General features: G+C 68.7%; 91 protein-coding genes and 3 pseudogenes (1 of these 94 running past the window's edge). 63 read left to right on the forward strand and 31 right to left on the reverse strand.

Annotation, left to right across the window (positions count from 1 at the left end; genetic code table 11):
* Positions 1-29: 29 nt before the first annotated feature.
* Complete coding sequence (gene coaE / locus J7E96_RS08940; protein ID WP_215129516.1) at positions 30-638, forward strand: dephospho-CoA kinase; 609 nt, start codon at positions 30-32, stop codon at positions 636-638.
* A gap of 100 nt (positions 639-738) precedes the next feature.
* Positions 739-1,107: a tetratricopeptide repeat protein gene (locus J7E96_RS08945; RefSeq protein ID WP_215129283.1), complete on the forward strand. Its 369-nt coding sequence runs from the start codon at positions 739-741 to the stop codon at positions 1,105-1,107.
* A gap of 34 nt (positions 1,108-1,141) precedes the next feature.
* Here J7E96_RS08945 and J7E96_RS08950 read toward each other — a convergent pair whose 3' ends face one another.
* Positions 1,142-1,423 carry a DUF6343 family protein gene (locus tag J7E96_RS08950; protein WP_215129518.1) on the reverse strand — a complete coding sequence of 94 codons (282 nt, stop codon included), beginning with the start codon at positions 1,421-1,423 and terminating at the stop codon, positions 1,142-1,144.
* 321 nt (positions 1,424-1,744) lie between these two features.
* Here J7E96_RS08950 and J7E96_RS08955 point away from each other — a divergent pair, with 321 nt between their 5' ends.
* From J7E96_RS08955 to J7E96_RS08970, 4 genes are all read left to right on the forward strand, one after another.
* On the forward strand, positions 1,745-2,209 hold the full coding sequence (locus J7E96_RS08955; protein ID WP_215129285.1) for a DoxX family protein: 465 nt from the start codon (positions 1,745-1,747) through the stop codon (positions 2,207-2,209).
* A 132-nt stretch (positions 2,210-2,341) separates the two neighbouring features.
* A complete protein-coding gene (locus J7E96_RS08960; RefSeq protein ID WP_215129287.1) occupies positions 2,342-5,257 on the forward strand; it encodes an SNF2-related protein in 2,916 nt (971 codons plus the stop codon).
* Entirely contained in the window at positions 5,254-6,465 is a 1,212-nt protein-coding gene (locus J7E96_RS08965) for an SWIM zinc finger family protein (protein ID WP_215129289.1), read from the forward strand. Before J7E96_RS08960 ends, J7E96_RS08965 begins: the two co-directional genes overlap by 4 nt.
* Before the next feature lie 181 nt (positions 6,466-6,646).
* The gene (locus tag J7E96_RS08970; protein WP_215129291.1) at positions 6,647-7,024 is read left to right on the forward strand and encodes a hypothetical protein; all 378 of its coding nucleotides are present in this window, start codon (positions 6,647-6,649) and stop codon (positions 7,022-7,024) included.
* A 26-nt stretch (positions 7,025-7,050) separates the two neighbouring features.
* Here J7E96_RS08970 and J7E96_RS08975 read toward each other — a convergent pair whose 3' ends face one another.
* The 3 genes from J7E96_RS08975 to J7E96_RS08985 form a co-directional block, all read right to left on the reverse strand.
* Entirely contained in the window at positions 7,051-9,117 is a 2,067-nt protein-coding gene (locus J7E96_RS08975) for a TerD family protein (protein ID WP_215129520.1), read from the reverse strand.
* A 200-nt stretch (positions 9,118-9,317) separates the two neighbouring features.
* Positions 9,318-11,201, reverse strand: a complete 1,884-nt coding sequence (locus tag J7E96_RS08980; RefSeq protein ID WP_215129293.1) for a DUF2075 domain-containing protein — start codon at positions 11,199-11,201, stop codon at positions 9,318-9,320.
* 149 nt (positions 11,202-11,350) lie between these two features.
* A complete protein-coding gene (locus tag J7E96_RS08985; protein WP_215129295.1) occupies positions 11,351-13,321 on the reverse strand; it encodes a DUF2075 domain-containing protein in 1,971 nt (656 codons plus the stop codon).
* Between the two features lie 229 nt (positions 13,322-13,550).
* Between J7E96_RS08985 and pglW the strand changes: the two genes are divergently transcribed.
* Complete coding sequence (gene pglW / locus J7E96_RS08990) at positions 13,551-17,963, forward strand: BREX system serine/threonine kinase PglW (protein WP_215129297.1); 4,413 nt, start codon at positions 13,551-13,553, stop codon at positions 17,961-17,963.
* A 95-nt stretch (positions 17,964-18,058) separates the two neighbouring features.
* Here pglW and J7E96_RS08995 read toward each other — a convergent pair whose 3' ends face one another.
* Entirely contained in the window at positions 18,059-18,571 is a 513-nt protein-coding gene (locus J7E96_RS08995) for a PH domain-containing protein (RefSeq protein ID WP_215129299.1), read from the reverse strand.
* Between the two features lie 246 nt (positions 18,572-18,817).
* On the opposite strand from J7E96_RS08995, the gene pglX reads away from it, so the two are divergent.
* Positions 18,818-22,561 (forward strand): BREX-2 system adenine-specific DNA-methyltransferase PglX, encoded by a 3,744-nt coding sequence (gene pglX, locus J7E96_RS09000; protein ID WP_215129301.1) that lies wholly within the window; start codon positions 18,818-18,820, stop codon positions 22,559-22,561.
* A 43-nt stretch (positions 22,562-22,604) separates the two neighbouring features.
* On the opposite strand, the gene J7E96_RS09005 is transcribed toward pglX, so the two are convergent.
* Both J7E96_RS09005 and J7E96_RS09010 read right to left on the reverse strand, forming a co-directional pair.
* Positions 22,605-22,814, reverse strand: a complete 210-nt coding sequence (locus J7E96_RS09005; RefSeq protein ID WP_215129303.1) for a DUF397 domain-containing protein — start codon at positions 22,812-22,814, stop codon at positions 22,605-22,607.
* Entirely contained in the window at positions 22,811-23,665 is an 855-nt protein-coding gene (locus tag J7E96_RS09010; protein ID WP_215129305.1) for a helix-turn-helix transcriptional regulator, read from the reverse strand. The genes J7E96_RS09005 and J7E96_RS09010 overlap by 4 nt, the downstream gene beginning before the upstream one ends.
* A gap of 160 nt (positions 23,666-23,825) precedes the next feature.
* Between J7E96_RS09010 and J7E96_RS09015 the strand changes: the two genes are divergently transcribed.
* Positions 23,826-24,284 carry an ATP-binding protein gene (locus J7E96_RS09015; protein WP_215129307.1) on the forward strand — a complete coding sequence of 153 codons (459 nt, stop codon included), beginning with the start codon at positions 23,826-23,828 and terminating at the stop codon, positions 24,282-24,284.
* 37 nt (positions 24,285-24,321) lie between these two features.
* On the opposite strand, the gene J7E96_RS09020 is transcribed toward J7E96_RS09015, so the two are convergent.
* Positions 24,322-25,977 carry a transposase gene (locus J7E96_RS09020; protein ID WP_215129309.1) on the reverse strand — a complete coding sequence of 552 codons (1,656 nt, stop codon included), beginning with the start codon at positions 25,975-25,977 and terminating at the stop codon, positions 24,322-24,324.
* A gap of 235 nt (positions 25,978-26,212) precedes the next feature.
* On the opposite strand from J7E96_RS09020, the gene J7E96_RS09025 reads away from it, so the two are divergent.
* From J7E96_RS09025 to J7E96_RS09045, 5 genes are all read left to right on the forward strand, one after another.
* Positions 26,213-26,560: a hypothetical protein gene (locus tag J7E96_RS09025; RefSeq protein WP_215129312.1), complete on the forward strand. Its 348-nt coding sequence runs from the start codon at positions 26,213-26,215 to the stop codon at positions 26,558-26,560.
* 713 nt (positions 26,561-27,273) lie between these two features.
* Positions 27,274-31,179, forward strand: coding sequence for a PglY protein (locus J7E96_RS09030; RefSeq protein ID WP_215129314.1), 3,906 nt, complete (start codon positions 27,274-27,276; stop codon positions 31,177-31,179).
* Positions 31,176-33,923 (forward strand): BREX-2 system phosphatase PglZ, encoded by a 2,748-nt coding sequence (pglZ, locus tag J7E96_RS09035; RefSeq protein WP_215129316.1) that lies wholly within the window; start codon positions 31,176-31,178, stop codon positions 33,921-33,923. Before J7E96_RS09030 ends, pglZ begins: the two co-directional genes overlap by 4 nt.
* Complete coding sequence (brxD, locus tag J7E96_RS09040) at positions 33,920-35,254, forward strand: BREX system ATP-binding protein BrxD (RefSeq protein WP_215129318.1); 1,335 nt, start codon at positions 33,920-33,922, stop codon at positions 35,252-35,254. Before pglZ ends, brxD begins: the two co-directional genes overlap by 4 nt.
* Positions 35,251-37,374 carry a DEAD/DEAH box helicase gene (locus tag J7E96_RS09045; protein WP_215129320.1) on the forward strand — a complete coding sequence of 708 codons (2,124 nt, stop codon included), beginning with the start codon at positions 35,251-35,253 and terminating at the stop codon, positions 37,372-37,374. Before brxD ends, J7E96_RS09045 begins: the two co-directional genes overlap by 4 nt.
* On the opposite strand, the gene J7E96_RS09050 is transcribed toward J7E96_RS09045, so the two are convergent.
* On the reverse strand, positions 37,367-38,323 hold the full coding sequence (locus tag J7E96_RS09050; RefSeq protein ID WP_215129322.1) for a DUF3800 domain-containing protein: 957 nt from the start codon (positions 38,321-38,323) through the stop codon (positions 37,367-37,369). The two genes, J7E96_RS09045 and J7E96_RS09050, sit on opposite strands and share 8 nt — an antisense overlap.
* A 534-nt stretch (positions 38,324-38,857) precedes the next feature.
* Here J7E96_RS09050 and J7E96_RS09055 point away from each other — a divergent pair.
* The 3 genes from J7E96_RS09055 to J7E96_RS09065 all read left to right on the forward strand — a co-directional run bounded on the left by J7E96_RS09055 (position 38,858) and on the right by J7E96_RS09065 (position 43,670).
* Positions 38,858-39,493 (forward strand): restriction endonuclease, encoded by a 636-nt coding sequence (locus J7E96_RS09055; RefSeq protein ID WP_215129324.1) that lies wholly within the window; start codon positions 38,858-38,860, stop codon positions 39,491-39,493.
* Positions 39,494-39,581: 88 nt separating this feature from the next.
* Entirely contained in the window at positions 39,582-39,965 is a 384-nt protein-coding gene (locus J7E96_RS09060; RefSeq protein WP_215129326.1) for a hypothetical protein, read from the forward strand.
* Positions 39,966-40,013: 48 nt separating this feature from the next.
* Positions 40,014-43,670, forward strand: coding sequence for an AAA domain-containing protein (locus J7E96_RS09065; protein WP_215129328.1), 3,657 nt, complete (start codon positions 40,014-40,016; stop codon positions 43,668-43,670).
* On the opposite strand, the gene J7E96_RS09070 is transcribed toward J7E96_RS09065, so the two are convergent.
* The 4 genes from J7E96_RS09070 to J7E96_RS09085 all read right to left on the reverse strand — a co-directional run bounded on the left by J7E96_RS09070 (position 43,655) and on the right by J7E96_RS09085 (position 48,319).
* Positions 43,655-45,850 (reverse strand): hypothetical protein, encoded by a 2,196-nt coding sequence (locus J7E96_RS09070; RefSeq protein WP_215129330.1) that lies wholly within the window; start codon positions 45,848-45,850, stop codon positions 43,655-43,657. The genes J7E96_RS09065 and J7E96_RS09070 overlap by 16 nt on opposite strands.
* 3 nt (positions 45,851-45,853) lie before the next feature.
* Positions 45,854-46,687, reverse strand: coding sequence for a hypothetical protein (locus J7E96_RS09075; RefSeq protein WP_215129332.1), 834 nt, complete (start codon positions 46,685-46,687; stop codon positions 45,854-45,856).
* Positions 46,684-47,520: a vWA domain-containing protein gene (locus J7E96_RS09080; RefSeq protein ID WP_215129334.1), complete on the reverse strand. Its 837-nt coding sequence runs from the start codon at positions 47,518-47,520 to the stop codon at positions 46,684-46,686. The genes J7E96_RS09075 and J7E96_RS09080 overlap by 4 nt, the downstream gene beginning before the upstream one ends.
* Positions 47,521-47,653: 133 nt before the next feature.
* The gene (locus J7E96_RS09085; RefSeq protein ID WP_215129336.1) at positions 47,654-48,319 is read right to left on the reverse strand and encodes a DUF2293 domain-containing protein; all 666 of its coding nucleotides are present in this window, start codon (positions 48,317-48,319) and stop codon (positions 47,654-47,656) included.
* A 471-nt stretch (positions 48,320-48,790) separates the two neighbouring features.
* On the opposite strand from J7E96_RS09085, the gene J7E96_RS09090 reads away from it, so the two are divergent.
* Positions 48,791-49,522 (forward strand): hypothetical protein, encoded by a 732-nt coding sequence (locus tag J7E96_RS09090; protein ID WP_215129338.1) that lies wholly within the window; start codon positions 48,791-48,793, stop codon positions 49,520-49,522.
* Between the two features lie 556 nt (positions 49,523-50,078).
* Here J7E96_RS09090 and J7E96_RS09095 read toward each other — a convergent pair.
* Positions 50,079-50,318 carry a hypothetical protein gene (locus tag J7E96_RS09095; protein WP_215129340.1) on the reverse strand — a complete coding sequence of 80 codons (240 nt, stop codon included), beginning with the start codon at positions 50,316-50,318 and terminating at the stop codon, positions 50,079-50,081.
* A 266-nt stretch (positions 50,319-50,584) separates the two neighbouring features.
* On the opposite strand from J7E96_RS09095, the gene J7E96_RS09100 reads away from it, so the two are divergent.
* The 3 genes from J7E96_RS09100 to J7E96_RS09110 all read left to right on the forward strand — a co-directional run bounded on the left by J7E96_RS09100 (position 50,585) and on the right by J7E96_RS09110 (position 52,464).
* Entirely contained in the window at positions 50,585-51,076 is a 492-nt protein-coding gene (locus J7E96_RS09100) for a cupin domain-containing protein (protein ID WP_251069620.1), read from the forward strand.
* 485 nt (positions 51,077-51,561) lie between these two features.
* Positions 51,562-51,774: a hypothetical protein gene (locus J7E96_RS09105; RefSeq protein WP_215129342.1), complete on the forward strand. Its 213-nt coding sequence runs from the start codon at positions 51,562-51,564 to the stop codon at positions 51,772-51,774.
* Between the two features lie 45 nt (positions 51,775-51,819).
* Positions 51,820-52,464 carry a uridine kinase gene (locus tag J7E96_RS09110; RefSeq protein WP_215129344.1) on the forward strand — a complete coding sequence of 215 codons (645 nt, stop codon included), beginning with the start codon at positions 51,820-51,822 and terminating at the stop codon, positions 52,462-52,464.
* A gap of 17 nt (positions 52,465-52,481) precedes the next feature.
* On the opposite strand, the gene J7E96_RS09115 is transcribed toward J7E96_RS09110, so the two are convergent.
* Positions 52,482-53,444, reverse strand: coding sequence for a carbohydrate kinase family protein (locus J7E96_RS09115; protein ID WP_215129346.1), 963 nt, complete (start codon positions 53,442-53,444; stop codon positions 52,482-52,484).
* On the reverse strand, positions 53,441-54,358 hold the full coding sequence (locus J7E96_RS09120; RefSeq protein WP_215129348.1) for a pseudouridine-5'-phosphate glycosidase: 918 nt from the start codon (positions 54,356-54,358) through the stop codon (positions 53,441-53,443). The genes J7E96_RS09115 and J7E96_RS09120 overlap by 4 nt, the downstream gene beginning before the upstream one ends.
* Positions 54,359-54,446: 88 nt before the next feature.
* Here J7E96_RS09120 and J7E96_RS09125 point away from each other — a divergent pair, with 88 nt between their 5' ends.
* Together J7E96_RS09125 and J7E96_RS09130 are read left to right on the forward strand one after the other, a co-directional pair.
* A complete protein-coding gene (locus tag J7E96_RS09125) occupies positions 54,447-54,884 on the forward strand; it encodes a VOC family protein (protein ID WP_215129350.1) in 438 nt (145 codons plus the stop codon).
* A 46-nt stretch (positions 54,885-54,930) separates the two neighbouring features.
* Positions 54,931-55,294: pseudogene (locus J7E96_RS09130) on the forward strand (cupin domain-containing protein).
* Here J7E96_RS09130 and J7E96_RS09135 read toward each other — a convergent pair.
* The 3 genes from J7E96_RS09135 to J7E96_RS09145 form a co-directional block, all read right to left on the reverse strand.
* A complete protein-coding gene (locus J7E96_RS09135; protein ID WP_374196650.1) occupies positions 55,291-56,559 on the reverse strand; it encodes an MFS transporter in 1,269 nt (422 codons plus the stop codon). The pseudogene J7E96_RS09130 and the gene J7E96_RS09135 sit on opposite strands and share 4 nt — an antisense overlap.
* 125 nt (positions 56,560-56,684) lie before the next feature.
* Entirely contained in the window at positions 56,685-57,254 is a 570-nt protein-coding gene (locus tag J7E96_RS09140; protein WP_215129352.1) for a methylated-DNA--[protein]-cysteine S-methyltransferase, read from the reverse strand.
* Positions 57,255-57,309: 55 nt separating this feature from the next.
* A complete protein-coding gene (locus tag J7E96_RS09145; RefSeq protein ID WP_215129354.1) occupies positions 57,310-58,191 on the reverse strand; it encodes a glycerophosphodiester phosphodiesterase family protein in 882 nt (293 codons plus the stop codon).
* A 252-nt stretch (positions 58,192-58,443) separates the two neighbouring features.
* Here J7E96_RS09145 and J7E96_RS09150 point away from each other — a divergent pair, with 252 nt between their 5' ends.
* The 5 genes from J7E96_RS09150 (at position 58,444) to J7E96_RS09170 (ending at position 65,473) form a co-directional block, all read left to right on the forward strand.
* A complete protein-coding gene (locus tag J7E96_RS09150) occupies positions 58,444-59,244 on the forward strand; it encodes an MHYT domain-containing protein (RefSeq protein ID WP_215129355.1) in 801 nt (266 codons plus the stop codon).
* Between the two features lie 50 nt (positions 59,245-59,294).
* Complete coding sequence (gene uvrB, locus J7E96_RS09155; RefSeq protein WP_215129357.1) at positions 59,295-61,424, forward strand: excinuclease ABC subunit UvrB; 2,130 nt, start codon at positions 59,295-59,297, stop codon at positions 61,422-61,424.
* Positions 61,425-61,621: 197 nt separating this feature from the next.
* Positions 61,622-62,188 carry a TerD family protein gene (locus tag J7E96_RS09160; protein WP_215129526.1) on the forward strand — a complete coding sequence of 189 codons (567 nt, stop codon included), beginning with the start codon at positions 61,622-61,624 and terminating at the stop codon, positions 62,186-62,188.
* Positions 62,189-62,280: 92 nt separating this feature from the next.
* Positions 62,281-64,239: a TerD family protein gene (locus J7E96_RS09165; protein ID WP_215129359.1), complete on the forward strand. Its 1,959-nt coding sequence runs from the start codon at positions 62,281-62,283 to the stop codon at positions 64,237-64,239.
* 226 nt (positions 64,240-64,465) lie between these two features.
* On the forward strand, positions 64,466-65,473 hold the full coding sequence (locus J7E96_RS09170; protein WP_215129361.1) for a TerC family protein: 1,008 nt from the start codon (positions 64,466-64,468) through the stop codon (positions 65,471-65,473).
* Between the two features lie 80 nt (positions 65,474-65,553).
* Here J7E96_RS09170 and J7E96_RS09175 read toward each other — a convergent pair whose 3' ends face one another.
* The 3 genes from J7E96_RS09175 to J7E96_RS09185 all read right to left on the reverse strand — a co-directional run bounded on the left by J7E96_RS09175 (position 65,554) and on the right by J7E96_RS09185 (position 68,295).
* Positions 65,554-66,831, reverse strand: a complete 1,278-nt coding sequence (locus J7E96_RS09175) for an MFS transporter (protein ID WP_215129363.1) — start codon at positions 66,829-66,831, stop codon at positions 65,554-65,556.
* A 111-nt stretch (positions 66,832-66,942) separates the two neighbouring features.
* Positions 66,943-67,599, reverse strand: a complete 657-nt coding sequence (locus tag J7E96_RS09180; RefSeq protein ID WP_215129365.1) for an MBL fold metallo-hydrolase — start codon at positions 67,597-67,599, stop codon at positions 66,943-66,945.
* Between the two features lie 9 nt (positions 67,600-67,608).
* Entirely contained in the window at positions 67,609-68,295 is a 687-nt protein-coding gene (locus tag J7E96_RS09185) for a maleylpyruvate isomerase family mycothiol-dependent enzyme (protein WP_215129367.1), read from the reverse strand.
* 187 nt (positions 68,296-68,482) lie between these two features.
* Between J7E96_RS09185 and uvrA the strand changes: the two genes are divergently transcribed.
* The 16 genes and pseudogenes from uvrA (at position 68,483) to J7E96_RS09265 (ending at position 89,678) form a co-directional block, all read left to right on the forward strand.
* A complete protein-coding gene (uvrA, locus tag J7E96_RS09190) occupies positions 68,483-71,497 on the forward strand; it encodes an excinuclease ABC subunit UvrA (protein ID WP_215129369.1) in 3,015 nt (1,004 codons plus the stop codon).
* Between the two features lie 198 nt (positions 71,498-71,695).
* Positions 71,696-72,118, forward strand: a pseudogene (locus J7E96_RS09195) (Rieske (2Fe-2S) protein); the annotation flags it as partial.
* A gap of 119 nt (positions 72,119-72,237) precedes the next feature.
* Positions 72,238-74,298, forward strand: coding sequence for an excinuclease ABC subunit UvrC (uvrC, locus tag J7E96_RS09200; RefSeq protein ID WP_215129372.1), 2,061 nt, complete (start codon positions 72,238-72,240; stop codon positions 74,296-74,298).
* Positions 74,295-75,266, forward strand: a complete 972-nt coding sequence (rapZ, locus tag J7E96_RS09205; RefSeq protein ID WP_215129374.1) for an RNase adapter RapZ — start codon at positions 74,295-74,297, stop codon at positions 75,264-75,266. The genes uvrC and rapZ overlap by 4 nt, the downstream gene beginning before the upstream one ends.
* Positions 75,263-76,297: a uridine diphosphate-N-acetylglucosamine-binding protein YvcK gene (gene yvcK / locus J7E96_RS09210; RefSeq protein WP_215129376.1), complete on the forward strand. Its 1,035-nt coding sequence runs from the start codon at positions 75,263-75,265 to the stop codon at positions 76,295-76,297. The genes rapZ and yvcK overlap by 4 nt, the downstream gene beginning before the upstream one ends.
* Positions 76,288-77,277, forward strand: coding sequence for a DNA-binding protein WhiA (gene whiA, locus J7E96_RS09215; RefSeq protein ID WP_028813910.1), 990 nt, complete (start codon positions 76,288-76,290; stop codon positions 77,275-77,277). Before yvcK ends, whiA begins: the two co-directional genes overlap by 10 nt.
* Before the next feature lie 154 nt (positions 77,278-77,431).
* On the forward strand, positions 77,432-80,395 hold the full coding sequence (locus tag J7E96_RS09220) for a M14 family metallopeptidase (RefSeq protein WP_215129378.1): 2,964 nt from the start codon (positions 77,432-77,434) through the stop codon (positions 80,393-80,395).
* Positions 80,396-80,566: 171 nt separating this feature from the next.
* Positions 80,567-81,571, forward strand: coding sequence for a type I glyceraldehyde-3-phosphate dehydrogenase (gene gap / locus J7E96_RS09225; RefSeq protein ID WP_215129380.1), 1,005 nt, complete (start codon positions 80,567-80,569; stop codon positions 81,569-81,571).
* A gap of 104 nt (positions 81,572-81,675) precedes the next feature.
* Positions 81,676-82,887 (forward strand): phosphoglycerate kinase, encoded by a 1,212-nt coding sequence (gene pgk, locus J7E96_RS09230; protein ID WP_215129382.1) that lies wholly within the window; start codon positions 81,676-81,678, stop codon positions 82,885-82,887.
* Positions 82,888-82,893: 6 nt separating this feature from the next.
* A complete protein-coding gene (gene tpiA / locus J7E96_RS09235; protein ID WP_215129383.1) occupies positions 82,894-83,682 on the forward strand; it encodes a triose-phosphate isomerase in 789 nt (262 codons plus the stop codon).
* Between the two features lie 122 nt (positions 83,683-83,804).
* Positions 83,805-84,035: a preprotein translocase subunit SecG gene (secG, locus tag J7E96_RS09240; RefSeq protein WP_214974604.1), complete on the forward strand. Its 231-nt coding sequence runs from the start codon at positions 83,805-83,807 to the stop codon at positions 84,033-84,035.
* A 203-nt stretch (positions 84,036-84,238) separates the two neighbouring features.
* The gene (locus J7E96_RS09245) at positions 84,239-84,574 is read left to right on the forward strand and encodes an RNA polymerase-binding protein RbpA (RefSeq protein WP_073790820.1); all 336 of its coding nucleotides are present in this window, start codon (positions 84,239-84,241) and stop codon (positions 84,572-84,574) included.
* A gap of 130 nt (positions 84,575-84,704) precedes the next feature.
* Positions 84,705-85,937: an MFS transporter gene (locus J7E96_RS09250; protein ID WP_215129385.1), complete on the forward strand. Its 1,233-nt coding sequence runs from the start codon at positions 84,705-84,707 to the stop codon at positions 85,935-85,937.
* A gap of 57 nt (positions 85,938-85,994) precedes the next feature.
* A complete protein-coding gene (gene pgi / locus J7E96_RS09255; protein WP_215129387.1) occupies positions 85,995-87,647 on the forward strand; it encodes a glucose-6-phosphate isomerase in 1,653 nt (550 codons plus the stop codon).
* Positions 87,648-87,651: 4 nt separating this feature from the next.
* Positions 87,652-88,146, forward strand: a complete 495-nt coding sequence (locus J7E96_RS09260) for a PH domain-containing protein (protein ID WP_215129388.1) — start codon at positions 87,652-87,654, stop codon at positions 88,144-88,146.
* Entirely contained in the window at positions 88,143-89,678 is a 1,536-nt protein-coding gene (locus J7E96_RS09265; protein WP_308295890.1) for a PH domain-containing protein, read from the forward strand. Before J7E96_RS09260 ends, J7E96_RS09265 begins: the two co-directional genes overlap by 4 nt.
* Positions 89,679-89,814: 136 nt before the next feature.
* Here the strand turns inward: J7E96_RS09265 and pgl are convergent, their stop codons facing one another.
* Genes pgl through tkt form a run of 5 tightly spaced genes read right to left on the reverse strand, consistent with a single transcriptional unit; the run spans position 89,815 to position 96,370 of the window.
* A complete protein-coding gene (gene pgl, locus J7E96_RS09270) occupies positions 89,815-90,597 on the reverse strand; it encodes a 6-phosphogluconolactonase (RefSeq protein WP_215129390.1) in 783 nt (260 codons plus the stop codon).
* A complete protein-coding gene (opcA, locus tag J7E96_RS09275) occupies positions 90,594-91,622 on the reverse strand; it encodes a glucose-6-phosphate dehydrogenase assembly protein OpcA (RefSeq protein WP_215129393.1) in 1,029 nt (342 codons plus the stop codon). Before opcA ends, pgl begins: the two co-directional genes overlap by 4 nt.
* Positions 91,619-93,142 carry a glucose-6-phosphate dehydrogenase gene (gene zwf, locus J7E96_RS09280; RefSeq protein WP_215129395.1) on the reverse strand — a complete coding sequence of 508 codons (1,524 nt, stop codon included), beginning with the start codon at positions 93,140-93,142 and terminating at the stop codon, positions 91,619-91,621. The genes opcA and zwf overlap by 4 nt, the downstream gene beginning before the upstream one ends.
* Positions 93,143-93,145: 3 nt before the next feature.
* On the reverse strand, positions 93,146-94,264 hold the full coding sequence (tal, locus tag J7E96_RS09285) for a transaldolase (RefSeq protein ID WP_215129397.1): 1,119 nt from the start codon (positions 94,262-94,264) through the stop codon (positions 93,146-93,148).
* 36 nt (positions 94,265-94,300) lie between these two features.
* Entirely contained in the window at positions 94,301-96,370 is a 2,070-nt protein-coding gene (gene tkt, locus J7E96_RS09290; RefSeq protein ID WP_215129399.1) for a transketolase, read from the reverse strand.
* Positions 96,371-96,699: 329 nt separating this feature from the next.
* Between tkt and J7E96_RS09295 the strand changes: the two genes are divergently transcribed.
* From J7E96_RS09295 to J7E96_RS09305, 3 genes are all read left to right on the forward strand, one after another.
* On the forward strand, positions 96,700-97,653 hold the full coding sequence (locus tag J7E96_RS09295) for a heme o synthase (RefSeq protein WP_215129401.1): 954 nt from the start codon (positions 96,700-96,702) through the stop codon (positions 97,651-97,653).
* Between the two features lie 57 nt (positions 97,654-97,710).
* Positions 97,711-98,031 (forward strand): hypothetical protein, encoded by a 321-nt coding sequence (locus tag J7E96_RS09300; protein ID WP_215129403.1) that lies wholly within the window; start codon positions 97,711-97,713, stop codon positions 98,029-98,031.
* A gap of 75 nt (positions 98,032-98,106) precedes the next feature.
* A complete protein-coding gene (locus J7E96_RS09305) occupies positions 98,107-99,216 on the forward strand; it encodes an amidohydrolase family protein (protein ID WP_215129405.1) in 1,110 nt (369 codons plus the stop codon).
* 15 nt (positions 99,217-99,231) lie between these two features.
* Here J7E96_RS09305 and J7E96_RS09310 read toward each other — a convergent pair whose 3' ends face one another.
* From J7E96_RS09310 to J7E96_RS09320, 3 genes are all read right to left on the reverse strand, one after another.
* A complete protein-coding gene (locus J7E96_RS09310; protein ID WP_215129407.1) occupies positions 99,232-100,209 on the reverse strand; it encodes a heme A synthase in 978 nt (325 codons plus the stop codon).
* A gap of 96 nt (positions 100,210-100,305) precedes the next feature.
* On the reverse strand, positions 100,306-101,073 hold the full coding sequence (locus tag J7E96_RS09315; protein ID WP_215129409.1) for an ABC transporter permease: 768 nt from the start codon (positions 101,071-101,073) through the stop codon (positions 100,306-100,308).
* Positions 101,070-102,005 carry an ABC transporter ATP-binding protein gene (locus J7E96_RS09320; RefSeq protein ID WP_215129411.1) on the reverse strand — a complete coding sequence of 312 codons (936 nt, stop codon included), beginning with the start codon at positions 102,003-102,005 and terminating at the stop codon, positions 101,070-101,072. Before J7E96_RS09320 ends, J7E96_RS09315 begins: the two co-directional genes overlap by 4 nt.
* Before the next feature lie 233 nt (positions 102,006-102,238).
* Here J7E96_RS09320 and J7E96_RS09325 point away from each other — a divergent pair, with 233 nt between their 5' ends.
* The 9 genes and pseudogenes from J7E96_RS09325 to J7E96_RS09365 all read left to right on the forward strand — a co-directional run bounded on the left by J7E96_RS09325 (position 102,239) and on the right by J7E96_RS09365 (position 110,196).
* Complete coding sequence (locus J7E96_RS09325; RefSeq protein ID WP_251069624.1) at positions 102,239-103,039, forward strand: ArsR family transcriptional regulator; 801 nt, start codon at positions 102,239-102,241, stop codon at positions 103,037-103,039.
* The gene (gene sufB / locus J7E96_RS09330; RefSeq protein WP_215129415.1) at positions 103,036-104,457 is read left to right on the forward strand and encodes a Fe-S cluster assembly protein SufB; all 1,422 of its coding nucleotides are present in this window, start codon (positions 103,036-103,038) and stop codon (positions 104,455-104,457) included. Before J7E96_RS09325 ends, sufB begins: the two co-directional genes overlap by 4 nt.
* Positions 104,458-104,514: 57 nt before the next feature.
* Complete coding sequence (gene sufD, locus J7E96_RS09335) at positions 104,515-105,693, forward strand: Fe-S cluster assembly protein SufD (RefSeq protein ID WP_215129417.1); 1,179 nt, start codon at positions 104,515-104,517, stop codon at positions 105,691-105,693.
* Positions 105,693-106,010 carry a bifunctional 3-phenylpropionate/cinnamic acid dioxygenase ferredoxin subunit gene (locus tag J7E96_RS09340; protein ID WP_215129419.1) on the forward strand — a complete coding sequence of 106 codons (318 nt, stop codon included), beginning with the start codon at positions 105,693-105,695 and terminating at the stop codon, positions 106,008-106,010. Before sufD ends, J7E96_RS09340 begins: the two co-directional genes overlap by 1 nt.
* A 7-nt stretch (positions 106,011-106,017) precedes the next feature.
* Positions 106,018-106,782 (forward strand): Fe-S cluster assembly ATPase SufC, encoded by a 765-nt coding sequence (gene sufC / locus J7E96_RS09345; RefSeq protein ID WP_215129421.1) that lies wholly within the window; start codon positions 106,018-106,020, stop codon positions 106,780-106,782.
* Positions 106,779-108,035: a cysteine desulfurase gene (locus tag J7E96_RS09350; RefSeq protein ID WP_215129423.1), complete on the forward strand. Its 1,257-nt coding sequence runs from the start codon at positions 106,779-106,781 to the stop codon at positions 108,033-108,035. The genes sufC and J7E96_RS09350 overlap by 4 nt, the downstream gene beginning before the upstream one ends.
* Positions 108,036-108,047: 12 nt before the next feature.
* Entirely contained in the window at positions 108,048-108,512 is a 465-nt protein-coding gene (sufU, locus tag J7E96_RS09355; protein WP_215129425.1) for a Fe-S cluster assembly sulfur transfer protein SufU, read from the forward strand.
* Positions 108,509-108,886, forward strand: coding sequence for a metal-sulfur cluster assembly factor (locus tag J7E96_RS09360; protein WP_214974645.1), 378 nt, complete (start codon positions 108,509-108,511; stop codon positions 108,884-108,886). The genes sufU and J7E96_RS09360 overlap by 4 nt, the downstream gene beginning before the upstream one ends.
* An 82-nt stretch (positions 108,887-108,968) precedes the next feature.
* Positions 108,969-110,196 (forward strand): annotated as a pseudogene (locus J7E96_RS09365) (IS30 family transposase).
* A gap of 75 nt (positions 110,197-110,271) precedes the next feature.
* Here the strand turns inward: J7E96_RS09365 and J7E96_RS09370 are convergent.
* Complete coding sequence (locus tag J7E96_RS09370; protein WP_215129427.1) at positions 110,272-111,285, reverse strand: hypothetical protein; 1,014 nt, start codon at positions 111,283-111,285, stop codon at positions 110,272-110,274.
* A gap of 225 nt (positions 111,286-111,510) precedes the next feature.
* On the opposite strand from J7E96_RS09370, the gene J7E96_RS09375 reads away from it, so the two are divergent.
* From J7E96_RS09375 to J7E96_RS09400, 7 genes are all read left to right on the forward strand, one after another.
* Positions 111,511-111,837, forward strand: a complete 327-nt coding sequence (locus tag J7E96_RS09375) for a multidrug efflux SMR transporter (RefSeq protein ID WP_374196648.1) — start codon at positions 111,511-111,513, stop codon at positions 111,835-111,837.
* A gap of 13 nt (positions 111,838-111,850) precedes the next feature.
* Positions 111,851-112,387: a TetR/AcrR family transcriptional regulator gene (locus J7E96_RS09380; protein ID WP_215129429.1), complete on the forward strand. Its 537-nt coding sequence runs from the start codon at positions 111,851-111,853 to the stop codon at positions 112,385-112,387.
* A gap of 4 nt (positions 112,388-112,391) precedes the next feature.
* Positions 112,392-112,520 (forward strand): hypothetical protein, encoded by a 129-nt coding sequence (locus J7E96_RS38130; RefSeq protein ID WP_285439432.1) that lies wholly within the window; start codon positions 112,392-112,394, stop codon positions 112,518-112,520.
* Between the two features lie 127 nt (positions 112,521-112,647).
* Positions 112,648-113,643 carry a 2,3,4,5-tetrahydropyridine-2,6-dicarboxylate N-succinyltransferase gene (gene dapD / locus J7E96_RS09385; RefSeq protein ID WP_215129431.1) on the forward strand — a complete coding sequence of 332 codons (996 nt, stop codon included), beginning with the start codon at positions 112,648-112,650 and terminating at the stop codon, positions 113,641-113,643.
* Between the two features lie 358 nt (positions 113,644-114,001).
* Complete coding sequence (locus J7E96_RS09390) at positions 114,002-114,598, forward strand: YdcF family protein (protein ID WP_215129532.1); 597 nt, start codon at positions 114,002-114,004, stop codon at positions 114,596-114,598.
* Positions 114,599-114,615: 17 nt separating this feature from the next.
* Positions 114,616-115,158: a hypothetical protein gene (locus tag J7E96_RS09395; protein WP_308295891.1), complete on the forward strand. Its 543-nt coding sequence runs from the start codon at positions 114,616-114,618 to the stop codon at positions 115,156-115,158.
* Between the two features lie 141 nt (positions 115,159-115,299).
* Positions 115,300-115,343, forward strand: the start of a protein-coding gene (locus J7E96_RS09400) for a hypothetical protein (RefSeq protein WP_215129543.1). 181 nt of this gene lie beyond the right edge of the window; only the first 44 of its 225 coding nucleotides appear in the window; its start codon is at positions 115,300-115,302; its stop codon lies off the right edge, out of view.

Genomic DNA, 115,343 nt, shown 5'->3' on the forward strand with positions numbered 1-115,343 from the left:
CCGCGAAGTACGGGTCTAGGCTTCCGCGCATGCTGAAAGTGGGCCTGACCGGCGGAATCGGCGCCGGCAAGAGCGAAGTGTCGCGGCTGCTCGAGTCGTACGGCGCCGTGCTGATCGACGCCGACAAGATCGCGAGGGAGGTCGTCGAGCCCGGAACGCCGGGGCTCGCGGCCGTCGTCGAGGCCTTCGGGGAGGACGTACTCGCCGCCGACGGCACCCTGGACCGTCCGAAACTCGGCGCGATCGTCTTCGCGGACGCCGCCCGTCTGGCGACGCTGAACGCGATCGTCCACCCGCTGGTGGGTGCCCGGTCGGCCGAGCTGGAGCGCGCGGCGGGAGCGGACGCCGTGGTCATCCACGACGTGCCGCTGCTGACCGAGAACGGTCTCGCGCCCCTGTACGACCTCGTGGTCGTCGTGGACGCGTCCCCGCAGACCCAGCTGGACCGGCTCGTGCGGCTGCGCGGCATGACCGAGGACGAGGCGCGCGCCAGGATGGCCGCCCAGGCGAGCCGGGAGCAGCGGCTGGCCATCGCGGATGTGGTGATCGACAACGACGGACCGCTGGCAGCGCTTGAGCCGCAGGTGCGCAAAGTCTGGGCGGAACTGAACGAGAGGGCTGCGGCGTCGTCGTCCTGAAAGCGCCTCCTGAAGGCCGCTCGGGCGGCCGGCATCTTGGTGGAATACGGCATGCTGCCGGGGCCGTTGGAAAGAATGAGGCGAGCGGAAGGATGCCAGCGTGCCCGAAAGCAGCCCGGAGACCCACATCATCGACTACCGCGCGGCGGAGCACCTGCTGGCCGCGCGCGATCCGCGCGGAGCCGTGAAGCTCCTGGACTCGGTCATCGCGGCCCATCCGGAGAACACGGCGGCCCGGCTGCTGCGGGCCCGCGCCTTCTTCGCGTCCGCCCAATTGCGCTCGGCAGAGCTCGAATTCCAGCTCGTGCTGGAACGCGAGCCCGACAACGCCTTCGCCCATTTCGCCCTTGCGCGTACGTACGAGCGTGCCCTGCGCGCAGACCAGGCGAAACGGCACTTCCGGCTGGCCGCGGCGCTCGATCCGAAGCCGGAGTACCTGGCGGCGGCGAAGTTCGACGCGGACGACTGACCGCGAGCGTGCCTGCGAGCGTGGCTGAGCGCCTTCAGGGGCGCGGCCGACCGTACGGCGGCTCGTGGGGTGGATCGTACGGTGGGACGTCGCGGCCGGGCTGGTAGTGCGGGCCCTGACGGATGTGGCGTACGACCATCACCAGGTCGGCGGTGACGACGACCGCGAGGCAGCCGCAAGCGACGGCCCAGCCGGTGCGGCCGGCGGCGGCGAACGCGATCGCCCCGCCGACGGCCCAGAGCAGGCCCCACAGGCTCAGCCAGAGCCGGAGCCGGAGGGCACTGCGTGCGGTTTTCGGTTCACTCCCAGTACGCATGATCATGACGAATCGCCTCTCCCAGGGGACATGTACCCGGCTCGGGCACTCGTAGCCTGCCCAGCGCGTTGGGGCATGGCTGACGTATGGCCGTGCACCGGCGGCGGGGCCCCGTCCTGAGCCTTCACATACCCGACTACCGGGGAACGACGACGCCGAGTGCCTGCGATGCGGGGACCATCTGCGGGCGGGCGGCCGCTCGTACGGCGGAAATGGCTGGCTAACCCTGCGAGTTGGAGGTGATGTGGCGATGAGTTCTGCGGCGAGGCGCGGTCTGCCTCTGTGAAAGCACAAGGCGCACCGCTTCCCAGGGAGACCACGATGTCCGACGCAACGACCACCACCGTCGTCACCGCTACCGCCACCATCACACCCGTCACTGAGACCTCTCGGGCGGTACGGATCACGGTGCGCGTCCTGCGGATCCTGCTGGCCGTGTTCTTCGCCGTACCCAGTGCGTCGCCCAAGCTGATCGGCCACTCATCGGCGGCGGAAGGCTTCGACAAGATCGGCTTCGGCGACTGGTTCATGTACCTCGTCGGCGGTCTGGAGCTGGCGGGCGCGATCGCGCTGCTGATCCCGGTTCTGTCCGGGGTGGCGGCGCTCGCTCTCGGTGCGCTGATGGTCGGAGCGTTCGTCACCCAGCTCATGGTCTTCGACGGTCAGAACGCCGCGACGCCGCTGATCCTGCTGGTGCCGCTCATGGTGATCGCCTGGAACCGCCGCCACCACATCACGTCCGCCCTACGCCTGAAGGCACGTCCGCAGGACCGTCCGGCGTCCTAGCCCTCGCCGTCTGCTCAGGACCAGTGTCAGACCCCGCCCGTAGACTCGCACGTGGACAGGGACACAAGCGCCACGAGCGCACGAGCGCACGTGCGTGACCAGCACGCGACCAGCGGGAACGGGGGTGAAGCCATGACGACTACGGGACGTCGTGCCGCGGTCTTCCTTCCCGCAGAGCTGCCACGCGAAGGCAGGATCGCCCTCTGGGACCCAGAGGGCGGCGCACTCCCAGACGGCTCCGGCACCTCCGGCACCTCCGGCACCTCCGGCACCTCCGCGGAGATCACGGTCGTACGCCGTCACGGCGCCAGTGGCACCTCCGTACGCCGCCACACCGTGCCCGCCGTCCTCCTCCCCCTCTCGGAGGCCCTGCCCCTGCTGGCCCGGGCACGCCACGATCCCGCCGCCCACCCCGCCACCCACTGCTGGGGCGCGGCGGCGCTGCATGCCTTGCACCTGGCCGCGCGGGGCAGGCTGCTGCCCGGGCTGACCGCCGGGGACCACGACGCCTGGCGGGCCGGGCCGCTCGACGCCGACGACATCGCGCAGGTACGGGCCATCGCCGCGGCCATGCCCCCCGAGGCGCACGCCGTGCCGCTTCCTGGACGTACGCCTCTCGAGGTGCCCGCCCCGGAGGCGCTGGTGAAGGCGTTCCTGGACGCGGTCGTGGACAACCTGCCCCGGACGCCCTCAGCGGCGTACGCGGTGGGCGCGCCCTTCGCGGCACGCGCCGCGCAGCACCTTCCGGGCCTGCGGGAGTGGGCTGCGGAGATCGCGGCCGGGATGGACGCGGGGGTGCGCGTGTCGCTGCGCCTCGATCTGTCCCAGTTCGAACTCTTCGACAGCGCGGCGAACGAGCCGCGGGACGAGGAGACACCCGAGAGCGGGGACGGCCGAGCAGAGGACCGACCGGAGGACCGAGCGGAGCGGCGGGCCGGCACAGCCCTGGTCCAGGTACACAGCCTGGCCGACCCCACGCACGTCATCGACGCGGGCGCCCTGTGGTCCGGCGGCGGCAGCGAAGGCTTCGGCCCGCGCGCCCGCATCGACGCGGTGCTGGCGCTGCGCCGCGCGGCGCGCGTCTGGCCGCCGCTCGGCCGTCTCCTCGAGCGCCCGGTTCCCGACGTACTGCCGCTGTCGGAGGACGAGTTGTACGAGCTGCTCGGCCCGGCGGCGGCCAGGCTCGGCGCGGCGGGCGTCATGGTCCACTGGCCCAGGGAGCTGGCCCGTACGCTCACGGCGACCGCGGTCGTCCGCTCCGCGCCCGGGTCGGCGACCGACGGCACGCCCTTCTTCGACGCCCAGGAGCTCTTCGCCTTCAGCTGGCAGCTCGCGGTCGGCGGTGAGCCGCTCAGCGAGGCGGACATGGACGCACTCGCCGAGGCGCACCGCCCGATCGTCCGGCTCCGGGACCAGTGGGTGGTGGTGGACCCGGAGCTCGTACGCAAGGCACGCAAGCGTGAACTGGGCCTGCTGCAGCCGGTGGACGCGCTGGCGGCGGCGCTCACGGGCAGCGCGGAGGTCGACGGCGAGCAGGTCGAAGCAGTGCCGGTGGGTGCCTTGGCCGCACTCCGGGACCGCCTCACGGCCGGCACCGGCACGGGCACGGGCACGGGCGCGCTCATCGCCCAGCCGCCCGGCCTCGATGCCACCCTGCGCGACTACCAACTGCGCGGACTCGCCTGGCTGGACCAGATGACCTCCCTCGGCCTCGGCGGCTGCCTCGCCGACGACATGGGGCTCGGCAAGACGATCACGGTCATCGCCCTCCACCTGCGCCGGGGGCGCAGCGCCCCCACGCTCGTCGTCTGCCCGGCGTCCCTCCTCGGCAACTGGCAGCGGGAGATCACCCGCTTCGCACCCGGCGTCCCCGTCCGCCGCTTCCACGGCGCGGCCCGCACTCTGGACGACGCCGGCGAACCCGACGGCGGGTTCGTCCTCACGACGTACGGCACCATGCGCACCAGCGCCCCCGAACTGGCCGCCCACACCTGGGGGATGGTCGTCGCCGACGAGGCGCAGCACGTCAAGAACCCGTACTCCTCCACGGCGAAGGCGCTGCGCACCATCCCGGCCCCCGCGCGCATCGCCCTGACCGGCACGCCCGTGGAGAACAACCTCTCCGAGCTGTGGGCCCTCCTCGACTGGACGACACCGGGCCTGCTCGGCCCGCTCAAGTCCTTCCGCGCCCGCCACGCACGCCTGGTCGAGAGCGGCGAGGACGAAGAGGCGTCCGAGCGCCTGGCCCGCCTGGTCCGCCCCTTCCTCCTGCGCCGTAAGAAGTCGGACCCGGGCATCGTGCCGGAGCTGCCACCCAAGACGGAGACCGACCACCCCGTCTCGCTCACCCGCGAACAGGCCTCCCTCTACGAAGCGTCCGTACGGGAATCGATGGCGGCCATCGAGACGTCGGAGGGCATCGCGCGCCGGGGCCTCGTCATGAAGCTCCTCTCCTCCCTCAAGCAGATCTGCAACCACCCGGCGCAGTATCTGAAGGAGGACACGCGGCGCCTCACCGGCCGTTCCGGCAAGCTCGAACTCCTCGACGAGCTGCTCGACACGATCCTGTCGGAGGGCGGTTCGGTCCTGATCTTCACCCAGTACGTGACGATGGCCCGGCTGCTCGCCGACCACCTGAAGGCCCGCGCGGTCCCGTCGCAGCTCCTGCACGGCGGAACGCCCATCGCCCGGCGTGAGGAGATGGTGGACCGTTTCCAGTCCGCCGAGGTCCCCGTCTTCCTGCTTTCCCTCAAGGCGGCCGGCACCGGCCTGAACCTGACCCGGGCCGCCCACGTCATCCACTACGACCGCTGGTGGAATCCGGCGGTCGAGGACCAGGCGACCGATCGCGCGTACCGCATCGGACAGACCCAGCCCGTGCAGGTGCACCGTCTGATGGCGGAGGGCACGGTGGAGGACCGTATCGCCGAACTGATCGCGTCCAAGCGGGCGTTGGCGGACGCGATTCTCGGCGGCGGAGAGGCAGCCCTGACCGAGCTCACCGACCGCGAACTCGCCGACCTGGTCTCCCTGCGGAGGCCGGCATGAGCGCGAACAGCAGCGGTGGGAGCCGTGGCAGCAGCTGGTGGGGCAACGCGTGGGTCGAGGCCCTGGAAGCACTCTCACTCGACCCGGCCCGCCTGGCCCGTGGCCATACGTACGCCGGCGAGGGCAACGTCGGCGCGATCAGTGTGACGCCGGGCCGGATCATCACGTACGTACGAGGCAGCCGCCCCCGCCCGTACCGTACGGAGATCCGCCTGCGCACGCTCTCCGACGACGACTGGGACCGTTTCCTGGCCGTGGCGGCGGCCGACCCGTCCCACATGGCGGCCCTGCTCGACAAGGACATGCCGCACTCCCTGGTGGACTCGGCGGCCGAGGTGGGCGTGGACCTGCTGCCGGCGCCCGGCGACCTGGTCCCGTCCTGCTCGTGCCCGGACCGAGGCCATCCCTGCAAGCATGCGGCGGCCCTCTGCTACGAAACGGCCCGCCTGCTCGACGCGGACCCCTTTGTCCTGCTCCTGATGCGCGGCAGGGCCGAGCGCGACCTCCTCGACGACCTCGCCCGCCGCAACGCCGCCCACTCCGCCCGCGAGAAGCCCGCGCCGCCGCCCTTCCCCGGCGTACCGGCCACCACAGCCCTGACCCCGCGTACGCTCCCACCGCTCCCGGGCCCGCTGCCCGTACCCCCGCACCCCGGCCACGCCTCGGGCGCGTACCCGGGCACACGCGGCGCGCCCGACCCCCTGTCCCTGGACCTCCTCGTCACGGACGCGGCGGCCCGAGCCCACACGCTCCTCACCACCGGCACGGACCCCATCGCGACGCTCACCCCCTGGCAGGACGCGGTACGCCTGGCCGCCGCCCAGCCGGGCTCCGGCCTGACCGCCGCGACCCGCAAGCTGTACGCCACCCTGGCCTCGGCGCACGACCGAAGCCCCACCGACCTCGCCCGCGCGGTGGCCGCCTGGCAACAGGGCGGCCTGACCGGCCTCTCCGTGCTCGAAACCCCCTGGGACCCCCCGGCAGGCCCCTTCGACCGGGCCCGCCCCGCCCTGGCCGCCGCCGACCTCCCCCGCCTGCGCCCCCACCGCAACCGCCTCACCGACGCGGAACGAGGCATCCAGCTCCGCCTGGGCCACGACGACCGCTGGTACCCCTACGAATCAGACCCGGGCACAGACGACTGGTGGCCAACGGGCCCCCCGGACGAAGACCCGGTCGGCGCACTGACGTCACTCCTGGACGCCTGACGGCGGACGGCAGCCACTTGGCATCACGAGCCGCAGCCGCGAGCGGAGAAAGCGCTCGACAACAACAGGTGGCGCGGGCCAGGCTGCGCACATGCGAACCAAGCGATACGGCCGTTTCACCGCTGCCGACTTCTAGCACGGCCACGCCGGAACGCCCGGCGGCCCGTCGCCAGAGGCCCCCATGTCCCGTACTGCCCACCACACTCCACTGAAGCACCGAGACACGAGCTGGTGGTCCACCGGATCCGCCCCCTCCACCTCGTGGACGGCCCACGCGCTCACGGACCTCCGCTACTCCAACGCGGAACTCCGCGCCGCCCACCGGGCAGGCCGCCGCCCCACCCCGGACCGCCTGATCCACACCCTTGCGTCCTACACCTTCCCCCGCGCCTCGGGCACCCCGATCAGCGGCCGCTCCGAACAAGAGGCCCAAGCCCGCGCCGCCCTCCAGCAGTTCGCTACCCGAGCCCGCAAACAACTCCGGCTCGCCCCCACCACCGCGGAGGACCTCGACCACCCGCCGACCCGCCACCGTCATGCCTGCATCTGGCACGGGTGATCGAGCCATCCCCGCTGCCCGTCGGCTCAGGCCAGGGCGACCTGCGGCGACCGGCGATCGCCCCGCGGTTCCAAGTGCAGGATCACACTTGTGTAGAAGCGGTCCACCGCGTCGTCGACGCTGCGGATGAACCCGGACTCGGCGTTGCCACGGGTGTTGCCCACACTCTTGGAGAGAGACAACCGGAAACCGGAAATCTGTCCGGCATTCCGGGGGACGAGATCTCCGGGTTCGGGCCGGAGCTTCTCCAGTGTGCCGCGCGGGCCTGCTCCCTCACCGTCAAGAAGGGTCTGGACGTGCAGGTCGGCAGGCGCTTCCCCGAGCTGTTTCAGCAGCCGTTTGACCCGGCTGAGCGGATACACCTGATCGGGAGCCACGACGTCGATGGAAGTACGCAGCTTGCCCAGCCGGAGGTCGGCGGTGACAGCCAGAACTCCGGCCGCCCCGTCGATCCGGATTTCGGCGTGCAGCCGCCCGTCCTCACAGAAACGTTCCGCGAGGGCGGTGCGCCGGGACTGCGGGTCGGTGCCGCGCTTGGCGCGCTGGACCGGCATGACCTTCTCGCCGAGTTCACCGCCGAGCCTCAGGCACACCTGCCGGATGAGCCGTTCCCAGCTCTCGACGACGAGCACGGCGCGCTGGTCGCCCGGGCAAAGGGTTTCCTGGTCGATGCCGTTGCGTACCGGCACCCAGGCAGGTCCCATGTTCTGGAAGCCGTGGCAACCGGAGTTCTCGTGCTGGAGGTACTGGAGGAGTTCCTGAAGCATCCAGGCGCGGATCTCGTTCCGTACCCCTTCGTGGCGGATCAACATCTGGGCCTGGTGGGTGACTTCGGCCCAGGAGAGATGCCACAGGGCGACTTTGTGTTTCCGGCGGCCGTCGATTTTGACATCGACGAGGGGACTGCCTTCGAGCGCCACATCGTTGGAAAGCGTGATCACGGCTTCGTACCCGCGTCGGGCAGCGATGTCCATGTAGTCCTGGACCTGCTGGGCTTTGAGCGGATTGCCGTTGGTTTTGGTCTCCACCAGTGCTGTCCAGAGCTTGCCCGCGCGCTCGATACGGATGACGCCGTCCGGACGTCTCGGGCTGTCCCCGTTCGGCAGCGTGACTTCCGTGAACGTCTCGATGTGGCCGGACGGCGCGCCGAAGCCGGCAGTGAGCCTGCGGCCGAACTCCGGTACGTGGGCCATCACGGACAGCAGGATCGAGGTCGCCCGGACCTCGCGTTCCCTGTCGCTCTTGAGAGACGAAGCGGGGAACAGCCGGGCAGCTCGCCAGGAGTCGTTCTCCGCCAGCGACTTCCTGGGGACCTTGGGGAGCGTGACCTTCTTCCTGGCGGTACGCAGCCGGCGCGCGGGAGGAGCGGGAGCAGGAGCCACCTGAGCCGGGACGACCACCGGAACCTCGACCACCGGAACGTCCACGACGGGCACGGCCGGCCTCGGCGCCGGAACAACCGCCGAGGCCGGTACCGAGCCGGAGACATCCTCCGCCTCCTCTTGCGCGGCCCCAGCGGCCTCTGCGTCCTGCTCATCGCCATCGTCATTGCCATCGTCATCGTCGATCTCGATGCCGTAGTCAGTCGCCAGCCCGGCCAGCCCGGTCTCGTAACCTTGCCCGACCGCCCGGAACTTCCACTCGTCGTTGCGCCGGTACATCTCGCCGAACACGAAGGCGCTCTCCACACTCGCCCCGGAGATCGAGAAGCCGAGGAGCCGCTCACCGCCCGCGTCGGTCAGCGTGATCCGGAGGTTCTCCAACTGCCCGAATGCGGCACGTTGATGACGGCTGGCTGCGACCACGGCCCGCTCGACGTCGGAGGGTAAGGCGGTGAGGTCCAGCTGGATGCGGTCCTCATTGCCGTTGCTGGTCGGCGTCTGGCCGAGGAGCTGCACGCTGCCGTTGGCCGCGGCCGGGTTGTTGTAGAAGAAGAAGTCGGCGTTACTGCGCACCTTCCCGTCCGAACCCAGCAGCAGTACGGAAACGTCGGCGTCCCCGTCGCCGTCGGGGCTGCTCCATCCCAGGCTGACGGTGACGGATCCGGTGTTCTCGCTGAGCGCTGCCAGACCGACATTGGCGCCCTTGATCATCTCGTGCACGTGAAGCCCCCCAGGCGGTGCAAGGGCTGCACGGCGGAGCCTGGACAGCCCTCACTGAACGCTTCCGGGGATGCCCACGGAAGCGGAATGAGAGCGTATCGGCCAACCGTGTTCCTATGGCATATGTCTGCACGAACTGTCTCGACCCGGTATGAGGGGTGAACACACTCCGGAGCGTCAGCCTTCCTGGTCTAGACGGGAAGCGCCGCTGAGTCCCGGGGCTGTACGAGCGCCCGCAGCTTGGCCCGGGTCTCGGCGTCGGTGGAGTAGATCACGGTTCCCACCATCCCGCGGGTCAGCAACACCTTGTACGTGTTGCGGATCAGCCGGTCGACGTCCGCGTCCGGCGTGGACTTCTTGAAGACCGGGTCCTTCGACTTCGTACGATCCGTCACCCACCGGTCGCCGCGCCAGACCAGATCCGGGCCGAGGATCACACCGCTCCAGTCGTACTCGAATCCCTGCGCGGTGTAGACGCAGCCGACCTGGCCGAAGCCCGCCGGGTCGGTGGCCCAGAGGGCAGCCGGCGGAGCACCCATCACCGCTCGCGTGCCGTAGACGTTCCAGGGCCGGGACCAGTCGCCGATCACCACGTCCGTGGGGAGCGGCTGTCCCGGAGCCACCTTTGTCGTCCACTTCCAGCAGTAACCGGCAGACATACGCGCTCCGTACCCCTCCGCCCGGCGCGACTCCAGGAACGCCTCCAGCTCCTGCGGAGAGTCGACCACTGTGAGCTGCATCTTGTCGTCCGGCTCCCACTCCACCGGGCCGCCGCCCTCCAGCCCGAGCAGTCGGACGACCCACCGCAGATACGCATCGCTGCCGCCGCACCGGAACTGGCTGTCGAGCGGCACCACCCGAGTCTGCAGTCCCTTGGCAGCCGCAGCGTCCCTGATTTCCGCCACAGTGCCCATCTCGCCGGGACGTACTACTTGATGCTCGTCCAGCAGGAAAACCGGCACCTTCGCGGCATCGATCAATTCCTCGACCTGCGGTTTGCCGGTCCGGTGATCTGCGCGCGTATAGCGGTTGGCGGAGGTCTCACGCATGCGGTGTGCCTCGTCGCAGATGATCACGTCGAGACTGTTCTTCTCGGCGGTCATGAAGCTGTTGAAGTACTTGAACAGCTGCTGCACTTCGGGCTTCCGGGCACCCGCGACCTTCCGCATGGTCGTCGTGAAGGAGCTCGACCCGGTCGCATGCAGCGCGGTGTGCCCGCTACGGTACAACTCGCCCAGCAGTGAGAGCGCGATGACGCTCTTGCCCGTACCTGGGCCGCCAGTCACCACGACCACTTCCTTGTGGTCGGACTGGCGTGCACGCCGTACGGCCCGCAAGACCAGCTCGTACGCCACACGCTGCTCGTCCAGCAGCACGAACTGCTCCCGGTCGCGGACCTCCTCGGCGGCAACCGCCATCAGCTGCTTCGACGGCCCGATCTTCGCGCCCTGCAGTTCATCGGCGGCTGCGGCACCGGAGGCGGGGGAGAGCCGCGACTTCAGGAACTCCAGGAACTGCCCCCGCCGTTCCCCCGTGAACAGCCGACCGTACTCGTCCTGCTCAGCCTCATACAGCCCGCTCACTCCGAACTCGGTGGCGTTGTGCAGAAGGGCAGCACCCGCGATCCGCTCGGGATGGGCAGCCACAACCCCGTTGAACGACGCAAGGTAGCGGCAGTACCCCCGCACCTGCTCGATGGGATTGAGTACCGGCTGCGCGTACGCGTCCACCCTGCACAGCAGCGGCTCCCCGTCTTCCGGCGTTGCGCTGCTCCACTGCTTCAGCTCGATGACGACGTACGACGGCGCACCCGTCTTCGGATGAACCCCCGCCAGAACCACGTCGGCGCGCTTGCTGTTCAACGGCAGGCTGTACTCGATCAGCACCTCCACCTGCCCCAACCCAGCGTCCAGTAGTGCGTTCATGACCACAGGCAGGCTGCGCTCCCAGGAACGCACCTCGGAGGCGCCTGGCTTGTATCCGTGCACGTGGACGAACTGCTCAGTCAGTCGGAGGAACAGGGCGCTCGAGTGGATCTCGGCAGCGACCGCGGCGGCGGAGTCGCGGAACAGCAAGGAATGCCCCCAGGCAGCACGAAGTGACTCGTGCGGGTGGGGGCATGTCCTTTGAGACTCCACCGGAGTAGAGCGGAAGCCCGGCGGGCCGCATTTTCGATTGGTCTGATGTTACCGAAGCGCCCACGGAGCCCACCGGCGGGAAAGTGTCAGGTTTTGATGATCTTGCGCATGGGCTTGGGGAGTGGGTGATTTACCGTCTTGATCACATGCCCGCGGAGAGCGTCACGGGTGTCTTCGTCCGTCGCGTAGACCACGACACCGACCATGCCTCGGGTGAGCAGCACGTGGTACGCATTGCGCACGCACCGGTCGATGTCGGTGTCATCCACGGCCCGGGGGCGGAGCTCCGGGTCATAGGTTGCCGTTCTGTCCACCGAGAAGCGGTCGCCCTTCCACGTCAAGTCGGGACCAATGATGACGCCCACCCACTCGAACTCGAACGTCTGCGCCGTGTAGGCGCAGCCGATCTGTGCCGCTCCTCTGGGGTCCGTTGCCCAGAAGTCGGCGTCCGGTGCGCCGTCGACGGCATAGCCGGCCTTGACGTTCCAAGGGCGCTGCCAGGTGCCGATCGTGACGTCATCGACCAGCTCACCGTTGTCGTCAGGCGCACTCCAGGGCCAGCAGAAGCCGGCCACGATGCGGGTGCTGAATCCTTCCAGCTTGCGTTCCGCGAGGAAGTTCTCCATCTCCTCCGGTGAGTCCGCAAGTTGCACCTGCATGCGCCCATCAGGAACCCAGGGCTGCGGTGTATGTGCGCCCACCCCCAGGAGTCTGAGCACCCAGTCGCGGTAATACGCGCTCCCCTGCGCGCGGAACATTCCGCCGAGGTCGATCAGTGTGTGCTTGTGCCCGAGTTCTTCGGCGCGCTCCACCAGGTATTCGGCTGTGCCTACTTCCCCAGGCCGAAGCGACTGCCAGTCATCAAGCAGAAAGACGGGGACCCGGGCGGCAGCGATGATCTCGTCTGCCTGGGGAAGCGGGTTCTCCCGTTCTTCCTTCGGGGTGTAGCGGTCGATGGAGTGGCGGCGGATGCGGTGTGCCTCGTCGCAGATCACGACGTCGCAACTGTCCGGTCCCATCTTCTTCAGCTGATTGAAATACGTGAACAGCCGGGTGGCTTCCTTCTTGAGTTTGCCCTTCGTGCCACGCGGTGCGTCGCGAGTGTAGGACTCACGCAATGTCAAGGTCAGTGCCTTGGCGCCGGAAGCGTGGACCACGTCCCAGCCGGCCAGGGCGAGGGTGTGGCGCAGTTCCAACGCGATGGCACTCTTGCCGCTGCCGGGGCCGCCACGGACGATGATCACTTCCTTGGTGCCGCCCGCGCGCACACGTTGCACAGCCTCATGTACGTCCTGGTGTGCCATCTCCTGGTCGTCGAGCAGTTGGAACTGCTCCGGCTTCCCCATGCGTGCTGCGAGGTTCACATCAGTGATCTTGGGCGGCTCGTACTCCGCAGAGTCGATCAGCGCTTGCGCTGCCTCACCACCGGGCCTCGCGGCCAAGCGAGCCCCGAGCATCTTCCTGAACGGCTCGAGGCGGTCCATCGTGTAGAGCCGCCCGTGGTCGCTCGCCGGAAGCTTGAACAGCTCTGCCACCTCGGCATCATGGGCGTTGTGCATCAGCACCGCTCCGGCAACACGCTCCGGCTTCGCCCGCAGCACGGCTTTGTACTGCATCAGGTACTGGCAGTACTGCTGCACCTGCCGGACAGGATGAAGCTTCCACTCGTCGTAGCCCAGATCCACAGCCACCGACCGTTGCGGGTGTACGGAGGCTGTGCGCTGCTGCTTCAGTTCGACAAGCACGTAGGAGAGGTCCCCGCTGCCGGGGTGTACTCCTGCCAGGAGAACGTCCACATCAGCGTTCGTATGCGGCAGTCCGAACTCGATGAGTACCTCGACCTGGCCGAGTCCTCGCCCGTCAAGTGCGTTGATGACGACGGGCAGACTGTTCTCCCAGGCGTCGACCCAGGAGCCGGCAGGGTCCTTCCCCTGCCTGTGATCGCGCTTGTACGCCTCGATCAGGCGCTCGGTCAGATGGCGGCGAGCCATTCCCGGTTGCCGTTTGATCTCTTCGACAAGCGCGGAGGCAGGCTCCCGGAGCAGGTACGACGACAAGAAATTCCCCCACGGCACGCGAAATCTCGTGCGGGTGGAGGCATGTCCGTAAAGGGGAAGCCTGTCGGGCCGCGATGACGCCTCGAACGCTAGCGTGATCTCGCACCACAGCAACCGGATTGAGCCAAGGCGACTACAGGCTTTCCAAGACGCGGTGCGATGCCTGCAAGGTAAGGTCACCAGGGATTTTGTACGTGCAGAGCGGCGATGGACACTGCGGAGGCGCACCGTGACGGCAGCAGGACGGCCCTCGGCGCCCAAGCCCGGTCCGCCGCCCCGGCCCGAGCATCAGTGGAATCAGGAGCGCCCCTCCCCGTACGCATGGGAGCAGGACGCACTCGACCACGTACGCCGTCTGATGCCGACAGCCGAGCCGTACCGTGCCTGGGCGACCTTCTCCTTCACCGCACAGTCCGGCCGTATCAACGAGTGCGACCTCCTGATCGCCGTTCCCGCCGGGCTCTATCTCGTCGAGATCAAGAGCCACCCGGGCCGACTGGAGAATTCCGGGTCGACCTGGAACTTCCACGGACCCGACCGCACCCGGACCATCCGAAACCCTCTCCACTTCAACGACGCCAAGTCGAAGGACCTCAAAAGCCAACTGCAGTGGGCGGCCCGCAAGCTGGGGATCAACGACCGCACACTTCCCCGCATTGAACCGGCGGTCTTCCTCTCGGGCACCGACCTGGAGAGTCAGCTCGACGAGCACCAGCGCATCCGGGTCTTCGGCCGGGACGACGGCGCCAGTGGCCTGTCACGCATCTGGCAGGACTTCCTGGGCCTGCCCCCGGACCGGCCCGAGCGTCGCATCACCCCCGAGTTCTCACGCCACCAGCTGCCGAAGCTGCTCAAGGCCATCGGCATCCGGCAGTCGACCGCTCACCTCAAGTTCGGTGACGCCTGGCGAATGCAGCCGCACCCGCTGGACGCAGGAACGTCGTGGGAGGACCGGCTGGCCAAGCGCGTCGACGGGCTGGTGCACGAGGAGGGCCGGGTACGCATCTATCTGGTCGGCCAGCAGGCCACCGACGCAGCGAAGAAGGCAACCGGACGCGCCGCGCAGCGCGAGTACCAGGTACTGCAGGGCATCACCCACCGCGGCATCGCCGCCGCCGTCGAGATCCGCGAACACGAAGCCGGTCCGGCGATCCTCTTCCGCCACCGTGAAACCGATCTGCGGCTCGACCAGTACCTCGCCACCCATGGCGGACGCCTCACCCCGGAGATGCGCCTCGACCTGGTGCGTCAACTGGCGGAGGCGGTCCGATACGCACACAACCGCTCGCTCTTCCACCGCGCCCTCGCCGCCCGCTCCGTCTACGTCTCCGCCCGCCCGGACGGCTCCCGCCCCGAGTTGCGCATCACCGACTGGCAGACCGCGGCCCGCGACTTCGATACGAACGCGACCTTGCTGCGCTCCCTCGGCAACGCCACGCTCGACACCGGCCTCATCGAGGACGCCGCCCAGGTCTACCTGGCCCCCGAGACCGAGCAGCCATACGCAGACCCCGTCGACCTCGATGTCTTCGGCCTCGGGGCGGTCTCGTATCTCATCCTCACGGGCCAGCCGCCGGCCACCCAGCGCAGCGCGCTGCGCGAGCGCCTGCGTACCGACTCGGGCCTGCGCCTCTTCGCGGTCGTGGACGGGGCTTCGGAGGAACTCGACCAGCTGATCTACCAGGCCACCCGTCCGGAGCCCGACGACCGCCTCGGTACAGTCGACCGGTTCATCGACCTCCTGGACGAGGCCGAGGAGGAGAACGCGGCGCCCGAGCCGGCGCCCGTCACCGAGCTCGACCCGTTGTCCGCCCTCCCCGGTCAGTCCCTGGACGGCGAATGGTCCGTACGACGGGTCCTCGGCACCGGGGCCACCGCCCGTGCCCTGCTGGTCGAGCGCATCGTCGAGGACGAGGACGGTGAGTCGCACACCGAGGAGCGGGTCTTCAAGGTCGCACTCGACCAGGAGAAGGCGGAGCGGCTGCGCGCCGAGGCCCGCGCCCTGAAACAGGTGGGCGGCGGCACCGTCGTCCAGCTGAGGGGCGGCCCGCGCGAGGTGGCCGGACGTACCTTGCTGGAGCTGGAGTACGCGGGCGAGCGTACCCTCGGCGCCCGACTGCGCGGCGAGGGCAAGCTCTCGTACCACGAGCTGGAGCGGTACGGCAGCGACCTGTTCAACGCGCTCGACCAGCTCGCGGCCAAGGGCGTGCGCCACCGCGACCTCAAGCCGGACAACCTCGGCCTGTACAAGCGCAGCGACCGCATCTGGCAGTTGATGCTCTTCGACTTCTCGCTCGCCGACGCGTCCGACCGTGACATCAAGGCGGGCACCCGCGGGTACCTGGACCCCTTCCTGGGCTCGGTTCGCCGCGCGCACTACGACGACCACGCCGAGCGCTATGCCGCCGCCGTCACCCTGCATGAGATGGCCAGCGGTGAGCGCCCCCTGTGGGGAGGCGGGCAGTCCGACCCGGTTGCCAGCGACAACGCCGAACTGTCCATCGCTACCGAGCTGTTCGAGCCCGCACTGAGCGAGGGCCTGGAAGCCTTCTTCAAGCGTGCCCTGCACAGTGACACGGAGCGCCGGTTCGACACCCTGCGCCAGATGCGTGACGCCTGGTACGAGATCTTCCGGGCAGCCGACGCCGGTAAGCCCGCGACCACACCCGCCACGGTCGACACCATCTCCGATTCGGTGGACGACACTCGCGACGCGGCCGCCGAAGTCGCCGATCTCGAGACCTCCTTGGACGCGGCCGGTCTCTCCCCGCGTGCCGTCTCGGTCGCCAATGGTCTCGGCGCGACCACAGTCGGCGGACTGCTCGACATCCAGCCGTACATCATCTCCAAGGCGCGAGGCGCGGGCGCGCTCGTACGCAAGGAACTCAACCGGCGCCGCAAGCAGTGGGCAGCGGAGCTGAAGCGGCCCGCCGCACCGGCCGTCCAGCCCGCGCGGCCCGAGTCCGAGGCGCCCGCAGGGGACTCGGACGCGATCCTCTCGATCGACGACATGGCCGCCCTGCTGACTCCCGCCCCCGGGCGCAAGGGCTCGCACCGCGCCGAGGTCGTCCGTCTGACTCTCGGTGTGCCGCCGGAGGGCGCCGGACTCTCCCCGCTCGGCCCGTGGCCCGTACAGAAGCGCGTCGCCGACCGGATCGGCATCCAGCAGCCGCCCGTCTCCCGTCACCACCGCGCGGCCATCAAGGAGTGGCACGAGACGGACTGGCTCACGGACGTACGGAGCACGCTCGTCGACATCGTCGACGCTGCGGGCCGCGTCATGACCGCCCAGGAACTCGCGGTCGAGCTGCGGATACGGCACGGCGCGGGCAACGACGCCGAGGAGCGCGTCCTCGCCAAGGCGCTCGCCGTCGTACGGGCCGCGGTCGAGGCGGAGACCTGGGAAAGCGAAGCCGAGGGGGAGGAACAGCACGAACCGCGCCTCGCCTGGCACCGCCGGGAGCATGCCATTCTGATCGCCTCGGAGTCGCTGCCCGGCACCAACGACCCCAGCCCGAGTGAACTGGCGGACTACGCCGCGGAGTTGGGGAAGAAGGCGGAGCGGCTGGCCCAGGAAGAGCCTCTGCCGGGGAGGGCCGCCGTGGTACGCGAGCTGCGCACCGTCCCGGCCCCGGAGGGTCTCGCGCCGCCGGCCGACACGCGTCTGGTCGCGCTGGCAGCGGTGGTTGCGCCGACGGCCGAGGCAAGTCCGCGACTGGAGCTGTATCCGCGTGACCTGCCCCTGGACCGGGCACTGCGTATCTCGCAGGCCGGGGCCGGAGTCCGCCGCGAGCACGGCATCACACCACAGGAACTCAACAACCGCCTCCGCGCACGTTTCCCCGACCTCGCTCTGCTGACGGGAGGTTCGGAGCCCACGCATGTGGAGCAGGAAGAGGCCCTGCGAGAAGCCCGCTTCACCCTCGAATTCGACGAGAAGCAGGGCAAGTTCTTCCCGCCGGCGATAGAAGCAGCGGCCTCCTGGACCTCGACCGGCGCAACCAGCATGATGGCCCCGCCCGTGGGCACACGCACGACCGCCCAGGACCCGCACTCCACGATCAAGGCGAAGCTCGACGCCTCCGTCCGGCGCGGGGGCTTTCTCGCCCTCACCGTCAGGGGCACGCGCCTGCCGGGCGTGGCGGAGACGGTTGCGGCGGCGTACCCCGTCGCCCGCGTGGACCTGAACAGTGAATTCCTCACTGAGTTCCGGGCGTTGGCCGAAGAGAAGAACCAAGCGTGGGACAAGGTGCTCGGCGTCGACGCACGCTTCTCTGCCGGCGGTCACATCTCCAAGGGCCTGGCCGCGTACGTACGAACGGTCTGGTCCCGCGTCGAATCCCGCCTCCTCGCCCATGCCGCGGCCCCGCGCTCCGTCCTGTTCCTCCACGACGCGGGCCTGCTCGCCCGCTACTGGGACGAGGGCGGCCGCGACCTGCTCATCAGGCTCCAGGCCGCCGCCCGTCGCCCGGCGGAGGCTCCGTACGGCCTGTGGATGCTGAGCCCGGTCGAGACCCGCAGTCAACTCCCGCACCTGGACGGTCGGACGATCGAGTGCATCGGTGGCGACGGCGAGCGCACCCACTTGGACACCGCCTTCCTGGACGCGCTGCGTGGCGGCCCGGCTGGACCAACGCAGTAGCCAAGAGGGTGCACTGGGCAAGCTGTACGCGGGAAAGCGCGGAGGAGCTGCACTGCGTCGAGGGCTGACGCACGGATGAAGGTACGAGGACGCAGTCAGAGGCGATTGATGAGCTCGGCCTTCTTGGCGTCGAACTCTTGCGAGGTCAGCACGCCCGCGTCGCGCAGTTCACCGAGCTTGCGCAGCTGCTCGTACATATCGTGCTGGGTGGCAGCCACGGGCTGCGGGGCCGGGGGTGGGGGCGCGCTCCTGGCGTGGGTCATGCTGTCGCGCACCGTTTCCACGAACTGGGCGAAGGCCGACAGGTCGGCGATCCACTTGAGCTGTACGTCGTTGCCGGAGGCAGCGAAGCGGATGAAGCGGCCCATCATGTTCTTGCCGGACTCGAAGGAGGAGATGTTGGCGTAGGGAAACGATTCGAAGTCATACCCGGCGAGACGCTTGGCGTAGAACGCCAGGCGCTGATTGGTGGCGAGGAGGATACCGGCCCGGGTGATCTTCTCGCCCATGAGGCGGCCTTCGTACGTACCCTGAACTGCGGCGATGACCTGCTCGCCCGGGGCCATGTGCTCCTGTGCCTGCGTGAGGAGCTTGTCGATCTTCGCCATGACGGGCCTCCAGGTGATCTTGCGCGATACCTGACTACTGGCGTGGTGCGGCGGATGCGGGGTGCCGGACTGTGCGAGGGCGCGACCACAAGCCTATGCCCGGCGTGAACAACAAGGTAAGGGCCCGTTTGCCACCTTCGGGGTAGGACGCCGGTTGCTCAGTGGCTCTGTGGTGCGTTCCGTGCGGGCGGCGGAGTGCGGAGAGTGGGGTCGGGTCCACCGCTGGGCTGGCAGGATTGGACGTCGATGCCGCCGGGGTTTGCGGTGGATGGCGTTGCGGTCGAGGGGATACGAAGAGTGACGACAGTCGCGGGTGCGGGCGTGGACCGGGTTGGACTGCTCAAAGACCTGAAGAAGCAGGTCACAGCCCTGGAGGACGACCTGCGGGAGCGTAGTGCTTCCGTCGAGGAGTTCCGTACGCGGCTGGAGGCGGAGTACGCACGGGCTCGCGAAAGCAAGCGGACGGCGGCGACGTACGGGGCGTGGCGTGACGAGCGGGTGACGCAGGCTGCGGCGGCGTGGGTGCTGGGGTGTGTGTTCGTACGGTTCTCTGAGGACAACGGGCTCATCGAGTGGCCGTTCCTCGCGGGCCCGGGGGAGAGGCTGAGGGATGCGGAGGAACGGCACGAGGCCTTCTTCCGCGAGAAGCCACACCTTAATAACCGGGACTGGCTCGTCGAGGCGTTCCAGCACCTGGCCGACGCGAACGAGACAGCGGCGGGACTCTTCGACCGCCGGCACAACCCGCTGTGGGAGCTGACGCCGAGCTATGAGGCGGCGAGTGAGCTGCTGGCGTTCTGGCGGCGGCGGGGCGCGGACGGCGAGATCCTGTACGACTTCACGGACGGGGAGTGGGACACCCGGTTCCTGGGCGACCTGTACCAGGACCTGAGCGAGCACGCGCGCAAGACGTACGCGCTGCTGCAGACGCCGGAGTTCGTGGAGGAGTTCATCCTCGACCTGACGCTGGAGCCGGCGATCGAGGAGTTCGGACTGAACCCGGAGGGCGGCCTGCGGACGATCGACCCGGCGTGCGGGTCGGGCCACTTCCTGCTGGGGATCTTCGCGCGGCTGGTGGAGAAGTGGCGGGCGGCGGAGCCGGGCACCGATGAGTGGGTGATCGTCCGGCGGGCGTTGGAGTCGGTGCACGGGTGCGACAAGAACCCGTTCGCTGCGAGCATCGCGCGGTTCCGGCTGCTGGTTGCGGCGATGCGGGCTGCGGGGGCGGGGAGTTTGGCGGGGGCGCCGACTTTCCCGATCAATGTGGCGGTGGGGGACTCGTTGCTGCATGGGCGGGGGGCGGCGGGGATTCAGACGGATCTGGCCACGCTGTTCGCGGAGGAGGGGGACGGGGCGGCGTTCCAGTACGCGACGGAGGATGTGGGGGAGTTCGCGGCGCGGGTTGATTTGCTGGGGCGGGGGTCGTACCACGTGGTGGCGGGAAATCCGCCGTATATCACGGTTAAGGACAAGCAGGAGAACGAGAACTACCGCGCGGCGTACGATGCTTGCGCTGGGAAGTACGCGCTGTCCGTGCCTTTTGCGCAGAGGTTGTTTGAATTGGCGCTGCGGGGGGCTGGCGGGGTCGAGAGTGGGGGTGGGTTCGTCGGGCAGATCACGGCGAATTCATTCATGAAAAGGGAATTCGGTAAGAAGCTGATCGAGGAATTCTTCGCGCAGAAGGTTGACCTATCGCATGTGATCGACACTTCAGGGGCGTACATTCCGGGGCATGGGACGCCGACGGTGATTCTGGTGGGGCGGAATCGAACATTCAGGCAAGCGGATCCGATTCGGGCGGTGCTCGGTGTGCGCGGTGAGCCTTCGCAGCCAGAAGATGCCGCGCGGGGCTATGTATGGCAAGCTATCGTTGGCCAGGTGGTGGCTCCCGGTAGTGAATCCGAGTGGGTTTCGGTCGGCGATGTGCCGCGAAAGTATTTTGCTGGACACCCCTGGTCATTGAGTGGTGGAGGAGCGGATGGTCTCTTCGGTCTCATTGAGTCAGGCGGGAACCGAAAGCTAGATTTGGTAGCGGATTCGGTAGGCATCATGTCAGTTACCGGTGCTGACGAGGTTTTCTTGCTTCCTGCCAATGGGGCGGCGCGACGCCTAGCGGTTGAGAAAACGCAGGTAATGGTAACTGGCGATGCGGTTCGAGACTTCGCTATCCGGCCTGATCTGGAGGCAGTTTGGGTATATGACGAAGTGAATGAACCGGTTGATCTAGATGGCACTGGTGCGAAGGGGTTGCTTTGGAGATATCGAACCGCAATTTCTCAACGTAGACGCTTCGGGGTGCCGATGGTCGAGCGAGGAATGGCGTGGCATGAATGGCAAGAGCTCTATGTTAGTAAGATGCGAACACCCCTAACGGTTACTTTTGCTTCCGTATCTACGCACGCTCACTTTGCATTCGATCGTGGCGAGAGAGTATTTAATCGACACGCGCCCGTGATCAAGCTGCCGGAGGCGGCGGGAGAGAGTGAGCATCTGGAGCTGCTTGGGGTGCTCAACTCGTCGACGGCCTGCTTCTGGTTGAAGCAGGTGAGCCACAACAAGGGCAATGAGGGTTACCAGTCAGGCATCAAGACCGAGATGTGGGAGCGCTTCTACGAGTTTACGGGGACCAAGCTGCAGGAGTTTCCGCTTCCCGAGCACTTGCCGCTGGCCCTCGGGTGCGCGCTCGACGCCTTGGCTCAGCAGCTCGGCGACCATCAGCCGTCAGCCGTTGCGGAGGGCGGTGCACCCAGCCGTGCCGCCCTCGACGCCGCTCGCGCCGAGCATACCCGCACGCGCCAGCGCCTGATCGCCCTCCAGGAGGAGCTGGACTGGCAGATCTATGGCTCGTACGGACTCCTGGCCGAGACCTCACGTGTCACCGATCCGTCGCTAGCGCCGACGACCATCCCTGAGGTGGCGCTCGGGGAGCGGGCGTTCGAAATTGTGCTCGCGCGGAAGATGGCGAGAGGCGAGGCGGAGACCGCGTGGTTTGAACGGCACGGGTCGACGCCGATCACCGTGGTCCCGGCACGCTGGCCCGACTGGTACCGGGAGATCGTGCAGACTCGGATCGACATCATTGAGAGTCGCAAGGACATCGCGCTCATCGAGCGGCCAGACTGTAAGCGTCGTTGGGCCTCCGAGCCGTGGGAGAAGAAGGAGAAGGCGGCGCTCCGTAACTGGCTGCTGGATCGAACCGAGGGCGCCGAGCTCTGGTATGGCCTCCGCGATGGGATGAAGCAGCCGCGGGCGCTGACCATCAGCCAGCTGGCCGATGTGCTACGGGATGACGCCGACTTCAACTCCGTCGCGCTGCTCTACGCCGCCGATCACATGGGGAAGCCGGATCTGCCGCTCGCCGACGTGTTGGCTGAGATCGCCGACGACGAGCACGTCCCGTACCTAGCAGCCATGCGATACAAGGACTCCGGCCTGCGCAATCGCGAACAGTGGGAGCAGGTATGGGAGTTGCAGCGTGAGGAGGATCGTACCGGGGAGCGGCTCGACATCCCCCTACCGCCGAAGTACAAGGGGGCGGACTTTCAGAAGCATTCGTACTGGTCGCATCGCGGGAAGCTTGATGTGCCCAAGGAGCGGTTCATCTCCTATCCGGAGGCGAGTCCCGACGCGGACTCGACGGTCCTCCTCGGCTGGGCCGGATGGGATCACAAGGACCAGGCGCAGGCGCTGTTCAACCTGGTTGACGACCGTACGAACCAAGCTGGCTGGGGAACGGATCGGATCACGCCGTTGCTTGCTGGCCTGTTGGAAGTCATGCCGTGGGTGCGGCAGTGGCACGGTGAGTACGACGAGGAGTGGGAAGGCGTGCCGGCCGACGAGTACCAGGCGTACTTTGAGGAGCTGTGTGCCAAGCACCAGGTGAGCGAGGCTGACTTGCGGGCTTGGCGGCCGGAGAAGAAGGTGCGGGGTGGCCGGAAGAAGGCCGCTTCGAAGAAGGCGGTCGAGCAGACGTTGCTAGACGCAGAGTGACAGCAGTGGTGGCGGCCTCGAATGGCGGGGCCGCCACTCTCGCTCAGGCGCGGTCGGCTGCGTACGAGATGAACGACGACCAATCGGCCGGACTGAAAGCCAGCTGTGGGCCCTCGACGTTCTTTGAGTCGCGTACGTGGACTGCGCCTATGGAAGCTGCGACTTCGACGCACTCAGGGCCTTCGTTGCTGCTGTAGCTGCTCTTGAACCACGCCAGTCCGGTGGCGCTGTCGGCGGAGGGCTTGATGGTCATGTCTCTCCCAGGACTTTTTCGATGAACGCCAGTGACTCCCGTGGTGTGAGAGCCTGCGCCCGGATGATCCCATACCGAGCTTCGAGCGTCCGGACCGCTGTCCGGTCGGTGGTCACGCGACTGAATTGCTGGACTTCGGTGTGGGCCACCTTCGGGCCGTTCTTCGGCTCCAGCAGCAGGAGTTGGCCACCCATCCCCGCGTGGTCCTCGCGATCCGTCGGCATCACCTGGATCTCCACGTTGCGCAACCCGCCGACCTCCAGAATTCGTTCCAGCTGGCCGCGTAGCACCATCCTGCCACCGATCGGGCGGCGCAGCGTAACCTCTTCTTGGACAAAGCTCAGGATGGGAGCAGGCCAACGACTGAAGATCTCTTGCCGGTCCATCCGTGCGCTGACCTGCCGCTCGATCGTCTCCTCGTCCAGCAGCGGCCTACGCATGCCGAACAGTGCACGGGCGTAGCCCTCGGTCTGTAGCAGGCCCTGGATGTTGTGGTTGCTGTACGCGCCCAACTCGACCGCGTCCGCCTCCAGCTTCGCAAGATCCCGCACCTTCTTCGGGTACCGCGCCCGCTCCACGTCCTCGTTGAACGCGGCCAGGATCCCGCCCGCCCCCAGGACCTCATCCGCCGCGTCCAGGAACTCCGGTTTCGGAGCCCGCCGACCCCGCTCGACCGAGGACACCTGCTCCTCCCCGTACCCGATCGCCTGGCCCAACTCCACCTGTTTCAGACCGGCGCGCTCCCGCCACAGCTTGACCTGTTTGCCGACCGTCTTGAGGAAATCTGTAGCGCCCTCGTCCCAGTCCTGCTCTTCCGTCCCGCTTCCCGACTGCCCTGCCCCGGTCGTCATGCCCAGCCACCTCCGACGCGTTTGCCCGTACGAAACGACGTCTGTGCACTCCGCGTCACGCCCGGCCGCCCGGACAAGCAGTCACCATGCCCGGACAAGTCACGCTCCGTACCGACGTCGCCCCTGGTCAGAGTAGAGTCACTCGACCACGCTCTGTTACATGAACGCCGAAACCGCCGCTCTCGTACGTGAGTTCGTCCAGCGCCTCTCCGCCACCCGCCGTGGCGCGCGGCTCGCCCGTTACCTCGCTGTCCATCAACTCGATGCCTGGGGAATCCCGTACGGCAGCGATCTCTCCGACTCCGTCGCCACAGTCGTTGGCGAACTCGCCGCCAACGCCGTCACCCACGGCCGCGTGCCCGGCCGGGACTTCGAGCTGCGGATCGCGCTCGGCGCGCAGGCGATCCGGATCGAAGTATCCGACACCCGGACCGAAAGCCGCCCGCCCGCTCCGGGGCATGCCACACCCCCGCCCGCCGACGCTGAAGCGGGTCGCGGACTGCTGCTCGTGCAGGCGCTGTCGCTCGCCTGGGGCGTGGAGCAACGGCAGGTAGGCAAGACCGTGTGGGCGGCCGTTCCCCATACAACAACCTTGCCGAAGCCCCTCCTTGAGGGCTGAGGTCTGGAGCGATCGACGGGGCATTGTCAGACCGTTCCTAAAGACTGAGCGGGAGTGAGTCCTGTTGCCAGGACGCATGCTCAGCCGTGTGCCCCGAACGGTGTTGGGCACGCTGGTCTCCCACGTTCGCTCCGCGTCCGGGCGGCACGGATCGTGTCCGTGGTCCGGGAATGCGGGGGCGGGTTTCCTCACACCCAAGAGCATCCGATGGGGCCTGGACGGTCCGATGCCCCTGCACATCGCTCTGGTGTGCAGGGGGCGGTGCCGTCCGTCGCCGGATCGGGTGCCCTTGGGCGCGCCTTCCGATCGCCACGGCGGCAGCGTCGTGGCGAGTGGTCTGACGAGTCTTGCTGGTGAGGGGTTTCTGCCAGTGCTGCGCGCCCCACTTCGAGGTGTAGGCCGGATCCACGGCGATGATGGCGATTGCGGTGGCGTCGGCCATGGAGGTGAGGCGGGCGCGGAGTTTGCCGGTCGGCATTCCGGAGATCAGCTGCCGGAAGTGTTTCCTGCGGCCGTGCTTCTCCCGGGTCTTCTCCGCCGTGAAGTCCAGGTCCTCGACCGCGATCGCGGCCACTTGGCAGGATTTCGCCCAGTTCAGCAGTCGGGACAGGGCGTGGCGGACCTGCGCGTCACGGTGCTGGGCGGTGCCGGACAGGTCGTAGAAGAAGCGGCGCGGGTTGCCGATGGGGTTGCCGTGGACGTCGAGGCGCCAGGCGGAGAGGTGGTCGGCGTTGGTATCGACACCGATCACCCCGTGCGTGAGCGCCGCCTCCAGCGGGACTGTCCTGGTCGGCGGGATCTGCCAGGACGCTGTCAGATACCAGCGTCCGCGCTGGGTGTCGTAGTGGATGCGGTAGGCGACCGCCCGGTTCGCCTCGACACGATCGGCCCACTCGGTGCCCCGGTGGGCGAACCGCACCCGTGCGGCGAGCACGTACTGGCCGTGCGGGGCGTTCGCCAGCCCGGCCAGCGGCACGGGCAGCTTGATCGACAGCCGGCCGTCGGGGCTGACACGGATGGTCTCGTTGCCGTACCGCTTCCCGGATTCCCCGTCCGCTGACAGGAACCAGCGCTCCGCCTCCCAGCGCTCCCGCCACTGCGTCTCGGTGAGCTGGGCGTCGGCGAGGTGGTGGCGGGTGTTCAAAAGACGCTTGCCACCCCGGACCACCTGCACACGTCCAGCACGCCAGTCCAGCACAGCGGCAGTGTGCCGGGCCTCCAGCGCGGCCAGGCGCCGGGACTTGGCATGCCATTCCCGCCGCGACCGGTAACCACCCGGCGCCCTCTTCGAGCCGCGCTCACCGACCGGCAGCGACAGACGGTGCCGAAGCATCCTGATTCCCGCCTCAAGCCCCTGAATGTGCGCGGCCTGGCAGCGCCGGGCCAACGCCCACTGGTCATGTGACGCCTTCGTCACCGCACCCGCCCACCGCGACGACGACACGGACGTCAGCGCTCGCTTGCGCACCGCCCACGACTCGGCACAGTGATCCGATGCGTCCGCGCAGCGCACCGCGAGGTCCCGCGAAGCCAGCGTGCCCAGGTGCGCGCCCACCAGCCGCAGAACCTTCTCATCCTCGCCGGTGAGGTCCTTGAGCCGGTCGCGCACGGCGACACCGGTGGAGCCGGACGCGACGAACGGCCGGGCCGCAACCCGCAGACCCGAAGCCGACCGCTCCCCACTGCCACGCACCGCAACCACCCCCGCCCGAAATCCGCAGCCCCTCATTCCCCACTGGACAACGAACCACACCGGAAAAGGTCACCCGTTCCCACCCCGAACACCCAACCACCCCAGTCACCAAAACCGACCAGACCACACGCACCTACACACGCGAGTGCAGTAATCCGTAGAAAACATCCGGCTGTTGAATACCCCGGTGCCACGATTGGCGGAAGAGCAACCGAGATCACGACAAGGAGGAGACATGCTCACGCTCATCAAAGACCTCCGCGACCTCGGCCCCGTCGACAAGCTCTACCGGATTGTGGCGTCCCTCGCCGGTTGTGCGGCAATAGCAGGGCTGTTCTCGCTGCACAGTGGCGCGAACCTTCCGCTGGAGGTTGCTGACTTCGTCAGTAGGAGCCTGGGGTTCCGATCCAGCTGGGCTTCGGTTACGGCGCATTGGCTCGATGAGCGGCACCAGGTGTTCCAGCCGCTCGCTCTCGTCGCCGTCTGCCTCGGCACCGCCACGTGCGCCCGTAGTGACGACGGTGTCGAGGAGGGGCGTGGAGCGGCCACCGCTGTTTGGGTTTGGCACTGGCCATACAGGTAGGGGTTGGCGGCTGGGCGGTGGTCTACCTGGTCGGTACCGCTCTCGTTGGGCTGGCCGCCCATCGGGACGACTGGAGGTACAACCTCCAGGTTGGCTCCATGGCGTTCTTCCTCGCGGTTCTCTCCGTTCCGCTGGTGCTCCTCCTCTGGCCGACCGGCCGGCCTCCGCGTCAGCGGCCTGCCGAGGCGGCTGCGCCCGCCGGCCCGACCGGGCTCGTGAACAATCCGGTCGCGCCATGATTCACGCGACCGCCGTCTCGTCCGGCGGTGTCGAGTCCACCCACGCGCGAAGTTCTTCGCGGCCCCGCATGATGACGCGCAAGTACTCCTCCGGGCGGCGGTCCGGAGGCAGCGGCAGGTCGGGAGGCCGCCGAGACGATGTGTCGGCAGGGTCCTGCCACTCGGGCCCGTACGCCTTCTCCTTCTCCAGCAGGCCGCTGGGACCTGCCTATGCCGACGCCCCCGTCGATCCGGCAACTGTCTGTGTCATTGCAGCAGTGCGCGGCGGACGCAGACAGGGCGAGACTCAGCCACGCGTAACCGACGGTCACGGAACGTGATGAAAAGTGGTGGTAGTGGTGCGCACCGTGGTCACGCGGTTGCAGAGAATGGTCTCTTCGCAGGTCAGTACCTGCTCAGAGCTGGCAGGATTGGACATTGCGCACGCGGCCGCGCGCAGCCCATCTGCAGCCGAATGAGGGAACGAGAGCCCCGATGCCCACCAGCGAGCTCTTCCTGCGGGATGTCATCGACATCAAGGAAGACGTCCATGCCGGCGATTTCAAGGTGGAGCTCTCCGGGGGCTTCACCGAGACCGATGCCCGGGTGGGCGAGTATGTCGTCACGGACCAACTCCAGGAAGCCTTCAAACGGTCGCTGGGGCTCGTCGGGGCCGCCGTACGCACCGGCAGCTCGCACGCCGCGTATCTGCATGGCTCCTTCGGCGCCGGTAAGAGCCACTTCCTGACCGTTCTGCACGCCATCCTCAACAATCACCCCGCTGCTCGCCGCAAGCCGCGTCTGCAGGAAGTCATCGCCCAGCACGACGACTGGCTGCGGCAGAAGAAGTTCCTGATGGTGCCGTACCACCTCGTCGGTGCGGCAGACCTGGACTCGGCGCTGCTCGGCGGGTACGTCGCCACCGTTCACAAGCTGCATCCGGACCAGCCGACTCCCGCCGTGTACCGGTCGGACGCCGCTCTCACGGATGCGCGCAAGCAGCGCGAATTCCTGGCGGACGACCGGAAGTTCGTCCAGTGGCTGGCGGCCGGCGGTGTAGCCGTCGCGCCGGACGGGGCCGTGGTCACGGCCGAGGACGCGGATGACGACCTGGACACCAGCGGACTCGACGACGCGGCGATCACACCCGCTCCCGGCGCCTGGACCCCCGCCGATCTCGACCGCGCCTTTGCTGCGCCCGCAGGCGACCCGCACCGCGACGCGCTCGTCTCCGCTCTGCTCTCCGGGCCCATGGCCTCGTACGCGACAGGCGCGCGCGGCGACAAGGATGCCTTCGTACCTCTGGAGAACGGGCTCGCCGTCGTTTCCCGCCATGCCCAGAGCCTCGGTTACGACGGCATCGTGCTCTTCCTCGACGAGCTGATCCTGTGGCTTCAGGCGCACATGGGTGAGCAGGACTTCGTACGCGATCAGGTGCAGAAGCTGGTCAAGCTGATCGAGTCCGGGGACAGCGACCGGCCGGTGCCGATCATCTCGTTCATCTCCCGGCAGCGCGACCTGTCCCAGCTGATCGGCTCCGACGTGGCCGGTGCCGAGGTGCAGAACCTTGAGCAGCAGGTCGAATACCTCGCGGGCCGGATCGATGTCGTCGATCTGGAGGACAGCAACCTCATTGAGATCATCAAGCACCGGGTCCTCGCGCCGAAGCCGGGAATGGAAGCCGCCCGGGAGTCGGCGTTCGAGGCCGTCGAGTCGTCCAAGGACGAGGTACGCCAGGTGCTGCTCGACGCCCATGGACGTACCGAGGCCAGCTGGGACGACTTCCGTGACGTCTATCCGCTCTCGCCGGCCTTCCTGAATGTGCTGGTGGAGCTGTCGGGCGCGCTGCAGCGTGAGCGCACCGGGCTCAAGCTGGTGCAGGAAACGCTGCGGCGGCGCCGGGACGATCTGAAGCTCGGCGAACTGATCCCGCTCGGTGATCTGTGGGACGTCGTCCTGGACGGCACGGGTGAGGCGTTCACAGCCAGGCTGCGCAAGGAGGCGGAGACCGCCAAACGCTTCCACGACCGGGTCGTGGCCCACCTCATCGAGAAGTACGGGTCCGCGGACAGTCCGCTCTTCAAGGGCGACGAGCGGCTGATCAAGACGCTGCTGCTCGCCGCGCTGGCGCCGAACGTGCCCGCCCTGGCCCGGCTCACCGGCGAGCGGCTGGCAGCCCTGAACCACGGGTCGATCAAGGTGCGGCTGGGGTCGGCCGGATCGGTCGCGGTCAAACGGCTGAAGGAACTGCAGGGCGAGTTCGGTGAGCTGCGCAGCGAAGGCAGCGCGGACCCCGTCTTCCATCTGCATCTGTCCGACCTCGACATCGAGCCGCTGCTCGACGAGGTGAGCAGCGAGGACAACCTGGGCAAGCGTCGGCAGTGGGTCAAGGACCAGCTGTGGTCGGCGCTCGGGATCCCCGATGCGCAGGCGTTCGTCAGCGAGCGGGACATCGTATGGCGGGGGACGAAGCGCACCGCGGAATTCGTCTTCGGAAACGTCTGCGATCCGCACCTGCCGGATGAGCAGTTCAAGCCGCAGACGGAGGGGAATGTCAGGTTCGTCCTCGACTATCCCTTTGATGAGAAGCATTTTCCGAGCGATGACGTACGTCGCATCGAGCGCATGAAGCAGGAGGGGAAGTACGCCCCCACCATCGTCTGGCTGCCGGACTTCTTCTCCGAGCAGAAGGCCAACCAGCTCGGACGGCTGCTGAAGATCAGCTACCTGCTGGAGCGCGACCGGCTCGACGACCACACCGCCACCAAGTCCGCGGACGAGCGGGTGCAGATCAGGCATCAGCTCAAGGCGCAGCGTGAGAACCTCACCTCACAACTGGCCGCTGTTCTGCAGCAGTTGTACGGAATCAGCAAGCCCGACCCGGGAAGTGTCGGCGCGGAGGTTCCGGACAACCAGCATGTGTGGTCGATGGAACCGTCGTACTCCCGGCCCAGGCCCCAGGCGGGGCTGAGCTTCGAGCAGAATCTGTACGCCCTCGCGGACGGAATGTTCGCCGCCCTCTATCCCAAGCACCCCGACTTCGACCCCACCCTGACACGGAAGGCCGTCACCGTACGGGAGTTGAAGACGGCACTGGAGTGGATCGGGAAGGCGATGGCGGACGGGTCACGGCGGGTCGTGGTCGACCGGCATCATCTGGCGGTCGTCAAGAAGATCGTGCATCCGCTCGGGCTCGGTGAGGTGCACGACGGGCCGCTCAACCTCCTCAGTGACTGGCGTCTGAAGATCAACCAGAAGGCTGCTGACGCCAAGGCCGGCACTGAGCTCTCTGTCGAGGACATCCGGCGCTGGATCGCCGAACTGGGCTTCACCGGGCTGGAGAAGAACATCACCAGCCTGATCATCGCCACCTACGCGTTGCTGGACGACCGGACGTGGGTCTACCAGACCACCCCCGTGGCCGCCCCTGAACTGGAGAAGATCGGCAGCGGATACGGGCTGCGGGCAGTGGAGCTGCCCACCGAGGAGGAGTTCGCGGCCGCCCGTGCGCGAGCCGGGGCAGCCTTCGGGGTTTCCGCGCAGCCGGTGCTCTTCGCGCGGAATGTCGCGGCGCTGGAGTCCGCTGTGCGCGACATCGTGAACGCGCATCAGCAGGCCGTGGGCGGAGTGCGGCGCTCACTGGAGAAGCACGCCGATGACCTGGGGCTCGCCGGAGCTGACGCCAACCGGATGCGGTCGATGCGGGCCGCGGCGGATCTGCTGGCCAGGCTCTCCCGTACCAAGGACGCGACCTCGCTGGTGAAGGAGCTGGCGGCTGTCTCGTACGACGTGACGGACCAGGAGCTCGGGGCGGCGGTCAAGCAGGCTCCCGAGGTGCTCGAGGCACTCGACGACACCAACTGGTCGCTCCTGAAGAGCCTGCGCGGCTTCGCCGAACGCAACGACGGCGTGGGCGACAAGGCCGAGCGGATTCTCAACTCGCTGCGCGAGACCGTCAACGATCACGAGCAGGCCAGTTCGCTGGTGCCGGTGCTCAGCCGCTTGCAGGATCAGTCCGTAGCCCTGGTCACGGAGGCGGCCCGGCTCGCGAACGTGGCACAGCCGGCGCCGGAGCCCACACAGCCCGGGCCGGACGACGTCAGCCTGACCCAGCACGGCGATCCTGTCGTGCGGTCCAAGGTTCCGCCGCAGCTGGACTTCGATCAGGACGATTCGGCCCAGCGCCCGGAAAAGCCGGTGGCGGGACCGACCGCCCCCCACGTACTCGAAACGCAGCAGCTCAGCCGCGTGGAATCCGCCCTGGCGTCGGCCATCGCAGATGTCCAGGACGAGATCCGTTCGTACGTCTCCGAACATCCAGGCGTACGGATCGAGATCGCCTGGCGTCCGGTACCGGTGGACGGCCGGGCCGCGACGGGCGAGGGAGCCGACCGCTCATGACCACCGCTCCGCCGCCGGTCAACCGGCTCACCATCGAGGCGCTGCTCGACACTTACGCCTTGGGCCTGCGCGACCGGCGGCTGATGCTGGTGCACGGCCGGTATCCGGCCACCGCTGCCGGGGTGTTCACCGCGAAGATCGGCGGCGAGTCGCGGCGCGTGCACGTCAGTGACCAGACGTCCGTACTCGGCATCGTGGACGCCTGGCACCAGCACAGGGCGGACGAGGAGCGGGCCGGTGATGTGCTGGTCGTGACCACCGGCATTGGCGACGAGCAGCTCGGCTGGGATGTGCGGGGGCATGCGGTCAAACGGCGCATGCTCACGGTCGAGAACGCCGAGATCGTGAAACAGCGCTTCGGCGCGAAGGAACTCGATCCGCGGATGTACCGCGAGACCTGGCTCCTCGAAGCACTCCTGGACGCCGAGCCGCACGACGGCTGGCAGCGCACAGGTTCCGTACTCACCCGGGACGCGGCCGTGCGCGCTTTGCTCGTCGCGCGGCTGGGTCTCGCACGTACGGGGACGGGTGAGGCCGCGACGGACGTCGCCATCGACGCCGACGCACTGCTCGCCTGGTCCCGCACGCCGGCCGGCGCCACCCGCTTCAACGAGCTGGACTCCCGTGAACGCGACGAACTGAAGCACTGGCTCGGCGAAACGGCGGGTGCGGCCGTGCCCGTACTGATGTCGCTCGTCGAGGCGGGGCGCGGAAACGACGCCATGGCGCGCGGGCTGCTCGGTTCGGCGATGGCGGACCCGGCGACCGGCCCGGACACGGTGCTCGCCGTCGGCGGACTCTTCGGCCAGGTGCGCCGAGCCGATGTGCTGGCCTTCAGCGACGCTGTGGCCGGCACGCTCACGCGCTGGATCGGTGAGGCGAAGCACAATGACACCGCCAAGCAGCGGGTGTTCTCCGTCATCGACCAGGCCGACCGGCTCGCCACAGAGGCGGGGCTGACGGACGCACTGCGAGCGAGCCGCTTTCTGTTGTCCAGCTTTACGGCCCAGCTGCGCGCTGTCGCCGTGGAATTGGCGCGCTCACCGGTCCTCGCCGAGGCGGCCCTGGCCGACCTGCGCGGCCATGCTCTGGCAACTTTGCACGGTGACCGGATCGCCGTCGCCGAGATGGCCGTAAGGCTGGCCCGCTGGTTGGCCACGCCCGAGCCTCGGGTGGATTCGGTGGCGTCCGGGGTGTGTGCGCACCTGGGCGAGTGGGGCTGGGTGGATCGGGCACTGAACGTGCTGTGGTCGGGCGACCCGGTCGGTGACGCGGTGGCCGATCAGGCATACCGGGCCCTGCATGACGCCGCGCGGGCGCGCAGGGACATCCTCGACGAGCAGTTCGCGGTACGGCTGGCTGGCTGGACCCGTACGGCAGCCGCACAGAACCCGGGCGGCTGCCTGCTGGTGGAGAACGTACTGACCGAGGCCGCATTGCCGCTGTACGGCGGGACGGCAGCCCCACTGGTGCTGTTGCTCGACGGCATGAGCAGTGCGGCGGCCGTACAGATCGGCGAAGAGACCGAGCGCGAAGGGTGGATCGAAGCCGTACCGAATCCGCCGGCCGGGCAGGCACCGCGGCGGCTCGCCGCCGTATCGATGCTGCCCTCGGTGACGAGGATCAGCCGTGCCTCGTTGCTGACGGGCAGCGCGGTCATGGGCGGTCAGTCCACCGAGACGGCGGGGTTCGCCGCCTACTGGAGGCAGCACCGAAGTGAGGGAGTGCTATTCCACAAGGCGTCGATAGGAGGGCCGTCCGGACACCGTCTCGCCGAGGAACTGGCCACGGCCCTCGCCTCGGATGCCGTGGTCGGTGTGGTGCTCAACACGATCGACGACGCGCTCGACCACGGGCAGCAGGGTGAGCGGACCCAGTGGCGGATCAACGACATCACTTTCCTGCGCGAACTCCTGGCCGCGGCCAAGGGGTACGGGCGTCCGGTGCTGCTGGTCGCCGATCACGGGCATGTCCTGGAGCGCGGCGCAAATGCCGGACCGGCCCGGATGTCCGGGGCTGAGTCCTCCCGCTGGCGCACAGGCACCGCCGGGGACGGGGAGATCGAGCTGTCCGGGCCGCGCGTGCTCGAAGGCGGCGGCACGATCATCACGCCGTGGCGGGAAGACATCCGCTACACACCGCGCAAGGCCGGGTACCACGGCGGTGCGTCGCTCGCCGAAGTGACGGTGCCCCTGCTGGTGTTGTTGCCTGCTCTGGAGGCGCTGCCCAATAGGTGGCAGGTCCTGCCGAGGGAACTCGCGACGCCGCAGTGGTGGATCGAGGGCCGGGCCGCCCTGGGAGCAGCGGCAATCGAGACGGCGGTGGCGGAGCCTGCCGCCGTCAAGCCCAAGACTTCCGGGAAGCGGCCTCAGCCCACCGGTGAAGGTCTCTTCGCCGAGACCGATATCGCGCGGGAGCCTGTGACGCTGGGCGCCAAGGTGGTCGCCAGCAATGTGTACGCCGCGCAGAAAGTGTACGTACGCAGAGCACAGGACGAGGTGGTCGCAGCCGTCATCGACAAGCTCGCTGACGCGGGCGAGACCATGTCGCCCGCAGCCCTTGCCGCTGCCATTTCCGCGACGGGCCGGGTCAAACGCAACATCGACGGCTTCATCGCCACGCTGCAGCGGCTGCTGAACGTCGAGGGCTATCCCGTGCTCAGCTTCATCGACTCCGGGCACACGGTCAGACTCGACGTACAACTGCTGCGCACACAGTTCCAGCTGGAAGGAAACCGACCGTGACGGCTGCCCCGTCCCTCGTGAGCGCGGCGCGCCGCCGCGAGGTCGTCGATGCGCTACGGCGCGGAACCGTGCCCCAGGCCGGGCTCGACCTCTTCGCGGTCGGTCTCGACCGCTTCCAGTCGTCCCTCGACGACGATATCTCCACAGTGTCGCGGGGCGGTGCCGCCTTCCACGCCATCCGTGGGGAGTACGGCTCCGGCAAGACCTTCTTCGCACGCTGGCTCGCGGAGCGGGCCAAGCGCGCAGGTCTTGCCACCGCCGAGGTGCAGATCACGGAGACCGAGACCCCACTGCACAAGCTGGAAACTGTCTACCGCCGTCTCACCGAACGACTGACTACCGCCACCCACCAGCCGAGTGCCCTGCGCGCCGTCATCGACTCGTGGTTCTACACGCTGGAGGAAGAAGTCCTCGACACCGGGGAGGCGGACGAGGACGACGGCGAGGCGCTGACGAAGGCAGTGGACGAGCTGATGGAACGTCGGCTCGCGGACGTGGCACGTACGACACCGGCCTTCGCAGCCGCTCTGCGCGGCTACCGACAGGCCGTCGCGACCGGCGACGGAGCCACCGCCGAGGCGCTCATCGCCTGGCTCGGCGGCCAGAAATCCGTGGCAGCCTCGGCGCGCAAGGCCGCCGGTGTACGTGGGGAACTGGACCACTTCGCGGCGCTCGGCTTCCTGCAGGGCCTGCTGACCGTACTGCGCGACTGTGGCTACCCGGGGCTGCTCCTCGTCCTCGACGAGATCGAGACCCTGCAGCGGGTTCGTGGTGACGTACGGGAAAAGGGCCTCAACGCACTGCGACAGCTGCTTGACGAAATCGACGCCGGCCGTTTTCCGGGCCTGTTCCTGGTCATCACCGGGACACCGGCCTTTTACGACGGGCAGCAGGGCGCGCAACGGCTCCCACCCCTGGCGCAGCGGCTGGCCACAGACTTCACCACCGACCCGCGCTTCGACTCCCCCCGGGCGGTGCAGTTGCGTTTGGCCGGTTTCGACCTGGCCAAGCTGGGCGAACTCGGTCGTGGTGTACGTGACTTGTACGCGGTAGCGGCTCGGCACCCGGAGCGGATCGCAGCGCGGGTGGACGATGCGTACATCGGCGAACTGGCCACGGCCGTGACAGGCGGGCTCGGCGGGAAGGTCGGCGTCGCACCGCGGCTCTATCTGCGCAAGCTGGTCGCCGATGTGCTGGACCGTGTGGACGAGTTCGAGGACTTCGACCCCAGGCAGCACTACGCGCTCACCGTCACCAGCGCGGAGCTGAACGAAGTGGAACGCAACGCCGCGGCGGCCGACGCGGACGACATCGCACTGGATCTCCCGTGAGTGGTGTTGACGATCTCGACCCAGTCCTGGTCCACCACATCGTCAACACCCTCGGATGGCCGGGGCTGAGGCCCCTCCAGGAGGAGTCGATCGCGCCGCTGATGGCTGGACACGACGCGGTGCTGCTGGCGCCGACGGCCGGCGGAAAGACCGAGGCGGCGTCTTTTCCGCTGTTGTCACGGATGACGGCTGAGCGGTGGTCCGGCACTTCGGTGCTGTACGTCTGCCCTTTGAAGGCGCTGCTGAACAATCTGCTGCCACGGCTTGAGACGTACACGGCGTGGCTGGGGCGCAGTGCGGCGCTCTGGCACGGGGATGTCGGGGCCGGTCAGCGGAAGAGGATTCTGGCGCAGCGCCCGGACGTACTGCTCACGACGCCTGAATCGCTCGAGGCGATGCTGGTCAGTGCAAATGTCGATCACGCGTCCTTCTTCGCCGGGCTGCGGACGATCGTGGTCGACGAAGTCCATGCCTTCGCCGGGGACGACCGGGGGTGGCATCTGCTCGCTGTGCTGGAGCGGCTGCAGCGCGTCGTGGGACGGCCTGTTCAACGGGTCGGTCTGTCGGCGACCGTAGGGAACCCGGACGAACTGCTGGGTTGGCTGCAGGGATCAGGGGCGGGGAAGCGGCCGGCACGGGTGGTCGCACCTCACCTGTCCGAGACGCAGTCACCGTCGAGCGCACCCCCGCCCGGTGATATTCAGCTCGACTACGTAGGCTCGGTCGACAATGCGGCAACCGTCATCGCGTCGTTGCACCAGGGCGAGAAGCGACTGGTCTTCTGCGAATCGCGGCGGCTTGTCGAGGAGTTGGGCGAGAAGCTCCGTTTCAAAGGCGTGACGACCTTCTTGTCCCACGCCTCCCTTTCTGTGGACGAACGGCGGCGCGCAGAGCAGGCGTTTGCCGAAGCGCGGGACTGCGTCATCGTCTCGACCAGCACGCTGGAACTCGGGATCGACGTCGGAGACCTGGACCGCGTCATCCAGCTCGACGCGCCCACCACAGTCGCCTCCTTTCTGCAGCGTCTCGGTCGCACAGGACGCAGGCAGGGCACCCCCCGCAACTGCCTTTTCCTCGCGCTGGACGAGAATGGGCTGCTCGGAGCGGCCGGCCTGCTGCTGCAGTGGTCGCGAGGCTGGGTGGAACCCGTCGTGGCGCCGCCGGAGCCGAGGCACATCGTCGCTCAGCAGGTGCTTGCCCTCTGTCTCCAGGAGCACCGGGTCGGAGACCGGCTGTGGTCCGAGTGGTGGAACGGCCTCGGTCCCTTCGGGCAGCCGGCAGAGCCGATTGTCCGGCACCTCGTCGATGAGGGATATCTGGACCGGGACGGCGGCATGCTGTTCATCGGGCCGGAGGCGGAACGGCGCTTCGGTCACCGGCATTTCATGAATCTCACCGCCGTATTCACCGCGCCACCCCAGTTCACGGTGTTGCAGGGCCGCAGGGAGATCGGCAGGACCGACCCTGATCTGCTCACCGAGCAGATCGAAGGGCCTCGGAAGCTTCTGCTCGCCGGACGCAGCTGGCTGGTGACCTACATCGACTGGCAGCGCAAACGCTGCTTCGTCGAACCGGTGGACGGTGGCGGCCGGGCGAAATGGAGCAGTGTCGGCTTCGCGCTCGGCTCGTCCTTCGAACTGGCCAGGGCGGTGCGTGAAGTGCTGCTCGGCGCCGATCCGCCCGTCGCGCTGACCAAGCGCGCCGTCGTGAGTCTCGCCGAAGCCCGGGAGCACTTCCTGGAGGAGGTGCATCCGGGCGGCACACTCATTGCCCGAGGCTCGGGCGGATACGTGAAGTGGTGGACCTGGGCCGGCCACCGCACGAACGCCACGCTGGCCGCGACCCTGGGCACGGTCGTCACCCCGGCCCAACGTGTGAACGACTGCTGGATCCGGCTGCGCGAGGACCTCACACAGCAGGCCTGGAAGCAGGCGGTCGCTGAGGCCCCGGAACAACTCTGCCTGCCGGATGTAGACGAACGGGCAGTAAGAGGACTGAAGTTCGCGGACGCACTTCCGCCGCGGCTGGCTCAGGCCACGCTCGCCGCGCGCCTTGCCGACTTTGACGGGGCAAGGGCGGTGCTCGAAGAACCGGTCAGGTTCGTGACCGACCTCAGATGACTGGCTGCTGTTCACCTTCGGATGCCAGCGGCTCGGGGAAAGCGGCGGCCGGAGCAAGATCGAGCGCGGCCGCAGGAGCGGGGATACGCACGGGTGTGGACGGCTGCGTCGGCCCGGCGTAGTCGAACAACTTGCTTCCCGGCAATTGCCGACGATGGTCGGCGACCACCACGCCGCCGGTCCACTTCTCGGGCCGGACCTCATACCGGTGCTGCAACTCGCCCAGTCGTGGGCAGTGTTCACGAGCGGCGCCATGACCAGGGTGGCAGTGGATGTTCCACGTCAGATCGTCCGCGTACGTTGTACATGCGGCGGGGAAGAGGATGGCGGACACAACAAGGTCGGCGATCTGCAAACCGACATGGGTGTCGCTGTGGCCGAAAACAGGGGACTCCGCGAGGTGCGGAAGGCGATCGGCTCCGTTACGGAACTTCTCCGTCGTCACGCAATCCACGTTCTTGAGGTTCTTCACATAGCTGCGGCTGTCGAGAACGACGACGCCGCTCCCGTCACGCTCCGCCAGGAAGTGCTCAAAGTTCTCGCACATGGAACGCACTGACGACAGGTACATGGTCTCGGTGTCGTTGACGACGTTCTCTTTCAACGCCCAGATTCGAGCCAGTACTTTGCAATCGTGCTGCTCCAGAAGCGACAGCAAATCGGCCAGAATGCGATGGGCCGTACGGAGCTGGTTTCGGCCACCGTGCCGCATTTTGCGGCGGATGGTGTCGCCCTTCAACTCGTGCCGGATGACATCGATCGGGTGTACCCCGTCCTTGGCCAGCGACGGCTCGTACTTCTTCTTCAGGGCAATGAAATTCCAGACCAACGACTTGAGACGATGCTCCGGGACAGTGAAGCCGCCGATCACCATGACTGGTTGCGAATCCGGCTTCTCCGGCTTGACGACTTGGCCGTTGCCGGCCTCATCGACGTAGCACAGATACAACGTGCCCCCTGGGAATGAACCAACTATGGCCGACCCCAGATCCCTGGGGGACGGCCATAGGATGCGCCACGCCGTACGTGCCGGTCGCAGCTGGGTGTTCGTACTGTTACGAGCGTATGCGTGTCTGGCGCACCGGACAAGTGACTGCCGCGAGGCCCGCGCATGGCTGCTGCGCCGGGGTGCGCGCCCTGGTGTGCTTCATGTGCCCCCTGCGGAGTGGCGGGCTGGCTGAAAGCAGGGCTGCGCCGAAGCCTCTGAACAGGTATTTCTTGGGGTTCGTCGTGGGAGGGGGACGGTCATGCTGCTGGTTGTGGGACTGCTCGTGATCGGTGGGCTGGCGGTCGTCTCGCGGTGTGGCGGGCCTACGTATCGGCAGCGTCCGTGTCGGCGGAGGCGCAAGGGGCTGTTTCATCGGTGCCATCAGCATCCGTTCGCGCCGGTGACGGTTACCGACCTGGCGGGGCTCGGTCTCTTTGTGACCGCGTACGGCCTGTGGGCGCTCGCGGGATGAGGACGAGGGGTACGGGTGGGTGGGTGGCCCTGCCTTGGTGGGTATGGGGGCTGTTCGCGATGGCGGCGATCGTCGCGGCGGGGAGAGGGATGGCCACCCTGTGGGCGCATCCCGCGGGGCCCTGGGTGATGACGGGGCTGGGCGTCGGCGGGCTCGGGATGCTGTACGTGGGGCCGGGGCGGCGGGCGTTGGCCAGGAGACCGGTTCCGGGAGCGGCGTTGAGGTACTCGCTCACGCACCTGGATGCCCTGGGCGACCGGGACTTCGAGCTCGCGGTGCACCGGCTGCTCAGGCGTGACGGGTTCGCGGCGACTCATGTCGGCAAGGCCGGGGACAAGGGCGCCGACGTCATCGCGGTCGATCGATGGGGGCGGACTTTCGTCGTGCAGTGCAAGCGGCTACGCCGGGACAGGAAGGTGGGCGACCAGGATGTGCAGCGGGTCAATGGCACCTACCGACACGACCACGGCGCCGCGTTCGCGGTGATCGTAACGACTGGCGGCTTCACCCTGCCGGCGCTCGCGAGTGGGCCCGGCTACGGGATCCACATGGTTGACCGGGGCGGTCTGGAGCAATGGGCGGATCTGGGGATGCCTCTCTACGGTCTGCTCGGGATCGCCGCTCCGCCGCACCAACGCCGGTGGCAATTGTCCCGCTAGGGATCAAGGAGCACGTGAGATCGCTAGGGTGGCGATCAGTGCTGATGTGCTGAACACGGTGTACGAAAAGGCAAGTTGGAGGAACGGCATGGCCGATATCGGCGGTTCGCTGAGGGTGCGGGTGTTCGGGGCGGATCCGGCGCATGCCGAGCGTGAGGCCCGGCAGCTTCGCGAAGTGCTGGGCAAGATCGATGGCGTGCGGGCCACCTTCGAGAAGGGCGAGAGGGTCGCCGAGCAGCAGGACGGCGCGAAGGGAGCGATCCTGACTCCCGAAGTGGTCCTGCTTGTCGGTGGCGGGACGTTCACCCTGATCAGGGCGGCGATCAAGGCCTGGGTCGAGGTCCGCAAGAGCCGTTACGCGCGAGTCGAGTTCAGCGATGGCACGGTGAGCGAACTGCGTGGCAGCGTCTCCGGGCGGGAGCTCAAAGAGATCCATGAGCAGCGGCAGAACCGCCCCGAGGTGGGGCCGTGAGCCGCAACTACGCACTGCTCATCGGTACAGCCACTTACCAGGACCCCGGTGTTCGCGCCACTTCCGGCCGTCCGCGCCGATGTGCACCTCCTGAGCCAGGTCCTGGAGATGCCGTCGATCGGACGTTTTGAGGACTGCTTACGGGTGGAGGACTCGTCCAAGGCCGCCATCACGCAGTCCGTCGAGAGCTTCTTGAACGACCGGGAACCGGACGAGCTGGTTGTGCTCTACCTCAGCGGACATGGCGAGTACGAAAGGGAAGACGGACAGCTGTACTACATCGCCTCGGACACGCGCAGTGGCGACGTGGAGAAGACCGGGGTGAAGGCTTCCTTCATCACCGAGCAACTGGAGAGCTGCGCCGCACAGCGCAAGATCCTCCTCCTCGACTGCTGCTTCAGCGGGGCAGCCGTACAGGGATTCCGGAGCAAGGGCGGAGCGCAGGCGCAGCCTGTGCCGAGGGTCGAGGCGAGTGGCGTCTACGTGATCACTGCGTCGCACCACTGGGAGAGGTCGTTCACTTCCACGCCGGGAGAACCTTCACAATTCACCGGCGCGATGGTGAAGGGCCTGCATACGGGGCGGGCGGACCTCGACGGTGACGGCCGAGTGTCTGCCGACGACCTGTTCCGGCACATCAGCCGGGAGCTGAAGAACGCCCCGGCCGACAAGCAGCAGACGCCCACGAAGTCCAGCTTGTCGGTGACCGGGGACATCTTCCTCGCGAAGTCGGCGGTCGGCCGGCCGGTTCCCTCCCTGAAACCCCTGCCCGCCTCGGCCGTGACAGCAGATCCCGCCGGTGGCCCGGCGACGCTCGTACCGGTCAAGTCGGCCCCGGTGGTCCACGACGACAAGGCATTCACCGAGGCGGACTGGTCCAAACTGTTCGACTACTACCTCCAGTGCCTGCGCGAGGAGAGCTCCGGCGACGCGCTGCTGTCAGTCAACGGCAGAACCCCGCCACGCGCCGTCTGGCCGGCCGGACAGGAATCCCTGCTGTCCGGGACCAGCGCGTCCGTACCGGTCTCCGCAGAGATCGTGAGCCTTGCGGAAAAGGCGGGCAAGGACGGGGCAGACCTCTGGTACGGCTATCCCGCTGTAGTGCTGTTCGACGGCAAGCAGCAGGTCTGCGCACCGCTGGTCATGCAGCAGATCGAGGTCGTCACGGATGCCCAGGGACACAGTGTCGCCGTACCTGCCGGGCCTGCGATTCCGCATCCGAAGCTGGTCCTGGACCGGCTGGGGAAGGACGAAGGGCTGGAATTGCTCGCGTCCTACCAGCCGAGCTGGCGGCCGGGGTTCCGCGACGAGATGGTACGAGACCTCCGCAGCCTCCTCGACCAGCTGGCGCTCACCGACACCGAGCACCTCGACCCGGGCGCTCTCGGGGACGGCAGCACGCTCCGGGCCGCCCACGAGGGTGCACGCAATGTTGCCCTCGTCTACGCCGCGAAGAGCGACTCGGCGATGACGGCGAAGCTGGTCAAGGACTACAAGACGCTGCAGAAGTCCGTCGGGCTGATCGCGGACACCGCCCTCGGCGCACTGGCCAGTCCGGCTGAGCCGGAGGCAGTGGCACGGAGCGGCGCGGTGCGAGTCGTGGCCCCACTGGAGCTCAACGAAGCTCAGGAAGCGGTGATCCGGTCGGCCATGTCGAGTCGACTCACTGTGGCCACGGGGCCGCCCGGCACCGGAAAGAGTCAGCTCATCGTCAATGCGGTGGCCACAGCAAGGGCGGCGGGCGAATCGGTCCTTGTCGCGTCCACCAACAACAAGGCAGTGGACGAGGTCTGGGACCGGTGCGAGAAACTGACGCCCGGACTGATCATCCGTACAGGTAGCAAAGGGGGAGAGCGCGACAACGTCGAGACTGAGCTGCTCGCTCTGGAAGAGCTCACGCGCGTCGCGCGACCCGCTCGCTCGGCCGACGCGTGCCGGGGTGACGTGCGCAACGCTGTACGCGACCAGGAATCCGTGCGGCAGCGGATGGCTGAAGTGGCCGAGCGTGAAAGGCTGCTGGCCGAGCTGGGGCGGCGCCGCAGCGAATATGCCGACGCCGGCGCGTGCGACCCCAATGCGGTGGGCTCCGCGTTCGGCGACGATCATGCGCTCTCCCGCTGGCTGGTGACGGCGCGCAGAGCGAGCCGGGCGTGGCTGTTCGGCAGGCGCCGGCGTAGCCGTGCGGTGCGCCGGTTGTCAGCACTGCCCGTGCGGATCCGGAGTCGTGAGGATTTCGCCGCTCTGGTGTCTTTCGCGCAGGATGAGTCCGCATGGCGGGCCGAGTCTGCGGCGGCGGATCAGGGGCCGGGCGACGCAGCGCTGCTGGCCGACCTGGGTGCAACAGACAGGGAGGCGCGGCGCACGGCTGAAGTCCTGCTGCGGGCACTCGTACAGGAACAGGCGGCGCCGGCCCGACAGGCGCTGTTCGACCGCATCGAGGCGGTACGGGCGGGTTCGTCGCGTGAGTGGGCGGCTCTGGACAAGCTGCTGCCGAACGTCTCGGGCTGGGCTGTCACGGCACGGTCCGCGCGCAGATTCCGCGACCGGCCGGGCCTGTTCGACCTGGTGATTATTGACGAAGCGAGCCAGTGCTCCACGCTGGACATCTTGCCTCTGCTGTTCCGTGCCAAGCGGGCACTGGTTATCGGCGATCCCATGCAACTGCCGCACATCACCACGATCCAGCCGCGCCAGGAGGCTGCGTCAAGAAGCGCGGCGACGCTGCGGGGAAGCTGGCTGGAAGAACACCGGCTGGGGTATCGCCGCTACTCCTCCTTTCACGCCACCGCACGTGCCGCGGGCAGCACTTTGCTGCTGGACGAGCACTTTCGCTGTCACCCGGACATCGTCTCGATCTCCAACCGTTACTGCTACGCCGACCGGCTCACCATCCTGACCGATCCACGCTCACTGAGGCGCCTCGACGGAGTGAACGCGGTGCAGTGGCTCGACATCGAAGGGAAGGCCAGGCAGGGGCGTAACGGATCATGGATTAATGAGGAAGAGGCCGAGCGTGTTCATATCGCTGTTGAGCGGCTCTTGGCACGACTGCCGGACGGGGCATCCGTCGGAGTAGTCACACCCTTCCGGGCCCAGAAAGAGCTGATCGCACCTCGTTGGGCTCACGAGCCACGGGTCAGGGTCGGTACCGTGCACACCTTTCAGGGCGGGCAGCAGGATGTGATGCTGCTGTCACTTGTCGCCGGGCCGGCCATGCGGCCGAGCGCGATCAACTGGCTGTGCCGCGAGGTCAACCTGTGGAACGTCGCCATCACCAGAGCTCGTTCACATCTCATTGTCCTCGGCGATCGCGACTTCTGGTCTGCCCGCACCGGAATGCCCCGAGCCCTGTTGGACGCGGCGGCGGGGCATGAGCCTCGGGCTGCTCGGGACGCGGAACCGAACGAGCGGTCACTGGCGGTGGCAGACCAGTTCCAGAAGCTCCTCTCCGATGCGGCTCCGGGCGCAGTGGTGGACCGGAACACTGTGATTGACGGATACCCATGCGATTTCGAAGTGCGCTCCGACAGCGGGGTGGTTCCGGTGCTTCTGGATCTGTCCGCTCCGGCGGAGGTGAAGCCCGCGCGACATCTGCGGCTTGCGCTGGCCAGGTCCGTACTACTGCCCGGTGGCGTTCGTGTGCCGCTGTGGCACGCATGGGCAGAGCGACTGGACCGGGCGCTTGGAGATCAGCGGCCGATGTAGAGGAAACGCAGGTAGCGGCCGAATGAGAGCGCCCGGCGGTGCAGGCCGGCTGCGGCGAGGGATGCGTTGATCGAGTCGAACTCGGCGCGTGCGTCCCGCAGTTGAACGGAACGGTGGCTCAGCGCCTGGCGCTGCTGCTGGGCTCGGCCGTCGGCCAGGACCTCCTGGGCCGCGAGGTGCGCGCGACCGTCCTTCAAACGCTGCTGTGCATGCGTGCGCCGAGTATTCGCCTCCGACTCGGACTTGCGCCGCTGACTGCGCAACTGGTCGCGGCGTAGCTGGGACTGGGAGGTAAGGGCCCGTACTCGTGTCGGCGTCAGCTGAGTGGGCCGGCGAGGTCTGATGTTCGCCAGCTGCTGGTTGCGCCAGGCATCCAGAGTCTGGGCTCGCGCTTCCCCGATGTTCTTGACGTCGACACTTCGGCCGCCGGGGAGAGTGAGGCGTGCGCCCATGGTGTTGTATTGAGCGTTGCGCACGGGCCTGTATCCCGTGAAGTCGGCGGCTGTACGGATGCCATGGGCGGCCAGCTCTTGGGTGATCTTCGGGCCGATGTTGCGCAGTTTCGCGCTTGAGATGCGGCACTTCCGCAGCTGTTCCTGGGTGAACGCATACTGCTCGTCGTCCAGAGCCTTGCGTAGAGCAGCCTGCAGATCGCTGTCCAGGGAAGTCAGCTGCCGGTCGATCGCTGCCCATTCTTTGATCTTGTCCCGCTCGGTCGCCGCCAGCTCACGCTGATGCTGCTCGGTGAGGTGTTGCTGATCCCGTGCGAGTCCGGCCTTGCGCGCGGTCTCGGAAGTATCGAGCCTCTTACGGTCGCGCTCCAGTTCCTTGGCCGCCTTGTCCGGGTCGCCGACCTGCTGGCGACGCAGCCTGAGTTCCTTGACGTACGCGTGCAGCGCGCGGCTTTCGGGGCGCGTGCGCCCCCTGAGAAGTGTCACGAAGGCTGCCATGGCGAAGGGAGCCGCTGAGATTGGGGGCCCCAGAATCGCGGCCATCGGCAGGAGGACGAGCGAGACGAGCGCCACGGGCAGAAGCAGGGCTGCGAGGACGTCCAGGAATGTGCGTCCGGTGAAGCGAGTGGGCAGAGGGACCGGTGGCGCGGTAGTGGTCGCGGTCGTGGTCTGCGGGGGAGGTGGAGTCGGCAGGTGACCGTTCATCCAGCTGGGCAGAGGGCCGGAGCCGGACTGTATCGGAACCACAGGGGTTGGTCCGGGCGTCGCCGCGAAGGATGCAGCTGCAGCGGTGGGCAGGGCGTGCGACAGCGGAGGAAGGGCTTCGAGGGGCTGGTAGGAAAGCGCGCGGACTTGGTCGGCCAGTCCGCTGACCGTCCTGTCCCGGTGGGAGAGAAGGACAGGAAAGCGTGGGGAAGTAGAAGGGCTCTTGAAGTCGCCCTCGGTCAGGAGGAGGAACTCACCGTCTGCTTCATGGAGCTGGCTCCACAGTCCGGGATCGGCTGCGACCGCTTTGAGCGCGAGATAGATGACCCATGCGGAGAAGCGGTCCACTTCCGCGCCGAAGTCGTCATTACCGCGTGCTGGGGACTGGTAGTTGCGGTGCCCGCGTTCCGTACCCCCGTGACCGGACAGGGCGGGTACGTACATGCCGTCGTAGTCCACCAGCCGGAAGGTGCCGTCTGCCGCGACCAGAAGGTTGCCATGCTGCAGATCTCCGTGGGCGATTCCGTGTGAGTCGAGATCGGCGGTCAGGTCTGCGAAGCGGTCAGCCAGCAGATTCACCGCGGTGCTGTTCTGATGGTGGCCGTCCAGCCAGGAGGACAGTGTGACTGCCTCCACCCAGTCCATTTTAAGTACGGGGAAGTGCTCGGCGCCGACCCGGATGGCGTTCGGAAGATACTCGAAACCCATCTTCCACTGTTGTGACAGGGTGCCGGGAGCGAGTCCGGCAAGCTGCGTACTGATCGCCTCGTAGCGGAGTTCCTGGTCGGGCACGTGACGGGTGAAGCACTTGACGGCGTAACGCCGACCCGACGAGGGCGAGGTGAGGCAGAAGACACTGGCAAAAGCACCCGAGATGGCTTTGGGCAGGCGGAGTGCCTTGATGATGTCGGGCTTGGCGCCCTTGAGCTCAGGGTGCTGAAAGCACAGATGGGTGTGTTGGAGCGCTTCCGCGTACTCGCCGCCCGTAGGGAACTTTCTGTGCGGACTGGTGGGCGTGGCCACGGGTCACCGCCCCTCGATATCGATCCGGATGACGGCGACATCGTCATTGCGAAGAACGTGGCTCTCCCGGAGCCCGCCCAGCCACCCGGCGAAAGCCGCGGCGTCGTGGGGGCCGCCGAACTCCAGAAGCTGGTGAAATGCGCGGACCGGGTCGGAGGCCGAGAGGAACCAGGCAGCCAGCGCGTCCGTCATCAGCAGCAACCGGTCCCCAGGCTCGCAGCGGCCCTCGGCGAACTGGGTACGGGCGGCCAGCAGCCCTGTGTCGTGATTGCGACTGCCGAACAGGTCGGGGACTGTGTCGAAGTCCTCAGGTCGTTCCACCGGAAACGACCGCAGGGGCTTGTCGTCGCGGATATGGAAAAGGCAGCTGTCGCCCAGGGCCGCGGCCTGCCAGCGCCAGCCGGCACTTGGCCGCACCGGGTCGGGAACGAGGCGCGCCACCAGCATGGTGGCGTGCGCACCGGCCGTCAGTTTGGTCTGCTCGTACCACTTCAGCGGCCGGCCCTCCTCGTCCCGGGCACGGGTGTAGTTCTTCAGCCACGGCTCCCATTGGCCGACCGCCGCAGCGGCGAACTCTTCGAAGTCCGTGCCTCTGCCGAAGAATTCGGTCCGCTCCAGGGCCCACTGAGTCGAGGCCTCGGCGAGCAGCCGGGCCCAGTCCTTGGACAGCACGCTCTCTGTGGCACCGTCGCACAGGCTCGCCGCCATCGGGCCGTCGATCAACTCGTCGAAGGGATGGTGGCGGGGCAGTACGTGGACGGCATCTTCGCACTCCGCTTCCGTACTGCCGTGCTTCGGGGCGACGAGGTGCGTGACGTACAGGCCCGGAGAGGTCACCGCAGTTCGGTTGCTCGGGTGCCGATGTCCAGGAACTGGACCACTGTGGTGATGTCCGCGTTGTAGACGAAGCCGCGGGTGGCCTCGCTGACGCGCTGCCCTTGAGATGCGGCGTAGGACCGCATGTGGCTCGGCAGCGGGCTGGACATGTTGAACAGTGTGCGGGCGTACGAGTCGGGGAGGTCGGCGTCGGAGTCCGGGAAGGCGGTGGGCGACCCGCCGGAGGCCGAGACGTGCAGGTTGAACAGCAGGGCCCCGCCATCGGCCGTGGCGTGCTGAGTGATGGTGGCGGCTGCTGCCGACGGGTCGCCGTCGGTCGATTCGCCGTCCGTCAGATTGATGACAATGGGCGGGAAACTGGCCGGGTAACGCTCGGTCCAGCCGGCTACGAGCGTCTCGGCGTACTGCAGAGCGCGGTTCATGGGCGTACCGCCATGGGCTACCGGGTCCATCCACAGCGGGAAGCTGACGGAGGTCTCGACGAGGCCGCCCGCGCCGTCCGGGACCTTCTTCGTACGCGAGTCGATACGGGCCGGATGGTCGGCGACTTCGCTCAGCGGGACGAGGTCGCGGCCGGACAGCTCGCCGCCGAATGCCGAGCCGACGGTGGCGCCGTAACCGATGACCGCGATGTGGAAGTAGTCGCGTACGCCCTCTTCCTTGGCGCACTTGACAGAGAGCTCCGTGAGTAGCCGATTGATGGCGTCGGCCACTACGTCGGCCTTCTGCTGGGCATCCTCGCCCCCGATGGGATCAGTCATCGAGGTGGACTGATCGACGAGAAAGATAATGCTCGTCGGGTTGGTGCGGCTGATCTCGGCCGTGTACGGCATGGGCGAGCTCCTGGTGATTTGCGCGACGCGGGCCGGGAGGGGGGAGTCGCAGGCATGCCATGACCATCGCCTGGTCGGACCCCCAAGTCCGGTGCATTTTACGAGAGATTGATGCACGGCGATGGGGAATTGATCAGTTCTCCGCATCCACCCGCCAGGCAGTGAGGACCGCCTCTATCGCAGGCGCCACCCTCGCGCGCGCCTTCCACCGCGGTACCCCGCTCATCAGCAGGGTGTCGTACGGCGTGTCCTCGTGGCGTATCGCGGCTCGGACCGCTGCCGTTATCGCTGCCTCGTCCAGGGCTCGGGCCGCCGCGCTGCGGCCCACCCGGCCGCTGCCGCGTTGTGAGGTGTGGGTGGCGATGGCCTGGGCTCGGTGGGGCGGGCAGGAGGGGAAGAGGCGGAGGATTTTTGTGGTCAGGGTGGCCGTGAAGCGTACGTCCTCGGCCGCGCGGCGGGTTGCGTCTCGGGTGCGGCGGCGGGCGCGGGCGTCCGCGTCCGCCAGGCAGGACGACTCGGCGTGGGCGAGGGCGGTTTCTTCGACCAGGATGCCCTGGCGCTCGTAGTGTTTGCGGCGTTTGTTGTGGCGGATGACTACCGCCCAGAGCGAGCTCGCCTCGCGGGAGCGGCGTGTCAGGGCCGCGTTGCCTCGTGGGAGGTAGACCAGGTGGGCCAGGTCCGCGCAGTCGAGGCAGATGACGGCATTGAACTCGGGGATGTGGAAGCGGAGAGGGCCTTGTCGGCACTCCGCGCAGTGCCTCCGCTTGTGTGGTTCTGGTTCGATCACCACCAGGTCCATGCAGGGAGCGTACCCAAGCATGGCGGCGACCAGGTGTCAGCGCACGCTCGACGCCGCCGCCTCGTGCATGCAATGCACGAAATCGAAGGCGGACTTGGCGAGTTTCGCGATCTGCCCTCCGCGCAGACCAGCTGGACCCGGATCAGGGCCTGCCTCGCGGCTGAGCGTTGTGCGTACGAGTCCAGGCGCGAGTTTCTGGCGTCGGCACTGGCCGGCGGCTCGGCCCTGCGGTGCCACCGGTCGTTCTGGGCGCGGCGGTAGTCCACCAGGGCGCCGGCGAAGGCGCTGTACGTCGAGATCCGCTCCTGGCGGAGATGTTCGGCGCGGGTGAGGGCGGCGGCGCGTTCTGCCGTCTGGCGTTGGAAGAAGTGGGTGGCTACCGAGCCGAGCAGGGAGCCGATTACAGCTATGAGGGCTGTGCCTTGAATAATCGTTCGAGTGTGGGCGGTTGATGTTGTTAACGTCTTGGACGTGGCGAAACTCAATCAGATCATCGCAGTCGAGAAGGGCGTCAAGTCCAAGGCGCAGCAGGACCTGACGGTGGCTCAGCACGCCCTGCAGAAACCTGCCCTGCTCGCGGGCATCTCGCGTACGTACCAGGCCAAGGACGAGGAGGGTGAGCAGCTTCCGCCCGAGTCCACGCGCGTGCAGGTCAAGGCCGAGGACGTACTGCGCGACACCGCGAAGACGCTGACCCGGCTGTTCGACGTGACCGCCACCAAGGACTGGGCCAACTGCACCGCCCGCGCCGACGTGACCGTCGACGGACGAGTGGTGGTGAGTGAGGCGCCTGTGTCCTATCTCCTCTTCCTGGAGAAGCAGTTGGCGGACATCAATGCCTTTGTACGGAAGCTGCCGGTGCTCGACGCCTCTGAGGCGTGGACGCTGGACCCGTCGACCGACGACTGGAAGACGGAAGCGGTACGGACGCTCCGTACGAAGAAAGTGCCGCGCAACCATGTGAAGGCGGAGGCGACCGACAAGCACCCGGCCCAGGTCGAGGTGTACTACGAGGACATTCCGGTCGGGTACTGGACGACCGTGAAGTTCTCCGGCGCGCTGACGGCCCGCCGCGTGAACGAGCTGCTCGAGCGGGTGGAAAAGCTCCAGCAGGCCGTGAAGTTCGCGCGGGAAGAGGCGAACGGCGCCGAGGTCACGGACCAGCGGGTGGGAGACGCCGTCTTCGGCTACCTGTTCGGGTAGCCTCCCCAAAAGACTCCCCGGGCGCCATCGTGCGGTCGGGGTGCGCGAAGAGCGCAAGCTGAAACTGAAGTTCGTCGTGACTGCCGCGGTACCGGATACGGACCGCGATCAATCTCAGACTCTTGCTCCAGACTCAGCATTCGCCGCCGATCGCCGTTTCCAACCGGGCCCAGGCCCATGCACGTCGAGATGCCGGTTCAATTCCGGCCCGCGGAGCTCGGTCTGCGGTGGTCTAAAGGCATGACGCGGCGACATAACGACTGACCTGGTCCCATTACTGGACGGCGTGCCACATGGGCGGCATTGAACAGGGCTCGGGGGCCGGCTACGCCCCCGGGCCCGCTTCCATTTCGTTTCTCCCGGGACGTGATCAGGACCAAGTGGCCGCCCTTGCCCGGCGCCTCGCGGTACGGGTTGCGGATCTCGTAGTGGACCGATGCCATGACGGTCCCGCCCTGGTCCAGGAGTTCGAGGATTTCGAACGTGGTGAGGTGGCGGTGGACCGTCGTGGGGAGGACATGTGCCTCTTCGGCGTACGTCGCCGGCGGGGCGTAGATCAGCCGCGGATCGTTCCATGCGCGTCCTGGGCGTCCTGGGTGTACGCCCCGTACTTCAGCGCACCGTACTCCTCCACCGTCGCCGCGCCCGAGGGCTCCCACGCCGGATCTGTCGCCGGATCCCGGCCGCCGTACACGATCTGTTCGATCAGGTCCCGGGGGGTGCGAACTGGGTGTGGGTGGGGACGTGGCAGGGGGAGCAGATGGCTGTTGCTGGGCTGGTCACTGGCGGTATCCACTCCGGAAGCGGCCGATACGGCCGATCGCCGCATCCAGATCATCAGCGTACGGGCGGGGGGTTTGAAACCCGTTTTCGATCTCCCGGAGAACCGTCGTGCGCAACCCCTGGGGCACGGAGTTGATCTCCGATACGGTGAGGCGATTTCGGCGATTGAGGCGGCGGGGACTCCGATCGAATCCCCGGTCAGCGCCCGGGAGTTGGAGGGTTCCAATGGGGTTCACAGGGTTTACGGGGTTTACGGGGTTCACGGGCTTCACAGGTTTCATGGGCTTGTTGGGTTTCGTGCGCAAGGGCAATCAGGGGTGGCGCCGCAAGGGAATGGTTCTCGGCGGGTGCGTGGCGGCGCTCGGCATGGTGCCGTCCGCCGCGCTCGCGACGCCCGGCAGCGGAGTGAGCGGCACGGTGCTCGCCACCGGAACCTCCGCCGGCACCATGAAGGTGAAGGCCAAGGGCATCACTGATGTGGTCGTACGCACCATCACCATCGCCCCGGGCGGATCGACCGGCTGGCACCATCACCCCGGGCAGCTCATAGCCGTCGTACAGAAGGGAACCCTGTCCCGGACGCTCGACGACTGCACCGTCGAAACGACGACCGCGGGCCAGTCCTTCATCGAGCCCTCCGGAGCCAAGCACCGCCACATCGGGCGCAACCTCGGGAGTGAGCCGGTCGTGCTGTACGTGACCTACATGCTGCCCGCCGGCAGCCCGCTCTCGATCGACGCCGACGCGCCCGCGTGCGCGGCGGGGGAGTAGGAAGAAACGGAGTACGAGGGAGAGTTGGCGGCGGTCGCGTCGTGGGATGGCGGGCCGCCGCCCGTCGCCCGTGCCGGCTCGCCGATACGCAGTGACCTCACCGGCCGCACCACCCCCGCCACGAACGACGCTCTTCGGGCGGCCGATCCGGCCGATGTACAGACGTTTACGATCACGCCGCCCGCCGAAAGCTTCCAGCGCGGGCAGTGAGGCCTGCGCCTCCAGAGCGGGGCGACGAGGTTCGTCGCGAGCTGCGCGCGTGCGCGCGCCGAGCCGCCCGCCCTCCTGGACGGCCGTACGCACGATCCCCTCGGCGGCGGCGTCGGCCGTGACGCGGGTGTGCCTCAGCGGTCTCGGCGAGCGGCGCCGGCCTGCGGCTCACTGCGACGACGTGGGCACCTGCGGTGGCGAACATCCGAGGTCAAGCGGAAGGTCAAACGCAAGGCCAGGCGGACCGTTGAGCGGGTGCGGCTAGGGTCGGTGCCATGACTTCGGATCTCTGGGACGCACTGCCCGCCGCCGTACGCGACAAAGTGGACGAACTGGTCGTCCAGGGGCGGTCGGTCCAGGCCGTCTTCGCCATCCGCTCCTCAGGCGTCACACCAAGGCCCGGACTGCGCGCCTGCCAGGACCTGATCGCCGAGCGCGGTGTCGCACTCGCCGACCGGATGGAGCCCCCGCCGCCGCACGATGTCTAGACGCTCGCCGAACATCCTCCATGACGTGCCCCGCATGATGTGGGGGTGCAGTGCGAAGCGATCACCTGGGAACGGCTCACCGACGCCCTCGCCGACCATCTCGGTGGCCTGAATCCGGCCGACGGCGGACCGTGGCTCAAAGCCGCCGTCGACGGTGCGCCCGCCGCCCGTACCGGCGAGGTCGCGGGGCGCCTCGCCGATGCGCTGAGACTGCGCGGCCGTAAGGTCGTGGTTGTCGGTACGGAGGGTTTTCTGCGGCCGGCCTCGCTGCGGTACGAGTTCGGCAAGGAGGACCCCGACTCGTACTACGACGGCTGGTTCGACATCCGCGCCCTGTGGCGCGAGGTCTTCGGACCACTGGAGCCCGGCGGCACCGGGCGCGTTCTGCCCGACCTGTGGAACCCGGCCACCGACCGGGCGACGCGCAGTCCCTACGTACAGCTTCCTGCTGGTGGTGTGCTGCTGATGCACGGGCCGATGCTTCTGCGGCACTGGTTTCCGTTCGACCTGACGGTGCATGTGCGGCTGTCCGCCGGGGCGTTGGAGCGCGGGACGGCCGCGGGGGCGAAGTGGACGCTGCCTGCCTTCGCCCGGTACGAGCGGGAGGCGCGGCCGGGGGAGGCCGCGGATGTGGTCGTACGGGCCGATGATCCGCGGCATCCGGCGTGGACGGGGCTCCCGGGGCAGTGACATCAGGGCGCGAACCGTCACCCCAGCGGTGGTCGCCCGCCCACCAGCGTCACGGCCCGCGCCCCCGCCCCGCACCCCTGCGCCGCGGCCCGCGCGGCATCCGCACCGGCGAGGCGTGCCGCGAGGAACGCGCCCGCGAAGGCGTCACCAGCGCCTGTCGAGTCCACCGCCTTCGCCGGGGCGGCCGGAACACGGTCCCGCACGCTGCCGGCCTCGGCGACCAGTGCTCCCCCGGCGCCCAGGGTGGCGGCGACCAGCGGAAAGTGGCGGCTCAACTTGGCCGCGGCGTCCGCCGTTTCCGGCAATCCGGTGAGCAGCCGGGCCTCATCCGCGTTGGGCAGCAGTACATCCGCCCCCGCCACGGCCTCCAGAAACCGGTCCACGCCCAGCCCGGCGATGAAGCCCGCCGACGCCGGATCCACGCTCACCGTCACCCCCCGCTCCCGGGCCGCCCGCAGCGCCAAGCGGGCCGTCTCCCGGCTCGTATCGGCGAAGAAGAGGTATCCGGAGAGATGGAGATGGGCGACGCCGTTCAGGAGGGACGCGGACCAGTCGGCGGGGGAGAGCCGCAGGGCGGCGCCGCTGTCGGTCAGGAACGTGCGCTCGGCGGTCGCGTCGACGAGGGAGATCACGGTGGCGGTTGCCGCTTCCCCGTCGAGCACCACCTGCGGACGCACACCCGCACGCCGCAGCCGCTCCTCGTGCCACGCACCCGCGTCCGTACCGACCCGCGCCAGAAGCCGAACGTCTGCCAGCCCCGAGTACGCCGCCCAGCAGGCCACGTTGGCTCCCGCCCCGCCCGGCAGCGTCCTGATCTGCGCCGCGGTGTCCGTCGCCGGTGCCAGCGGTGTGCGATGGCGGGCCACGACATCGGTGACCACATCGCCGACCACCAGCAACGCACCGCCGACGCCGCCCGAGTCGTCGCTCTCATCCTCACCGTCGCCCCCTGCCCCACCCTTTCGCGGGTTCTCCCTCATGCCTGCGTCCACGCGGTCGCGATCTGCGCCGCCAGCCGTACGTTGCCGCGCACCGCCGCCAGGTTGGCCTCCAGTGAAGCGCCTTCCGTGCCCCGCGCCAGGTAGTCCAGCAGGAACGGCGTGACGCCCTGGCCGGAGATCCCGCGCGTCCGGCACTCCTCCAGGGCCTCCGCCAGCACCCGGTCGTGCAGCGCCGGGTCCAGCTGCTCGGCCTCCGGTACGGGATTGGCGACGAGCAACGCCGCTTCCGGGCCGCCGAGCACGTCCTGGGCGCGCATCACCGCCGCCACCGCACCGGGCGTCCGCACCGTCCAGTCGACCGGCTCGCCCGAACTGCTCAGGTAGAACCCCGGAAAGTGCCCGGTGCCGTACCCGAGGACCCCGATCCCTAGCGTCTCCAGCCGCTGCAACGTCGCCGGAACGTCGAGGATCGACTTGACCCCCGCGCACACCACCGTGATCCGCGTCCGCGCCAGCAGCCCCAAGTCCGCCGACTCGTCCTGCGTCTCGGTCCACTCGCGGTGTACGCCGCCGAGCCCACCGGTGGCGAAGACGCGCAGGCCGGCCCGGGCGGCCAGGAACGCCGTCGCCGACACGGTCGTCGCCCCGCTCGCGCCCGCCGCCAGCGCCGGCGCGAGATCGCGATGACCCAGCTTGCGCACCGAGTCGTCGTTCGCGACCCGCTCCAACTGTGCCTTGTCCAGGCCGATATGGGCCCTGCCGTCCAGGACGGCGATGGTGGCGGGAACGGCTCCGACGGTACGTACCACCTCCTCAAGCTCCTGGGCGACCCGCAGATTGCGCGGACGCGGCAGACCGTGCGCGATGATCGTCGACTCGAGGGCTACGACGGGACGGCGCCGCTCCAGCGCCTCCCGCACCTCCCCGGACATCAGCAGTGCGGTGTCAGGCATGCCCCATTCCTGGCGCGTCGGCCGGGTCCTCAAACGTCGCGCGGCGCGCCCCTTGTGCCCGGCGACGATCACACCGCAGCCTGGGAGGATGACAGAGCGGATGACAGAAGCGCATCTCGATCACGTTGTCCTGTGGGTGAGCGACCCGCTGGTCTCGGTGGAGTTCTACGAGAAGACCGTCGGTCTGACCGGTGTACGTGCCGCCGAGTTCGCCGAGGGCAAAGCGCCCTTCCCTTCCGTGCGCGTCTCCGCCGGATCGCTGCTCGACCTGGCCCCCCTCACGATGGCCGGGGCCATGAATGCCATTCCCGGCGCCGAGGGCACGGCCGGTCACCCGGTCAACCATGTCTGTCTCGCCATGGGCAAGCAGGCCTTCGAAGCCCTGCACGGCCGGCTGGAAGACAGCGGCGTCGCCGTCTCGCCGTACTCGCACAACAGCTTCGGGGCCCGCGGCGCCGCTCCTCGCTCCTTCTACTTCCGCGATCCCGACGGGAACATCATCGAGGCCCGCCACTACGACGAGTGACCTCCACCTGACCGGCTCTTCGGGCGCCCCGCTAAGGTGACGCGCCATGACGACAATTGATCAAGTTCCAGCCTCCTTCTCCGTGCACATCCCGGACGCCGATCTTGAGCCGGAGCCGCTCGACCCGGACCAGATCGTGTCCGGAGAGCCGGTGGTGACGGGCAAGGTGCTGTGGGAGTCCCCCGACGGCAAGCAGCTGCGTGGAATCTGGCAGATCACGCCCGGCGTGGTCACCGACACCGAGGCCAACGAACTGTTCGTGGTGGTCAGTGGCCGCGCCACGGTCGAGGGTGGAGGGCGGCGACACCCTGGAGATCGGTCCCGGTGACGCATGTGTGCTGCGCGAGGGGGACCGTACGACCTGGACCGTGCACGAGACGCTGCGCAAGGCGTACCACATCAGCCTTTAGCGGCCGGTTCCGACCGGTTCCGGCGGGTCGCCAGGGCGGCTGCGGGTGGCCAGCAGTGCGAGCGCGGCCATCGGCAGCAGCAGGCAGGCGCCGATGGCGTTGAGCCAGCCGTAGCCCGCCTGCGCGACGATCAGGCCGGCCGCCGCGCCGCCGATCCCCGCCGCCGAGTTCATGGTCAGGTCCGACAGGCCCTGGACCGCGGCGCGGGCCGGCTGCGGCACCGAGTCGGTGAGCAGCGCGGAGCCCGAGACGAGGCCCGCGGACCAGCCGAGGCCCAGCACGAAGAGTCCGGCGGCCGTCTGGGCGTGGCTGGGACCGGCCGTCCCGGCCAGCAGGGCGGCGAGGCAGAGCAGACCGGCCGCCAGGCCGATGACCGCGAGACGGCCGACCCGGTCGGACAGCCAGCCCATGACCGGTGAGAACGCGTACATGCCCGCGATGTGACCGCTGATGACAAGACCGACGAGTTCCAGATCGGCGCCGTGGTGGCCCAGGTCGACGGGGGTCATCACCATGATCGAGACCATGACGGTGTGGCAGACGGCCACCGTTACGAGGGCGAGCCTGGCCCGCGACGAGGCCGCCACCGCCGCGACTCCGGCCCGCAGCGAGCGGCTCTGCGCGGACTGCGATTCCGCCGGGGCCATGGCCCGGGCGGTCAGGAGCGGATCGGGGCGCAGCAGTACGGCGACGATCAGACCCGTGACGAGAAAGATCCCGGCGGCCCACAGGAACGGGCCCGCCGTCTCCGGTATGGAGGTGCCGGTGAAGGCGCGGCCCGCCGGGGCCGCGATGTTGGGGCCGAACACCGCGCCGATGGTCGTGGCCCAGACGACCGTCGAGATCGCCCGGGCGCGCCGGTCCGGCTCGGCCAGGTCGGCCGCGGCGAATCGCGCCTGGAGGTTGGCGGAGGACGCGGCGCCGAATCCGGCCATGCCGAGCAGCAGCAGCGGGAAGTTCTCGAAGACGGCGGCGACCACCACGAGCGCCGCGCCCAGCGCGCCGATGAGATAGGCGAGGACGAGTCCCGGACGCCGGCCGCGCGAGGTCATCAGGGAGGCCAGCGGGATCGACAGCAGGGCCGTGCCCGCGACGGACGCCGTCGGCGCCAGTCCCGACAGCGCCTCGGTGCCGCTGACTTCCACCGCGAGGACGGGTGCGAGGGCGATACCGATGGGCACGCCGAGCCCGCCGAGGATCTGGCTCACGACGAGTACGACGGAGGTACGCCGCTGGAGGGCGCGCAGCGCGTCGGGCCCGGGTATCGCCGCCGTAGCGGTTGACTTGTCGGCCGGTATACCTGCCGGTTCACGAGCCGGCTTACCGGCCGTCTTGTCGGTCGTAGTCACCGCCGCAGTGTGCCAGTCCTTACCGATGTAAGGAACTGAGTTCAGAACAATGGCTGGGGCAGCACCCCTTCGAGCGCCAGCAGCGCCCGCTTGGTCTCCAGGCCGCCGCCGAACCCGCCGAGCCCGCCGTCGCTCTCCACCACCCGGTGGCAGGGCACCACCACCGGCAGCGGATTCGAGCCCATGGCGGCGCCCACGGCCTGGGCCGCGCCGGGCTGCCCGACGCGCCCCGCCAGATCGCCGTACCCGACGACCGCGCCGTACGGAACTCCGGTCGCCAGCTCGCGCAGCACCTGCCGGTTGAACCCGGAGGTGAGGGACCAGTCCAGCGGCAGGGCGAAGTCGCGCAGTTCACCCGCGAAGTACGCCCGGAGCTGCCGTATGGGCTCGGCCAGCCGCGCGGAGCCGGGGGCCTCCGTCAGCTCGGCGCCCAGCCGCGTCCGCAGTTGGGCGAGGGCCTTCTCCCGTACCGCGGGACCGGCGTGGAAGGCCACGTAGACCAGACCGGCCTCGGTGGCGGCCACCAGCAGCGGCCCGATGCCGCCGTCGCCACTGCCGCTGCCGCCGCTGTCGATGGTCGCCCACTCCACGAACTGCCCGTCGCTGTCCATGCGCACCACGGTACGACCGGCCACTGACAACGGTCCGGCCGTTACCCGCTGACGGCTACTCGCTGACGGCGTCCCGGACGATGTCGGGGTTGTTGGTGATGATCCCGTCCACGCCGAAGTCGTTCACCCGAGTCGCGGCCGCCGCCGTGTTCACCGTCCAGGTGTTGACCCGGAGCTGCTTGCCGTGCGCGCCCTTCAGCCGGTGGACCGCCGCGACGTAGTCGGCCGTCAGCGACGTGTGCGTCGGATTGATCTGATCGGTGAACCGGGCGTACTTCGGCAGGTCGGCCACCGGGGGCGTCCCGAGGAAGCCGGTCGTGAGGTCGGGCCGCTGCTCGTGCACGGCCTTCACACTGTCCGCGCCGAAGCTCTGGATGACGAGCTTGTGCTTGACGTGGTGGCGGTTCAGCCAGCCCTCCTCGCGCAGCACGCGCAGGGTGTCCTTCTCGATGCCCGGGTAGAGCTCGGGCTTCTTGATCTCCAGGAGCAGCTTCTGGTGGTTGCGGTCGACCCGGTTCACGTACTGCTTGAGCGTGGGCACGCGCGCGCCCGTGAACTCTGGTCCGAACCAGCTGCCGGCGTCCAGCGTGGCGATCTCGGCCGCGGTGAAGTCCCTGATCTTCCACGGTGACCGGCCGGGGAAGACCTGCTCCACGTTCGTGGTCCTGGCGAGGCTGTCGTCGTGGACGACCACCAGTTCGCCGTCCTTGGTGCGCTGTACGTCGTTCTCCACCCAGGCGAAGCCCATCCGGTCGGCCAGGTCGATCGCCGCCAGTGTGCTCTCGGGTGCGTATGCGGACGCGCCCCTGTGGGCGATGACGGCGGGTTCGTCGTCGGTGCCGCCGGGACCGGCCGCGTGGGTGGCCGTAGCGGGCAGCAGCAGTGCGGTGGCGGCCAGTAGCGCTGCGGCCGTGGCCGGGACGGTGCGTGCGTACACAAGGACTCCTCGCATGGAGTGATCACAGACGGTCCGAGAGTGACAGCGAAGAGTCAACGATGGACAGGCGAAGGATGGCCACGAAGTGAACGAAACCGCTCGGGGCGCGTCACGTGTCACTGCCGCTGCCGATGAATTGCCGAGAAAACGTGTGCGGATCACCCAGCTCGGCCTACTGTCGCCCGAAACGGGCCTCCGTACCACGAGTGGGCTCTCGTCACCCGGCGATGGAAGCTGAAGGGCTCAAAGGGAATGCAGGGCACTGTCGACGGATTCAGCTACGGCTTCGTCACCCCGGTCGCGGCGTACCTCATGGCGTGCCTCGGCGGCGCGCTGGGGTTGCGCTGCATCGCGAGGTCGCTCAGGAACGAGCACGGCTGGAAGACCGGCTGGCTCGCGCTCGGTGCGACCGCCATCGCCTCGGGAATCTGGACCATGCACTTCATCGCGATGATGGGTTTCACGGTGAAGGAGACGCCCATCAGTTACGACGCGACCCTGACGTACGCCAGTCTCGGCGTCGCCGTCGTCATGGTCGGCATCGGCGTCTTCATCGTCGGATACCGCGGAGTCACGCCGATGGCCCTGGTCACGGGCGGCACGATAACCGGCCTGGGTGTTGCCTCCATGCACTACCTCGGTATGGCCGGAATGCGACTGCGCGGCCAGCTCCAGTACGACACCCTCACCGTCGCTCTTTCCGTGGTGATCGCGGTGGTCGCCGCGACCGCCGCGCTCTGGGCGGCCGTGTCGATACGTGGAATCCTGCCGACCCTGGGCGCCGGCCTCGTCATGGGCGTCGCGGTGAGCGGCATGCACTACACCGGCATGGCGGCGCTCAGCGTCCACCTCCACGGGCCCGCGACCGCCGGCGCCGGCGAGACGTCCACCCTGCTGCTCGCCCCGATGCTGATCGGCCCGGTGATCTTCCTGTTCCTGGCGGGCGTGGTCGTGATGTCCGATCCGATGCTCGTCACGGGCCGCACCGGCCGGCAGCGGCCGGCCGGGCCCGGTGTCCCGCGCCCGGCCCCGGAAACCTCGCGGCGCCGGTGACCCGGCGCGATCACCGCGTGAGTGTCAGTGCCGGGTCGTACGGTTGATGCATGCGGCCCGTTTCAAGCATCGAACGTACGGTGGCGCCCTTCGAGGTCGTCAGTTCCTACCAGCCCAGCGGTGACCAGCCGGCGGCCATCGCCGAGCTGGAGCGGCGCATTCGCGCAGGTGAGAAGGATGTCGTCCTGCTCGGCGCGACCGGCACCGGCAAGTCGGCGACCACCGCCTGGATGATCGAGAAGCTCCAGCGCCCCACGCTCGTCATGGCGCCGAACAAAACCCTCGCCGCCCAGCTGGCGAACGAGTTCCGCGAGCTCCTGCCCAACAACGCCGTCGAGTACTTCGTCTCGTACTACGACTACTACCAGCCCGAGGCATACGTCCCGCAGTCGGACACGTACATCGAAAAGGACTCCTCGATCAACGAGGAGGTCGAGCGGCTGCGCCACTCCGCGACGAACTCTCTGCTCACCCGCCGCGACGTCGTCGTGGTCGCCTCCGTCTCCTGCATCTACGGCCTCGGTACGCCGCAGGAGTACGTGGACCGCATGGTGCCGCTGAAGGTCGGCGAGGAGATCGACCGCGACCAGCTGCTGCGCCGCTTCGTCGACATCCAGTACACGCGCAACGACGTGGCCTTCTCGCGCGGCACCTTCCGCGTCCGCGGCGACACCATCGAGATCTTCCCGGTCTACGAGGAGCTGGCCGTACGCATCGAGATGTTCGGCGACGAGATCGAGGCGCTGTCGACCCTCCACCCGCTCACCGGCGAGATCATCAGCGAGGACGACCAGCTGTACGTCTTCCCCGCCAGCCACTACGTCGCCGGACCCGAGCGCATGGAAAAGGCGATCAGGGGCATCGAGAAGGAGCTGGAGGACCGGCTCGCCGAGATGGAGAAGCAGGGCAAGATGCTGGAGGCCCAGCGTCTGCGCATGCGCACCACCTACGACCTCGAAATGATGCGTCAGATCGGCAGCTGCTCCGGCATCGAGAACTACTCGATGCACATGGACGACCGCGCCCCCGGCACCGCGCCGCACACTCTCCTCGACTACTTCCCTGAGGACTTCCTGCTGGTCATCGACGAGTCGCACGTCACCGTGCCGCAGATCGGCGCGATGTACGAGGGCGACGCGTCCCGCAAACGGACTCTCGTCGACCACGGCTTCCGGCTTCTTTCCGCCCTGGACAACCGCCCGCTGAAGTGGGAGGAGTTCCAGCAGCGCGTGGGCCAGACGGTCTATCTGTCCGCAACCCCCGGTGCGTACGAACTCTCGCGGTCCGACGGCTTCGTGGAGCAGATCATCCGCCCCACCGGCCTCATCGACCCCGAGGTCGTCGTCAAGCCCACCGAGGGCCAGATCGACGACCTGGTGCACGAGATCAGGTTGCGCACGGAGCGGGACGAGCGCGTCCTCGTCACCACCCTCACCAAGAAGATGTCCGAGGACCTCACCGAGTACTTCCTCGAACTGGGCATCCAGGTCCGCTATCTGCACAGCGACGTCGACACGCTGCGCCGCGTGGAGCTGCTGCGCGAGCTGCGGTCCGGTGAGTACGACGTCCTGGTCGGCATCAACCTGCTGCGAGAGGGCCTCGACCTCCCCGAGGTGTCGCTCGTAGCAATCCTCGACGCCGACAAGCAGGGCTTCCTGCGCTCGGGCACCTCCCTGATCCAGACCATCGGCCGAGCGGCGCGCAATGTCTCCGGCCAGGTCCACATGTACGCCGACAAGATCACCCCGGCGATGGAGAAGGCCATCGACGAGACCAACCGGCGCCGGGAGAAGCAGATCGCGTACAACACGGCGCACGGAGTCGATCCGCAGCCGCTGCGCAAGAAGATCAACGACATCGTCGCCTCCATCGCGCGCGAGCAGGTCGACACCGAACAGCTCCTCGGCTCCGGCTTCCGGCAGGCGAAGGAAGGCAAGGCCGCCAAGGCCCCAGTGCCCGTGCTCGGCGGCAAGGCGGGCAAGGCTGCCAGGGCGGGCAAGAAGGGCGATGTGCTCACCGACCGCCCCGCCGCCGAACTGGCAGCTCTCATCGAGGAGATGACGGAGCAGATGCGCGGCGCGGCCGCCGAGCTGCAGTTCGAAGTGGCCGCGCGGCTGCGCGACGAGGTGGGCGAGCTGAAGAAGGAACTGAGGCAGATGAGGGAGGCGGGGCAGGCCTGACGGCCCGGCACCCCGCCCGGCACCTGGTGTGTTGCAACACCGACACAAAGTGGGACGCGACTGTGGCGGCCCGGGCGTGACTGCGTAGGGTTCTCGGCAGCCGCACGCACACGGGCGGGCGCGAGGTATGCAATGAGAGGGGACAGCGCGTGGTGGATGTATCCAAGGGCAGCGCGCCCGGGGGACCTGGCGTCAATCTGACCAAGGGTCAGGCCATCAGCCTGGAGAAGAAGGGCGGCGGCACGCTGACCGCCGTCCGGATGGGGCTGGGCTGGCAGGCGGCGCCGCGTCGTGGTCTCTTCGGCTCCCGCACCCGGGAGGTCGACCTCGACGCCTCGGCGGTCCTGTTCGCGGACAAGCAGCCGGTCGATGTCGTCTTCTTCCGTCACCTCGTCAGCGACGACGGCTCCGTGAAGCACACCGGTGACAACCTGGTCGGCGGCGCCGGGCAGGGCGGGGACGACGAGGCGATCCTCGTCGACCTCCAGCGCGTGCCGGTGCACATCGACCAGATCGTCTTCACGGTGAACTCCTTCACCGGCCAGACGTTCCAGGAAGTGCAGAACGCGTTCTGCCGCATCGTCGACGAGACCAACGGCCAGGAGATGGCCCGCTACACGCTCGACGGCGGTGGCCAGTACACCGCGCAGATCATGGCCAAGGTGCACCGCGACGGCGCCGGCTGGAAGATGACGGCCATCGGCACTTCTGCCAACGGCCGCACCTTCCAGGATCTGATGCCGTCGATCCTGCCGCACCTGTAGCAGACGACCGACGAAGTACGCGCAGCTCCCGGAGGCATCGTGCCGCCGGGAGCTGTACCACATCCACGAATGCGACGCGGGGGAGACAGGCGATGACGGCCGAGCTGGTCCGGGGGCAGAACCACCCCTTGCCCCAGGCCCGTTTGGAGATCCGGGTGTCGGCCGGCAAGCCGGTCGTGGCCGGTGCCACCCTCGGCGACGAGCAGGGCACCGTGCGCGGTACGGAGTGGGTCGCCCACCCCGGCTCGCCGAACCTCCCCGGCCTCGAAGTGTCCAAGCAGGCCGCCGCCGACCACCGGCTCGCCGTGGACCTCGAAGCGCTGCCCGAGACGGTGCACCGGGTGAACGTCCTGCTCGCTCTCCCGCTCGGCGTGGGCGGCCCGTCCCGCTTCGGCGCCGTCGCGGCCCCCTTCGTCTGCGTCACCGGGCTCGACGGATCCGAGGTCGCCAACTACACGGTGACCGGGCTGGACAGCGAGTCCGCCGTAGTAGCCCTTGAGCTCTACCGCCGGCAGGGGATCTGGAAGGTGCGCGCCGTCGGCCAGGGTTACGCCGGTGGCCTCGCCGAGATGCTCGGCGACCAGGGCCTTCCGCAGGCCCGTGAACTCGCCGCCGCCATCCAGGACGCGGTCAGCAGCGGCATGGCCCGCTCCGTCGCGGCGCCCCCGCCCCGCAGCGAGGAGGGCGACCGGTCGCGGCGTACGGCGTCCCACGCGACGAACGGCGGACGCGACGGTCAGACCGACGCCGTGGCGCCCACGGCAACACCGCCAGCAGCACCCGCAGCAGCGGGTCCGGACAGTGGCGCTCGACAGGCCGCCCCGGGCGGCCCCATCGACTACGCGCACCCGCGCCGCCAGAGCGCCGCGCCCCCGTCCCCGCCGCCCACGGCGCCGCCCGCCCCGCCCGGACAGTACCCACAGCCCGTCGCCGGGGACGCGACCGGCTGGTCCATGGAGGAGCGGCTGTACAACCAGGTGTGGGGCATGTTCGAAGACCTGGCCCGCACCGTCGCGGCGTACCGCAGCGCGGTCGACTTCGCCGAGTCCCGGATGGAGCAGGAGCTCGACAAGGTCCTCTCCGACCCGCGCAGCCGCATTGGCACGGCGGGCGACACCGCCCGCGCGAACGCCCGGGCCAAGCACGACCAGCTCGTCGGCCAGGCCCGCGACGTACTGGAGCGTGACCTGGCGCAGCTCGTCGCCGAGACCGACGTCGTCGAGCCGGCCCTGCCCCCCGCCTTCGCCTCCTGGGACAACCCGGCCTGGCACGGTTACCGGGTTCCCATGGAGATCCCGATGGCCCTGCGCGTCGGCGACCTGCACCTGCCCGAGCGCCCGGACCTGCGCATCCCCATGCTGGTGCGCCTGCCGCTGGAGCGCGGCCTGTGGATCGACAGCGGCCGTTCCGGCTCCGAGGCCGCGCTGATGATGGAGTCCGACCAGTTGCGCAGGGCGGCCATGGAAACCGCCGCGGCGCACGCCGCCCGCCTGCTCGCTGTCTACCCCGCCGGTGAGTTCACCGTCCACGTCATCGACCCGGCGGGCACGGGCGCCCCCGCGCTCGCCCCGCTGACCGAGTCCGGCGTGCTCGACGCGCCGCCCGCTGCCGGCGCTCAGGGCGTGACGGCGGTACTGGCCAAGCTCACCCAGCGCGTGGAGCTGGTGCAGATGGCGGTCCGTGGCGGGGTCGTCGACTCGCTCCCGCCGGAGCTGGACACGGCCGAGCAGCTCCTGATCGTCAACGACTTCCCGCACGGCTTCGACGACCGCGCCGTCACCCAGCTCCGCTACCTCGCGGACGAGGGTCCGTCGGTCGGCGTGCACCTGATGATGGTCGCGGACCGCGAGGACGCGAGTGCGTACGGTCCGGTGCTCGACCCACTGTGGAGGTCGCTGCTGCGCGTCACTCCTGTGCCCGACGACCACCTCATCGACCCGTGGGTCGGTCATACCTGGACGTACGAGCCGCTGCTGCCGCCACCGGGCAGCCAGGTCTTGCGGCAGGTTCTCGCGCAGGTGGCGGCAGCGAGGCGGCAACTGCCCCGCTGACCAGCGCTTTTGGGGCAGCTTTACCCATCCCTTTACCTTTTCTTGGGTGTTCCTGTACCCTTCGTGGAGCGGAGGGGAGTACTCCCGGCTGCGACGTACCCGTCAATACGGACCGCCATCGGTCCCGGGGCGTCGGCCCGAGGCGCGCGGACACGCGCCCGGGTGGAAGAGACCTCCGGCAGCGACGACGCTGAGTGAGTTGCCGTAGCTATCTGCCGGAGGCGCAGTGGACGTTTCAATGACCCTTTGGGCGCTGACCATTCTTGGTCTGATCGCCCTGATCGCTGTCGACTTCCTCATCGGGCGCAAGCCGCATGACGTGTCGATCAAGGAAGCCGGGACCTGGACGGTCGTCTGGATCGTCCTGGCCGTGCTGTTCGGCCTGGGACTGCTGATCTTCGGCACCGCGCAGGCATCGGGCGAGTTCTTCGCCGGTTTCATCACCGAGAAGTCGCTCAGCGTGGACAACCTCTTCGTCTTCGTCCTGATCATGGCGAAGTTCTCGGTGCCGTCCCACCTCCAGCAGCGTGTGCTGCTCATCGGTGTGCTGATAGCGCTGGTGCTGCGTGCGATCTTCATCGCGGCCGGCGCCGCGGTCATCGCCAACTTCTCGTGGGTCTTCTACATCTTCGGCGCGTTCCTGATCTACACCGCCTGGAAGCTCATCCAGGAGGCGCGGGCCGAGGAGGAGGAAGAGGCGTTCGAGGAGAACCGTCTCCTCAAGTCGATCGAGAGCCGCTTCGGCGTCGCGGACCGGTACCACGGCACCAAGCTCTTCATCCAGAACAACGGCAAGCGCGTCCTGACGCCTCTGATGGTCGTCATGCTCGCCATCGGCACCACCGATGTGCTGTTCGCGCTGGACTCGATCCCGGCGATCTTCGGCCTCACCCAGGACCCGTACATCGTCTTCACCGCCAACGCCTTCGCCCTCATGGGTCTGCGGCAGCTGTACTTCCTCATCGGCGGACTGCTCAAGAAGCTGGTTCACCTGAGTTACGGCCTGTCGGTCATCCTGGGCTTCATCGGCGTCAAGCTGGTGCTCCACGCTCTGCACGAGTCCGGGGTGCACGTCCCCGAGATCTCCATCCCCTTCTCGCTGACCGTCATCTGCGGCGTGCTGGTCGTCACCACGATCACCAGCCTCATCGCCAACAAGAAGACGGAACAGCGTGCGGCGGCCGAGGCGGCCGAGGTCGCCGAGGCCGGCGACAAGGAGAGCGTCGAATCCTGACCGCGTGACGGATTCACCGGCCGGTGCGAGCGGAGCAATACCGCTCGCACCGGCCGGTTCTCGTTCTGTACGGGCCTGGATCAGGCAGCGGCGGCCTCCGCCACGGGGCGGGGCGCCGGCCTCGTTTCCGGCAGCAGTGCGAAGCACCCCAGGCTCAGCAGCGCGATGGCGGTGAGGTACACGGCGACACCCCACGGCGGCCCGTCGCCGTGCGCCACCGCCGTCGCGACGATCGGGGTCAGCGCACCTCCGACGACCCCGCCGAGGTTGTAGCCGACGGCCGCGCCCGTGCAGCGCACCCTCGGCTCGTACAGCTCCGGGAGATACGCGGCGATCACAGCGAACATGGTGATGAACGACAGCAGCGCTCCCACGAAGCCGAGGAACATCAGCAGGGGCTCGGCGGTCTGCAACAGCGCGACCATCGGGAACATCCACAGCGCTGCCGCCGCGCAGCCGAGCAGACACAGCGGCCTGCGCCCGTAGTGGTCACCGAGCATCGCGGCGAACGGGGTGACCACGCCCGAGATCGCCACGGCCCCCATGATGCAGGCCAGCATCACCGTACGGCCGACGCCCAGTTGTTCCGTGGCGTACGAGAGGGACCAGGTCGTCACGGCGTAGAAGACGGCGTACCCGACGGCGAGCGCGCCGGCCGTCAGCAGGACGAGCCGCCAGTGGTCGCGTACGACCTCGGCGAGGGGGACGGTCGCCCGCTTGTCCGTCTCGGCCAGCTGCTTGAACTGCGGGGTCTCCGCCAGGGACGTGCGCAGCAGCAGTCCTGCCGCGGCCAGCACGCCCGCCACCCAGAACGGCACGCGCCACCCCCACGCGGCGAACTGTGCGTCGGTCAGCGAGGCGGAGAGGGCGAGCACGACGCCGTTGGCCAGGAGGAAGCCGACCGGGGGGCCGATCTGCGGGAAACTCGTCCACAGTCCGCGCCGGTTCGCGGGAGCGTGTTCGGCGGTCAGCAGAACGGCACCGCCCCACTCGCCGCCGAGCCCGAGTCCCTGCAAGAAGCGCAGCATCAGAAGGAGTACGGGCGCCGCTACCCCGATTGACCCGTAGGTCGGTACGCAGCCGACCGCGACGGTCGCGATTCCCGTGAGCAACAGTGAGGCGAACAGGACAGGACGGCGTCCGTAACGGTCGCCGATGTGCCCGAAGATGACAGAACCGAGCGGTCGTGAAATGAAACCGACCGCGAAGGTGCCGAACGCTGCGAGCGTTCCCGCGAGCGGGGAAAAGGTCGGGAAGAAGAGCGGCCCGAGAACGAGCGCGGCGGCTGTTCCGTAGACAAAGAAGTCGTAGAACTCGATGGCTGTTCCGGCGAGCGACGCGGCAGCGAGGCGGGCCATGGAGGGAGGTCGTTCTTGGTGCATGCGGCCACAACTACCCCACCCGTACCCCCGTTACGGGGCGCACGGAAGCAGTCGCACCGGCTCGCGAGGTGGATATGCCCGCCTGATCTACCAGCCGCGCTCGCGCCACTCGGGCAGGTGCGGGCGCTCCTTGCCGAGCGTGGTGTCGTTGCCGTGGCCGGGATAGACCCAGGTTTCGTCCGGAAGCTGTCCGAAGAGCTTCTCCTCGACGTCACGGATGAGGCTCGCGAAGGCCTCCGGGTCCTTCCACGTGTTGCCCACGCCGCCGGGGAATAGGCAGTCCCCGGTGAAGACGTGCGGGTGCCCGTGCGGGTCGTCGTAAATCAGGGCGATGGACCCCGGAGTGTGGCCGGCCAGGTGGCGGGCGGTGAGTTCGACCCGCCCCACCTTGACGGTGTCGCCGTCGTCCAGCAGGACGTCGGTCGGAACGGGGATGCCCTCCGCGTCGTAGCGGCCCGCGTACGTACGCGCCCCGGTCGCCGCCACGACCTCGGCCAGGGCCTGCCAGTGATCGCCGTGGCGGTGGGTGGTGACGACGGACGCGATGCCGTCGTCACCGATCAGCCTCAGAAGCGTGTGCGGCTCGGCGGCCGCGTCGATCAGCAGCTGTTCTCCGGTGTCCCGGCAGCGCAGCAGATACGCGTTGTTGTTCATGGCGCCGACCGCGACCTTGGAGATCATCAGGTCGGTGAGCTCGTGAACGTTCGCAGGACCGCCGACTCTGACCGCTCCGCTGTACGTCATGGAGTCAGCCTATAGCGGCGGCAGCGCGGGCAGCGGGGCCCCGGCGGTGTCGAGGGCGGCGCCGTCGCGGCGGCCCGCGAGCCAGCCCAGGAGGTCGGGAGCGGTGCCGGTGACGTTCACGGGATCGCCTTCGGTGCTTCCCGTGTGCCACTGCCGTCCGTCGGTGGCCGTCAGCACGATCGCGGGAACGCCGGGGTTCCCCGCGAAGCGGTCCGCGAGGAACTCGATCTCGCGTCCCGTGAACTCCTCCGGCAGGTCCTCCAGCTCATAGCCGATGCCCAGGTCGACGTGGTGCAGCTCGACCTCGACGAGGCGGCGGAAGGGGATGCGGGAGGCCGAGTCCGTGACGCCGTTGCGCAGGGTGACCGTACGGGACCACTCGGCGGGAGCGGCGGCCGTTTCGACGAAGCGGACCGCGCTGTCGCGCAGGTCCTCCAGCTGCACGGCGAGCGGGCGCGGGGCGTCGCGCTCGATGTCGGCGTCGCGTACTTCGGCGCTGGCGTACATGGGACGGCCGGCGAGGACGTTCACGACAGCGTCCGCGTTACGGGCCAGGTGGGCCAGCACGTGGCCGCGGGTCCATCCCGGCAGCCGTGACGGTTGCGTCACAGCGCCGTTGTCCAGCTTGTCGGTCGCGGCGAGGAGCCGGTCGGTCGCTTCGCGTACAGAGGCCAGGTCGCGCACGTGATCGTTCATGGCGTCGACGATAGTCCGGTCACACGATCGGGTGAAGCCGTTCAGGCTAGGCCGGAATTCGAATGCACGTGCTATACGCTCGTCAGAGGCATCAGGAATCCCTACAACATCGCTCTGGTTACCCCCATAGTCTGAGAACCGGGGGGCTCAGTCCCTTCTGCCTCTCTCAAGAAAGGTGCGGACCGGCGTGGCCGACCGTCTCATCGTTCGTGGCGCTCGCGAGCACAACCTCAAGAACGTCTCGCTCGACCTCCCGCGTGACTCCCTCATCGTGTTCACCGGGCTCTCGGGGTCGGGCAAGTCCTCCCTCGCGTTCGACACGATCTTCGCCGAGGGGCAGCGCCGGTACGTCGAGTCGCTCTCCTCCTACGCCCGGCAGTTCCTGGGCCAGATGGACAAGCCCGACGTGGACTTCATCGAGGGCCTGTCGCCCGCGGTGTCCATCGACCAGAAGTCGACCTCGCGCAACCCGCGCTCGACGGTCGGCACCATCACCGAGGTCTACGACTACCTCCGTCTGCTCTTCGCCCGTATCGGCAAGCCGCACTGTCCCGAGTGCGGCCGGCCGATCGCCCGCCAGTCGCCGCAGGCCATCGTCGACAAGGTGCTGGAGCTGCCCGAGGGCAGCCGCTTCCAGGTCCTCTCTCCGCTGGTGCGCGAGCGCAAGGGCGAGTTCGTCGACCTCTTCGCCGACCTCCAGACCAAGGGCTACAGCCGCGCCCGGGTCGACGGCGAGACGATCCAGCTGAGCGAGCCGCCCAAGCTCAAGAAGCAGGAGAAGCACACCATCGAGGTGGTCATCGACCGCCTGACGGTGAAGGACAGCGCCAAGCGCCGGCTCACCGACTCGGTCGAGACCGCCCTCGGGCTGTCCGGCGGCATGGTCATCCTCGACTTCGTCGACCTCCCCGCCGACGACCCCGACCGCGAGCGGATGTACTCCGAGCACCTCTACTGCACATACGACGACCTGTCGTTCGAGGAACTGGAGCCCCGGTCCTTCTCCTTCAACTCGCCCTTCGGCGCCTGCCCCGACTGCACGGGCATCGGTACGCGCATGGAGGTCGACCCGGAGCTGATCGTCCCGGACGAGGACAAGTCCCTCGACGAGGGCGCGATCAACCCCTGGTCCCACGGCCACACCAAGGACTACTTCGCACGCCTCGTCGGCGCGCTCGCCGACGCACTCGGGTTCCGTACGGACATCCCCTGGGCGGGGCTGCCGCAGCGGGCCAAGAAGGCACTGCTGAACGGCCACAAGACCCAGATCGAGGTCCGCTACCGCAACAGGTACGGCCGCGAGCGGGCGTACACCACCTCCTTCGAGGGCGCGGTTCCGTTCGTCAAGCGGCGGCACTCCGAGGCGGAGAGCGACTCCAGCAGGGAGCGCTTCGAGGGCTACATGCGCGAGGTGCACTGCCCGACCTGTAACGGCACCCGCCTCAAGCCCCTCGTCCTCGCGGTCACGGTCATGGAGAAGTCCATCGCCGAGGTCGCCGCGATGTCGATCAGCGACTGCGCGGACTTCCTCGGCCGGCTGACGCTGAACGCCCGCGACAAGAAGATCGCCGAGCGCGTGCTCAAGGAGGTCAACGAGCGGCTGAGGTTCCTGGTCGACGTAGGCCTCGACTATCTGTCGCTCAACCGCGCGGCCGGCACGCTGTCCGGCGGTGAGGCGCAGCGCATCCGGCTCGCCACCCAGATCGGCTCCGGTCTCGTCGGTGTGCTGTACGTCCTGGACGAGCCGTCCATCGGCCTGCACCAGCGCGACAACCACCGCCTCATCGAGACGCTGGTGCGGCTGCGCGACATGGGCAACACCCTGATCGTCGTCGAGCACGACGAGGACACCATCAAGGTGGCCGACTGGATCGTCGACATCGGCCCCGGCGCGGGCGAGCACGGCGGCAAGGTCGTCCACAGCGGCTCCCTCAAGGACCTGCTGGCCAACAAGGCGTCCGTCACCGGTCAGTACCTGGCCGGCAAGCGGTCCATCGCCATGCCGGACATCCGCCGCCCCGCGGACCCCACGCGGCAGCTCACCGTCCACGGCGCCCGTGAGAACAACCTGCGCGACATCGACGTGTCGTTCCCGCTCGGCGTGCTGACGGCCGTCACCGGCGTCTCCGGGTCCGGAAAGTCGACGCTGGTCAACGACATCCTCTACACGCACCTGGCGCGGGAACTGAACAACGCCCGCACGGTGCCGGGGCGCCACACGCGCGTGGAGGGCGACGACCTCGTCGACAAGGTGGTCCACGTCGACCAGTCGCCGATCGGCCGGACACCCCGGTCCAACCCGGCCACGTACACCGGTGTCTTCGACAACGTGCGCAAGCTGTTCGCGGAGACCATGGAGGCGAAGGTGCGCGGCTATCTGCCGGGCCGCTTCTCCTTCAACGTCAAGGGCGGGCGCTGCGAGAACTGTTCCGGCGACGGCACCATCAAGATCGAGATGAACTTCCTGCCGGACGTGTACGTCCCGTGCGAGGTCTGCCACGGGGCGCGCTACAACCGGGAGACCCTGGAGGTCCACTACAAGGGCAAGTCCATCGCCGAGGTGCTGGACATGCCGATCGAGGAGGCCCTGGAGTTCTTCGAGGCCGTCCCGACGATCGCGCGTCACCTGAGGACGCTTACGGAGGTCGGACTCGGGTACGTCCGCCTCGGTCAGTCGGCACCGACCCTTTCCGGTGGTGAGGCGCAGCGCGTGAAGCTCGCTTCGGAGCTCCAGAAGCGTTCCACGGGGCGCACGGTGTACGTCCTGGACGAGCCGACCACGGGTCTGCACTTCGAGGACATCTCGAAGCTCATCACGGTCCTGTCGGGCCTGGTCGACAAGGGCAACTCGGTGATCGTCATCGAGCACAACATGGACGTCATCAAGACAGCTGACTGGGTGATCGACATGGGTCCCGAGGGTGGCAGCGGCGGTGGCCTCGTCATCGCCGAGGGTACGCCCGAGCAGGTGGCCGCGGTGACGACCAGCCACACCGGCAAGTTCCTGCGGGACATCCTGGGCGACCGGGTGAGCGATGCGACGCCGGTGAAGAAGCCGGTCAAGAACGCCCCCGTGAAGAAGGCGGTGGCGGCGGCGAAGTCGGCCCCGGCCAGGAAGACGGCGACGGCCAGGACGGCCACCGCGAAGAAGGCCCCGGGCACGGCCGCTCCGGCAAAGGCGGCGCGCTCCCGCAAGGCGTGACGTCCGCGTTCCAGTGCGGCCCCTTGCCCCACCCCGGGGCGGGGGCCGTTCGCGCGGGGCGGAGCTTCTTGTTCCCCCACCCGCGCCCTCCCGAACCGGGGCGCCCCCCCAGGACAGCCCGCGCGAGAGCCGCCGGACTCCGCCGGTATCGTCGGGGCTGTCGTACGTCCCTCACACCCCTTGATCAGTGGAGTTCGCATGCCCGGCCAGTCAGCCCCCCGCCGTACCGTGCTGAAGGGCGCCGTCCTCGCCGGGGCTGCCGGACTGGGTGTGGCGGCCTGCTCCACCGAGTCGAAGCTCGGGCACGCCAAGCCGCTGCCGTCCACGCCCGTGAGCCTCGGGTCGGCGGACGAGGTCCCTGTCGGCGGCGCGAAGCTCTATCGCGAGCAGCGGATCATCGTCAGCTGCCCGGCCAAGGGCGAATTCAAGGCGTTCAGCGCGCAGTGCACGCACGCGGGCTGTGTCCTGGACAAGATCGAGAAGGACGAGGGCAACTGTCCGTGCCACGGCAGCCGTTTCGACGTCACCACGGGTGAGGTGCTCCAGGGCCCGGCGACCGTGCCGCTGCCCGCCATCCCGGTCAAGGTTGAGGGCGGCAAGCTCGTAGCGGGAGCGGGAGCGGGAGCGGACGCGGGTGCGACGGCGGGAGCGGACGCGGGTGCGACGGCCGGGCCGGGTGCCTGACCCCGCACCGCCGCGCGGCACCCGCACTGTCACTGCCCGCAAGTAGGGTGTCTGACATGGCCGACCCCTCCAGTTACCGCCCCAAGCCGGGGCAGATCCCCGACTCGCCGGGGGTCTACAAATTCCGCGACGAGCACCGCCGGGTGATCTACGTCGGGAAGGCGAAGAGCCTGCGCCCGCGCCTGTCCTCGTACTTCCAGGACCTGGCCAATCTCCACCCGCGCACCCGCACCATGGTCACCACGGCGGCGTCCGTCGAGTGGACGGTCGTCTCCACCGAGGTCGAGGCTCTTCAGCTGGAGTACTCCTGGATCAAGGAGTTCGACCCCCGCTTCAACGTCAAGTACCGCGACGACAAGAGCTACCCGTCCCTCGCGGTGACCCTCAATGAGGAGTTCCCGAGGGTCCAGGTCATGCGCGGCCCCAAGAAGAAGGGCGTGCGCTACTTCGGTCCGTACGGGCACGCCTGGGCCATCCGCGAGACCGTCGACCTGATGCTCCGCGTCTTTCCCGTACGCACCTGCTCGGCCGGTGTCTTCAAGAACGCCGCCAGGACCGGCCGCCCCTGCCTCCTCGGCTACATCGGCAAGTGCTCCGCGCCCTGTGTGGGCCGCGTCACCCCCGAGGAGCACCGCGAACTGGCCGAGGAGTTCTGCGACTTCATGGCCGGCCGCACCGGCCAGTACCTCAAGCGCATCGAGCAGCAGATGCACGAGGCCGCCGAGGACATGGAGTACGAGAAGGCCGCCCGCCTGCGCGACGACATAGGGGCGCTGCGCCGCGCCCTGGAGAAGAACACGGTGGTGTTCAACGACGCCACCGACGCCGACCTGATCGCCGTCGCAGAGGACGAACTGGAAGCCGCCGTCCAGATCTTCCACGTACGCGGCGGACGCGTGCGCGGCCAGCGCGGCTGGGTCACCGACAAGGTCGAGGCCGTCGACACGGCCGGCCTCGTCGAGCACGCCCTCCAGCAGCTGTACGGCGAGGAGCAGGGCGACGCGGTGCCCAAGGAGGTCCTCGTACCGGCCATGCCCGAGGACGCCCCCGCGGTCGCCCAGTGGCTCGCCGAGCGGCGCGGCTCCAACGTGTCGCTGCGCATCCCCCAGCGCGGCGACAAGAAGGACCTCATGGCGACGGTCCAGCGCAACGCCCAGCAGGCCCTCGTCCTGCACAAGACCAAGCGCGCTTCCGACCTGACCACCCGCTCCCGTGCCCTGGAGGAGATCTCCCGGGCGCTCGGCCTGGACTCCGCCCCGCTGCGCATCGAGTGCTTCGACATCTCCCACCTCCAGGGCGAGGACGTGGTGGCCTCCATGGTCGTCTTCGAGGACGGCCTGCCGCGCAAGAGCGAGTACCGCCGCTTCCAGATCAAGACCTTCGAGGGCCAGGACGACGTCCGGTCCATGCACGAGGTGCTCACCCGCCGCTTCAGGCGCTATCTCCAGGAGAAGGAGAAGACGGGGGAGTGGATCGAGGCCAACGGGGCCACGGAGGTACCCGCCGAGCCGGAGCCCGACGTGGAGGAAGACGGCAGGCCCAAGCGGTTCGCGTACCCGCCGCAGCTCGTCGTCGTCGACGGCGGCCAGCCCCAGGTGGCGGCTGCCCAGCGCGCCCTCGACGAGCTCGGCATCGACGACGTCGCCGTCTGCGGCCTGGCCAAGCGCCTCGAAGAGGTCTGGGTGCCGGGCGAGGACGACCCGGTCGTCCTGCCCCGCAGCAGCGAGGGCCTCTACCTCCTCCAGCGGGTCCGTGACACGGCGCACGACTTCGCCATCCGCTACCAGCGCACCAAGCGCGCCAAGCGCTTCAAGGCGGGCCCGCTCGACGAGGTTCCCGGCCTCGGCGAGACGCGCAAGCACGCCCTGGTCAAGCACTTCGGTTCGGTGAAGAAGCTCCGGTCCGCCACAATCGACCAGATCTGCGAGGTCCCGGGGATAGGCCGCAAGACGGCCGAGACCGTCGCCGCGTTCCTCGCGCAGGCGGCACCGGCCGCACCCGCCGTGAACACGGCGACAGGAGAGATCATTGAGTACGACGAGGACACTGAGGAAGCCGCGGACAGTGTGGAAGCACCGCCCGCAGCCTCCCCGTCGGATCGGGGGCAGCAGGAATGACTGAGCACGACGGAGACGGAGCACACGTGAGTACGGGCGCGGCCGGAGAGACCGGCGAGACCGGTCAGAACGGTCAGAACGGCCACAACGGTGAGGCGGCCGAGCAGGCCATCCCCGAACTGGTGATCATCTCGGGCATGTCGGGAGCGGGCCGCAGCACCGCCGCGAAGTGTCTCGAAGACCTCGGCTGGTTCGTCGTCGACAACCTGCCGCCCGCGCTGATCCCCACCATGGTGGAGCTCGGCGCCCGCTCGCAGGGCAATGTCGCCCGTATCGCCGTCGTCGTGGACGTCCGCGGCCGGCGCTTCTTCGACAACCTCCGGGAGTCCCTTGCCGACCTGGACGCCAAGGAGGTCACCCGGCGGATCGTCTTCCTGGAGTCCTCCGACGACGCCCTGGTACGCCGTTTCGAGTCCGTACGCCGTCCCCACCCGCTCCAGGGCGACGGCCGGATCACCGACGGCATCGCGGCCGAGCGCGACCTGCTGCGCGAGCTGCGCGGCGACGCCGATCTGGTCATCGACACCTCCAGCCTCAACGTCCACGAGCTGCGCGCCAAGATGGACGCCCAGTTCGCGGGCGACGACGAGCCGCAGCTGCGCGCCACGGTCATGTCGTTCGGCTACAAGTACGGCCTGCCGGTCGACGCCGACCTCGTCGTCGACTGCCGCTTCCTGCCCAACCCGCACTGGGTCCCGGAGCTGCGCCCCTTCACCGGCCTCAACGAAGAGGTCTCCGGCTACGTCTTCAACCAGCCGGGCGCCAAGGAGTTCCTCGACCAGTACACCGAGCTGCTCCAGCTCATCGCGGCCGGCTACCGCCGCGAGGGCAAGCGCTACGTGACCATCGCCGTCGGCTGTACGGGCGGCAAGCACCGCAGCGTAGCCATGTCGGAGAAGCTGGCCGCCCGGCTGTCCTCCGAAGGCGTGGAGACCGTCCTCGTCCACCGGGACATGGGGCGCGAGTGACCGGACGGAACCTCCGCCTGCGGCGGCTGCGCGGCAATGACGCCGCGCGGCCGCAGCGCAAGCGCGGCGCCCAGCCCAAGGTCGTCGCCCTCGGCGGCGGCATGGGACTGTCCGCGTCGCTCACGGCGCTGCGGCGCATCACCGGTGACCTGACCGCCGTGGTCACCGTCGCCGACGACGGCGGCTCCAGCGGCCGGCTGCGCGACGAGCTCGGCGTACTGCCGCCCGGTGACCTGCGCAAGGCGCTCGCCGCGCTGTGCGGGGACGACGACTGGGGCCAGACCTGGTCGCGCGTCATCCAGCACCGCTTCTCCAGCCGAGGCGACCTGCACGACCACGCCGTCGGCAATCTGCTGATCGTCGCCCTGTGGGAGCAGCTCGGCGACCACGTCCAGGCCCTCGACCTGGTCGGCAAGCTGCTCGGCGCGCACGGCCGGGTGCTGCCCATGTCCGCCGTGCCGCTGGAACTACAGGCGCTTGTACGGGGGCACGATCCCCGGCGGCCGGACGACGTGGACACGGTGCGCGGCCAGGCCACTGTGGCGCTCACCCCCGGCGAGGTGCAGTCCGTACACCTCGTGCCGCAGGGACCCCCGGCCGTTCCCGAGGCCGTCGCCGCCGTGCTCGACGCGGACTGGGTGGTGCTCGGTCCCGGCTCCTGGTTCTCGTCCGTGATTCCGCACCTTCTGGTGCCCGGGCTGCTCGACGCGCTCGTCGAGACGAAGGCGCGCCGGGTCCTGTCGCTCAACCTCGCGCCGCAACCCGGTGAAACAGATGGGTTCTCTCCGCAGCGTCATTTGGAGGTTTTGGGACGACACGCCCCTAAACTCGCCCTGGACGTGGTGTTGGCCGACGAGGCTGCCGTGCCCGACCGCGAGTCTCTCGCCGATGCCGCCATGCGGTTCGGCGCGGCGGTCGAGCTGGCGCCGGTCGCCGCGCCCAACGGCTCACCGAAGCACGACCCGGAGCTGTTGGCCGCCGCGTACGACCGTATTTTTCGGATGCATGGAAGGATCGGCCCATGGCGATGACGGCAGCGGTGAAGGACGAAATCTCCCGGCTCCCCGTCACCCGGACCTGCTGCAGGAAGGCGGAGGTCTCGGCGATTCTTCGGTTCGCGGGCGGGCTGCACCTGGTGAGCGGCCGGATCGTGATCGAGGCGGAACTGGACGTGAGCTTCGCGGCCCGCAGGCTCAAGAAGGACATCCTGGAGATTTTCGGTCACCACTCCGAGCTGGTGGTGATGGCGCCGAGCGGGCTGCGACGCGGCTCCCGTTACCTCGTACGGGTGGTGGCGGGCGGCGACCAGCTGGCGCGCCAGACCGGGCTGGTCGACGGCCGGGGCCGGCCCATCCGCGGCCTGCCCCCGCAGGTCGTCTCCGGCGCCACGTGTGACGCCGAGGCCGCCTGGCGCGGCGCGTTCCTCGCCCACGGTTCGCTCACCGAGCCGGGCCGCTCGTCCTCGCTGGAGGTCACCTGCCCGGGCCCCGAGGCCGCCCTCGCCCTCGTCGGCGCCGCCCGCCGGCTCTCCATCGGCGCCAAGGCGCGCGAGGTGCGCGGCGTGGACCGGGTCGTCGTACGGGACGGAGACGCGATCGGCGCCCTGCTGACCCGCCTCGGCGCGCACGAGTCCGTGCTGGCCTGGGAGGAGCGGCGGATGCGCCGCGAGGTCCGCGCCACCGCCAACCGCCTGGCCAACTTCGACGACGCCAACCTGCGCCGCTCGGCGCGGGCCGCCGTCGCCGCGGGGGCCCGGGTGGGGCGTGCGCTGGAGATCCTCGGTGAGGAGGTGCCCGAGCACCTCGCCGCCGCCGGCCGGCTGCGCATGGACCACAAGCAGGCCTCCCTGGAGGAGCTCGGCGCGCTGGCCGACCCGCCGCTGACGAAGGACGCGGTCGCCGGCCGTATCCGCCGTCTGCTGGCCATGGCGGACAAGCGGGCCCAGGACCTGGGCATCCCGGGTACGGAGTCCACGATCACCGAGGAAATGGCCGATGGTCTGGTTGGCTGACGCCATCTCCTCGGCACGGCTCGCCGCCGCCGGTGTCCCCCTCGGGGGCGCCGGCGGCGGTTTGCGTACACCGCAGGCGCTATTGACATGACCATGAACTGTCATGAGCCTGACGTCAGTTCGCTTATGTGGCAGACAACAGCAAGGGGGGCTCATGAGACGCAGAGCGAGATCGATCCTCGCAGCGTGCACATTGCTGCTCGGCGGCGTGGCGGTGGCACCGGTGGCCCAGGCCGAAGGGGCGGGCGCCAGTGGCGCGGCCGACGCGGGCGCCGACGCCGTCAAGGTGTTCAACGCGGACGTCACCAAGGAGCAGGTGCCCCTGCTCCTGGCGGCCGGCCAGGACGCGCACGAGATGGGCGAGCGCGCACCGGAGAAGGGCACGGCGCGCGTCGAGCTCTTCCTCACCGACGCCCAGGCCGAGGACCTGGCCGCCAAGGGCGTCAGGAACCTCACGGAGCGCAAGGTCTCGGCGAAGACCGAGTCCCGCCTCGCCGCCGCCGGGGACGGCGTCTACCGCCCGTACAGCGGCAAGGGCAATCTCCAGGAGGAGATCGTCAAGACGGGCCAGGCGCACCCGGACCTCACCAAGGTCGTCTCCATCGGCAAGACCGTCCAGGGCAAGGACATCCTCGCCCTCAAGCTCACCAAGGGCGCGAAGAAGACCAAGGACGGTGCCAGGCCCTCGGTGCTGTACCTGTCCAACCAGCACGCCCGTGAGTGGATCACCCCGGAGATGACCCGGCGGCTGATGCACCACTACCTGGACCGGTACGGCAAGGACCGCCGCATCACGAAGATCGTGGACTCCACCGAGCTGTGGTTCGTGCTCTCCGCCAACCCCGACGGCTACGACTGGACCCACGACCCGGCGGGCAACCGCCTCTGGCGCAAGAACATGCGTGACATCGACGCCGACGGCAAGTACACCGCGAGCGACGGCGTCGACCTCAACCGTAACTTCGGCTACAAGTGGGGCTACGACAACGAGGGTTCCTCGCCGAACCCCGCCAGCTCCACCTACCGTGGCGCGTCACCCATGTCCGAGCCCGAGACCCAGGCGCTCGACCGCTTCCAGAAGCGCATCGGCTTTGAGTACGGCATCAACTACCACTCCGCCGCCGAACTGATCCTCTACGGGGTCGGCTGGCAGGTCGCCACTCCGACGCCCGACGACGTGCTCTACAAAGCGCTCGCCGGAACGCCCGAAAAGCCCGCCGTCCCCGGTTACTACCCGCAGGTCTCCTCCGAGCTCTACACCACCAACGGTGAGGCCGACGGACACGCGGCCAACGTCAACGGCATCATGATGTTCACCCCGGAGATGACCACCTGCCAGACGGCGTCGAACATCGACCCGGGCGACCGGTGGAAGCCCGAGGACTGCCAGTCCGGATTCAACTTCCCCGACGACGAGAAGCTGATCCAGGCGGAGTTCGCCAAGAACATCCCCTTCGCGCTCTCCGTCGCGGAGACCGCCGCGCACCCCGACCGGCCGTCCTCGTCCGTCGGCATGGAGGCCCCCGACTTCACCGTCGACCCCTTCACCACGTCGTACGCGCGGTGGGCCGACCAGGAAATCTCCGTAACCGCCCGTAAGTCGGTGCGCGACAAGGAGCTCAGGTACCGCGTCAACGGCGGCCGCGTCCACGACCAGGAGCTGCGCCCCTGGAAGGGCGGCGAGACCTTCGGCGGCGAGGACAACCTGCACTTCGACGAGTACCGCGCCAAGGTCCAGGACGGCGACGTCGGCGACAAGGTCGAGGTCTGGTTCACCGGGCGCACCAAGTCCGGCAAACGCGTCTCCAGCGAGCACTTCACGTACACCCTCGCCGACCGCCCCGCGGCGGACGTCCTGGTGACCGCCGAGGAAGGAGCCCCCGCGCAGCACCTCCGGACGTACACCGACACGCTCGCGACCACCGGACACAAGGCCGCCGTGTGGGACGTCGCCACCCAGGGAGCACCGCACGCGCTCGGCGTGCTGTCCCACTTCCGTACGGTCGTGCACTACACCGGCGCCAAGGCACCCACCGGTCCCACCCAGCTCGCCCTGCGTGCCTTCCTCAACGAGGGCGGCAAGCTCCTGGAGGCCGGTGAACTCACGGGCGGCAACGCGGTGGTGGGCCGCGCCTCGACGAACGACTTCAGTCAGTACTACCTCGGTGCCTACGGACGGAGCAGCGCGCCGGGAGCCACCGCGTTCAGCGGTCTCGGCCCGATGGCCGGTACGGACAGCCCGCTGGCCGGCGCGCCCGGCAACGCGCTGGACGCCCCGGGAGCGTACATCTCCACGTCCTCGGTGCTGCCGGCCGCGCAGTTCCCCCAGTTCGCCAGTGAGCAGGCGGGCCGCTACACCGGCGCCGTCAATCCGTACGCCCCGTACGCGGGCCGGGGCATGGCCGCCGCGACCCATGAGGACAACGACTGGAAGCGGCTCACCAGGACCTTCGACCTCACCGCGGTGAGCGCAGCCGACAAGCCGGAGCTGCGCCTCGCCCTGAACTGGAACACCGAGGCCGGTTACGACCACGCCGTCCTGGAGGCCCGCACCGCCGGCGGCGAGGACTGGACGACGCTGCCCGAGGGAGGCGGCGCCACCTCCGCCACCGTCCCGGCGGAGTGCGAGCAGGGCTACCTGCTCAACGGTCACCCGTTCCTGAGGCACTACCTGACCCAGGAGTCCGACGCCTGCGAGGCCGCCGGCACCTCCGGCGCCTGGAACAGCTTCACCGGGTCCTCCGGCGGCTGGAAGCAGGTCTCCTTCGACCTGAGCGCCTACGCGGGCAGGACGGTCGAGCTCTCGCTCAGCAGCATCACCGACCCGGGTTCCGGCGGCCGCGGGGTCTTCGCGGACGACGCACGGCTCGTCGTGGGCGGCGCGGAAAAGGAGACGGAGGGCTTCGAGACGTCGCTCGGCACCTGGACGGCGACCGGCGCACCGGCGGGCAGCCCCGCCGTGGCGGGCGACTGGACCCGCACGGGCGAGCTCTTCGTCCCGTACGGCGCGATCACGACCGGCGACACGGTGCTCCTCGGCTTCGGCCTGGAGCAGGTCCCCGACGCGGTAGAGCGGGCGGAGCTGCTCGGCAGGGTGCTCGGCGTACTGCACGACTGACGTGCCCGGCGGTCCGTATTCCCTACTGGGGAGTAGGGGCCGCCGGTCCGTGTCCGGCCCCGCTCGATGTCACCCGCGGGGCCACGTAGAGGTAGGGTCGGAAGCGGTCGGGGACATCCCATACATCTCGCCGGCGTCGAAACCCGGCGTACCAACGAGGAGATCGGTTTCGTGACGATCCGCGTAGGCATCAACGGCTTCGGCCGCATCGGGCGCAACTACTTCCGGGCGCTGCTGGAGCAGGGTGCGGACATCGAGATCGTGGCTGTCAACGACCTGGGTGACACTGCGACCACGGCACACCTTCTGAAGTACGACACCATTCTCGGCCGCCTCAAGGCCGAGGTGTCGCACACGGCGAACACCATCACCGTCGACGACCACACCATCAAGGTGCTGTCCGAGCGCAACCCGGCGGACATTCCGTGGGGCGAGCTCGGCGTCGACATCGTGATCGAGTCCACCGGCATCTTCACCAAGAAGGCGGATGCCGAGAAGCACATCGCAGGTGGTGCGAAGAAGGTCCTCATCTCGGCTCCGGCCAAGAACGAGGACATCACCATCGTGATGGGCGTCAACCAGGACAAGTACGACGCGGCCAACCACCACGTCATCTCCAACGCGTCCTGCACCACCAACTGTGTGGCGCCGATGGCCAAGGTTCTCGACGAGAACTTCGGCATCGTCAAGGGCCTGATGACGACGGTGCACGCGTACACCAACGATCAGCGCATCCTGGACTTCCCGCACTCCGACCTGCGTCGCGCTCGCGCCGCCGCTGAGAACATCATTCCGACCACCACGGGTGCCGCCAAGGCCACCGCGCTGGTCCTGCCGCAGCTCAAGGGCAAGCTCGACGGCATCGCGATGCGCGTCCCGGTCCCGACCGGTTCGGTCACCGACCTGGTCATCACGCTGGAGCGCGACGTCACGAAGGACGAGATCAACGCGGCCTTCCAGAAGGCCGCCGAGGGCGAGCTCAAGGGCATCGTCGAGTACACGGCCGACCCGATCGTGTCCTCCGACATCGTCAACGAGCCGGCGTCCTGCACCTTCGACTCGTCGCTGACCATGGCCGAGGGCAACCAGGTCAAGGTCATCGGCTGGTACGACAACGAGTGGGGCTACTCCAACCGCCTCGTCGACCTCACGGTCTTCGTCGGCAGCCAGCTCTGATCCGTCCGGCAGGCACCTCGATGTGAGCACAGGGCTCGGGCAGCGCAACGCGGCGCTGCCCGGGCCTTGTCACGTGTTTTGTCTCCAAGGAGTCCAGTAAAAAGATGAAGACGATCGACGAACTTCTCGCCGACGGGGTCGCGGGCAAGCGGGTATTCGTCCGCGCCGACCTCAACGTGCCGCTCGAAGGCACCACCATCACCGACGACGGCCGCATCCGCGCCGTCCAGCCGACGATCGAGAAGCTCGCCGCCGCGGGCGCCCGGGTCGTCGTCGCCTCGCACCTGGGCCGCCCCAAGGGCGCCCCGGACCCGGCCTTCTCGCTGGCGCCCGCCGCCGGGCGCCTCGGTGAACTCCTCAAGACCGAGGTCGCCTTCGCGAGCGACACGGTCGGCGAGTCCGCCAAGGCCGTCGTCGCGGGCCTGGCCGACGGCGACGTCGCCGTCATCGAGAACCTCCGCTTCAACGCCGGCGAGACGTCGAAGGACGACGCCGAGCGCGGCGCCTTCGCGGACCAGCTGGCGGAGCTCGCCGATGTGTACGTGGGTGACGGCTTCGGCGCCGTACACCGCAAGCACGCTTCGGTCTTCGACCTCCCGGCCCGCCTGCCGCACGTGGCCGGCGGCCTCATCGCCACCGAGGTCGGCGTCCTGAAGAAGCTCACCGAGGAAGTCGAGCGGCCGTACGTCGTGGTCCTCGGCGGCGCCAAGGTCTCCGACAAGCTCGGCGTGATCGACCACCTGCTGGAGAAGGCCGACCGCATCCTGGTCGGCGGCGGCATGGCGTACACCTTCCTCAAGGCCCAGGGCCACGAGGTCGGCATCTCGCTGCTCCAGGAGGACCAGATCCCGACGGTCCTGGAGTACCTGGAGCGCGCCAAGAAGAAGGGCGTGGAGTTCGTGCTCCCCGTCGACGTACTGGTCTCGCCGGAGTTCCCGGACCTCAAGACGAAGGCTCCGGCCAACCCGACGACGGTCGCCGCGGACGCCATTCCGGCAGACCAGGAGGGTCTGGACATCGGTCCCGAGACCCGCAAGCTGTACGCATCGAAGCTCGCCGACGCGGCCACCGTCTTCTGGAACGGTCCGATGGGCGTCTTCGAGCACCCCGACTACGCCCAGGGCACCAAGGCGGTCGCCCAGGCCCTCGTCGACAGCCCCGCCTTCACGGTGGTCGGTGGTGGCGACTCCGCCGCCGCCGTCCGCATCCTGGGCTTCGACGAGAACGCATTCGGCCACATCTCGACCGGTGGCGGCGCGAGCCTCGAATACCTCGAAGGCAAGACGCTTCCCGGCCTCGCCGCACTGGAGGACTGACCCTTAATGACTGCTCCCACCCAAGGCCGCACCCCGCTGATGGCGGGCAACTGGAAGATGAACCTCAACCACCTCGAGGCCATCGCCCACACCCAGAAGCTCGCCTTCGCGCTGACCGACAAGGACTACGACGCCGTCGAGGTCGCGGTCCTGCCGCCCTTCACCGACCTGCGATCCGTACAGACCCTGGTCGACAGCGACAAGCTCAAGATCAAGTACGGCGCCCAGGACCTCTCGGCGCACGACTCCGGGGCGTACACCGGTGAGATCTCGGGCGCGATGCTCGCCAAGCTCAAGTGCACGTACGTCGCCGTCGGGCACTCCGAGCGCCGGCAGTACCACAACGAGAACGACGAGCTCTGCAACGCCAAGGTGAAGGCCGCGTACAGGCACGGCCTGACCCCGATCCTGTGCGTCGGTGAGGGCCTCGAGATCCGCAAGGCCGGCAACCAGGTCGAGTACACGCTCGCCCAGCTCGACGGCGGCCTGAAGGACATCCCGGCCGAGCAGGCCGAGTCCATCGTGATCGCGTACGAGCCCGTGTGGGCCATCGGCACCGGCGAGGTCGCCACCCCCGAGGACGCGCAGGAGGTCTGCGGAGCGATCCGCGGCCGTCTCGCCGAGCTGTACTCGCAGGAGCTGGCCGACAAGGTCCGCATCCAGTACGGCGGCTCGGTCAAGTCCGGGAACGTCGCCGCGATCATGGCGCAGCCCGATGTCGACGGCGCCCTGGTGGGCGGCGCGGCGCTGGACTACGACGAGTTCGTCAAGATCGTCCGGTTCCGCGACCAGTGAGTAGGCCGTAGGGCCGATCCGTCGTACCCTGGCGGGGGCCGTGGTGGCTGTTCAGCAGCCGTACGGCCCCCGTTGTCCGTCTCCGAAGTCCGAAGTCCGAGGAAGTTGGTCCAGCCGTGGTTATGGGGTTCTCGATCGCCCTGATCGTCTTCAGCCTGCTGCTGATGCTGCTGGTTCTGATGCACAAGGGGAAGGGCGGCGGTCTCTCCGACATGTTCGGTGGCGGCATGCAGTCGTCCGTCGGCGGGTCCTCGGTGGCCGAGCGGAACCTTGACCGCATCACAGTGGTGGTCGGTCTGATCTGGTTTGCCTGCATTATCGTGCTCGGTCTGCTGATGAAGCTGGACAGCTGACCCGTCGCCCGGTATGGAGGCGGGTGCGCGGCCTATCATGGGGCCCGCGGCTCGCGTTCGCGGGGCGGGGTGGTAACTCCGGCCACTGGACGCGCGTTGGGCCCTACGTAAACTGGGCCGCTCGCAGCTGAGCTGCTTGACGACTCCGCGGCGGTAGCCGCTGATTGATGCAGTGCAGCACCATCACGCAGGGAGTTACGACCGTGGCAAGTGGCAACGCGATCCGGGGAAGCCGGGTCGGAGCGGGGCCGATGGGTGAGGCTGAGCGCGGCGAGTCCGCGCCCCGTCTCCGCATCTCCTTCTGGTGCTCGAACGGGCACGAGACGCAGCCGAGCTTCGCCAGTGACGCGCAGGTCCCGGACAACTGGGACTGCCCGCGCTGCGGGTTCCCGGCCGGACAGGACCGGGACAATCCGCCGGCCCCGCCGCGCACCGAGCCGTACAAAACGCATCTCGCGTACGTACGAGAACGGCGCAGCGACGCGGACGGCGAGGCGATTCTCGCCGAGGCGCTCGCGAAACTACGGGGCGAAATCTAGGAATTGTGGTCCGGCCGGACACCTTCGGGTGCCCGGCCGGACCGCTTTCCGGCGTCTCCCGGGCCGATTGTCAGTGGCACCCTCTACGGTTCTTGAAGGTTCTTGAAACACGGGACCGGAAGGGGGAGTTGTGACGACGAGCGAGGCCGCGGCCGCGAATACAGCCGCGACGGATGTCCGGGCTCCGGCCTGGCGCGGGGGGTTCGGCCGGCTGTGGACGGCGGCTGTCGTCTCGCGGTTCGGCGACTCGCTGCGCACGGCCGCGATGCCGCTGCTGGCGGCCTCGCTGACGTCCGACCCGGTGCTGGTGGCGCTGGTGACGGCGTGCGGCTATCTGCCGTGGCTGCTGTTCGGGCTGCTGGGCGGCGCGGTGGCCGACCGGGTGGACCAGCGGCGGGCGATGTGGGCCGTGGACCTGGTGCGTGCCGCGCTGATGGCCGCCTTCGCGGTGGCCGTCGCCCTCGGCCACGCCTCGATCGCGCTGCTCATCGCGCTCGCCTTCGCCCTCACCACGCTCCAGACCCTCTTCGACAACGCGGCCACGGCCCTGCTGCCGTCGCTGGTGCCGAAGGCCGCGCTCGGCAGCGCCAACGCCCGGCTGCTGACCGGGCAGCAGATCGCGGGCGGCTTCCTGGCCGCCCCGCTGGTGCCGGTCCTGCTGCTGGCCGGCGCGGCCGTGCCGTACGCCGCGGACGCCGCGACGTACGTCCTGGGAGCGGTCCTGATCGCCTCGCTGCGGGTGACGGCGCCGGAGCGGCCGCCGAGACCCGCGGGCAGCACGCTGCGCGGGGACATCGCGCAGGGGCTGCGGGCGCTGTGGGCGGACCGGGTGCTGCGCGGGATCTGCGTCGCCACCACGCTGTGCAACGTCGGCATGGGCGCGCTCATCGCGACCCTCGTCCTCCACGTCACCGGCTGGCTCGACGGCGGGCACGGCGGCTACGCGGCGGTCATCACGGCGTACGGCGTGGGCAGTGTGGCGGGCGGGCTGCTGGCCGGCCGGCTCGCCACGCGGATAGGGCGAGTACGCAGTGTGTTCGCCGCCGGGGCCGTGCAGATCGGCTGCCTGGCGGCGATGGGTCTGGTCCGTGAGCTGTGGGTAACGATCGCAGCGATGGCCCTGTTCGGACTCATGGGGCTGGTGTGGAACACGAACCAGGTGACGCTGGTGCAGGAGCGCAGCCCGGAAGCCATGCTGGGCAGGATCAGTTCGGCCTTCCGCACGCTCGCGATCGCCGGCGCACCGCTCGGCGCCCTGGTGGGCGGCGCGGCGGCTGCCACGTGGGGACTGAACACACCCGCGCTGCTGGCGGCGGCGCTCTTCGCGGCCGCCATAGCATCGCTGGCCGCTCTGATCAATTAGGTTGGAGCTGCCAGGGGGCATGCACGCACGTACGAGAAGAAGTGGGCTGATGTCCGGATGAACGCAGAAAGCCGTACCAGGCTCAACCAGATGCCCGAGTGGGCCGCTCTCGTGAAGCACCGTGAGCAGCTGGGCCAGACGCATCTGCGCGAGCTGTTCGCCGCTGATCCCGAGCGAGGTGCCGGGTACACGCTCAAGGTCGGCGACCTCTATCTCGACTATTCGAAGCATCTGGTGACGGACGAGACGCTGGGGCTGCTGCGCGAACTGGCAGGCGCGGCCGGGGTCGCGGAGCTGCGGGACGCGATGTTCCGCGGCGAGAAGATCAACACCACCGAGGACCGCGCGGTGCTGCACACCGCACTGCGCGCGCCGCGCGACGCGGTGATCGAGGTCGAGGGGGAGAACGTCGTCCCCGGCGTGCATGCCGTTCTCAACAGGATGGGCGACTTCGCGGACCGGATCAGGTCGGGGGAGTGGACCGGGCACACGGGAAAGCGCATCAAGAACATCGTCAACGTCGGAATCGGCGGCTCCGACCTCGGGCCCGCCATGGCGTACGAGGCGCTGCGCTCGTTCACCGACCGGGACCTCACGGTCCGCTTCGTGTCGAACGTCGACGGGGCCGATCTGCACGAGGCCGTGCGCGACTTGGACGCGGCCGAGACGCTGTTCATCATCGCGTCCAAGACGTTCACCACGATCGAGACCATCACCAACGCCACGTCCGCGCGCGACTGGCTGCTGACGAACCTGCGGGCGGACAGCGGCGCCGTCGCCAAGCATTTCGTGGCGCTGTCCACCAATGCCGAGAAGGTCGCGGACTTCGGCATCGACACGGCCAACATGTTCGAGTTCTGGGACTGGGTCGGCGGGCGCTACTCGTTCGACTCGGCCATCGGCCTGTCGCTGATGATCGCCGTGGGTCCCGGCCGCTTCCGCGAGATGCTCGACGGCTTCCACCTGGTCGACGAGCACTTCCGCACCGCGCCCGCCGCCGAGAACGCGCCGCTGCTGCTCGGGCTGCTGGGCGTCTGGTACGGGGGATTCTTCGACGCGCAGGCGCACGCGGTCCTTCCGTACAGCCACTACCTGTCGAAGTTCACGGCGTACCTCCAGCAGCTGGACATGGAGTCCAACGGCAAGTCCGTGGACCGCGACGGCAACCCGGTCGACTGGCAGACGGGTCCCGTGGTGTGGGGCACGCCGGGCACCAACGGGCAGCACGCGTACTACCAGTTGCTGCACCAGGGAACGAAGATGATCCCGGCGGACTTCATCGGCTTCGCCAGGCCGGTCGCCGACCTGATGCCCGGTCTCGCGGCCCAGCACGACCTGCTGATGGCGAACTTCTTCGCCCAGACGCAGGCGCTGGCCTTCGGCAAGACGCCCGACGAGGTGCGGGCGGAGGGCGTGGCCGAGGAGCTGGTGCCGCACAAGACGTTCCGCGGCAACCACCCGACGACGACGATCCTCGCGGACGAGCTCACGCCCTCCGTGCTGGGTCAGCTGATCGCGCTGTACGAGCACAAGGTGTTCGTACAGGGCGCCATCTGGAACATCGACTCCTTCGACCAGTGGGGTGTCGAGCTCGGCAAGGTCCTCGCCAAGAAGATCGAGCCGGTACTGACGGAAGGCGCCGGGGGCGAGCTGCTGGACAGCTCGACCGCGACACTCGCCGCCAAGTACCGCACGTTGCACGGGCGTTGACGCCATGGCGGCCACGGTGCGGCTCAGGCCGCCGAACAACACGCTCGACCGGCGGGTGATCGGCTGGTGGCGGACGCAGTGGCTGCTGCTGACCTCGGTGCCAGTGGCCGTACTGGCCGTGCTGGGCGCGTTGGTCGCGCCCGCGCGGCCGTGGCTGCTGCTGTCCGCCGGAGTGGTCGCGGTGCTGGGTGTTGTCGTCGCGGTGTTCCTGCCGCTGTGGTGGTTCCGGGTGCACCGCTGGGAGGTCACGGACGACGCGGTGTACGTGCGTACGGGCTTCTTCTGGCAGGAGTGGCGGATCGCACCGATGTCGCGGATCCAGACCGTGGACACCGTGCGCGGACCGCTGGAGCAGGCGTTCAGGCTCGCCACGGTCATCGTCACCACCGCGTCCTCCAAGGGCGCGGTGAAGATCGAGGGGCTCGACCACGAGCTCGCCGCGGAGCTCGCGGAGCGGCTGACCCTGATCACGCGGGCCACTCCGGGGGACGCGACGTGAGTGGACCGGGGGGTGGACGCGGGCCGGAGAGCGGTGACGGCTGGCTGCGGCTCGCCCCGCGTACCGTCCTGGTCGCCGCGCTCGTCATGGCGGGCATCGCGGCGGGCGCGGGCGTGCCGGCGTTCATCGGGCTCGCGGGCGGCAGGCCGGTGTGGCAGGCGCTCGCCTGGGTGCTGAGCGGCGCCGTCCTGCTGATCGCGGGCGGCTCCGCACTCGACTACGTACGGTGGCGCAGGACGCGCTACCGCATCGGCGCCGAGCGCGCCGAACTCCACACGGGCCTGCTGCTGGTCAAGCGCCGGTCGCTGGCGCGTGAGCGCATCCGCAGCGTCGACCTGACGGCGAATGTGCTGCTCAGGGTCCTTGGGCTGGTGAAGGTCCGTATCGGTACGGGAGAGAACACCGGAGGCGGCGAATCCACCCTCGAACTCGACCCCGTCACGCGGGAGGAGGGCGAACGGCTTCGCAGCGAACTGCTGAACCGGGGGACGCCCACCGCTGAGCCGGGGCCCCACCGTGAGGGCGAACTGGCGGTCCTCGACCCCGCGTGGATCCGGTACGCGCCGGTGTCCTTCGTCGCCCCGGCGCTGGGCGGCGCCGCGGGTGGCGGGCTGATGCAGGTCAGCGAATGGTTCGGTGCGCAGGGGGAGTTGATCGGCTGGGTGCGCGACCGGTTCCAGGACACACCGGTCGTCTGGACGATCGCGGTGCTGGTCGCCGGGGCGTGCGCGGCGGGCGTCGTGGGCGCGCTCGGACTGTGGGTCGAGATGTGGTGGAACTACCGGCTGGAGCGGGAACCGGGGGGCACGTTGCGGGTCCGCCGCGGTCTGTTCACCACGCGGTCGATCTCCATCGAGGAGCGCCGGCTGCGCGGTGTGGAGCTTGTCGAGCCGCTCGGCGTACGGACGTTGGGGGCGGCGCGGGTGGACGCGGTCGCCACGGGGCTGGCGACGGACGAGGAAAGCAGCCACGCCGATCACAAGACGCTGCTGCCGGCCGCGCCGCGGGCCACGGCGGAGGATGTGGCGGCGTACGTCCTGCGCGAGGCCGTCTCGCCGACGAGTGCGGCCCGCCTTACGCGGCATCCGCCGGCCGCCCGCACGCGGCGGTTGCGGTGGGCGGTGGGCGCGGTGCTGGTGCCGGTGCTCGTCCTCGTCGTGCTCGGTGTGCTGGTGAGTGATGTCCTGTTGTACGTCGCAGGGGTGTGCGCGGTGGTGCTGCTGCCGGTGGCGGTGCTTCTGGCGCTGGACGCGTATCGGGGGCTGGGGCACGCCCTCAGTGGGGATTACCTGGTGGCGCGGTCGGGGACGGTGCGGCGTACGACGGTCGCGTTGCAGCGGGGCGGGGTGATCGGGTGGACCGTGAAGCAGTCGTACTTCCAGCGCCGGGCGGGGCTCCTCACGCTGACGGCGACCACTGCGGCTGGAGCGGGGGCGTACTCCGTCTACGACGCGCAGGAATCGGAGGCGCTGGTGTTCGGGGACGCGGCGGTGCAGGGGCTGCTGGCGCCGTTCCTGGAGCGGGGGGAGTAGTTCCGGCCCCCGGGCCCTCACGCCCCTCGGGCGCGTCCTCAATCGCCGGACGGGCTTGATTCGGCTGAGGTGGATCTGCCACGGCCCGGCTCGCCGTGCGGGCGAACCGGGCCGTGGCTGTGCCGGAGCAGCCGGGTCAGGGCGAAGCCGGGGGGTACAGGGCGCGCGGGAGCTGGGAGGCTGCCGCGTCGTCCAGGAGCCACAGCGTGCGGCGGCGGCCGTACGCGCCCGCCGCCGGGGCCTGGATCTCCCCGGCGCCCGACAGGGCTATGGCCGCGGCCTTCGCCTTGTCCTCGCCCGCCGCCAGCAGCCACACCTCACGTGCCGCGCGGATCGCGGGCAGAGTGAGGGTGATGCGGGTGGGCGGGGGCTTCGGGGCGCCGTGAACGCCCACCACCATGCGCTCCGTTTCGCGGACCGCCGGCAGCTCCGGAAACAGTGACGCGACGTGGGTGTCGGGGCCCACGCCCAGCATCAGGACGTCGAACGTCGGGACGGGACCGTGGTCCTCGGACCCCGAGGCCAACGCCAGTTCCTCGGCGTACGCAGCGGCCGCCGCGTCCGCGTCGTTGCCGAACCGGCCGTCCGAAGCCGGCATCGCGTGGACCCGGGCCGGGTCGAGCGGCACCGAGTCCAGCAGCGCCTCGCACGCCTGCGTGTAGTTGCGCTCGGGGTCACCCGCCGGGAGGAAACGCTCGTCGCCCCACCACAGGTCCAGCCGCGACCAGTCGACCGCGTCGCGGGCCGGAGACGAAGCCAGCGCGGCCAGCAGGCCGTTGCCGTTGCGGCCGCCCGTCAGCACGACCGACGCCGAGCCGCGCGTGGCCTGCGCGTCCACGAGCTTCGTGATCAGCCGGGCCGCGGCCGCCTGCGCCATCAGCTCCTTGTCGTGGTGGACGACAAGCTGAGGTGCTCTCACTTCGACGCCGCCTTCTTCGCAGCCGGAGCCGACTTCTTCGCGGCCGCGGGCTTGTCCGCCTCAGGCTGTACGTCCGACGGCGCAGTCCCCTTGCCGGTCTGCTCACCCAGCCGCTCGACACCGAACTTCAGCGCCGACGCGTACGTGTCGTCCGGGTCGAGCCTGCGCAGTTCCTCGGCGATCAGCTCGGCGGTCTCCCGCCGCTTCAGCGCCACCGCGCGGTCCGGCTGCCCCTGAATGGACAGGGACGCCAGCGAGCCGTCCGCGCGGCCGAGCTTGATCGGCCCGCAGTTGGTCTCCATCTTCACGCCCGTCAGACCGGGACCGGGCGACACGGAACGCTTCACCGGTACGCCCAGCCGGTCCGCGAGCCACATGCCCAGCAGCTCGACGCTCGGGTTGAGCTCCTCGCCCTCCACCTCCACCGAGGTGACCTCGCACTCGACCTGGTCCAGCGCGGCCGCGAGCATCGAGCGCCACGGCGTGATGCGCGTCCAGGAGAGGTCCGTGTCGCCGGGGGTGTACGCCTCGGCGCGCGCCGTCAGCTCCTGGACCGGGTGCTCGGCGGCGTACGTGTCCGTGACCCGGCGCTGCGCGAGTGCGCCGAGCGGGTCGTTCGCCGGATCGAGCGGCGCGTTGGCCGCCCACCACACCACGACGGGCGCGTCGGGCAGCAGCAGCGGCAGCACCACCGACTGGGCGTGGTTGATGGCCTCGCCGTACAGCCGCAGGATGACCGTCTCACCAGTGCCCGCGGCCGTGCCCACCCGCACTTCGGCGTCGAGGCGTGCCTTGGCACGGTCGCGCGGCGAGCGGGAGACCCGCTTGATGACGACGAGGGTGCGCGAGGGGTGCTCGTGGGAGGCCTCGTTGGCCGCCTTGAGCGCGTCGTACGCGTTCTCCTCGTCGGTGACGATGACCAGCGTCAGCACCATGCCCACGGCAGGGGTGCCGATCGCACGGCGGCCCTGCACCAGAGCCTTGTTGATCTTGCTGGACGTGGTGTCCGTCAGGTCGATTTTCATGGCCGACGCCAGCTCCGTCCGTCTCGTGCGAGCATTTCGTCCGCCTCGACCGGGCCCCACGTACCGGCCGGGTACTGCGCGGGCTTGCCGTGGTTGTCCCAGTACTCCTCGATCGGGTCGAGGATGCGCCAGGACTGCTCGACCTCTTCCAGGCGCGGGAAGAGGTTGGCGTCGCCGAGCAGGACGTCCAGGATCAGGCGCTCGTACGCCTCGGGGCTGGACTCGGTGAAGGACTCGCCGTACGCGAAGTCCATCGAAACGTCCCGCACCTCCATCGAGGTGCCCGGCACCTTGGAGCCGAAACGGACCGTCACACCCTCGTCCGGCTGGACGCGGATGACCAGGGCGTTCTGCCCCAGCTCTTCCGTGGCCGTGCGGTCGAAGGGGGAGTGCGGGGCGCGCTGGAAGACGACCGCGATCTCCGTGACGCGGCGGCCGAGGCGCTTGCCCGTACGCAGATAGAACGGGACGCCCGCCCAGCGGCGGTTGTCGATCCCCAGCTTGATCGCGGCGTAGGTGTCGGTCTTCGACTTCGGGTCGATGCCCTCTTCCTGGAGGTAGCCGACGGCCTTCGCGCCGCCCTGCCAGCCCGCCGCGTACTGCGCGCGTACGGTCTCCAGGCCCAGGTCCTTGGGGAGCCTGACGGCGCCCAGCACCTTGGTCTTCTCGGCGACCAGCGCGTCGGCCTCGAAGGAGGCGGGCTCCTCCATGGCGGTCAGCGCGAGCAGCTGAAGCAGGTGGTTCTGGATGACGTCGCGCGCGGCGCCGATGCCGTCGTAGTAGCCGGCGCGGCCGCCGATGCCGATGTCCTCGGCCATCGTGATCTGCACATGGTCCACGTACGACCGGTTCCAGAGCGGCTCGAACATCTGGTTGGCGAAACGCAGCGCCATGATGTTCTGGACCGTCTCCTTCCCCAGGTAGTGGTCGATGCGGAAGACCTCGTGCGCCGGGAAGACCTCGTGGACGATCCGGTTGAGCTCCTGCGCGGAGGCCAGGTCGTGCCCGAAGGGCTTCTCGATGACAGCGCGCCGCCAGGAACCTTCCTTCTGATCGGCGAGCCCGTGCTTCTTGAGCTGCTGGACGACCGCGGGGAAGAACTTCGGCGGTACGGAGAGGTAGAAGGCGAAGTTGCCGCCCGTGCCCTGCGCCTTGTCGAGCTCCGCGATCGTCGACTTCAGCGTCTCGAACGCGTTGTCGTCGTCGAAGTCGCCCTGGACAAAACGCATGCCCTGGATGAGCTGCTGCCAGACTTCCTCACGGAACGGCGTACGGGCGTGTTCCTTGACGGCGTCGTATACGACCTGCGCGAAGTCCTCGTGCTCCCAGTCGCGGCGGGCGAAGCCGATGAGCGAGAAGCCCGGCGGCAGCAGGCCGCGATTGGCCAGGTCGTAGACGGCAGGCATCAACTTTTTACGTGACAAATCGCCCGTGACGCCAAAGATGACCAGGCCCGACGGCCCCGCGATACGCGGGAGCCGTCGATCCTGTGCGTCACGCAGCGGATTGCTGCTGGACAATTTTTAGGCCTCCGAAGGGGCGAGGCGCTTGAGCTCCGCCTCGGTCGACTTGAGCAGGTCGTTCCAGGACGCCTCGAACTTGTCGACGCCCTCGTCCTCAAGGAGCTGCACCACGTCGTTGTACGAGATCCCGAGCTTCTCGATGGCGTCGAGCTCGGCGCGTGCCTGCTCGTACGTACCGGCGATCGTGTTGCCCGTGATGTTGCCGTGGTCGGCGGTCGCTTCGAGGGTCGCCTCGGGCATGGTGTTCACCGTGCCGGGGGCGACGAGGTCCTCGACGTACAGCGTGTCCTTGTACGACGGGTCCTTGACGCCGGTCGAGGCCCACAGCGGACGCTGCTTGTTGGCCTGCGCCTTGTCGAGGGCGGTCCAGCGGTCCGAGGAGAAGACCTCTTCGTACGCCTGGTACGCCAGGCGGGCGTTGGCCAGTGCGGCCTTGCCCTTGAGCGCCTTGGCCTCGTCCGTGCCCAGGGCGTTCAGACGCTTGTCGATCTCGCTGTCCACACGGGACACGAAGAACGACGCCACCGAGTGGATCTTGGACAGGTCCAGGCCCGCGGCCTTCGCCTTCTCCAGACCGGCCAGGTAGGCGTCCATGACCTCGCGGTAGCGCTCCAGCGAGAAGATCAGCGTCACGTTGACGCTGATGCCGAGACCGATGGTCTCGGTGATCGCCGGGAGACCCGCCTTGGTGGCCGGGATCTTGATCAGGGTGTTCGGACGGTCCACCAGCCAGGCGAGCTGGCGGGCCTCGGCGGTCGTCGCCCTGGTGTTGTGCGCCAGGCGCGGGTCGACCTCGATCGACACGCGGCCGTCCTTGCCGCCGGTCACGTCGTACACCGGCCGCAGGATGTCGGCGGCGTCCCTCACGTCAGCCGTCGTGATCATGCGGATGGCTTCTTCGACGGTGACCTCACGGGAGGCCAGGTCGGCGAGCTGCTGGTCGTAACCGTGGCCCTCCGAGATCGCCTTCTGGAAGATCGACGGGTTGGTGGTGACGCCCACGACGTGCTGCTGGTCGATCAGCTCGGCGAGGTTGCCGGACGTGATCCGCTGGCGCGAAAGGTCGTCAAGCCAGATCGCGACGCCTTCGTCGGAGAGGCGCTTGAGTGCGTCTGTCATGAGAGTTGCATCTCCTACTTGTCGTATATACCGGTGTCAGCGCGCGGCGGCAGCCAGGGATTCCCGGGCCGCTGCGGTGACCGCGTCGGCGGTGAAACCGAACTCCCGGAAGAGGACCTTGGCGTCCGCGGAAGCGCCGAAGTGCTCCAGCGAGACGATGCGGCCGGCCTCGCCGACGTACCGGTACCAGGTCAGGGCAATGCCCGCCTCGACCGCGACACGGGCCTTGACGGACGGCGGCAGCACGCTGTCGCGGTACCCCTGGTCCTGCTCCTCGAACCACTCGATCGAGGGCATTGACACCACACGCGTCGGAATACCCGCCGCCTGGAGCTGCTCGCGCGCCTCGACGGCGAGCTGCACCTCGGAGCCGGTGCCGATCAGCACGACCTGCGGCTGGCCGCCCTCGGCCTCGAACATGACGTAACCGCCGCGCGCGGCGTCCTCGTTGACCTCGTACGTCGGCACACCCTGGCGGGTCAGCGCCAGACCGTGCGGAGCGTCGTGGCGGCGCAGGATCTCGCGCCAGACGATCGCCGTCTCGTTGGCGTCGGCCGGGCGGACCATGTTCAGGCCGGGAATGGCGCGCAGCGCGGCCATGTGCTCGACCGGCTGGTGCGTCGGGCCGTCCTCGCCCAGACCGATGGAGTCGTGCGTCCAGACGTACGTCACGGGCAGCTTCATCAGCGCCGCGAGGCGGACGGCGGGGCGCATGTAGTCGGAGAACACCAGGAAGGTGCCGCCGTAGATGCGGGTGTTGCCGTGCAGCGCGATGCCGTTCATCGTCGAGCCCATGGCGTGCTCGCGGATGCCGAAGTGGATCGTACGGCCGTACGGGTTCGCCTCGGGCAGCGGGTTGTCGGCCGGCAGGAACGACGACGTCTTGTCGATCGTCGTGTTGTTCGAACCGGCGAGGTCGGCGGAGCCGCCCCACAGCTCGGGGATGACCGCGCCGAGCGCCTGGAGGACCTTGCCGGAAGCGGCGCGGGTCGCGACGGCCTTGCCGGCCTCGAAGACGGGAAGCGACTTCTCCCAGCCCTCGGGCAGCTGACCCGCGGCGATGCGGTCGAACGTGGCGGCGCGCTCGGCGTTGGCGTCGCGCCACTCCTGGAACTTCTTGTCCCAGGCGGCGTGCTCCTCACGGCCGCGGTCGGCCGCCTTGCGCACGTGCGCGAAGACGCCGTCGTCGACCTGGAAGTGCTGCTCGGGGTCGAAGCCCAGCACGCGCTTGGTGGCCGCGATCTCGTCCTCGCCGAGTGCCGAGCCGTGCGAGGCCTCGGTGCCCTGGGCGTTCGGGGCCGGCCAGGCGATGATCGTGCGCGCCGCGATGATCGACGGGCGCTCGGTCTCGTCCTGCGCGGCCTTGAGCGCGGCGTACAGCGCCTTGACGTCGAAGTCGCCGTTGGGGTCCTGCTCGATGCGCTGGACGTGCCAGCCGTACGCCTCGTACCGCTTCAGCACGTCCTCGGAGAAGGCGGTCTCGGTGTCGCCCTCGATCGAGATGTGGTTGTCGTCGTACAGAGCGACGATGCTGCCGAGCTTCTGGTGGCCCGCGAGCGAGGACGCCTCGGCCGAGATGCCCTCCTCCAGGTCGCCGTCGGAGACGATGGACCAGATGGTGTGGTCGAACGGGGAGGTGCCCGGCGCGGCCTCCGGGTCGAACAGACCTCGCTCGTAGCGCGCGGCCATCGCCATGCCCACGGCGTTGGCGATGCCCTGGCCCAGCGGGCCGGTGGTCGTCTCCACACCGGTGGTGTGCCCGAACTCGGGGTGACCGGGCGTCAGGCTGCCCCAGGTGCGGAACGCCTTCAGGTCGTCCAGCTCCAGGCCGTAGCCGGCCATGTAGAGCTGGATGTAGAGCGTCAGGCTGGAGTGACCGGGAGAGAGGACGAAACGGTCACGACCGGTCCAGTTGGCGTCACTGGGGTCGTGCCGCATCAGCTTCTGGAACAGTACATACGCGGCCGGGGCGAGGCTCATGGCCGTACCAGGGTGGCCGTTGCCGACCTTCTGTACGGAATCCATGGCCAGGACGCGGACGGTATCGACAGCCCGCTGGTCCAATTCGGTCCACTCGAGATCTGTGGTGGTCGGCTTGGTGCTCACCCTGAGTCAGGGCTCCTCTCCACATGTCGAATCCCGGCGACTGGTAGCGCACCGGGCGTAGCCGAGCCTACCCCCGCGAGAACACGCTTCTTTTCGAGTCCAGCGCTTGGACGGCCCTGGATAAAAGCGGACACAGCCCAGCGTGCGGGCGGGTGAAGGACTTCGCCTCCTGGCGTTCACCTTCGTATGTACGGACGCCGTCCCGGTGGTGCTCAACACGACCCGACCCCGGCGGAGATCGGCATCTGGGCAACGTCTAGAGTGGCGTGGTACGCGCAAGTCTTTACCGGGCCTTCACGTCCGGAGCTTGCTGGATTTCTCTGTCAGGGGTGTGCGTGACGGCCGTCGAGTCCCGACCCGCAGGGGTCGCCTTGACTCCCAGCCCGGGGGGCCACCGGCCATTCGGAGCCCGAGTCAAAGCGTTCGTGGCACTGACCAAGCCTCGGATCATCGAACTGCTGCTGATCACCACGGTCCCGGTGATGTTCCTGGCCGAGCAGGGCGTGCCCGATTTGTGGCTGGTCCTGGTGACCTGCCTCGGCGGATACCTGTCCGCCGGCGGCGCCAACGCGCTGAACATGTACATCGACCGTGACATCGACGCGCTGATGGACCGTACGTCGCAGCGTCCACTGGTCACCGGCATGGTGAGCCCGGCCGAATGCCTCGTCTTCGGCATCAGCCTGGCCGTGATCTCGACGCTCTGGTTCGGGCTGCTCGTCAATTGGCTGTCCGCCGCACTCTCGCTCGGGGCGCTCCTCTTCTACGTCGTCGTCTACACGATGATCCTCAAGCGGCGCACCGCGCAGAACATCGTCTGGGGCGGCATCGCGGGCTGCCTGCCGGTCCTCATCGGCTGGTCCGCGGTCACCAACTCGATGTCCTGGGCCGCCGTCATCCTCTTCCTGGTCATCTTCTTCTGGACGCCGCCGCACTACTGGCCGCTGTCGATGAAGGTGAAGGAGGACTACGCGCGGGTGGGCGTCCCGATGCTTCCCGTCATCGCCACCAACACGGTCGTGGCCCGCCAGATCGTCGCGTACAGCTGGGTGATGGTCGCCGTCTCGTTGCTGCTGACTCCGCTGGGTTACACCGGCTGGTTCTACACGACGGTCGCCGTCGTGGCCGGCGGCTGGTGGCTCAAGGAGGCGCACGGGCTCCAGTCCCGGGCGAAGTCCGGTGTGACCGGCGCCAAGCTCAAGGAGATGCGGCTGTTCCACTGGTCCATCACCTATGTCTCGCTGCTCTTCGTCGCGGTCGCGGTGGACCCCTTCCTGCGCTAGTCCGCCTCGCAGCGACTGCTATGGACCGCCGTTCTACTGGTGGGTAGCATCGTTGCCATGGCAGACACGAAGCAGGCAGAGCGCAAGGCGGCGAAGCTCGCCAAGCAGATAACCGCCTTCGCCAAGCAGCACGGCGGCGCCGAGGGGCAGCTCGCCCACCTCGGCCAGATGGGTACGCGCATCGTGCTCGTCGGTGAGGACGGCGGCTGGGGCGACCTCGTTGCCCCCACGCACGCCGTCGCGCAGAGCGCCGCCGAGAAGGCCGGGATCACGCTCCACGAGTCCTTCGACGGTGACTTCGCGGCCAAGGTGCGCACTGGACCGTACGAGTGGAGCCGGATGGCCGGCATCCAGATCGGCGGCCCGTCGAACGGCTAGCGGCACTTGAGCAACACCTGACGCGGGGGTCACCCGTTAGAGCCTGTGGAAGTACGTCCACCACAGGAGCCCCGGATGATCGAAACGCCTTCCCTGGTGGACCAGTACTGCCATGGAGTCCTCCGCACGGAGCTGGGCCTCGGCACCTTCGAGGCCTACCTCGGCAGGACCCCCGCGTCCCCCGCGCCTGGCACCACGTTCTTCGACACCCAGACGGGCTTCGCCGTACGCCGCTGGTGCCCGCCCCTCCTCGGCCTCGAACCGCACTGCCCGCCTGCCCGCTATCTCGCGCGCCGCAGGGAACTGGGCGTACCGGAGACCGGTCGGCGGCTGCTCAGGGGAAGCGGGATTTCCACCTATCTGGTGGACACCGGACTGCCGGGCGACCTCACCGGGCCGTGTGAGATCGCGGCGGCCGGAGCGGCCCAGGCGCGGGAGATCGTACGGCTGGAACTGCTCGCCGAGCAGGTCGCCGACACCTCGGGCACCGTCGACAGCTTCCTCGCCAATCTCGCCGAGGCCGTGCACAGCGCGGCGGGATCCGCCGTGGCCTTCACCTCCGTGGCAGGCGTACGGCAGGGGCTCGCCCTCGCGCCGCATCCGCCGGGCCCCGGCGAGGTGCGCGGAGCGGTGGGGCGCTGGCTGGGAGGACGCCGGGCCGGCGGCAAGCTCACCGACCCCGTGGTCCTGCGGCACCTGCTGTGGATCGCCGTCGCCTCCGGGCTGCCCCTGCAACTCCAGGCCGGGACGGCCGGGCCCGGACTGCGCATCGACCGTACGGATCCGATGCTGCTCACCGACTTCGCCGCCGCGACGGCCGGGCTCGGCACGGATCTGGTGCTGCTGCACGGGTATCCGTACCACCGTCACGCCGCACATCTGGCGAGCGTCTTCCCGCATGTGTACGCCGACCTGGGCCCCGCACTCGCGCACACCGGGGCGCGGGCGGCGGCCGTACTCGCGGAGATCCTGGAGCTCGCGCCCTTCGGCAAACTGCTCTTCTCCAGCGGCGCGCGCGGCCTGCCGGAACTGCATGTGGTGGGCGCGAGGCTGTTCCGCGAGGCGCTGAGCAGGGTGCTCGGCGGCTGGGTCGGCGACGGCGCGTGGTCGCGGGTGGACGCCGAGCGGGTCGCCGGCATGATCGCGGCGGGCAATGCCCGCCGCGTCTACGGACTGACGGACTGACGGGCCCGACGGCCCTCAGACGGTGGCGGACACCGCTGCTGAGCCGGGCTGGGCGGGAAGCGAAGCCGGGGTTTCGAGCGGGCGCTCGCGCAGGCTCAGCGCCAGGCGCAGTACCGCGATCCACATCAGGGAGGAGCCGAGCATGTGGACGCCGACCAGGATCTCGGGGACCCCGGCGAAGAACTGGACGTAACCGATGCCGCCCTGCGCGAGCAGGACGATCAGCAGGTCGCGGGCGCGCGCCCGGGTGTCGTCCGGGGCGTCCACCACGCGCAGGACGAACCACATGGCGATGGCCAGCGCGCAGACGACCCAGGCGGCCGCCGCGTGCACGTGGGCGGCGTCGATCCAGTCCCACGGCATGCGCGGTACGTCGCTGCTGTCACCGGCGTGCTTGCCCGAGCCGGTCACCGTCGTACCCAGGGCGATCAGGAGCCCCGAGGTGATGACGATCGCCCAGGACAGCTTGCGGACGGGGCGCGGGACGCGCGGCCGGGGTGCGGTGTCGCCCTCGCGGGTGCGCTGCCAGGTGATCACGGCGACGGTGAGCAGAGCGTTGGCGAGGAGGAAGTGACCGGCGACGGTCCAGGGGTTGAGGCCTGCCCAGACGGTGATGCCGCCGAGGACGGCGTTGCCCATCACGATCCAGAACTGGCTCCAGGCGAGGCGGGTGAGCCCGCGCCGCCACGGCTTCGTGGACCGGGCCGCGATGATCGCCCAGCCGACCGCGGCCGACAGGACGTAGGTCAGCATGCGGTTGCCGAACTCGATCGCGCCGTGGATGCCCTGCTCGGGCGTCGCGAAGAGGCTGTCGTCGGTGCACTTCGGCCAGGTGTCGCAGCCGAGGCCGGAGCTGGTCAGCCGTACCGCACCGCCCGTGACGATGATGAAGACGGTCATCACGACGGCGGAGAGCGCGGCGCGCTGGAGCGTACGGGGGGTGGGCGTCCAGCGCCGCGCGATGAGGGCGAGGGGGGTCAGCACGGGAACCATCGTAGGACGGGGCTTGTGCAGCTTTTCACGAGGGGGTATGGGGGAGTCGTCTCCCCGGGGAAAAAGCAGTACGAGGGGGTACGGAACGGACGTTCCTTACTCCCAGCGGAAGAAACGGGCGGCCGCGCCCAGCCCCAGGACCGCCCACACCGCCAGGATCCCGAGATTGCTCCAGGGGATGGCCGCGCCGTGCTGGAGTACGTCGCGCAGGCCGTCCGACAGGGCCGAGATCGGCAGCAGGCCGAGGACGGACTGCACAGCCTCCGGGAACTTGTCGAGCGGCACGATCACGCCGCCGCCCACCAGCAGCAGCAGGAAGACCAGGTTGGCGGCCGCCAGCGTCGCCTCCGCCTTGAGCGTGCCGGCCATCAGCAGGCCGAGGCCGGAGAAGGCCGCCGTACCGAGAACGAGGAGCAGGAAGACCGCGAAAGGGTTGCCGTGCGGGGACCAGCCGAGGCCGAACGCGATCACCGTGAGAAGGACGACCTGAAGAACCTCGGTGACGAGCACCGACAGCGTCTTCGCCGTCATCAGCGCCCAGCGGGGCAGCGGAGAGGTGCCCAGCAGCTTCAGCACGCCGTACCGGCGCTCGAAGCCGGTCGCGATGGCCTGCCCGGTGAAGGCGGTGGACATGACGGCCAGCGCCAGGATGCCGGGGGCCAGGAAGTCGACCGACTCGCCGGCTCCCGTGTCGATGATGTCGACCGCCGAGAACAGCACCAGCAGCAGCGCCGGGATGATCACTGTCAGCAGCAGCTGCTCGCCGTTGCGCAGCAGCATCTTCGTTTCGAAGGCCGTCTGTGCCGCGATCATCCGGGGGAGCGGGGCCGCTCCGGGCCGGGGTGTGTAAGTACCGGTGCTCATGAACGGAGGTCCTTACCGGTCAGCTCGAGAAAGACGTCCTCCAGGGAGTGCCGCTCGACAGAAATGCCGTCCGGCATCACGCCGTGCTGCGCGCACCAGGAGGTGACGGTGGCCAGCAGCTGCGGATCGACATTGCCGGTGATCCGGTACGTCCCCGGCGTCAGCTCGACCGCCAGGGTGTCCATGGGGAGCGCCTTGAGCAGCGACGCGACGTCGAGTCCGGGGCGCCCGGTGAAACGCAACGTGTTCTCGGCGCCGCCGCGGCACAGCTCTTCCGGGCTGCCCTGGGCGATGACCCGGCCCCCGTCGATGATCGCGACGTCGTCGGCGAGCTGTTCGGCCTCGTCCATGAAGTGGGTGGTGAGGACGACGGTGACGCCGTCCTTTCGGAGCTCGCCGACGAGGTCCCAGGTGGAACGGCGGGCCTGCGGGTCGAGGCCGGCGGTCGGTTCGTCCAGGAAGACGAGCTCGGGGCGGCCGACGACGGCCATCGCCAGCGCGAGCCGCTGCTGCTGTCCGCCCGAGAGCCGCCGGTACGTCGTACGTCCGCAGCTGCCGAGGCCCAGGCGTTCTATGAGCGCGTCGACGTCCAGGGGGTGGGCGTGCAGTTTCGCCACGTGGCGCAGCATCTCGTCGGCCCTGGCCCCCGAGTACACGCCGCCGGACTGGAGCATCACCCCGATCCGGGGGCGCAGCTCGGTCGCGTCGGCGACCGGGTCGAGGCCGAGGACGCGTACGGTCCCGGCGTCCGGCCTGCGGTAGCCCTCGCAGGTCTCGATGGTCGTGGTCTTTCCGGCGCCGTTGGGGCCGAGGACGGCGGTGACCGCGCCCGGACGGACCTCCAGGTCGAGGCCGTCGACCGCGGTCTTGTTTCCGTACCGCTTGACCAGTCCTGAGACCTGGACGGCGACCTGGGCGGTCTCGCTTCTCATGCGAGGAAGTCTAGAGAGGGCGCCGGTGCCGGTAGGCCGGGGGTTCCCGTCAGGGACGGAAACCCCCTGGTCAAGAACGTCAAGTCGGTCGGAGTGACCGAAAGGTCCGTTCTGTGCCCGCGCCGTCCGGCGGCGGTGAAGGCGCGCTCGCGTCCGTCGGTTTGATCATTTCCGCAGGTCAGGTTAGGTGTGCCTAAGTGATGCAGCCCACCGGGGCTTGATCGAGACGCGGGTTGTCACGCTCTGAGGAATTACGCAACAATGGTGTTGTGAAATACGGTGTGAGTTCGACTGAGCCTCCCCAGGAGGAGCTCGCGACCGGTGAGCGCTCGACGCGCAACCGGATCGCGCGGTCAGTCCTGGACCACGGCCCGTCCACCGCCGCCGATCTCGCGAAACGCCTCGGCCTCACCCAGGCCGCCGTCCGCCGCCACCTCGACTCGCTCGTCGCCGAGAACGTCGTCGAGCCCCGTGAGCAGCGCGTGTACGGCACCAGGACCCGGGGCAGGCCGGCCAAGGTTTTCGCGCTCACCGACTGCGGCAGGGACGCCTTCGACCAGTCCTACGACAAGCTCGCGGCCGAGGCCCTGCACTGGATCTCCCAAGCGGCCGGCGGCGGCGAAAAGGGCGAGGCGGCAGTCGCCGCGTTTGCCCGCGCGCGGTTCGCCGCCCAGGCTGGGGCGTACCGGAAAGTGGTAGAGGCGGCCGCCCCCGAGGAGCGGACCGAGGCGCTTGCCAAGGCCTTGTCGGCCGACGGGTACGCTGCTACGGCGCGTAACGCACCGGTCGGAGAGCAGCTCTGCCAGCACCACTGCCCGGTCGCCCATGTCGCCGAGCAGTATCCGCAGCTGTGCGAGGCGGAGACGGAGTTCTTCTCCGAACTGCTCGGGACGCATGTGCAGCGTCTGGCCACCATCGCCCACGGCGACGGGGTGTGCACGACGTTCATTCCGCGCAGCAGCAGCACAGCACAGAGCACACAAACCGCAAATTCAGCATCTTCTGCAAGTACGGCCGGGAGGAACCCCGCATGACTCTCCCCACGGAGACTGCCCACCCCGAACTCGAGGGCCTGGGTACGTACGAATTCGGCTGGGCCGACTCCGACACGGCAGGCGCGACGGCCAAGCGCGGCCTCTCCGAGGAGGTCGTCCGCGACATCTCGGCGAAGAAGAACGAGCCCGAGTGGATGCTGAAGCTGCGGCTGAAGGGCCTCAAGCTGTTCGGCAAGAAGCCCATGCCGAGCTGGGGCGCCGACCTGTCGGGCATCGACTTCGACAACATCAAGTACTTCGTGCGCTCCACGGAGAAGCAGGCGGAGTCCTGGGAGGACCTGCCCGAGGACATCAAGAACACGTACGACAAGCTCGGCATCCCCGAGGCGGAGAAGCAGCGCCTCGTCGCCGGTGTCGCGGCCCAGTACGAGTCCGAGGTCGTCTACCACCAGATCCGTGAGGACCTGGAGGAGCAGGGCGTCATCTTCCTCGACACGGACACCGCGCTGAAGACGCACCCGGAGCTCTTCCAGGAATACTTCGGCACGGTCATCCCGGTCGGTGACAACAAGTTCGCGTCGCTGAACTCGGCCGTGTGGTCCGGCGGCTCGTTCATCTACGTCCCCAAGGGCGTGCAGGTCGACATCCCGCTCCAGGCCTACTTCCGTATCAACACGGAGAACATGGGCCAGTTCGAGCGGACGCTGATCATCGTCGACGAGGACGCCTACGTTCACTACGTCGAGGGCTGCACCGCCCCGATCTACTCCTCCGACTCGCTGCACAGCGCCGTCGTGGAGATCATCGTGAAGAAGGGCGGCCGCTGCCGCTACACGACCATCCAGAACTGGTCGAACAACGTCTACAACCTGGTCACCAAGCGCGCCGTGGCGTACGAGGGCGCGACCATGGAGTGGGTCGACGGCAACATCGGCTCCAAGGTGACGATGAAGTACCCGGCCGTCTACCTGATGGGCGAGCACGCCAAGGGCGAGACGCTGTCGATCGCCTTCGCGGGCGAGGGCCAGCACCAGGACGCCGGCTCCAAGATGGTCCACATGGCGCCGAACACCTCCTCGAACATCGTCTCCAAGTCGGTGGCGCGAGGCGGCGGCCGGACCTCCTACCGCGGTCTCGTCGAGATCGGCGAGGGCGCCGCGGGCTCGAAGTCCAACGTGCTCTGCGACGCGCTGCTCGTCGACACGATCTCCCGCTCCGACACGTACCCGTACGTCGACGTGCGCGAGGACGACGTGTCCATGGGCCACGAGGCGACCGTCTCCAAGGTCTCCGACGACCAGCTCTTCTACCTGATGAGCCGCGGCATGACCGAGTTCGAGGCCATGGCGATGATCGTCCGCGGCTTCGTCGAGCCGATCGCCAAGGAGCTGCCGATGGAGTACGCCCTGGAGCTCAACCGGCTGATCGAGCTGCAGATGGAAGGTTCGGTCGGTTAGTACCGCCCCACCGCAGCGACAGATTCTTTGACCCAGAGAGAGAGCACTACGACAGCCATGGCTGAGGCTCAGAACATTCCGGTGGGCTCCACGACCGCCGGGTCCATCGCGGTGGCCGCCGAGTCCACCGTCGCCACGCGCATGAGCGCCCCGCCGTCCTTCGACGTCGCGGACTTCCCGGTCCCGCACGGCCGCGAGGAGGAGTGGCGCTTCACGCCGCTGGAGCGCCTGCGCGGGCTGCACGACGGCACCGCCGAGGCCGGCGGCGTACTCACCGTCGAGGTGACCGCCCCCGAGGGCGTCACCGTCGAGACGGTGGACCGCTCCGACGCGCGGCTCGGCAAGGCCGGCACCCCGGTGGACCGCGTGGCCGCTCAGGCGTACAGCTCCTTCGAGAAGGCCTCGGTCGTCTCGGTGCCCAAGGAAGCCGTACTGACCGAGCCCATCCGGATCGCCGTGCACGGCGAGGGCGGCACCGCCTACGGCCACCAGGTCGTCGAGCTGGGCGCCTTCGCCGAGGCTGTCGTCGTCATCGACCACACCGGTGACGCCGTGCTCGCCGCCAACGTCGACTTCGTCGTCGGCGACGGCGCGAAGCTGACCGTCGTGTCCGTCCAGGACTGGGACGACACGGCCGTGCACGTCGCCCAGCACAATGCGCTGATCGGCCGCGATGCCTCGTTCAAGTCGGTCGTGGTGACCTTCGGCGGCGATCTCGTACGCCTCAACCCCCAGGTGCAGTACGCCGGCACCGGCGGCGAGGCCGAGCTCTTCGGCCTGTACTTCACCGACGCGGGCCAGCACCAGGAGCACCGCCTCCTGGTCGACCACAACACCCCGCACTGTAAGTCGAACGTCGCCTACAAGGGCGCGCTCCAGGGTGATGGCGCGCACGCCGTATGGATCGGCGACGTGCTGATCCAGGCCGCCGCCGAGGGTACGGACACGTACGAGCTGAACCGCAACCTCGTCCTCACGGACGGCGCGCGCGTCGACTCGGTCCCGAACCTGGAGATCGAGACCGGCGAGATCGTCGGCGCCGGCCACGCCTCGGCGACCGGCCGCTTCGACGACGAGCAGCTCTTCTACCTCATGTCGCGCGGCATCAGGGCCGACGAGGCCCGCCGCCTCGTCGTCCGCGGCTTCTTCGCGGAGCTCGTCCAGCAGATCGGTCTGCCCGACGTCGAGGAACGCCTCCTCGCCAAGATCGACGCGGAGCTGGAGGCGTCCGTCTGATGGCCTTCGTCAAAGCCTGTGCGCTGAGTGAGCTGGAGGACGACACCCCGAAACGGGTGGAGCTCGACGGCACCCCGGTGTCCATCGTCCGCACCGAGGGCGAGGTGTACGCGATCAACGACATCTGCTCGCACGCGAACGTCTCCCTCTCGGAGGGCGAGGTGGAGGACTGCATGATCGAGTGCTGGCTGCACGGCTCGAGCTTCGACCTCCGCACCGGCAAGCCCTCCGGCCTTCCCGCGACGCGCCCCGTCCCCGTTTACCCCGTAAAGATCCAAGGGGACGATGTGCTCGTCTCCGTCACCCAGGAGTCTTGAGACACCCATGGCAACGCTTGAAATCCGCGACCTGCATGTTTCCGTCGAGGCCGACAACGCCACGAAGGAGATCCTCAAGGGCGTCGACCTGACCGTGAAGCAGGGCGAGACCCACGCCATCATGGGCCCCAACGGCTCCGGCAAGTCCACCCTCGCGTACTCGATCGCGGGTCACCCCAAGTACACGATCACCAGCGGCACCGTCACCCTCGACGGCGAGGACGTGCTGGAGATGACCGTCGACGAGCGTGCCCGCGCCGGCATGTTCCTCGCCATGCAGTACCCGGTCGAGGTCCCCGGCGTCTCGGTCTCCAACTTCCTGCGTACGTCGGCGACGGCGATGCGCGGCGAGGCCCCCAAGCTGCGCACTTGGGTGAAGGAGGTCAAGACCGCCATGGAGACCCTCCAGATGGACCCGGCCTTCGCCGAGCGCAACGTCAACGAGGGCTTCTCCGGCGGTGAGAAGAAGCGCCACGAGATCCTTCAGCTGGAGCTCCTCAAGCCGAAGATCGCGATCCTCGACGAGACCGACTCCGGCCTCGACGTCGACGCGCTGCGCCAGGTCTCCGAGGGCGTCAACCGCGTCCACTCGACCGGCGAGGTCGGCACGCTGCTGATCACGCACTACACGCGCATCCTGCGCTACATCAAGCCGGACTTCGTCCACGTCTTCGCCAACGGCAGGATCGTGGCGTCCGGTGGCCCCGAGCTGGCCGACGAGCTCGAGGCCGAGGGCTACGAGAAGTACACGAAGGGTGGCGTAACCGCGTGACACAGCTGCCGGGCCTTCTCGACACCGAGGCGATCCGCAAGGACTTCCCCATCCTGGATCGTGTGGTCCACGACGGGAAGAAGATCGTTTACCTGGACAACGCGGCGACTTCGCAAAAGCCGCGCCAGGTCCTCGACGCGCTGAACGCGTACTACGAGCGGAGCAACGCCAACGTCCACCGCGGCGTCCACGTGCTCGCCGAGGAGGCCACGGCGCTGTACGAGGGCGCCCGCGACAAGGTCGCCGCCTTCATCAACGCGCCGAGCCGCAACGAGGTCATCTTCACCAAGAACGCCTCCGAGTCGCTCAACCTCGTGGCGAACATGCTGGGCTGGGCCGACGAGCCCTACCGCGTGGACGCCGAGACCGAGATCGTCATCACGGAGATGGAGCACCACTCCAACATCGTGCCGTGGCAGCTGCTCTCGCAGCGCACCGGCGCGAAGCTGAAGTGGTTCGGCATCACCGACGACGGCCGCCTCGACCTGTCCAACATCGACGAGATCATCACCGAGAAGACGAAGATCGTCTCCTTCACGCTGGTCTCGAACATCATGGGCACGATCAACCCGGTCGACGCGATCATCCGCCGCGCCCAGGAGGTCGGCGCGCTGGTGTGCATCGACGCCTCGCAGGCGGCGCCGCACATGGCGCTCGACGTACAGGCGCTCCAGGCCGACTTCGTGGCCTTCACCGGACATAAGATGGTCGGCCCGACCGGCATCGGTGTCCTCTGGGGCCGCCAGGAGCTGCTGGAGGACCTTCCGCCGTTCCTCGGTGGCGGCGAGATGATCGAGACCGTGTCGATGAGCTCGTCGACGTACGCTCCGGCTCCGCACAAGTTCGAGGCGGGTACGCCCCCGATCGCCCAGGCCGTCGGCCTCGGCGCGGCCGTGGACTACCTGACCGCGATCGGCATGGACAAGATCGCCGCGCACGAGCACGCGATCACCGAGTACGCCGTCAAGCGGCTCAGCGAGGTCGAGGGCCTGCGGATCATCGGCCCGACGACCGCCGAGGACCGCGGGGCGACGATTTCGTTCGTACTCGGCGACATCCACCCGCACGACGTGGGTCAAGTACTCGACGAGCTGGGCATCGCGGTCCGGGTCGGCCACCACTGCGCGCGGCCTGTCTGCCTGCGGTACGGAATTCCTGCGACCACGCGAGCGTCGTTCTATCTGTACTCCACGCCGGCCGAGGTCGATGCCCTGGTCGACGGTCTGGAGCACGTCCGGAACTTCTTCGGTTAAGGGCTGGGGATCGTGAAGCTTGATTCGATGTACCAGGAAGTCATCCTGGACCACTACAAGCACCCGCACGGGCGGGGCTTGCGGGACGGCGACGCAGAGGTGCACCACGTCAACCCGACGTGCGGCGACGAGATCACGCTGCGCGTGAAGTACGACGGTGCCACCATCGCCGACGTCTCGTACGAGGGCCAGGGCTGTTCCATCAGCCAGGCCAGCGCCTCCGTGCTGAACGATCTGCTGGTCGGCAAGGAGCTGGCCGAGGCGCAGAAGATCCAGGCGGCCTTCCTGGAACTGATGCAGTCCAAGGGCCAGATCGAGCCGGACGACGCGATGGAGGAGGTACTGGAGGACGCGGTCGCGTTCGCCGGTGTCTCGAAGTATCCGGCGCGTGTGAAATGTGCTCTGCTGAGCTGGATGGCATGGAAGGACGCGACGGCCCAGGCACTGGGCGAGAGCGCCGAGAGGAAGACCGCATGAGCGAGAACGCGACACCCACCGCTGCGACATCCACCGAGGGCGAGACCGAGGTCGTGACGACCAAGCCGGCCACCGAGGAGGAGGTCCGCGAGGCTCTGTACGACGTGGTCGACCCCGAGCTGGGCATCGACGTCGTCAATCTCGGCCTGATCTACGGCGTCCACATCGACGACTCGAACATCGCCACGCTCGACATGACGCTGACGTCCGCGGCCTGCCCGCTGACCGACGTCATCGAGGACCAGGCGAAGTCGGCGACCGAGGGGATCGTCAACGAGCTGAAGATCAACTGGGTCTGGATGCCGCCGTGGGGTCCGGACAAGATCACGGACGACGGCCGCGAGCAGCTTCGCGCGCTCGGCTTCAACGTCTGAGTTCAGTAGTACGGCAGTGAAGAGGCCCCCGGCATCCCTTGAGTTCTAGTAGTCGTCGCAACACCCCAGCTCAAGGGGTGCGATGGACTTCGAGGTACGCAAGGACCGGGGGCCGCAGGGCAGGAAGAAGCTGGTCCGAGAGCGGGCGGCATACTTCCAGCTCATGCAGCAGGGCTACAGCAGTAGGGAAGCCTGCCGGATCGTTGGTATCGACGCCCGGACCGGCAAGAAGTGGCGCAACGGAAGCCACGCATACGCGGGCAGGCCGAAGGCGGCTCCACCAGCACAGGTGGAGCCGCCGGTCTCGTCCCGCTACCTGTGCGAGGCCGACCGCATCCACATAGCCGACCGGCTGCGGGAGAGGGCTTCCGTCCGCACCATCGCAGCGGAACTCGGACGAAGCCCGTCCACAATCAGCCGGGAGATACGCCGCAACGGCATTCTCCTGCGCAAGGACAGCTTCTCGCTGGGCCTACCGGCCCCATGCCGCCCAGGACCGGGCAAACGCGCGCCGGCCCCGGCCCAAGCCCGGCAAGATCGGCACGAACCTGGAGTTGCGGGACTTCATCCAGGAACACCTGACCCTGCGGTGGAGCCCGGAGCAGATCTGTCACGCTCTGCGCAGACGGTTCCCCGGCCGGCCGGAGATGCACGTGACCCACGAGACGATCTACCAGGCCCTCTACGTCCAAGGCCGCGGCGAACTCCGCCGCGAACTCACCAAAGCCCTGCGGACCGGATGCGCCCGGCGCCGCCCGCATCGTATGTCCCACAAGCGATCGCCGCGCTCTTCGTTCCCGATGGTGCTGATCAGCGACCGGCCGGCAGAAGTCACCGACCGGGCCGTCCCAGGCCACTGGGAGGGCGACCTCATCATCGGGGCGAACTCCCGCTCAGCCATCGGCACACTCGTCGAACGCACCACCCGCTACGTGATGCTCGTCCACCTGCCGACGGGCCACGGAGCGGCCGCCACGAGGGACGCATTGATCGAGACCGTGCAAAACCTCCCGCCCCATCTGCGGCGGTCCCTGACCTGGGACCAGGGAGGCGAGATGGCTGCCCACCGGGCGTTCACCGTCGCCACGGACATCCCGGTCTACTTCTGCAACCCCGCCAGCCCCTGGCAGCGCGGATCGAACGAGAACACCAACGGCCTCCTGCGGCAGTACTTCCGCAAGGGAACAGACCTCAACCTCCACACCCGAGAGCACCTGGACACCGTCGCCGCCGAACTCAACAGCCGCCCACGCAAAACGCTCGGCTGGGAAACCCCAGCCGAGCGCCTGTCTAAACTGCTCGCGGCCTGATCAACCGACCACGTGTTGCAACGACCCCTCGAATTCGCCCAGGCGTGGGGGCCTCTTCACTGTGCGCGTGGCCGGTCAGTGCGGGACCGCCGCTGCCTCGGCGAGGGCAGGGGCCAGGTCCTCCCTGCGGATGCGCTGGTCGACGTACAGCAGACTGTTCACGAGCTGCGGCAGGACGGCGGCGATGATCTGGGTGATGAAGGTGCCGACGAGGATGAACGCCATGTAGGAGCCCATCGCGGCGAAGGTTTCCGTGGCACTGGGATCCGGCCCCATGCTCGACATACCGGGCATGCTGGTTATCATGCCGATGATCGTGAGCGGGAACTGGATGATGTACCCCGCGACTGTGGCGACGAGGTAACCCAGCAGGCTGATGCCGAAGATCCGCCACCAGGAGCCCTTCACCAGCAGGGCCGAGCGCCGCAGCGCGGCGACGGGGCCCCGGGACTCGAAGACCACGGCGGCCGGCGCCAGGCTGAACAGCACCCACAGCCAGATGCCCACAGGCATGATCGCGAGCGTCAGCACGAAGCCGAGCACGGCCCACCCCGGGCTCGCGTCGGACGACACGACCGCCACGATCAAAAAGATGTAACTGGCCATGAAGAGGGCCATCACGAGCGCCGCGGCGAGCCAGGGCAGCAGCATCGTGCCGATCACGGCAGGGACCCTGGGCCAGGCGCGGCGCCACACCGCGCCGAAGGTCGTACGGCGACCGAGGACCGCGTCCTGGAGTACCGCGGGGCAGGCGGCGTAGATGGTCGCTGTGGCGACGATCATGGCCAGCAACGCCACGATCCAGACGACGCCGAAGGAGATGCCCAGCGACCACGCGTCACCGGAGTCGAAGTGGTCGTCGTACGAGCCGGAGTCGAACGCCCTGTCCAGGATGTCGCTCGTGGCGGAGTACGCGACCGCCAGGGCCGCGCCCAGCACCACGAGCGCACCGCCGTACGCCAGCACGGCTATGCCGAACAGTTGCGTCCAGTGCCGGCCCATCGTGGACATGGTGCCGCCGAGGATGTCCCCCGCGTTCAGCGGGGCGAGCGGTATCACGCCCGGCTTGGGCCGGGGCGGCGGCGGCATCCACCCGCCGCCCCAGCCGGGCGGTGGGGGTGGCGGGGGTCCTGCGTGCGGTCCGCCGCCGTGGGGGCCGTTCCATCCCGAATCGTGCGCCACATTCACTCCGTTACGTTTTCTTCAGGCCCTGACCGGGCGGTACACCGTATCGGGTGCCTGTCGCCCGGCGGAACGGAGTTCGAGCCCACGGGATGCGTACGGTCGTACACATTGATGTGTACAGTCGTACGCATGCCCTTGCCCTACGTACTGCTGGCCGCGGCCATCGCGGCGGAGGTGGCTGGGACCACGGCCATGAAGTACAGCGACGGATTCACCAAGTTGTGGCCCTCGCTGGGCACGGCCGCCGGCTACCTGCTCGCTTTCACGCTGCTCGCGCAGACCCTCAAGTCCATGTCCGTCGGCACCGCCTACGCGATCTGGGCGGGCGTCGGCACGGCGGCCGTCGCCGCCATCGGCATGTTCTTCCTCGGGGAGTCGGCGAACGCGGTCAAGCTGGCTGGGATCGGCCTGGTCATCGTCGGGGTCGTCCTGCTCAACCTGGGCGGTGCGCACTGATGGGCTGTCACTGATGGCTCGCCGTTACGATCCCGAGCGCCGCCAGCGCATCATCGACGCCGCGATACGGGTCGTCGGGAGCAAGGGCATCGCGGGGCTGAGCCACCGGTCCGCCGCGGCCGAGGCCGAGGTGCCGCTCGGCTCGACGACGTACCACTTCAAGACCCTCGACGAGCTGATGGTCGCCGCGCTGCGGCAGGCCAGCGAAGGCTTCGCGAAGGCGGTGAGCGCGCGCGGCGCGCTGGAGGATCCGCGCTCCGATCTCGCCGAAGAACTCGCCCAGTTGCTGGGGGAGTGGATGGCCGGGGACCGTACCGGAGTGGAGCTGGAGTACGAGCTCTACCTGGCCGCGCTGCGCCGGCCGGCCCTGCGTCCCGTCGCCGCCGAGTGGTGCGCGGGCCTCGCCGACCAGCTGGCGCGGCGCACCGATCCGGTCACGGCGCGGGCGCTGGTGGCGCTGATGGACGGGATCTGCCTTCAGGTGCTGCTGACGGGTGCGGAGTACGACGCGGCGTACGCGCGGGAGATGCTGGCGCGCGTCATCGGCTGAGCCGGTGGATTGTGTTCAGCGCCGCCTCGACGCTCGCTGGAACTCGCGGATCGTGACCCCGGCCACGGCATGGACGGCGGGGGGCGCGGTGATCGCGGCGGGGCGGCTGGGCGGCCGTACGTCGGGGCGGTAGCCGGGGCTCGCCCCCGGACCCGGTCGGCCAGCGCCGGACCAGCTGATTTCCGCCCCGGGGGGCGGGTCGGCGCCCGGCATCCGGGACCGGTTCGCCTCTGTGTGCCAGTCCCGGTTAGCGTTCAGGCATGACCGATACGACTGCTACTGCTACTCGCACCACCGGCGCTGTCGCCGCCGGCCTCGCCACCATCGCCGCGGACGGCACTGTCCTCGACACCTGGTTCCCCTCCCCCGAGCTTGTCGCGGAGCCCGGCCCCGCCGGCACCGAGCGCCTCACCGCCGAGCGGGCCGCCGAGCTGCTCGGCGCCTCCGCGCCGAAGGCCGTCGGCCCCGACGCCCGCCGCGGCGTCGAGGTCGTCGCCGTCCGTACGGTCATCGCCTCGCTCGACGACAAGCTGCTGGACGCCCACGACGCGTACCTGCGCCTCCACCTCCTCTCGCACCGCCTGGTCCAGCCGCACGGCCAGAACCTGGACGGCGTCTTCGGCCTCCTCGCCAACGTCGCCTGGACCTCGCTCGGCCCGGTCGCCGTCGACCAGCTGGAGACGGTGCGGCTGAACGCCCGCGCCGAGGGCCTGCACCTCCAGGTGACCTCGGTGGACAAGTTCCCGCGCATGACGGATTACGTCGCCCCGTCGGGCGTCCGTATCGCCGACGCGGACCGCGTCCGCCTCGGCGCGCACCTCGCCTCCGGAACCACCGTCATGCACGAGGGCTTCGTCAACTTCAACGCCGGCACGCTCGGTACCTCCATGGTCGAGGGCCGCATCTCCGCGGGCGTCGTCATCGGAGACGGCACCGACATCGGCGGCGGCGCGTCCACCATGGGCACCCTCTCCGGCGGCGGCAACGTACGCATCACCATCGGCGAGCGCTGCCTGGTCGGCGCCGAGGCGGGCGTCGGCATCGCGCTCGGCGACGAGTGCGTGGTCGAGGCGGGCCTGTACGTGACGGCGGGCACCCGCGTCACGATGCCCGACGGCCAGATCGTCAAGGCCCGCGAACTGTCCGGCGCCAGCAACATCCTCTTCCGCCGCAACTCGGTAACCGGCACCGTCGAGGCCCGCCCGAACAACGCGGTCTGGGGCGGCCTGAACGAAATCCTCCACACCCACAACTGATCAAGCGCACCATTGAGCGCCCTCCCCGGCCGTAGACGGCACCGGGAGGGCGCTCAACCTGTATGCCTTCGGGAGGGCAGGGGGCGCCGACACTGACCCGCTCGATTGGCGGAACTGGCAGCGGGCGGGCCTACTGCCTGATGAGGTCGGAGAGCGGGACCCCGAGCGCGAGCGATACGGAGTACCTGCTCGCAGCTGGGTACGTGCGTTGCGAACTCGACGCGAGGACCGGGTGGGCTCCGGCACGGTTTACTGGCCGTATCCGGCCGCCAGTCCTGGCCACGGTGAGCAAGGAGTGACGCGGGTGATCAGCGAAGACCAGTTCAGGCAAGCGAAGCTGATCTGGGACTACCACCACATGGGGCACCGGCTGCGGAAGGTCGATGTCGCTGTCGGTCTGGGCAGCAACGATCTTGGGGTGGCCTCCTTCTGCGCCGAGCTGTATCACGCCGGGCTGTTCCCCACCCTTGTGTTCACCGGCGGCAGCGGTCGTCCCAGCGCAGCGCTCTTCCCGCGTGGTGAGGCCGTGCACTTCCGCGAGCGCGTGCTTGAGCTCGGTGTTCCCGACTCGGCGATCGTGCTGGAGCCGAACGCGGCGAACACCGGGCAGAACATCGCCTTCTCCCGGCAGGTTCTGGCCGATGCCGGGATCACGCCCTCCACGGTGTTGCTGGTCTCCAGGCCCGGCATGGAGCGGCGGTCCTTTGCCACCGCCCGCAGGGTGTGGCCGGAGGTGGAGGTTGTCTGTGCTTCGGAGCCAGTGAGTTTTGACGGCTACCTCAAGAGAATCGGTGACGAAAAGCTCGTCCTCGACATGCTTGTCGGGGGCCTCCAGCGGGTGATTGAGTATCCGAAGCTCGGATTCGCCATCGAGCAGGATGTGCCGGAGGACGTGCGTAGCGCGTACGAATCTCTCGTTGCCGCAGGCTTCGACAGCCGTCTTCTCAGCACCTGACACGCAGGGGGAGACAGGTGGCGTTTCTGGATCAGATGCCGGCGCTGATCGGTGTGGTGGTGGGCTCGGCCGGCTCGTACACCGCGGCGGCTCTCATAGAGCGGAATCGATGGCGTCGCGGCCGGGCGGAGCGCTGGGACGAGAAGCGGTTCGAGATTTACACGGGCTATGCCAACACCCTCAAGACTCAGATACGCATCGCACAGCGCCTCGGAGCCGCACGCGGCTTCCAGACCGTGCTCGACCCGATCGATGTGGACGAGGGGATGCGGTTGCTCGCGGACGCCGAGTCGAAGCGGTCGGCGGAGTGGGAAGCCGTACTGCTGATCGGTGATGCCGACACGGTCAAAGCCGCACGCGCGTGGCACGAGTCGGTCTGGATCTATGAGCTGTACGCCCGAGGCCAGCGCACCGACTTCGAAGGCTGGGCCCAGGCCGAGAGCCAGGTGAGCGCGGCGCGTGATGAGTTCTATGCGTGTGCACGCCGCGACCTGAGCGTTCCGGGCCCGCCGCCACCGTCCGGCAACTGGCCACGGCAGTGGGAGGGCGGGTCCTCCTAGCGGCGAGCCGCCGTGTGTGCGCCGTACTGGTGGCCGTACACCGCACTCTCACGGAGGACCTTGCGTGACCTCTGGGCCGTTCGGGTGGATAAGCAGGTCGACACATCGGACGAAGAATCAGACGCACGGCGAGGGAACCGCATGACGACACAGCACGCGCGAGCACTTGCCCGATGGATCACCGG

It is taken from the genome of Streptomyces sp. ISL-96 (genome assembly GCF_018614035.1).
Classification (GTDB): Bacteria; Actinomycetota; Actinomycetes; order Streptomycetales; family Streptomycetaceae; genus Streptomyces.

Bases quoted from the DNA above. Each gene is read 5' to 3' on its own strand.
- coaE (WP_215129516.1), top strand. From the start codon at position 30: ATGCTGAAAGTGGGCCTGACCGGCGGAATCGGCGCCGGCAAGAGCGAA.
- J7E96_RS08950 (WP_215129518.1), bottom strand. From the start codon at position 1,423: ATGCGTACTGGGAGTGAACCGAAAACCGCACGCAGTGCCCTCCGGCTC.
- J7E96_RS08955 (WP_215129285.1), top strand. From the start codon at position 1,745: ATGTCCGACGCAACGACCACCACCGTCGTCACCGCTACCGCCACCATC.
- J7E96_RS08960 (WP_215129287.1), top strand. From the start codon at position 2,342: ATGACGACTACGGGACGTCGTGCCGCGGTCTTCCTTCCCGCAGAGCTG.
- J7E96_RS08965 (WP_215129289.1), top strand. From the start codon at position 5,254: ATGAGCGCGAACAGCAGCGGTGGGAGCCGTGGCAGCAGCTGGTGGGGC.
- J7E96_RS08970 (WP_215129291.1), top strand. From the start codon at position 6,647: ATGTCCCGTACTGCCCACCACACTCCACTGAAGCACCGAGACACGAGC.
- J7E96_RS08975 (WP_215129520.1), bottom strand. From the start codon at position 9,117: ATGATCAAGGGCGCCAATGTCGGTCTGGCAGCGCTCAGCGAGAACACC.
- J7E96_RS08995 (WP_215129299.1), bottom strand. From the start codon at position 18,571: ATGGCGAAGATCGACAAGCTCCTCACGCAGGCACAGGAGCACATGGCC.
- pglX (WP_215129301.1), top strand. From the start codon at position 18,818: ATGCCGCCGGGGTTTGCGGTGGATGGCGTTGCGGTCGAGGGGATACGA.
- J7E96_RS09005 (WP_215129303.1), bottom strand. From the start codon at position 22,814: ATGACCATCAAGCCCTCCGCCGACAGCGCCACCGGACTGGCGTGGTTC.
- J7E96_RS09010 (WP_215129305.1), bottom strand. From the start codon at position 23,665: ATGACGACCGGGGCAGGGCAGTCGGGAAGCGGGACGGAAGAGCAGGAC.
- J7E96_RS09015 (WP_215129307.1), top strand. From the start codon at position 23,826: ATGAACGCCGAAACCGCCGCTCTCGTACGTGAGTTCGTCCAGCGCCTC.
- J7E96_RS09025 (WP_215129312.1), top strand. From the start codon at position 26,213: ATGCTCACGCTCATCAAAGACCTCCGCGACCTCGGCCCCGTCGACAAG.
- J7E96_RS09030 (WP_215129314.1), top strand. From the start codon at position 27,274: ATGCCCACCAGCGAGCTCTTCCTGCGGGATGTCATCGACATCAAGGAA.
- pglZ (WP_215129316.1), top strand. From the start codon at position 31,176: ATGACCACCGCTCCGCCGCCGGTCAACCGGCTCACCATCGAGGCGCTG.
- J7E96_RS09060 (WP_215129326.1), top strand. From the start codon at position 39,582: ATGGCCGATATCGGCGGTTCGCTGAGGGTGCGGGTGTTCGGGGCGGAT.
- J7E96_RS09080 (WP_215129334.1), bottom strand. From the start codon at position 47,520: ATGCCGTACACGGCCGAGATCAGCCGCACCAACCCGACGAGCATTATC.
- J7E96_RS09085 (WP_215129336.1), bottom strand. From the start codon at position 48,319: ATGGACCTGGTGGTGATCGAACCAGAACCACACAAGCGGAGGCACTGC.
- J7E96_RS09100 (WP_251069620.1), top strand. From the start codon at position 50,585: ATGGGCTTGTTGGGTTTCGTGCGCAAGGGCAATCAGGGGTGGCGCCGC.
- J7E96_RS09105 (WP_215129342.1), top strand. From the start codon at position 51,562: ATGACTTCGGATCTCTGGGACGCACTGCCCGCCGCCGTACGCGACAAA.
- J7E96_RS09115 (WP_215129346.1), bottom strand. From the start codon at position 53,444: ATGAGGGAGAACCCGCGAAAGGGTGGGGCAGGGGGCGACGGTGAGGAT.
- J7E96_RS09120 (WP_215129348.1), bottom strand. From the start codon at position 54,358: ATGCCTGACACCGCACTGCTGATGTCCGGGGAGGTGCGGGAGGCGCTG.
- J7E96_RS09125 (WP_215129350.1), top strand. From the start codon at position 54,447: ATGACAGAGCGGATGACAGAAGCGCATCTCGATCACGTTGTCCTGTGG.
- J7E96_RS09140 (WP_215129352.1), bottom strand. From the start codon at position 57,254: ATGGACAGCGACGGGCAGTTCGTGGAGTGGGCGACCATCGACAGCGGC.
- J7E96_RS09150 (WP_215129355.1), top strand. From the start codon at position 58,444: ATGCAGGGCACTGTCGACGGATTCAGCTACGGCTTCGTCACCCCGGTC.
- uvrB (WP_215129357.1), top strand. From the start codon at position 59,295: ATGCGGCCCGTTTCAAGCATCGAACGTACGGTGGCGCCCTTCGAGGTC.
- J7E96_RS09165 (WP_215129359.1), top strand. From the start codon at position 62,281: ATGACGGCCGAGCTGGTCCGGGGGCAGAACCACCCCTTGCCCCAGGCC.
- J7E96_RS09175 (WP_215129363.1), bottom strand. From the start codon at position 66,831: ATGGCCCGCCTCGCTGCCGCGTCGCTCGCCGGAACAGCCATCGAGTTC.
- J7E96_RS09180 (WP_215129365.1), bottom strand. From the start codon at position 67,599: ATGACGTACAGCGGAGCGGTCAGAGTCGGCGGTCCTGCGAACGTTCAC.
- J7E96_RS09185 (WP_215129367.1), bottom strand. From the start codon at position 68,295: ATGAACGATCACGTGCGCGACCTGGCCTCTGTACGCGAAGCGACCGAC.
- uvrC (WP_215129372.1), top strand. From the start codon at position 72,238: ATGGCCGACCCCTCCAGTTACCGCCCCAAGCCGGGGCAGATCCCCGAC.
- rapZ (WP_215129374.1), top strand. From the start codon at position 74,295: ATGACTGAGCACGACGGAGACGGAGCACACGTGAGTACGGGCGCGGCC.
- whiA (WP_028813910.1), top strand. From the start codon at position 76,288: ATGGCGATGACGGCAGCGGTGAAGGACGAAATCTCCCGGCTCCCCGTC.
- J7E96_RS09220 (WP_215129378.1), top strand. From the start codon at position 77,432: ATGAGACGCAGAGCGAGATCGATCCTCGCAGCGTGCACATTGCTGCTC.
- pgk (WP_215129382.1), top strand. From the start codon at position 81,676: ATGAAGACGATCGACGAACTTCTCGCCGACGGGGTCGCGGGCAAGCGG.
- tpiA (WP_215129383.1), top strand. From the start codon at position 82,894: ATGACTGCTCCCACCCAAGGCCGCACCCCGCTGATGGCGGGCAACTGG.
- secG (WP_214974604.1), top strand. From the start codon at position 83,805: ATGGGGTTCTCGATCGCCCTGATCGTCTTCAGCCTGCTGCTGATGCTG.
- pgi (WP_215129387.1), top strand. From the start codon at position 85,995: ATGAACGCAGAAAGCCGTACCAGGCTCAACCAGATGCCCGAGTGGGCC.
- J7E96_RS09260 (WP_215129388.1), top strand. From the start codon at position 87,652: ATGGCGGCCACGGTGCGGCTCAGGCCGCCGAACAACACGCTCGACCGG.
- opcA (WP_215129393.1), bottom strand. From the start codon at position 91,622: ATGAAAATCGACCTGACGGACACCACGTCCAGCAAGATCAACAAGGCT.
- tal (WP_215129397.1), bottom strand. From the start codon at position 94,264: ATGACAGACGCACTCAAGCGCCTCTCCGACGAAGGCGTCGCGATCTGG.
- J7E96_RS09300 (WP_215129403.1), top strand. From the start codon at position 97,711: ATGGCAGACACGAAGCAGGCAGAGCGCAAGGCGGCGAAGCTCGCCAAG.
- J7E96_RS09305 (WP_215129405.1), top strand. From the start codon at position 98,107: ATGATCGAAACGCCTTCCCTGGTGGACCAGTACTGCCATGGAGTCCTC.
- J7E96_RS09310 (WP_215129407.1), bottom strand. From the start codon at position 100,209: ATGGTTCCCGTGCTGACCCCCCTCGCCCTCATCGCGCGGCGCTGGACG.
- J7E96_RS09315 (WP_215129409.1), bottom strand. From the start codon at position 101,073: ATGAGCACCGGTACTTACACACCCCGGCCCGGAGCGGCCCCGCTCCCC.
- J7E96_RS09320 (WP_215129411.1), bottom strand. From the start codon at position 102,005: ATGAGAAGCGAGACCGCCCAGGTCGCCGTCCAGGTCTCAGGACTGGTC.
- sufB (WP_215129415.1), top strand. From the start codon at position 103,036: ATGACTCTCCCCACGGAGACTGCCCACCCCGAACTCGAGGGCCTGGGT.
- sufD (WP_215129417.1), top strand. From the start codon at position 104,515: ATGGCTGAGGCTCAGAACATTCCGGTGGGCTCCACGACCGCCGGGTCC.
- J7E96_RS09340 (WP_215129419.1), top strand. From the start codon at position 105,693: ATGGCCTTCGTCAAAGCCTGTGCGCTGAGTGAGCTGGAGGACGACACC.
- sufC (WP_215129421.1), top strand. From the start codon at position 106,018: ATGGCAACGCTTGAAATCCGCGACCTGCATGTTTCCGTCGAGGCCGAC.
- J7E96_RS09360 (WP_214974645.1), top strand. From the start codon at position 108,509: ATGAGCGAGAACGCGACACCCACCGCTGCGACATCCACCGAGGGCGAG.
- J7E96_RS09370 (WP_215129427.1), bottom strand. From the start codon at position 111,285: ATGCCGCCGCCGCCCCGGCCCAAGCCGGGCGTGATACCGCTCGCCCCG.
- J7E96_RS09375 (WP_374196648.1), top strand. From the start codon at position 111,511: ATGCCCTTGCCCTACGTACTGCTGGCCGCGGCCATCGCGGCGGAGGTG.
- J7E96_RS09380 (WP_215129429.1), top strand. From the start codon at position 111,851: ATGGCTCGCCGTTACGATCCCGAGCGCCGCCAGCGCATCATCGACGCC.
- dapD (WP_215129431.1), top strand. From the start codon at position 112,648: ATGACCGATACGACTGCTACTGCTACTCGCACCACCGGCGCTGTCGCC.
- J7E96_RS09390 (WP_215129532.1), top strand. From the start codon at position 114,002: ATGGGGCACCGGCTGCGGAAGGTCGATGTCGCTGTCGGTCTGGGCAGC.